At 51.9% G+C, this 115343-nt stretch carries 107 protein-coding genes (1 of these 107 running past the window's edge); 51 read left to right on the top strand and 56 right to left on the bottom strand.

From position 1 onward, the window contains the following. The first annotated feature begins 195 nt into the window (after positions 1-195). The gene (locus ACYVBJ_RS23155; RefSeq protein ID WP_460984671.1) at positions 196-4095 is read left to right on the top strand and encodes a hybrid sensor histidine kinase/response regulator transcription factor; all 3900 of its coding nucleotides are present in this window, start codon (positions 196-198) and stop codon (positions 4093-4095) included. Between the two features lie 179 nt (positions 4096-4274). On the opposite strand, the gene ACYVBJ_RS23150 is transcribed toward ACYVBJ_RS23155, so the two are convergent. From ACYVBJ_RS23150 to ACYVBJ_RS23125, 6 genes are all read right to left on the bottom strand, one after another. Then, entirely contained in the window at positions 4275-6707 is a 2433-nt protein-coding gene (locus ACYVBJ_RS23150; protein WP_460984670.1) for a TonB-dependent siderophore receptor, read from the bottom strand. 268 nt (positions 6708-6975) lie between these two features. Next, a complete protein-coding gene (locus ACYVBJ_RS23145) occupies positions 6976-7491 on the bottom strand; it encodes a DinB family protein (protein WP_460984669.1) in 516 nt (171 codons plus the stop codon). 12 nt (positions 7492-7503) lie between these two features. Further along, positions 7504-8292 (bottom strand): glucose 1-dehydrogenase, encoded by a 789-nt coding sequence (locus ACYVBJ_RS23140; protein ID WP_460984668.1) that lies wholly within the window; start codon positions 8290-8292, stop codon positions 7504-7506. A gap of 45 nt (positions 8293-8337) precedes the next feature. Continuing rightward, positions 8338-9534 carry a hypothetical protein gene (locus ACYVBJ_RS23135; protein WP_460984667.1) on the bottom strand — a complete coding sequence of 399 codons (1197 nt, stop codon included), beginning with the start codon at positions 9532-9534 and terminating at the stop codon, positions 8338-8340. A gap of 78 nt (positions 9535-9612) precedes the next feature. After that, the gene (locus ACYVBJ_RS23130; protein ID WP_460984666.1) at positions 9613-10449 is read right to left on the bottom strand and encodes a type 1 glutamine amidotransferase; all 837 of its coding nucleotides are present in this window, start codon (positions 10447-10449) and stop codon (positions 9613-9615) included. Between the two features lie 50 nt (positions 10450-10499). Then, positions 10500-11600, bottom strand: coding sequence for a carboxylate-amine ligase (locus ACYVBJ_RS23125; protein ID WP_460975430.1), 1101 nt, complete (start codon positions 11598-11600; stop codon positions 10500-10502). Between the two features lie 487 nt (positions 11601-12087). Here ACYVBJ_RS23125 and ACYVBJ_RS23120 point away from each other — a divergent pair, with 487 nt between their 5' ends. Further along, positions 12088-14196: a T9SS type A sorting domain-containing protein gene (locus ACYVBJ_RS23120; protein ID WP_460984665.1), complete on the top strand. Its 2109-nt coding sequence runs from the start codon at positions 12088-12090 to the stop codon at positions 14194-14196. Between the two features lie 94 nt (positions 14197-14290). On the opposite strand, the gene ACYVBJ_RS23115 is transcribed toward ACYVBJ_RS23120, so the two are convergent. From ACYVBJ_RS23115 to ACYVBJ_RS23000, 24 genes are all read right to left on the bottom strand, one after another. Next, positions 14291-15352: a hypothetical protein gene (locus ACYVBJ_RS23115; protein WP_460984664.1), complete on the bottom strand. Its 1062-nt coding sequence runs from the start codon at positions 15350-15352 to the stop codon at positions 14291-14293. 200 nt (positions 15353-15552) lie between these two features. Then, positions 15553-17193 (bottom strand): hypothetical protein, encoded by a 1641-nt coding sequence (locus ACYVBJ_RS23110; RefSeq protein ID WP_460984663.1) that lies wholly within the window; start codon positions 17191-17193, stop codon positions 15553-15555. A 62-nt stretch (positions 17194-17255) separates the two neighbouring features. Then, positions 17256-19469 carry a hypothetical protein gene (locus ACYVBJ_RS23105; RefSeq protein ID WP_460984662.1) on the bottom strand — a complete coding sequence of 738 codons (2214 nt, stop codon included), beginning with the start codon at positions 19467-19469 and terminating at the stop codon, positions 17256-17258. Continuing rightward, complete coding sequence (locus tag ACYVBJ_RS23100) at positions 19466-20665, bottom strand: BatA domain-containing protein (protein WP_460984661.1); 1200 nt, start codon at positions 20663-20665, stop codon at positions 19466-19468. Before ACYVBJ_RS23100 ends, ACYVBJ_RS23105 begins: the two co-directional genes overlap by 4 nt. Positions 20666-20671: 6 nt before the next feature. Continuing rightward, positions 20672-21523 carry a DUF58 domain-containing protein gene (locus tag ACYVBJ_RS23095; RefSeq protein WP_460984660.1) on the bottom strand — a complete coding sequence of 284 codons (852 nt, stop codon included), beginning with the start codon at positions 21521-21523 and terminating at the stop codon, positions 20672-20674. A 38-nt stretch (positions 21524-21561) separates the two neighbouring features. Next, on the bottom strand, positions 21562-22545 hold the full coding sequence (locus tag ACYVBJ_RS23090) for an AAA family ATPase (protein WP_460985265.1): 984 nt from the start codon (positions 22543-22545) through the stop codon (positions 21562-21564). A 47-nt stretch (positions 22546-22592) separates the two neighbouring features. Further along, positions 22593-23210, bottom strand: coding sequence for a DUF4159 domain-containing protein (locus ACYVBJ_RS23085; RefSeq protein ID WP_460984659.1), 618 nt, complete (start codon positions 23208-23210; stop codon positions 22593-22595). A 31-nt stretch (positions 23211-23241) separates the two neighbouring features. Further along, positions 23242-23907: a Uma2 family endonuclease gene (locus ACYVBJ_RS23080; RefSeq protein ID WP_460984658.1), complete on the bottom strand. Its 666-nt coding sequence runs from the start codon at positions 23905-23907 to the stop codon at positions 23242-23244. Between the two features lie 22 nt (positions 23908-23929). Further along, positions 23930-24253: a hypothetical protein gene (locus tag ACYVBJ_RS23075; protein ID WP_460984657.1), complete on the bottom strand. Its 324-nt coding sequence runs from the start codon at positions 24251-24253 to the stop codon at positions 23930-23932. A gap of 65 nt (positions 24254-24318) precedes the next feature. After that, positions 24319-24558: a DUF2442 domain-containing protein gene (locus ACYVBJ_RS23070; protein WP_460984656.1), complete on the bottom strand. Its 240-nt coding sequence runs from the start codon at positions 24556-24558 to the stop codon at positions 24319-24321. 5 nt (positions 24559-24563) lie between these two features. Next, the gene (gene dhiT / locus ACYVBJ_RS23065; protein WP_460984655.1) at positions 24564-24833 is read right to left on the bottom strand and encodes a type II toxin-antitoxin system toxin DhiT; all 270 of its coding nucleotides are present in this window, start codon (positions 24831-24833) and stop codon (positions 24564-24566) included. A gap of 65 nt (positions 24834-24898) precedes the next feature. Next, a complete protein-coding gene (locus ACYVBJ_RS23060) occupies positions 24899-26236 on the bottom strand; it encodes a TldD/PmbA family protein (RefSeq protein WP_460984654.1) in 1338 nt (445 codons plus the stop codon). A gap of 22 nt (positions 26237-26258) precedes the next feature. After that, positions 26259-26681 (bottom strand): putative toxin-antitoxin system toxin component, PIN family, encoded by a 423-nt coding sequence (locus tag ACYVBJ_RS23055; protein ID WP_460984653.1) that lies wholly within the window; start codon positions 26679-26681, stop codon positions 26259-26261. Beyond that, the gene (locus tag ACYVBJ_RS23050; protein ID WP_460984652.1) at positions 26662-26886 is read right to left on the bottom strand and encodes a hypothetical protein; all 225 of its coding nucleotides are present in this window, start codon (positions 26884-26886) and stop codon (positions 26662-26664) included. The genes ACYVBJ_RS23055 and ACYVBJ_RS23050 overlap by 20 nt, the downstream gene beginning before the upstream one ends. A 6-nt stretch (positions 26887-26892) precedes the next feature. Beyond that, positions 26893-28533 carry a TldD/PmbA family protein gene (locus tag ACYVBJ_RS23045; RefSeq protein WP_460984651.1) on the bottom strand — a complete coding sequence of 547 codons (1641 nt, stop codon included), beginning with the start codon at positions 28531-28533 and terminating at the stop codon, positions 26893-26895. Between the two features lie 122 nt (positions 28534-28655). Beyond that, positions 28656-30011, bottom strand: coding sequence for a TldD/PmbA family protein (locus tag ACYVBJ_RS23040; protein ID WP_460984650.1), 1356 nt, complete (start codon positions 30009-30011; stop codon positions 28656-28658). A 62-nt stretch (positions 30012-30073) separates the two neighbouring features. After that, positions 30074-31714, bottom strand: coding sequence for a TldD/PmbA family protein (locus tag ACYVBJ_RS23035; protein WP_460984649.1), 1641 nt, complete (start codon positions 31712-31714; stop codon positions 30074-30076). Positions 31715-31788: 74 nt separating this feature from the next. After that, positions 31789-33120 carry a TldD/PmbA family protein gene (locus ACYVBJ_RS23030; protein WP_460984648.1) on the bottom strand — a complete coding sequence of 444 codons (1332 nt, stop codon included), beginning with the start codon at positions 33118-33120 and terminating at the stop codon, positions 31789-31791. Positions 33121-33182: 62 nt separating this feature from the next. Further along, entirely contained in the window at positions 33183-34841 is a 1659-nt protein-coding gene (locus ACYVBJ_RS23025; RefSeq protein WP_460984647.1) for a TldD/PmbA family protein, read from the bottom strand. A 460-nt stretch (positions 34842-35301) separates the two neighbouring features. Then, on the bottom strand, positions 35302-36480 hold the full coding sequence (locus tag ACYVBJ_RS23020) for an alpha/beta hydrolase family protein (RefSeq protein WP_460984646.1): 1179 nt from the start codon (positions 36478-36480) through the stop codon (positions 35302-35304). A 219-nt stretch (positions 36481-36699) separates the two neighbouring features. Beyond that, complete coding sequence (locus ACYVBJ_RS23015; RefSeq protein WP_460984645.1) at positions 36700-37116, bottom strand: hypothetical protein; 417 nt, start codon at positions 37114-37116, stop codon at positions 36700-36702. A gap of 115 nt (positions 37117-37231) precedes the next feature. Further along, positions 37232-38329, bottom strand: coding sequence for an ATP-grasp domain-containing protein (locus ACYVBJ_RS23010; RefSeq protein WP_460984644.1), 1098 nt, complete (start codon positions 38327-38329; stop codon positions 37232-37234). Between the two features lie 288 nt (positions 38330-38617). After that, on the bottom strand, positions 38618-39094 hold the full coding sequence (locus ACYVBJ_RS23005) for a DinB family protein (protein ID WP_460984643.1): 477 nt from the start codon (positions 39092-39094) through the stop codon (positions 38618-38620). A 10-nt stretch (positions 39095-39104) separates the two neighbouring features. Further along, positions 39105-39809: an esterase family protein gene (locus tag ACYVBJ_RS23000; protein WP_460984642.1), complete on the bottom strand. Its 705-nt coding sequence runs from the start codon at positions 39807-39809 to the stop codon at positions 39105-39107. Between the two features lie 146 nt (positions 39810-39955). On the opposite strand from ACYVBJ_RS23000, the gene ACYVBJ_RS22995 reads away from it, so the two are divergent. The 5 genes from ACYVBJ_RS22995 (at position 39956) to ACYVBJ_RS22975 (ending at position 44843) form a co-directional block, all read left to right on the top strand. Beyond that, positions 39956-40792, top strand: coding sequence for an alpha/beta hydrolase (locus ACYVBJ_RS22995; RefSeq protein WP_460984641.1), 837 nt, complete (start codon positions 39956-39958; stop codon positions 40790-40792). Between the two features lie 54 nt (positions 40793-40846). Then, positions 40847-41686 carry a glycoside hydrolase family 16 protein gene (locus tag ACYVBJ_RS22990; protein WP_460984640.1) on the top strand — a complete coding sequence of 280 codons (840 nt, stop codon included), beginning with the start codon at positions 40847-40849 and terminating at the stop codon, positions 41684-41686. Positions 41687-41910: 224 nt separating this feature from the next. Continuing rightward, positions 41911-43638, top strand: a complete 1728-nt coding sequence (locus ACYVBJ_RS22985; protein WP_460985264.1) for an alpha/beta hydrolase — start codon at positions 41911-41913, stop codon at positions 43636-43638. Between the two features lie 22 nt (positions 43639-43660). Further along, complete coding sequence (locus ACYVBJ_RS22980) at positions 43661-44005, top strand: HNH endonuclease (protein ID WP_460984639.1); 345 nt, start codon at positions 43661-43663, stop codon at positions 44003-44005. A gap of 94 nt (positions 44006-44099) precedes the next feature. Beyond that, entirely contained in the window at positions 44100-44843 is a 744-nt protein-coding gene (locus ACYVBJ_RS22975; protein WP_460984638.1) for a hypothetical protein, read from the top strand. Between the two features lie 97 nt (positions 44844-44940). Here ACYVBJ_RS22975 and ACYVBJ_RS22970 read toward each other — a convergent pair whose 3' ends face one another. Beyond that, complete coding sequence (locus ACYVBJ_RS22970) at positions 44941-45963, bottom strand: acyl-CoA reductase (RefSeq protein ID WP_460984637.1); 1023 nt, start codon at positions 45961-45963, stop codon at positions 44941-44943. A gap of 133 nt (positions 45964-46096) precedes the next feature. Here ACYVBJ_RS22970 and ACYVBJ_RS22965 point away from each other — a divergent pair, with 133 nt between their 5' ends. The 3 genes from ACYVBJ_RS22965 to ACYVBJ_RS22955 all read left to right on the top strand — a co-directional run bounded on the left by ACYVBJ_RS22965 (position 46097) and on the right by ACYVBJ_RS22955 (position 49385). After that, entirely contained in the window at positions 46097-46447 is a 351-nt protein-coding gene (locus tag ACYVBJ_RS22965) for a 4Fe-4S dicluster domain-containing protein (RefSeq protein WP_460984636.1), read from the top strand. Between the two features lie 330 nt (positions 46448-46777). Continuing rightward, a complete protein-coding gene (locus ACYVBJ_RS22960) occupies positions 46778-47986 on the top strand; it encodes a porin (protein WP_460984635.1) in 1209 nt (402 codons plus the stop codon). 70 nt (positions 47987-48056) lie between these two features. Then, positions 48057-49385, top strand: coding sequence for an ammonium transporter (locus tag ACYVBJ_RS22955; RefSeq protein WP_460984634.1), 1329 nt, complete (start codon positions 48057-48059; stop codon positions 49383-49385). Positions 49386-49631: 246 nt separating this feature from the next. Here the strand turns inward: ACYVBJ_RS22955 and mtaB are convergent, their stop codons facing one another. Further along, entirely contained in the window at positions 49632-50990 is a 1359-nt protein-coding gene (mtaB, locus tag ACYVBJ_RS22950) for a tRNA (N(6)-L-threonylcarbamoyladenosine(37)-C(2))-methylthiotransferase MtaB (protein WP_460984633.1), read from the bottom strand. 524 nt (positions 50991-51514) lie between these two features. On the opposite strand from mtaB, the gene ACYVBJ_RS22945 reads away from it, so the two are divergent. The 10 genes from ACYVBJ_RS22945 to ACYVBJ_RS22900 all read left to right on the top strand — a co-directional run bounded on the left by ACYVBJ_RS22945 (position 51515) and on the right by ACYVBJ_RS22900 (position 61607). Beyond that, a complete protein-coding gene (locus ACYVBJ_RS22945; RefSeq protein WP_460984632.1) occupies positions 51515-52549 on the top strand; it encodes a glutamine synthetase beta-grasp domain-containing protein in 1035 nt (344 codons plus the stop codon). Between the two features lie 148 nt (positions 52550-52697). Further along, entirely contained in the window at positions 52698-54887 is a 2190-nt protein-coding gene (locus tag ACYVBJ_RS22940) for a glutamine synthetase III family protein (protein ID WP_460984631.1), read from the top strand. Positions 54888-54993: 106 nt separating this feature from the next. Continuing rightward, positions 54994-56175: a M28 family metallopeptidase gene (locus ACYVBJ_RS22935; protein WP_460984630.1), complete on the top strand. Its 1182-nt coding sequence runs from the start codon at positions 54994-54996 to the stop codon at positions 56173-56175. 46 nt (positions 56176-56221) lie between these two features. After that, positions 56222-56782: a hypothetical protein gene (locus ACYVBJ_RS22930; RefSeq protein ID WP_460975472.1), complete on the top strand. Its 561-nt coding sequence runs from the start codon at positions 56222-56224 to the stop codon at positions 56780-56782. Between the two features lie 91 nt (positions 56783-56873). Beyond that, positions 56874-57725 carry an AAA family ATPase gene (locus tag ACYVBJ_RS22925; RefSeq protein WP_460984629.1) on the top strand — a complete coding sequence of 284 codons (852 nt, stop codon included), beginning with the start codon at positions 56874-56876 and terminating at the stop codon, positions 57723-57725. 65 nt (positions 57726-57790) lie between these two features. Beyond that, positions 57791-57964, top strand: coding sequence for a hypothetical protein (locus tag ACYVBJ_RS22920; RefSeq protein WP_460984628.1), 174 nt, complete (start codon positions 57791-57793; stop codon positions 57962-57964). A 138-nt stretch (positions 57965-58102) separates the two neighbouring features. After that, a complete protein-coding gene (locus ACYVBJ_RS22915) occupies positions 58103-59317 on the top strand; it encodes a vWA domain-containing protein (protein WP_460984627.1) in 1215 nt (404 codons plus the stop codon). A gap of 73 nt (positions 59318-59390) precedes the next feature. Then, positions 59391-59861 carry a pyrophosphohydrolase domain-containing protein gene (locus ACYVBJ_RS22910; protein ID WP_460984626.1) on the top strand — a complete coding sequence of 157 codons (471 nt, stop codon included), beginning with the start codon at positions 59391-59393 and terminating at the stop codon, positions 59859-59861. A 5-nt stretch (positions 59862-59866) separates the two neighbouring features. Next, a complete protein-coding gene (gene pepT, locus ACYVBJ_RS22905) occupies positions 59867-61114 on the top strand; it encodes a peptidase T (protein WP_460984625.1) in 1248 nt (415 codons plus the stop codon). A 4-nt stretch (positions 61115-61118) separates the two neighbouring features. After that, positions 61119-61607: a DinB family protein gene (locus ACYVBJ_RS22900; RefSeq protein ID WP_460984624.1), complete on the top strand. Its 489-nt coding sequence runs from the start codon at positions 61119-61121 to the stop codon at positions 61605-61607. Between the two features lie 69 nt (positions 61608-61676). Here ACYVBJ_RS22900 and ACYVBJ_RS22895 read toward each other — a convergent pair whose 3' ends face one another. Continuing rightward, the gene (locus tag ACYVBJ_RS22895; RefSeq protein WP_460984623.1) at positions 61677-63251 is read right to left on the bottom strand and encodes a glycoside hydrolase family 43 protein; all 1575 of its coding nucleotides are present in this window, start codon (positions 63249-63251) and stop codon (positions 61677-61679) included. 336 nt (positions 63252-63587) lie between these two features. On the opposite strand from ACYVBJ_RS22895, the gene ACYVBJ_RS22890 reads away from it, so the two are divergent. The 8 genes from ACYVBJ_RS22890 (at position 63588) to ACYVBJ_RS22855 (ending at position 72592) form a co-directional block, all read left to right on the top strand. Continuing rightward, on the top strand, positions 63588-64568 hold the full coding sequence (locus tag ACYVBJ_RS22890; RefSeq protein WP_460984622.1) for an MBL fold metallo-hydrolase: 981 nt from the start codon (positions 63588-63590) through the stop codon (positions 64566-64568). Between the two features lie 151 nt (positions 64569-64719). Continuing rightward, positions 64720-65358 (top strand): ribonuclease H1 domain-containing protein, encoded by a 639-nt coding sequence (locus ACYVBJ_RS22885; protein ID WP_460984621.1) that lies wholly within the window; start codon positions 64720-64722, stop codon positions 65356-65358. Positions 65359-65365: 7 nt separating this feature from the next. Beyond that, the gene (locus ACYVBJ_RS22880; RefSeq protein WP_460984620.1) at positions 65366-66070 is read left to right on the top strand and encodes a tRNA1(Val) (adenine(37)-N6)-methyltransferase; all 705 of its coding nucleotides are present in this window, start codon (positions 65366-65368) and stop codon (positions 66068-66070) included. A 105-nt stretch (positions 66071-66175) separates the two neighbouring features. Beyond that, complete coding sequence (locus tag ACYVBJ_RS22875) at positions 66176-67168, top strand: glycosyltransferase family 2 protein (protein WP_460984619.1); 993 nt, start codon at positions 66176-66178, stop codon at positions 67166-67168. A gap of 209 nt (positions 67169-67377) precedes the next feature. Then, a complete protein-coding gene (locus ACYVBJ_RS22870; RefSeq protein WP_460984618.1) occupies positions 67378-68025 on the top strand; it encodes an inorganic pyrophosphatase in 648 nt (215 codons plus the stop codon). A 173-nt stretch (positions 68026-68198) separates the two neighbouring features. Next, positions 68199-69968 (top strand): signal peptide peptidase SppA, encoded by a 1770-nt coding sequence (gene sppA, locus ACYVBJ_RS22865; RefSeq protein WP_460984617.1) that lies wholly within the window; start codon positions 68199-68201, stop codon positions 69966-69968. Positions 69969-70073: 105 nt separating this feature from the next. Continuing rightward, a complete protein-coding gene (locus ACYVBJ_RS22860) occupies positions 70074-71276 on the top strand; it encodes a helix-turn-helix transcriptional regulator (RefSeq protein WP_460984616.1) in 1203 nt (400 codons plus the stop codon). Positions 71277-71356: 80 nt separating this feature from the next. Next, the gene (locus ACYVBJ_RS22855) at positions 71357-72592 is read left to right on the top strand and encodes an acyltransferase family protein (RefSeq protein WP_460984615.1); all 1236 of its coding nucleotides are present in this window, start codon (positions 71357-71359) and stop codon (positions 72590-72592) included. Between the two features lie 163 nt (positions 72593-72755). Here the strand turns inward: ACYVBJ_RS22855 and ACYVBJ_RS22850 are convergent, their stop codons facing one another. Next, a complete protein-coding gene (locus tag ACYVBJ_RS22850; protein WP_460984614.1) occupies positions 72756-73124 on the bottom strand; it encodes a hypothetical protein in 369 nt (122 codons plus the stop codon). Between the two features lie 246 nt (positions 73125-73370). Between ACYVBJ_RS22850 and bioB the strand changes: the two genes are divergently transcribed. Then, the gene (bioB, locus tag ACYVBJ_RS22845; RefSeq protein WP_460984613.1) at positions 73371-74366 is read left to right on the top strand and encodes a biotin synthase BioB; all 996 of its coding nucleotides are present in this window, start codon (positions 73371-73373) and stop codon (positions 74364-74366) included. Between the two features lie 80 nt (positions 74367-74446). Here the strand turns inward: bioB and ACYVBJ_RS22840 are convergent, their stop codons facing one another. Beyond that, positions 74447-75211, bottom strand: coding sequence for a hypothetical protein (locus ACYVBJ_RS22840; protein WP_460984612.1), 765 nt, complete (start codon positions 75209-75211; stop codon positions 74447-74449). A gap of 100 nt (positions 75212-75311) precedes the next feature. Further along, on the bottom strand, positions 75312-76691 hold the full coding sequence (locus tag ACYVBJ_RS22835; RefSeq protein ID WP_460984611.1) for an OmpA family protein: 1380 nt from the start codon (positions 76689-76691) through the stop codon (positions 75312-75314). A gap of 157 nt (positions 76692-76848) precedes the next feature. Between ACYVBJ_RS22835 and ACYVBJ_RS22830 the strand changes: the two genes are divergently transcribed. Then, positions 76849-77637 (top strand): UDP-2,3-diacylglucosamine diphosphatase, encoded by a 789-nt coding sequence (locus ACYVBJ_RS22830; RefSeq protein ID WP_460984610.1) that lies wholly within the window; start codon positions 76849-76851, stop codon positions 77635-77637. A 79-nt stretch (positions 77638-77716) separates the two neighbouring features. Here the strand turns inward: ACYVBJ_RS22830 and ACYVBJ_RS22825 are convergent, their stop codons facing one another. The 4 genes from ACYVBJ_RS22825 to ACYVBJ_RS22810 form a co-directional block, all read right to left on the bottom strand. Next, complete coding sequence (locus tag ACYVBJ_RS22825; RefSeq protein WP_460984609.1) at positions 77717-78442, bottom strand: carboxypeptidase-like regulatory domain-containing protein; 726 nt, start codon at positions 78440-78442, stop codon at positions 77717-77719. Positions 78443-78583: 141 nt separating this feature from the next. Beyond that, on the bottom strand, positions 78584-79417 hold the full coding sequence (locus ACYVBJ_RS22820) for a phosphatidate cytidylyltransferase (protein WP_460984608.1): 834 nt from the start codon (positions 79415-79417) through the stop codon (positions 78584-78586). Further along, a complete protein-coding gene (locus tag ACYVBJ_RS22815) occupies positions 79398-79616 on the bottom strand; it encodes a putative signal transducing protein (RefSeq protein WP_460984607.1) in 219 nt (72 codons plus the stop codon). The genes ACYVBJ_RS22820 and ACYVBJ_RS22815 overlap by 20 nt, the downstream gene beginning before the upstream one ends. A 44-nt stretch (positions 79617-79660) precedes the next feature. After that, positions 79661-80620: a lysostaphin resistance A-like protein gene (locus ACYVBJ_RS22810; RefSeq protein WP_460984606.1), complete on the bottom strand. Its 960-nt coding sequence runs from the start codon at positions 80618-80620 to the stop codon at positions 79661-79663. A 185-nt stretch (positions 80621-80805) separates the two neighbouring features. Here ACYVBJ_RS22810 and dusB point away from each other — a divergent pair, with 185 nt between their 5' ends. The 5 genes from dusB to frr all read left to right on the top strand — a co-directional run bounded on the left by dusB (position 80806) and on the right by frr (position 84860). Beyond that, positions 80806-81795 carry a tRNA dihydrouridine synthase DusB gene (gene dusB / locus ACYVBJ_RS22805; protein WP_460984605.1) on the top strand — a complete coding sequence of 330 codons (990 nt, stop codon included), beginning with the start codon at positions 80806-80808 and terminating at the stop codon, positions 81793-81795. An 82-nt stretch (positions 81796-81877) separates the two neighbouring features. Further along, the gene (locus ACYVBJ_RS22800; RefSeq protein WP_460984604.1) at positions 81878-82792 is read left to right on the top strand and encodes a DMT family transporter; all 915 of its coding nucleotides are present in this window, start codon (positions 81878-81880) and stop codon (positions 82790-82792) included. Positions 82793-82816: 24 nt separating this feature from the next. Next, on the top strand, positions 82817-83317 hold the full coding sequence (locus ACYVBJ_RS22795) for an acyl-CoA carboxylase biotin carboxyl carrier protein subunit (protein ID WP_460984603.1): 501 nt from the start codon (positions 82817-82819) through the stop codon (positions 83315-83317). Positions 83318-83448: 131 nt separating this feature from the next. Next, positions 83449-84168 (top strand): UMP kinase, encoded by a 720-nt coding sequence (gene pyrH, locus ACYVBJ_RS22790; RefSeq protein ID WP_460984602.1) that lies wholly within the window; start codon positions 83449-83451, stop codon positions 84166-84168. 131 nt (positions 84169-84299) lie between these two features. Further along, on the top strand, positions 84300-84860 hold the full coding sequence (gene frr / locus ACYVBJ_RS22785) for a ribosome recycling factor (protein ID WP_460984601.1): 561 nt from the start codon (positions 84300-84302) through the stop codon (positions 84858-84860). Between the two features lie 69 nt (positions 84861-84929). Here frr and ACYVBJ_RS22780 read toward each other — a convergent pair whose 3' ends face one another. Continuing rightward, positions 84930-85085 (bottom strand): hypothetical protein, encoded by a 156-nt coding sequence (locus tag ACYVBJ_RS22780; protein WP_460984600.1) that lies wholly within the window; start codon positions 85083-85085, stop codon positions 84930-84932. 17 nt (positions 85086-85102) lie between these two features. Continuing rightward, a complete protein-coding gene (locus ACYVBJ_RS22775; RefSeq protein WP_460984599.1) occupies positions 85103-85294 on the bottom strand; it encodes a DUF4160 domain-containing protein in 192 nt (63 codons plus the stop codon). Positions 85295-85449: 155 nt separating this feature from the next. On the opposite strand from ACYVBJ_RS22775, the gene ACYVBJ_RS22770 reads away from it, so the two are divergent. Then, positions 85450-88044, top strand: coding sequence for a YfhO family protein (locus ACYVBJ_RS22770; RefSeq protein WP_460984598.1), 2595 nt, complete (start codon positions 85450-85452; stop codon positions 88042-88044). A gap of 73 nt (positions 88045-88117) precedes the next feature. Then, positions 88118-89287 (top strand): gliding motility-associated C-terminal domain-containing protein, encoded by a 1170-nt coding sequence (locus ACYVBJ_RS22765; protein WP_460984597.1) that lies wholly within the window; start codon positions 88118-88120, stop codon positions 89285-89287. 102 nt (positions 89288-89389) lie between these two features. Here ACYVBJ_RS22765 and ACYVBJ_RS22760 read toward each other — a convergent pair whose 3' ends face one another. After that, positions 89390-89512 (bottom strand): 30S ribosomal protein THX, encoded by a 123-nt coding sequence (locus tag ACYVBJ_RS22760; protein WP_460984596.1) that lies wholly within the window; start codon positions 89510-89512, stop codon positions 89390-89392. Positions 89513-89629: 117 nt separating this feature from the next. Here ACYVBJ_RS22760 and eutB (ACYVBJ_RS22755) point away from each other — a divergent pair, with 117 nt between their 5' ends. From eutB (ACYVBJ_RS22755) to eutB (ACYVBJ_RS22745), 3 genes are read left to right on the top strand one after another with little or no spacing between them, the layout of a single operon-like run. Then, entirely contained in the window at positions 89630-89785 is a 156-nt protein-coding gene (eutB, locus tag ACYVBJ_RS22755) for an ethanolamine ammonia-lyase subunit EutB (protein ID WP_460984595.1), read from the top strand. Between the two features lie 8 nt (positions 89786-89793). After that, positions 89794-90018 carry an ethanolamine ammonia-lyase subunit EutB gene (gene eutB, locus ACYVBJ_RS22750; protein ID WP_460984594.1) on the top strand — a complete coding sequence of 75 codons (225 nt, stop codon included), beginning with the start codon at positions 89794-89796 and terminating at the stop codon, positions 90016-90018. Further along, positions 90003-90254 (top strand): ethanolamine ammonia-lyase subunit EutB, encoded by a 252-nt coding sequence (gene eutB / locus ACYVBJ_RS22745; protein ID WP_460984593.1) that lies wholly within the window; start codon positions 90003-90005, stop codon positions 90252-90254. The genes eutB (ACYVBJ_RS22750) and eutB (ACYVBJ_RS22745) overlap by 16 nt, the downstream gene beginning before the upstream one ends. Before the next feature lie 74 nt (positions 90255-90328). Here the strand turns inward: eutB (ACYVBJ_RS22745) and ACYVBJ_RS22740 are convergent, their stop codons facing one another. Further along, positions 90329-91327, bottom strand: coding sequence for a glycoside hydrolase family 43 protein (locus ACYVBJ_RS22740; protein ID WP_460984592.1), 999 nt, complete (start codon positions 91325-91327; stop codon positions 90329-90331). A gap of 218 nt (positions 91328-91545) precedes the next feature. Here ACYVBJ_RS22740 and ACYVBJ_RS22735 point away from each other — a divergent pair, with 218 nt between their 5' ends. From ACYVBJ_RS22735 to eutC, 3 genes are all read left to right on the top strand, one after another. Further along, positions 91546-94158, top strand: coding sequence for a glycosyl hydrolase (locus ACYVBJ_RS22735; protein ID WP_460984591.1), 2613 nt, complete (start codon positions 91546-91548; stop codon positions 94156-94158). A 77-nt stretch (positions 94159-94235) separates the two neighbouring features. After that, a complete protein-coding gene (locus ACYVBJ_RS22730) occupies positions 94236-94565 on the top strand; it encodes a DUF4377 domain-containing protein (RefSeq protein ID WP_460984590.1) in 330 nt (109 codons plus the stop codon). Between the two features lie 166 nt (positions 94566-94731). Next, positions 94732-95358: an ethanolamine ammonia-lyase subunit EutC gene (gene eutC / locus ACYVBJ_RS22725; RefSeq protein ID WP_460985263.1), complete on the top strand. Its 627-nt coding sequence runs from the start codon at positions 94732-94734 to the stop codon at positions 95356-95358. Here the strand turns inward: eutC and dprA are convergent. Continuing rightward, positions 95291-96403, bottom strand: a complete 1113-nt coding sequence (gene dprA, locus ACYVBJ_RS22720; protein WP_460984589.1) for a DNA-processing protein DprA — start codon at positions 96401-96403, stop codon at positions 95291-95293. The genes eutC and dprA overlap by 68 nt on opposite strands. Before the next feature lie 198 nt (positions 96404-96601). Continuing rightward, a complete protein-coding gene (locus tag ACYVBJ_RS22715; RefSeq protein WP_460984588.1) occupies positions 96602-96934 on the bottom strand; it encodes a MerR family transcriptional regulator in 333 nt (110 codons plus the stop codon). Between the two features lie 144 nt (positions 96935-97078). Between ACYVBJ_RS22715 and alaS the strand changes: the two genes are divergently transcribed. From alaS to murI, 3 genes are all read left to right on the top strand, one after another. After that, positions 97079-99754 (top strand): alanine--tRNA ligase, encoded by a 2676-nt coding sequence (gene alaS, locus ACYVBJ_RS22710; protein WP_460984587.1) that lies wholly within the window; start codon positions 97079-97081, stop codon positions 99752-99754. Positions 99755-99964: 210 nt separating this feature from the next. Then, a complete protein-coding gene (locus tag ACYVBJ_RS22705; protein WP_460984586.1) occupies positions 99965-100348 on the top strand; it encodes a type II toxin-antitoxin system death-on-curing family toxin in 384 nt (127 codons plus the stop codon). Beyond that, complete coding sequence (gene murI / locus ACYVBJ_RS22700; RefSeq protein ID WP_460984585.1) at positions 100345-101163, top strand: glutamate racemase; 819 nt, start codon at positions 100345-100347, stop codon at positions 101161-101163. The genes ACYVBJ_RS22705 and murI overlap by 4 nt, the downstream gene beginning before the upstream one ends. 58 nt (positions 101164-101221) lie before the next feature. Here murI and ACYVBJ_RS22695 read toward each other — a convergent pair whose 3' ends face one another. Further along, positions 101222-101893: a DUF2461 domain-containing protein gene (locus ACYVBJ_RS22695; protein WP_460984584.1), complete on the bottom strand. Its 672-nt coding sequence runs from the start codon at positions 101891-101893 to the stop codon at positions 101222-101224. A gap of 162 nt (positions 101894-102055) precedes the next feature. Here ACYVBJ_RS22695 and ACYVBJ_RS22690 point away from each other — a divergent pair, with 162 nt between their 5' ends. After that, positions 102056-103687 (top strand): ABC-F family ATP-binding cassette domain-containing protein, encoded by a 1632-nt coding sequence (locus tag ACYVBJ_RS22690; RefSeq protein ID WP_460984583.1) that lies wholly within the window; start codon positions 102056-102058, stop codon positions 103685-103687. A gap of 98 nt (positions 103688-103785) precedes the next feature. On the opposite strand, the gene ACYVBJ_RS22685 is transcribed toward ACYVBJ_RS22690, so the two are convergent. Together ACYVBJ_RS22685 and pyrE are read right to left on the bottom strand one after the other, a co-directional pair. After that, a complete protein-coding gene (locus ACYVBJ_RS22685; RefSeq protein WP_460984582.1) occupies positions 103786-104181 on the bottom strand; it encodes an OsmC family protein in 396 nt (131 codons plus the stop codon). 64 nt (positions 104182-104245) lie between these two features. Beyond that, complete coding sequence (gene pyrE, locus ACYVBJ_RS22680) at positions 104246-104884, bottom strand: orotate phosphoribosyltransferase (protein ID WP_460984581.1); 639 nt, start codon at positions 104882-104884, stop codon at positions 104246-104248. A gap of 179 nt (positions 104885-105063) precedes the next feature. On the opposite strand from pyrE, the gene ACYVBJ_RS22675 reads away from it, so the two are divergent. Beyond that, complete coding sequence (locus ACYVBJ_RS22675; RefSeq protein WP_460984580.1) at positions 105064-106971, top strand: sensor histidine kinase; 1908 nt, start codon at positions 105064-105066, stop codon at positions 106969-106971. 54 nt (positions 106972-107025) lie between these two features. Here ACYVBJ_RS22675 and ACYVBJ_RS22670 read toward each other — a convergent pair whose 3' ends face one another. The 7 genes from ACYVBJ_RS22670 to ACYVBJ_RS22640 form a co-directional block, all read right to left on the bottom strand. After that, on the bottom strand, positions 107026-108303 hold the full coding sequence (locus ACYVBJ_RS22670; protein ID WP_460984579.1) for a hemolysin family protein: 1278 nt from the start codon (positions 108301-108303) through the stop codon (positions 107026-107028). A gap of 65 nt (positions 108304-108368) precedes the next feature. Further along, the gene (locus ACYVBJ_RS22665; protein WP_460984578.1) at positions 108369-108596 is read right to left on the bottom strand and encodes a hypothetical protein; all 228 of its coding nucleotides are present in this window, start codon (positions 108594-108596) and stop codon (positions 108369-108371) included. Between the two features lie 55 nt (positions 108597-108651). Beyond that, positions 108652-111336, bottom strand: coding sequence for a cytochrome c biogenesis protein CcsA (ccsA, locus tag ACYVBJ_RS22660; RefSeq protein WP_460984577.1), 2685 nt, complete (start codon positions 111334-111336; stop codon positions 108652-108654). 61 nt (positions 111337-111397) lie between these two features. After that, positions 111398-111838, bottom strand: a complete 441-nt coding sequence (locus tag ACYVBJ_RS22655; protein ID WP_460984576.1) for a cytochrome c maturation protein CcmE domain-containing protein — start codon at positions 111836-111838, stop codon at positions 111398-111400. Positions 111839-111844: 6 nt separating this feature from the next. Next, entirely contained in the window at positions 111845-112105 is a 261-nt protein-coding gene (locus ACYVBJ_RS22650; RefSeq protein WP_460984575.1) for a CcmD family protein, read from the bottom strand. Between the two features lie 68 nt (positions 112106-112173). Further along, the gene (ccsA, locus tag ACYVBJ_RS22645) at positions 112174-112833 is read right to left on the bottom strand and encodes a cytochrome c biogenesis protein CcsA (protein ID WP_460984574.1); all 660 of its coding nucleotides are present in this window, start codon (positions 112831-112833) and stop codon (positions 112174-112176) included. A gap of 83 nt (positions 112834-112916) precedes the next feature. After that, positions 112917-113591, bottom strand: coding sequence for a heme exporter protein CcmB (locus ACYVBJ_RS22640; RefSeq protein ID WP_460984573.1), 675 nt, complete (start codon positions 113589-113591; stop codon positions 112917-112919). Between the two features lie 111 nt (positions 113592-113702). On the opposite strand from ACYVBJ_RS22640, the gene ACYVBJ_RS22635 reads away from it, so the two are divergent. The 3 genes from ACYVBJ_RS22635 to feoB all read left to right on the top strand — a co-directional run. Further along, a complete protein-coding gene (locus ACYVBJ_RS22635; RefSeq protein ID WP_460984572.1) occupies positions 113703-114476 on the top strand; it encodes a sulfite exporter TauE/SafE family protein in 774 nt (257 codons plus the stop codon). Between the two features lie 207 nt (positions 114477-114683). Further along, the gene (locus ACYVBJ_RS22630; protein ID WP_460984571.1) at positions 114684-114908 is read left to right on the top strand and encodes a FeoA family protein; all 225 of its coding nucleotides are present in this window, start codon (positions 114684-114686) and stop codon (positions 114906-114908) included. 88 nt (positions 114909-114996) lie between these two features. Then, a protein-coding gene (feoB, locus tag ACYVBJ_RS22625; protein ID WP_460984570.1) for a ferrous iron transport protein B crosses the window boundary here: on the top strand, positions 114997-115343 show its 5' portion. Its footprint extends 1765 nt past the window's final position; the window shows 347 of its 2112 coding nt (coding positions 1-347); the start codon lies at positions 114997-114999; the stop codon falls past the right edge of the window.

The raw sequence follows: 115343 nt of genomic DNA, 5'->3' as shown, positions 1-115343 counted from the left end.
TACGTCAAGTATAAGCTGTTAAAAAAACTGTTTACAAGCAAGTTACATTGCTGGAATGTGCTACAGCCAGTTGGAATCTTTGGTTCTGTAGAAAGGTCTCTTCAAGGCGGCTGTGCGTCGACCGAAGAGCGGAAAAGAACCTGTTGCTGTCGAAGTAGCAGACAATGGTCTGCCTGGGTAAGCGTATGGTGTCTGTTGAACGTACTTGCCCTGTCAGCCCAGCCGTTTAAACTGCCCGAACCCCAAATTATCACTGATCGGCAGGGACTTCCGCAGGCCTTTGTTCCTTCTATTATTCAGGATAAACAAGGCTTTATCTGGATGGCAACCCGCGATGGCCTGTGCCGCTACGATGGGCAGAATTTCAAAGTTTTTCAGCCGGGTTCCGACGGACGGCCCGCGCTGTCGTCGTCGGCAGTGCTGTCCCTAAAGCTCGATCCAGCGGGGCGTATCTGGGTCAGCAGTGACCAGGGTGACATTGATGTGTTTGACCCACGTCGGGAAACATTCATTAATTTTTCCAGCCAGAGCTGGTACCGGCGGGCATTCGATCACGATACAATCTTTGTGCACGTACTGGACAGCCGGGGGAGGCTGTGGCTGAGTTTCGAACGGCACGGAGTGGCCCGCGTTGACCCGGTTACGCGTCGGGTGGAACGGTACCGCCACCGCGCTGGCGATCCCAGTTCGTTGAGCAGCGATACTGTTGTTGCCTTTGTTGAAGATCGGGAAGGTAATATGTGGTTCGCTACTTCCAATGGCCTCGACCGGCTCGACAATCGTACGGGTAAGTTTAGGCATTACCGGCAGCAAGCTGGGCAGTCGAATGCCATTCCGGAGAATGGACTTAAAACTATTTTTCTCCGCCAGAACGGCGATCTGCTGTTGTTGTCGAGCCAGCATTTGACCGTATTCAATCCCCGTACGGAACAGAGCAGAGCGTATCCCCTGCCGGTGGATGTGCCTAATGTTCCCTGGTGGCTCAGACCTTCTGGTACCGTTGATAGCCAGGGAAATTATTATTTCAATTACAGTGATTTTCTGTTTCGCTTCAATGATCAGCATGGCGTTCAACTGATTGATCAGGGCAGCGGCTTAGATCGGGTTCAAAGCACGTTTATCGACCGTTCGGACGTATTATGGCTGGGTACAAATGGGCAGGGTGTTCGTAAATACAACCTGAAGGTCAGTCAGTTCAACGCGGCTCTTTATCAGTCCAGTTTCGTCAACGATGTACTCCGGAATCAGTTGGGCATACCCGAAGCCGAAGTACCCTATTTTGACCCGCAGGAGGGACAATGGCCATATAATTTCCGGTACACGACTGATGCACAGGGTAAATTATGGTTCAACGTCGGTACTTCGCCTTTTTATCGGTTCGACCTGAAGACGAAGACCCTGACGAAAATTCCGTTTCCGGTTCGGGGAAAACGCAGTTGGGACGATCAGATCGCGCCGATGGCCACTGACCCGCAGGGGCGCGTGTGGGCTGTGCACGATGGTGAGGCCAGGTGGTACGAGCAGGGAGACTGGCATTTGTTGCCCGTTGCGCTACGTCCCACCATTCAGGCCCGCATTGTTGAAATGGTCGCTGACGATCAGGCGCTCTGGATGGCAACCGGCACCAAGGGCCTGTTTCGCGTTGACCGGTCCAGCGGCCAGATTCGAAATTACTCGTTTCAGACGGGTAACCCCGCTTCGCTGAGCAGTAACAAGCTGCTTTGTCTGTTCGACGACCCAATCGATAAACATATTCTCTGGATTGGTACGTCCGGCACTGGACTGTGCCGTTTCGACAAGCGAACGGGTAAGTCTCAACGCCTGACCAGGCAGAATGGTCTGCCGAATAACGTCATATACACGGCTATCCCCGACCGGCAGGGGTTTCTCTGGATCGCTACGAATCAGGGACTGTGCCGACTGAACCGACGGACGTTTGAAGTGCGTACGTTTACCCGCGACGATGGCCTGCCGGGCGACGAGTTTAACCGGTTCCACTTCCTGGTTCTTCCTGATGGACGTCTTATTCTGGGTGGCCTGAAAGGACTTATTTCGTTCAGACCGACTCAGTTGCGGGAGGATACGTACCAGCCCGTTACTGAGGTGACCGATATTGCGATCAACAATCAGTCGGTTAGCCCTGGACCCGGCTCTCTGATTGATACGCTGCCCGTGCAGATGGTTCAGCACCTGGAACTTGCCCACGATCAGAACTTCCTGACGGTACGTTTTGCGGCCTTGCAGTTCAACGGGCGCGACCAACTACGGTATCGCTATAAGCTGAGTCCGGTCAGCCGGGACTGGATTGTGACCAATCGGCCGGAAGCTACCTATACCAACCTCAGCCCCGGTACGTATACCCTACAACTGAACGTGACCAACACCTCGGGGCGCTGGAGTACGCACGTCAGAACCCTGACGATTACCATCCATCCGCCACTGTGGGCCACGTGGTGGGCGTATGTGCTGTATGCGTTGGCGCTGGGCGGGGGAGCGGCCGGCTTATTCCGTGTGTATCTGAAGCACAAACAAGCCCAGCAGCTTAAACTAATCGACGAGTTGAAGACCCGATTGTTTTCGAACATTACGCACGAATTTCGGACTCCGCTCACCCTGATTCTGGCCCCAACTGAGAAGCTGAAACAGAAGTGGCGCGACCCGGACGACGTACGCTGGCTGGGTGTGATCGAACGAAATGCACACCAGCTACTCGGGCTCATCAACCAGCTGATGGACCTGGCTAAGCTGGAAGCGCACGCTCTCCAGGTTGAAGAGGTGCGGGGTAATCTGGTTTCATTTGTCGAACAGGTGATTTTATCGTTCGAAGCTCAGGCCGAAGCCCGGTCGATTCAGCTCATCTTTCATCACGAAGATCTGCACGCTGAGTATTATTTCGATGCACGTAAACTCGAACGTATCGTGTATAATCTGGTGTCGAACGCCCTTAAATTTACGTCCGCCGGTGGGCAGGTTGATGTGCGTCTGACACCGGGCGTTACGTTGACCGTCACCGATACCGGAACGGGGATTCCCGAGTATAAGCTGGGTCGGATTTTTGACCGCTTTTATCAGGTCGACGATTCCAGTACCCGGCAGCAGGAGGGGACTGGTATTGGCCTGGCCCTGGTGAAAGAACTGGTTGACCTACAGAAAGGCACCATTAACGTAGTCAGCGATGTAGGGCGCGGAAGTTCGTTCATCGTGCACTTGCCGTATCTGCCCATTGCTCCGGGTACAGCACCGGCTGCGGTTGAAACGCCTATTGGTTCGGCCCCAACGCAGAAAGTCGACGCAGATTTCACGGATGAGCAGCCGGTTATCCTATTGGTTGAAGACAACGACGAATTGGCCGAGTTTATCGCCGACAGTTTATCCGATCGCTATCAGGTGTATCGGGCCGCTAACGGAGCCGTGGGCTGGGAACAAGCTATTGCCCTCCTTCCTGATTTAATTATCAGCGACGTATTGGTTCCGATCATGAACGGGTATACGCTCTGCGAGCAGATCAAGAAAGACCAGCGGACCAGTCATATTCCCGTTATGATCCTGACGGCAAAATCGTCCTACGACAGTCGAATTACGGGCTTATCAGCCGGTGCCGATGATTATTTGACCAAGCCGTTTCATGTGCAGGAGCTTCAGCTGCGGGTACGTAATCTGCTCGAACAGCGTCGACAGCTGCGGGATTGGATACATGCACGCCTGACCCGGGCCGACGAGCCTCTACCCAGCCTGGGCCCTGACTCCGCAACGAACGATCCCTTTCTGGATAGAGTATATGCCTTGCTGGAGGATCATCTGGACGATTCTTCCTTCCGGCCCGATGATCTGATCGAGCAAAGTGGATTGAGCCGAATGAGTTTACACCGCAAACTGAAGGCGCTGACGGGGATGTCGGCCGGAGAGATCATTCGGGCTTACCGGCTCAAACGAGCGGCTGAACTACTCGAACAGGGGCTTAGCAGCACCGAAACCGCGTACCGGGTTGGCTTCGAGAGCCCGGCTTATTTTACCAAACGTTTTCGGGAACAGTATCAGCTTACCCCATCGGAGTTTACAGCCGCCAAGGTCGCCAATCGAAAGAAGCCCGTTTAATGGTCAAGACGTAGCGATAATACGCATAGCAAGCCGGGAAGCGGAGTTGTATTCTGGTTTTCTGTTTATTGTTACGTATCGTTCGTCGGCTACCTTATCTGAAAGTCCATGACCCTATTACGTTCGAACGTAATAGGGTCATGGACTTTCAACGAGATTTCGGTATAGCTAATTGACCATTAAAACCGGTAGGATAAGGTCGTAACGAATTGGCGGGGTGGGATCGGCATGATGCTGTACCGGTCGTGGATCAGGTAATTCAGCGTATTGGCAATGTTCGATACCTTCGCCAACAGCGAGATTTTCCGGAAGCTGTACCCAGCCGAGAGGTCAATGGTTGTATAGCCAGTTAGCGGAATCAGGCGGCTGAATTCAGGCGTTTGTCCATACGTATTGTTGTTGCCTCCGTAGCGGGCACCGGTGTAAAAAGCGGTAGCGCCAACTTTCAGGCCCCGAAGCTGGGGAAGGTCGAACGTGTAGAAGATCGTGGCATTGGCTGTATGGGCGGGATTATTCGTTAACCGTTCCCCCTCAATCGGCGACCCTTTTAGCCGCGATGCTTTTGTATAGCGCATGTAGTTGTAGCCATAACCGGTAATAAAGAAGAAGTTTTTGGAAAGATTACCGGTGATGTCGACTTCCAGCCCATCGCTCGTGGTTTGTCCTGTAAACTCTTTGACGTTCGCATCGGTGTTTGGCGAACCATCCAGCTTGACAGGAGCCATCTGCGCGAAATTACTATTCACGATATGATAGACGCCCAGATTTGCGGTGATCCGTCCGCCAAACAAATCGTTCTTGACGCCTGCTTCGAACTGGTCAACTATAGACGGCTTCAGAATCTGCCCGTAAATGTCAAGGCCGGTATTGATGGTGAAGTTGTTGGCGTAGCTACCGAAGAAGGATGTTGACTGCGTTGGCTGGTAAATTAACGCGACTTTAGGCGAAAAAGCTGCATCCGTTTTCGTTTCGGCGGGGCCACGACTTTCGGTCTGGTTTCTCAGGTTGAGGATGGTCGTCTGTACCGTTTTTTGCTGTGACCAGCGCAATCCTGCCAGCAATTTGATTTTGTTCGTCAAACGGATCAGATCCTGGGCGTAGAAACCCGTCCGGACCGAGGGCGACGTAGTGCGGGAGATGGCGGTAGCATCCGGAATGTCTGTCCGCTGCTCATACAGGCCAGGGTTCAGAATATTAATTTTATCGTAGGTCGTAACGGTTACGCCATTGCTGGTGATGGTAAATGCATTGCTCACGCTGACGATACTTACCAGGTCACCACCTACCAGGAGCTGGTGACCAATGGAGCCCGTATTGAAGCGACCGTTCAAATTAACCTGCCCCGTGTAGTTATTCTCACCTGTTTTGGTCCGGCTTAATGATCGGCTCCAGTCACCATTAGCCGCGACGTTGTTGTTAGGAACGCCCGCGCCGTAGGCCGTGACCTTCGTGCCTTGGGCAGCGCCAATGACGTTCAGTTTCCAGCGGGAGTTCAGGCTGTGATCAACCGTGATCGAACCCGAGGTTTGGTCAACATTATTGTAAGCCCAAAGCGTGTTGATAAACCGCGAGCGGGGAATTGAGGTCGGAATGACCGCGTCCTGATCTTTATTCAATGAGCCCACGCCATTGTCGGGGGTTAGGTTCGACTGGAGATAGTCGCCCTGTAGCAGCACCGTTGTTCTGCTGCCGAGTTTGTAAAGTAGCGACGGACTGACATACACACGGTTGGTTTTTACCACATCCCGGTAACTCTTCGCGTTTTCATACGTACCTACCACCCGGAACGCCAGGTTTTTTGAAAGAGGCCCGTACACGTCTACGGTGGGTTTATATAGGTTATAGCTTCCGACCCGCATCGACGCTTCCCCACCAAAATTGAATTTCGGCTTTTTGGTGATCATGTTGATAATCAGGCCGCCTGATACGTTTCCGTACAATAGTGAAGAGCTTCCTTTCAGCACTTCGACCGACTCCAGCGTACTGGCATCCGGAAAGCCCATGGTGTTGGTGATGACCCCATTTTTAAAGATGCTGCCACCAGCACCGGCAATACCGATGCTGTAGCCGCGCGCCGAAAACGTTTCAGCTACTCCGCCCCGCTGCTGAGTCAGCGAAACGCCACTTACGTTCCTAATCGCATCGCCCAGCCGGGAAATCTGCTGATTCTCAATAACTACGCTGCTTACTTTACCCGTCATCTGTGGCAGATCCAAAGGAGCAATACCCGCTTTGCCGATTTGCACGGCCTTATTTGATCCGGTTACTTCAACTTCGGTAAGTTGAGCCGCGTTCTCGACCAGTGCAAAATTCGCCTGACTAACCTGACCAGCCTGTACAGTGATGGTTTTTTCCTGCGTTTGCAGCCCTACCGAAGAAACCCGCAGGGTGTAAGTGCCGGAGGGCACGTTCTTTAGCTGATAAGAGCCATCTTCGGCGGTAACCGAACCCCGGCGAATTTCCCGGAGTCCGACGGTAACATACCCAGCCGGTAAGCCTTCGTTACTGGTAATTATGCCCTTAATGGAACCGTGTGTTTGCGCAGCCGCTGGTACGGTAGCCAGCAAAACAAAGAGCAAAACAAAAGCGGTACTGTAGTAAAATAAACGCATCTATTTAGAATTAATATAAACAGACGCAAAGATGGAACTTGGATCAATAGAAATAAAGCTATTTAGACCAATTATTAACAAGCTCTTGGTATTGGGCTATACTATCCGGGTTAAATGAAAATAAGTCGAGATATTGGAAGGGGCGTTACGTCCCGTTGCGGCTATTAGCGCTACGTGTTGCCGATAAATGATGCGTTCCCTAGGATACGTAGTAATTGGAGCGGAAGAAACGGCGGTCAGCCGGCAACTGAGTTTAACCGACGGAACATCAGCTTACCTGCACAACGCGGGCGGTTACCAGCAGTTGGCCCAGATGGCGGGTCGTGTGTTCGGCCGCGTGTACAAACAGGCCGATCACCGTTGAAGGAAGCTGAGCACGGCCAACGGGCCGGGGCTCAGTCAGCGTTTGTTCTCCCGTTTCGCGCAGTTGAGCAATTGCCCAATCAACTTGCCTGTTAAACTGATCGACTAAGTTTGGCACAGAAACCGGTAGGTCGGTCGCTTTACCCTCCAACGCCAGGGCAGCTAACTGGTCGGAAGAAAGGGCTTCGCCACGGGCGTAGGTAAACAATCTATCCAGCACGCCCGTGAGGTGTTGTAGATGAAAGCCGACCGAAGCCACGCCCGACGGACGTACCCAAAGTAAGGCGTCAGGGAAATCAGCGAGTAAGGCGTTTACCTCTTCGCGCGCTTGCAAAAGGGCATGCGCTACGGGCTGAAGAAGCGGAGGGATGTCTGGCAAGGGACCACGCAACCAGACTTCACGAGTTTCGATAGGAGGCATTCGTTGTAACGCTTAAATAACCGTACCGCCATCAGCGTAGAACAAACTACCCGTGCTGTAGGACGATGCGTCTGAAGCCAGAAACAACGCCAGTGGGCTGATTTCGTCGGTCGCTCCCATACGGGCGATGGGCAAACGTTTCGTAAAGTGATCCAGAATTTGTTCGTTCTGCCAGAGCGCCTGACTGAACTTCGTTTTAATCAGGCCGGGGCAAATGGCATTGACGCGAATACCATCGGGTCCCCACTCTTTCGCCAGTACTTTCGTGAGCATGTTCAGGGATGCCTTGCTGACGCTGTACATTCCTAAGCCGGGGTCCGGTGTATGACCCGCAATGCTGCTCATCATGATTATACTGCCGCCCCCGCGGGCTTTCATGCTGGGATAACATAGTTTGCTGAGTTCGAACGGAGCTTTTACGTTCGCCTGCATGATCTTGTCAAAAGCCGCACCGTCGCAATCGAGCGAGGGGCCGAAAACTGGATTCGAAGCCGCATTGTTGACTAATATATCAATGCCGCCGTACACTGCCAGTGTTTTGTCGACCAGTTGCTGAAGCTGGCCCATGTCGCCTACGTGGGCGGCTATGCCCGTAGCATCGCCCCCTTCAGCTCGTATGTCACTGGCTAACGTATCGCAGGCATCCTGTTTGCGGCTGCTTACTACCACTTTAGCACCGAAGCGGGCGTAAAGCCGGGCAATGTCTTCACCAATACCTTTGCTGGCACCGGTTATAATAGCAACCTTGCCAGTCAGATTGAACAAGGCTTTCTCGGTTACAGAAACGGGTTGGGATTCCATGTACGAAAATTCGGGGTATACCAGGACGTAGCTCAGTTGTTCTGATTACTGCTCAAAAAAGCAAACCGTACCGCCGACCCAGTCTTTGTTTTTATTGAAATTAACGCCGATCATCTCCCCGCGGCTTAAGCGGCTCAGGTTCGTCAGCAGCGTCGGTCTGGCATCTTCCTGGGGCCAGATAAACAGCATCCGAATTTCGCACTTGACCAGGCCGTCGGGCGATTGAATAACCGGCTCGTACTTCACCTTGCGCTGGAGCAGAAATTCATGTCGCTTATGAGCCGGAATGGCGTCTAAATCCTCGGTGGTGACGTTGATCTTAACCCCACTTCCCGCAAAGGAAAACAACGGTTTTAGGACGTAATTGTCTAGATCCGCTGGATACTCGTTTAGGTCAGAAAGAAAGTAACTGGCCGGAATATACGGACCTTTGAGCAGGGGTAGGGTGTACTTACTAATGCGGAAAAACCAGTTCGGGTGCCCAATCCATTCGACGTCTACGTCGTCGGTAAGCTGAAAGTTGGTTTGTAGATCGGGGAAGTTTTGCAGATCATCGAAGATAAGCCGGTTATAGATGCGTTTGATCGGTATGTGCCGACCGTCTTTCTCGTAAAACAGTTGCCGACCTTCTTTTTTGATCTTCGTCAGGCAGACCGGAGCAATGCCCAGCGCCTGTTGAGTTAGGGTAAAGTCAATTCGCGTTTTCTGCTTCTCGGGGTAGATTTCCAGCAAAATTACCTCTTCGGGGTTGCAGTCGCCCACCATCATCTGCCGCAGCCGTTCCCAATACACCTGATTGTCTGCTACATTGAATAAGTGCGAAAGCGTAACCGGAATGGGATAGTTGGCGCGGAAACGGTCGGCCAGGTAGGGCTGAAAACCGTACAGCGATGGAAATCCTTGCAGTTCGATCAACTGCGGAACAAGCTCACCGGCATCGTCTTTACAGACTGCAAAGTCGATTACCAGAAACTGCGGGTGAGCATCCTCGTTGGGAACTCGCTGCTCGTTTGGAATTGCATTCTCGGTTAAGCCTTTAAAGTTGTCGTCCGTGATCACGTTTACGATATCGTCACAGGCCACAAGCAGCTTATCGGTGAGGGCTTTGGGAACAAAGACCGGCGTTTCGGCAATGCGAAAATCCAGCTGGCCGGGCAAATCGGCGTCAATAGACGCTAGAAAAGCCTGGTACTTATCCGGGTTAAAGGCTTGATTGAAGGCCTGGCGAACGGGTTTAATCATAACGTGCTTGTGTCAGTCCGCAATGGGCAGCTCACTAACAGCGGTTTGGTAGCGCTGTTAGTGGGCCAGATCAATTATTTAAACCGCTTCGGTTTCTTCGATTTCCTGTGACAGTGACCGAATGGCCTGCCGCAGGAAACCGGGCAGAATGACCGATGACGTCAGCGCTATTTTAGTCGGGTCCTGAAGGTAAGCGACCATATCATTGTATTTCTCCTGACCGAAGTTCAGAACAATGTGGTTGCGTTTTTCGTCCGTAAGGAAATACCGTAGCATCCCCTCGTTGTCGGCTTCCGGGTGGAACTGCGTGCCAATAATCTCATCTGAGAAGCGGATGGCCATCACAGCGCGCTCCAATGGAACATGGGGCCGGTCTTTTTCCAGGCACAGGATAGACGCTCCCAGATCGTTCAGGCGTTCATTGTTGGGTTCCGTAATCTGATAATCGCGAGAGTCGACAGCATAGAACGGCTCGGGCAATTCATTTAACAGCAAATCCGTAAATCCTTCATCGACCTTGTGAACGGGGAAAATGCCGAACGAAGTCGACTTCCGTTTGCTCAGCAGACCCAGCTCCAGGTGGCGAACCACGAGCTGGAACGAATGGCAGATCAGAAATACGTATTTCTTCCGCTCGTTGTGAAGATTCCAGTCGAATAACTGGTCGATCAACTCAAAATACGGCTGTTCCCAGGCTTCCTCCGAGGGCATCGGACTTCCCGGGCCGCCCGAAGAAATATACACATCGTAGGTCAGATCGGGAATTTCGTTGTTAGTACGAACATCAAAAATATCGAATGCCAGTTCAGCACGATCATTTCCCTGTACGTTCCGAATCAAGTGCAAAATACAGCGCATGCCTTCGTTGGCGTGGCTGTTATTCATGTCCAGAACGGCAATTTTTACTAAGCTCATGATGATAAGTTACGGCGTAACGTTTGCAGTAGGTATCCGCCTAAAAATAACTACCGTATCCCTAAAGAAGTTTCGTCAACGATATAATCCACAACGCGTTTGAGGTCGTTGGTCTGCTGGTAAACGGCTAACTGGCGGTCGGCCCCGGTTCCCATCTCCAGAATCTTTAAGACGTATTCGCACTCCGCCCGGTTACCTAATTCATCCACAACATCGTCAATAAAATTGAGCAACTCATGAATAAGGGCATGGGTCGGCACTTCTTCCTGCTTGCCAAAATCGATCAGTTTGCCTTCGATACCGTAGCGGGCGGCCCGCCATTTATTTTCGTTGATCAGGATGCGCCGGTACGGCCGGAAGTTCAGATTCTGTTTGTGCAGCTTGTAAATTTTGGCCACCAGCGCCTGCATGATAGCCGCCAGACAGATGGTTTCGTCAACCCGCATGGGTACGTCGCAGATGCGGAATTCGATGGTGTCGAAAAAAGGGTGCAGCCGGATGTCCCACCAGATTTTTTTGCCATTGTCGATACAGCCGGTTTTAACGAGCAGACTCAGGTATTCGTCGTATTCGGCCGCCGAAGAGAAGTAGTCGGGGATGCCGGTTCTGGGAAACTTGTCGAACACCTTCGAGCGGTACGATTTGAAGCCGGTGTTACGTCCCCGCCAGAACGGAGAGTTAGTGGATAGCGCGTAGATATGGGGCAAAAAATACCGCACCGCGTTCATAATCTGGATGCCCTCGTTTCGACTTTCGATGCCTACGTGGACGTGCAGACCGAAAATCAGGTTTGACCGCGCTACGTCGCGCAGCTCGTCAATCAGCTGGTCGTAGCGTTCGTTGGGCGTGATGAGCTGATCCTGCCAGTCGGAGAAGGGGTGCGTACCGGCGGCTGCGATCTTCAGGTTTTGCTGTTCCGCCAGTTCAATAATCATCTTCCGGAGATACGTAACCTCCTGACGTGCATCGTGGATGTTGTTGCAAATATTGGTGCCCACTTCGACGACTGCCTGGTGCATTTCGGCTTTAACGCGCTCCTGAAGCACAATTTTTCCGCCTTCTACAATCTTCGACATGTGCGAACGCAACTCGCCGGTATGGGGGTCAATAGTTTGAAATTCTTCTTCAATCCCTAATGTGAATATCGGCATGGGCTCTGGCTTTTCGGGTGTCTTTTGCGAATCTAGACTAATACTACTAAAAAGAGGGATTTATAGTTAATAGAGCCTTTGACTTTTATTTGGCTTTTACCATAGTTTTAGACGTAATGCTTTGATAAAGAGCAGCGGCTTACGAAGGATAAGTAAGGGTTCGTCTATGCTGCTGTGTCCTGAATCTCTGTTCAGGGGGCTGCTAAAGCTGTTCTCGGTTATATAGGAGCGATTATGTAGTGAATCCAATTCGTGTCCTGTATAACAAGTAGAAACCGGCTCCGTCAAGACAAGAATGCATTGTAGGTTAACACGAATAAGGCTAGCAGGAAAGCTTTGCTGTTCCCTAACGGGCAGGTTTTTAGTGATTTTATGTCCGCTTAGTAACTATACCGGTTTATTGGAAAGGTGGCTATTAGATCAGTATTTTAACTAAGTAGCTTTACAAACAGTATAACTTATTAATACTTAAAATAACTGCTTATTTATGAAACATATCTTTACATCTCTCCTCTTGCTGACCTGTGTGACAGGACGACTAACCACCGTTCATGCTCAGACGAACTGCTCCAGTTTCACCGTTTCTGTCAACAACAATGGGCCTCTGACCTGTACGCAAACCAGCGTTCGGTTGACCGTACCTTCGGCTGGTAACAACGCTACCTATGTCTTTACTGGGCCCTCCTCGGCTACTCAAACCAATGGGACCAGCAGTCGGATGGCCACTGTCAGTCAGCCTGGGGAGTACACCGTGCTGGTGACTAACGCTCAGGGCTGCACCGCTACGGCTACGACCCTGGTGGGAAACAATACAGCTGCTCCTGAGAACATAACCCTGAATAACAATGGCCCCCTAACCTGCGCTAAGACCAGCGTTCGATTGACTGTCTCTTCGGCTGGAAACAACGCTACTTATGCCTTCAGTGGACCTGAACCTTTCGGTCAGCCTACTGGCACTAGCAGCCGGACGGCCACCACCAGTCAGCTTGGGGAGTACACCGTGCTGGTGACTAACGCTCAGGGCTGCACCGCTACGGCTACGACCCTGGTGGAAAGCAATACAGCCGCTCCTGAGAACGTACTGGATAACAATGGGCCTCTGACCTGTACGCAAACCAGCGTTCGGTTGACCGTACCTTCGGCTGGTAACAACGCTACCTATGTCTTTACTGGGCCCTCCTCGGCTACTCAAACCAATGGGACCAGCAGTCGGACGGCCACCGTCAACCAACCCGGCAACTACACTGTTCTGATCACCAACGCTCAGGGCTGCACCGCTACGGCTACGACCCTGGTGGAAATCAACACTGATCCGCCCCGCAACCTAAGCCTAAGTGTAAGCAATGTACTGACCTGCGCTCAGCCAACAGCGGAGTTAAACGCTAGCAGTGGCGGTGTTGGTAATCCGAGTCTGGTTATAACCGGACCAGGAAACCAGAGTTACTCAGCCAGCACGGCCACTGTCAGCAAGCCTGGAGAGTATACCCTGACGGCTACTCGAAATAATAACGGCTGCAGTGCTACTCAAACAGTAACCGTAGAAAGTAATACAACGGCTCCTGAGAACGTAACGCTGACTAACAACGGGCCCCTGACCTGTGCCAAGACCACCGTCCAGCTTACTGCTGGAAGTAGCACCAGCGGCCCACTGAACTACAGCTTTACAGGCGCTAACCCTATCACTCAGGATGGAAGTTCTCTGGCTACGGTGACCAGTGCGGGTTCCTACACGGTCACGGTAAGCGGCACTAATGGCTGCACCGCTACGGCTACAACCGAAGTAGGCTTCAGCTTGGATGGACCCACTATCGACCTGACTAACAACGGCCCCTTGTCGTTTACCAACACCAGCGTTACCCTAAGCGCTACAGCAGGGCAAGGCTACAGCTATACCTTCAGCAATGGAGCCGTTTACCCAGGTAGTGGCAACACGGCTACGGTCAACACGGCGGGCGTCTACTCAGTGACGGTGACTCGACAGGACAACGGCTGTAGCACGATAGCCTCCACGACGGTATTAGGTGGTAACAACCCCACCGTATGCCGGGGCGGAACGGCGGTGATTAACGTAGCGGTGGAGGGTGCTCCTATGAAGTACGAGTGGTACAAGAATAGTCTCACTACACCCAAGCTCATGGAGACACCTCAACTGTTTCGGGGGACGGCTACAGCAAGTCTTACGTTAATTAATGCGCAGAGTAATACCCAGGGTAACTTCTATCTAAAAGTCACCTACAGCTCAGGCACCGTCAGGGTCTACGGCCCATACCGCTTAACGGTAGATGCTAGCTGCCGGGCCAGAGAGGTGGCGAGTCTGGAAATCCCCTTGCAGGTAGATCTAGCGCCTAACCCCATCCAGGAGGACCGCATACGAGCCGTAGTGCGCGGGGCTGAGGGACGTACGCTGCAACTTGAACTGGTTGATTTAAGCGGTAAGCCTATCCGTCAACAACGCTGGCAGCAAGCTGACAGTCAACAACTGATCGATTGGGATATGCAGGCATATAGCTCAGGAGTGTATGTTTTGCAGGCAATAAGCGAAGGCAATGCCGGGCTGCCTGCTCAGCGGCAGAGTGTGAAAGTGGTTAAGCCGTAGGCTGTTACGTAGTGCCTGCCAGATGTCATTAACAAGAACGTCCGACTGTAATTAACAGTCGGACGTTCTTGTGTAAAAGCGCACAAGTGAATGGCTAACCGGCCATAGTTGGGTCACTCTGCCCGCCACCAGAATCTGTACCGCCAATGTTTACCGCTTTGATTTCACCGGAGCCGGCTGCTTCCCGGTACTGAAAATGACGATGGATATAGGCCACTGCATCGGGGTCGGTGTTTAGGTAAAAGCCGTTTTCGTCCCGTTTCTGGATAGCTGTGCTTTTTGGCGTAAAATCCTGAACGCGCTTTAAATAATTGCGTTTCTTCAGATCGCCATGCCAAAGGTGGTACAAGTTACCGGGTACGTATCCTACCTTACCCTGAACCCGTCTGAACCATTCGGTCTGCCACTCCGCGATGTAAGCCAACTCCTGCGGGTGTTTAAACGACTCCCGAATGGACTTGTTTACAATATCTCCCGCCGATGCATAGGCGATAATACCATCGCCCCCGCCAATCAAGGCTCGATCGAATAAAGGTTGCTTGATAAGTAATTCCCGACGGGCTCCCCAGGCTAATCCAACATGTCCTCGTTCATCATACGACTGATTGAAGATGTGCCGACCCTGATCGGCAAAGTTAGCACTGTAGGACCGCCATATATTTTTCTCTTGCCTTTTCAGATATGACCAGGCTGTCGTTTTTTCCAGCCAATAGGAAGGCTCGGTTTCGTCACGGTTCAAGTGAACGCAATACTCGAAAGGCTGCAACACGTTCAGGCCGGATCCGAACTGCTGAACGCTATTCACCAGCCAGTTTTTGTTGGTGAACAGAACGTCGGCGTCGATCCAGAAAACGTACTTGAAACGGTCGGGCAGCTTTTCGATGATCTTGTTGAGCAGCGTTTCTTTATGCCAGAGCAGCGTACCGGTTCTGAGCCGCTCAATCCACGGCGATTCGGGAAGCTCATAAGCCGCATTGCCAATCGCAAGTTCAATAATTCGGTGATTCAGATGCTTTATCGTTTCGTACCATTGATGAAAAACCTTCAGGCGATAAGGAGAACGGGTGGGGTTAAAAAAACAGGAGATTACCACGGCCTCATCATGATCCGTATAGGCAGCGCGGGAGGGCGGTAAGCTCTTAAGAAACAGCTTCATGGGGTGTTCTTTTGCCGCGATAAGGTACGCAATTCCAGACCAATTTTGTCTATTACCTAAGCCAGGTGAATTCTGGATCGCACTTAATTCACGTTGAATATCCGTAACACCTTTGTTGCCGAGTAGTCTGTTGAGTTTCTCAACAAAGAATAAATCCAGGTGACTCCTGTTAATGAGTAACGTAGCGTTGTCGCGTACGGTTACGACAACTTTGGCTCAACCCATAGCACTGTCAGACAGGCAAGAAAAAGAACCAGCCACGCCCATTCCGGCAGTTCAGCGTAGGTTATCGTCGCTTCGTTTGCAGATGAGGCTGTCTGGTAGCGTGCGTGGGCACGCACAAACTGACTTACAACCTTCCGCTGAGCCACCTGATCGGCTGGATTTAACCCACTGACGTAAATCGCCAGGGTATCAGCCACGGGCTGCCAGCCTGTCTGACTAGGGAAAAGTAAGCCTTGTGCGGATTGTTCATTTACCGGCGCGGTCGTAAGCCGAACCGTATCCGGCCCAACCAACATCGTTGAGGGCTTTCGGCTCGGATTATTCACCAGAATTGGATTTGGCAAGCCTTTGTAAACGGGTGCGTCGATTTGAACGGTGTTTCGGTTTGGGCCCGTCAGCCGGGCCAGTACGGCTGTCCAGATGCGGTTATACGTAACGGTATCACCACTAAGCGATAGGGGAAAGGTTTCGCTCAGTAAGCTAACCCCCACCCGACCCGCCGTTTGCTGGACAGCGACCGGGTAACCCACAACGGTAAATTGATTGGCGGCATCGGCAAAGCGATAGGGCAACGCCGTTAAGCCCTCGCTAATGGGAACAAGGGGTTCATTCGATGTTTTGCGAACCTGCCACCGGCTGCCCATTGCCTGATTGATCACCCGACAGTCGGCTTCGGGATCGGTCAGGCTAGTGAACAGCACCGACTTGCCTTCGGAAATGGCTTTTCGTATGATTGCACTGCCAGCCTCACTTGGCTCGGTAACGATAAGATCCGGGGTTTTTGACGGTGACTTGCCCGACTTATTAATGCGAACGTCGCTGGTTATGTTCTTTGAGAGTGACGTGGTGAGCTGCACGGTATGGCCCTGTTTGCCGAGCCAGTTCGCCAGTGTCTTGCTCTCGAAGTCGGGGCCGTTTACGATAAACTGGACAGTCAAGGGCTGCGTTGGCCGGGAGAAAAAGCGCAGTGTAGCGATGGACGAACCGCCAAGGGTTAACTCCGCCTGCGTACGTCCACGAGCGAAGGCCGGAAACTGGAGAGCGAACGTATTAGCGCCCGTGTGCAGCTTGACACTGTCCAGCGTACGATTTCCGTAGCGAAGGGCAAGCCGTTGATTACCCGACGACCAGATTCGGCCTGTTACGTGCTGTAACTCGCCCTGCTGAAGAAAACCTTTCCACCGCAGGTCACTAACCCGATCGGGCTGGTTATAGGGAATCCAGTGCAGAGCCGTCTGGCTAAGTTGAGCAAGGGTGGCTGCCGGAAAATCCTGCCCTACCAACGTAACGGAGTCGTAAGTGGCTTTCAGGTTTCGGGCCGAGAAGCTGTCGCGAATCCGCAGACTGTCCCTGACGTGCCGCACAAACTCGCCAGGCACCTCATTGCCAACCAGGAGCACATGTGTAGCGGGATGGGACTTCGGCCAGCGTATTTGAAGGAAGTACCCAGCCAGCAGAAGCCAAAGCAACAGATTCAGCCCGGCCCGAATCCATTTACGCTCCGTCGACAGGGTTGAATTGCGGACAATCAGCCCTAGCTGACCAATGATCAGTACGAACAGAACGAGCCCAATAACCCAATTAATAGGTTCACTCCAGTTTATTGATGTATGCATTCAGTGTAATCTGTCCGGGCTGGCGTACCAGTGGCCACATCCGGTGAAAAATACAGAACTTATTACTTTAAATGCCGCCAGAACGCTTTTCGCAGGCGTTGATCGCTCACGTAAGCTGGACCAGTACGTTCGGTTGCCCCACTTAAGGCGTAAAGCTTTGTTTTCAACTGCGTGCGTTCCTGATCAGAAACAGGCTTTCCGCCCGCCATCTTTTGCAGCGAGGCCAGTACCGACCAGTTTTGCAGGCCACTGTTGACGACCCGATCAGCCAATGCATTGCCCAGCTGCTGCACGGATTGGCGTTGCTGCGCGGTAAGCGTCTTGAGTTCAATATAGCCCAATACCTGCGCCACCAACAATTCGATACGTTCCTGACTGTAGGCACGTTCCTGTTTAAACGCAGACGTTACGTTCTTCAGCTCGCCTGTCAGTCGGGTTTCTTTTTCTTTGATTGGGGGCGGATCGAAGCCCGTTTTCTTTACGTACGACCGGGCTTTTTGCTGCGATAGCTTCAGGTATTCTAAGGCTTTCTTCTCAAACGGAAGGGCTTTTTCGGGTTCGTACAGACGCAGATGCAGCTCCGACTGCCACATGTTTTCCAACGCCATCTTCAGCAGGCTGCGCGTCGATTGCTCATGGAACGTATTGGTTTCGGCGTTGTCGTGGGAGTGCATGTACTGCTCCATCAGCGCGGCCAGCGGGTCTTTACTGTCATCGGCAGTGCCGCCACCGTGATCGTGGTTATGGCCGTGTTCCTCGTGCTCGTCCTTATGGTGCTCAGCCCCGTGCTCACCCTCGCCTTTGTCGTGATCGTGCATGTAGCCCGCCAGCGGATTTTCGTCGTCATCGGCCGGGCCAGCGTGCCCGCCACCAATTGACGTTTCAAATTCTTCGCCCAGGAACTGACCGTACCGCAGCCGTAAGGCTTTCTGATCAAAACCGACCTCGTTCGACATACTGTTGAACGACTTTACAGGTATCTTTTTCCGGCCGGCAATTAATTTCTCCGTATCGATGATGATCTGCCGCTGACTCCGGAAGTACTCCGGCATAATATTCACCGCCATCGTGGCCAGAGCACTTTCTTCGACCTGAGTCGTGTCTTTATAAACAATAAAGTAGGTGTCCGACTTTGTGAAGTTTGGGTCGGGCTGGCGATTGTCGAATGCGGCCCAGTAATAATATAGTTCGTCGCCGGGCGCAAAGTTCAAGGCGTTCAGATCAAGCGTTTTGCTGAGTCGTGCCTCTTTGAAATTCGCCTGTCCAAGCGGCATGCGTACCTCCCGGAACTTCACGTTCTCGCCCGAACCACGGGCTACGGTGGCCACCATAAAGGCCTGTGATACGTTGAAATCGTCCGTGAATTTTGCGGCTACGGTTAGTGTTTTTGAATCTTTGAGGTAATGAAAGCGGTAGAGCTCTTTAGCTTCCGGCTCGATCTTCGGCGCTAAATCGGGTTTGGCTTCGAGCCGGTAAAAGTCGGATTGATAGATCAACGAGTCCCGATCCCGCTTTTTATCGTGCCAGTAAGCTTTAATGGCGTACAAGCCCGAACTCACCAGCCGGTCCTGATACGTAAATACGTCTCCAGTCTGGCGAAAGGCTAATTCCTGACCGCGGCTGTTGACCAACCGCACGGTTACCTGCTCCTGATCGCTAAACCTGAGCCGCCAGGTCAGTGCTGCTCCCACAATCGTTGATACGTTGAGGTTACCGGAGTTGATTTCGGGCAGTCGGGTATACGCCGGAGGCTGAACGCGTAAATCGGCTGATCGAAACGAGGGCACAACCGGCTCACGCGCTCTGTCAACTGCCGACAGGAGGGCCTGTTTCTGCGGAGCCTGCGGATTCTTATCGAGCAAAGGATAGCCAATGTGGATAGCCAGGGCCGCTAGTAATACCGCTCCATATAATCCTGCTTTTGACAACACCACCTGCGGAGGTCGGACGTTCTGTACCTGCTCACCCAGGCGTTCGAGTTGCAGCCGTTCGGCCAGGTTTAGCGGTGATTTTGTCAGGAGTGGTAAACTATACTCTACATCACCAACGGTTTGATGAATCAACCGGATCGCCTGGGGCTTCTTGTCCTGATAAAGCCGACTCAGAAAAATACCCACGCCCAGCCCGGCAAACCCGGCCAGAATGGACCAGATTGGGGACGTAACAAAGGTCGCCGTCAGCAGGTAAGCGGATACAGCCAGTAATCCAGACCGCAGCAACGCATTGGCGTAAAGCTGATACGTAACAGACGATATAAGGCGGTTGATTTCCTTCATGCGTTTTTGGTCAAAGCAAGCCAGCGTTCAAGCACGAGTAAAACGGTCAGCAGCAGCAACAGTGCCTGTTGAATTCCGGCCTGTTGCGTTACGTTACGTTTGGGCGATGGAATAAATAAGGCGTTCAGCGCCGACTGGCTCAGGGGCTGATGAGTAGGGTTGAGGACATACTGCTGAATGAATTGTTGCCCAAGCCACTCCGGCAACTGGCCCGACGCCACCCGTTCTGACGTTTGTGGCGTTAACGTTTCGTTCGTATAAATAACATTGTTCGTCGCCACAGCCTGATCCGGACCCGATACGATATAAAGCGTTTGCGGGGCCGTTCGGTTCGCCAGCGCGGTCTGATCCGTCAGTACCCAGTTATACGCTTGGTTTGGGGCCGGTCTTTCATCGATGATCAGATCAAGGGCATACACATCACTTAACGCAGCCAGGGCCGCTTTGACCGTTTGTCGTTCGCGTAAATTACGGTAGCTGAGTAGTACGCGCACACTGCCCGTAAGCGCCGGAGTCGGCCGAAATTTTACCGTTGGGTCAAGCGTTTCGTTACTCGTCAACTTACCAGCTCGATTTACGAACAGCTTTTTATTGGCTCGAACGGCAAGATAAGGCCGTGCCGGGGTTGTTGAATCCGGCACACTGTGCAATTGAAACGTAGCGGGAACTGTGATGGCCGGTAGGTCTGCCAGTTCCTGATCGTTGACCAGATACGTATGTAGCTCGGTGGTTTCGGAAGGCAGTTGATTGATGGCTGTTTGTAACGTCAGCGCATTGAATTGCGTCGAATTGGCGAGACTGCTAAGGGGCGTGGTATAAACGGGTAACTGGTCATGTATCCAGTAAACGGATTCGCCTTTCTTCTGTGCTTCGTCGAGTTCGAACTTAAAATTATTCGCAACCAGGGTGCTGGGCTGCACCAGATGGATGCGCTGACTCGCTTTCGATTGATCGAACCAGTGGAGAACGGGCTGACTCAGTAAAAGAGCTACCAGCAGTAAAAGTAAGCAGCGAACAATCAGCAAAGCGATGTTATCAAGCCGCAGTCCCCGACTCTGCTGCTGATCTTTTTCGGTAAGCCATTGGGTGGCCGCCCAGGGCAATAGCTTTCCTCGCTTCTGGTGCCAGAAGTGGATGACCACCGGAATGGCTACGGCCAAGGCTCCCCACAATAAATACGGCTCAACAAACTGCATGATACATTAACTGATCAAGAATTTTTTCAGTACCAGGGCCAACGGGTCGCTCAACCGAGTGCGGATGAGCCGAACGTGCGGAATACGCAGGCCCTCTTCCAGCGAAGTCATGTAGTCCGAAGCTCTCTGCTGCACCGTTTCGCGCACTGCATCGGCTTGCAATTCAACTTCTTTACCGGTCTCCAGGTCCTGGAATCGGTAAAAGCCGCTGAGGTTGAAATCAAGCTCCTGATCGCCCAGGATCTGAAAAATAACAATCTCCCGACGCGGCCCGGCTACGCTCCGAATGAGACGGAGCCACTCATCGTTCACCTGTAAGAAATCGGAGGCTATGATAAGCAGTTCGCTTTGCTTTCGGCTGAACTCCGGGAACGATGTTCCCTCGTTTTGCCAGCTTCCCGATGCCTTGGCCTGTTCGAGCATAGCCACAATTTTCTGAAACGCCTGTCTGCCCGCGGGAACCAGGGTCTGTACGCTGCCGTGCAGCAGCGTGTACAGGCTTAGCTGATCGCCCTGGCGGTTAGCGAGATATGCCAGCGAGGCCAGCAAAAGTTTGGCGTAGTTTAACCGGCTAATATTCGCTTCGGTATAGTTCATCGAGCCCGATAGGTCGAGCAGCAGCCGAACCTGCTGGTTGCTTTCGGTAGCCGATTCGCGGACCAGATATTGACTCGTTTTGGCAAATAGCTTCCAGTCAATCCGTTTTGGGTCGTCGCCCGGCGTGTAATGCCGAAATTGTTCAAACTCGGTACCTATACCTGATCGGCGACTGGTCTGTATACCCAGCAACAGCTCATCGCTGACCAGTTTTCCGGCCAGTTGCAGGTTATTCAGTTTAATGAGGTCAGTCGTTAGCATAGAGCCTTAACAGGAAAGTCAGTGATAAGCGCCAGCGGTTATTTAACAGACTGCAGCAACTCGCTAATCACCTTATCCGTGGTAACGCCCTCGGCTTCGGCCCGGAAATTCAGCGTGATCCGATGACGGAGCACGGGAAACGCTAGCGTTTTGATGTCTTCCGGAATCACCGAAAACCGTTCGTTCAGCACGGCGCGGGCTTTGGCGCAAAGCACCAGGGCCTGACCAGCCCGAGGGCCCGCGCCCCATTCACCCCATTGTTTCACAAAGGTTGAAGGACTGTCTTGTGGGCGGGTTGCCCGTACCAGGCGGTTAATGTACTCAATGAGCTCGTCGCTGATATGAACCTGCCGGGTCAGGCTTTGCAGATCAATGATGTCCTGATCGGAGAGGACCGTGTGTAGCTCAGGCCGGTTTGTTCCCGTCGTACTTTTCAATACGTCGAGTTCTTCGCGCTCGGACGGATAACTCAGCTTGATATACAGCAGAAACCGGTCGAGCTGCGCTTCGGGTAGGGGATACGTACCCGCCTGCTCAATGGGGTTCTGCGTAGCAATGATCAGGAACGGACGGGGCAATGGGTAGTCGTTGCCGCCGTAGGTAACCTTGTATTCCTGCATCGCTTCGAGCATGGCCGCCTGCGTTTTGGGCGGAGTCCGGTTGATTTCGTCGGCCAGCACTACGTTGGCGAACAGAGGTCCTTTGTTGAAGACAAAGACTTTGTGGCCTGTTTCGTGATCATCCTCCAGGATCTCCGTACCGACGATGTCGCCCGGCATCAGGTCAGGGGTGAACTGGATGCGTTTGAACCGCATAGCCAGCGCGTCGGACATGGTTTTGACCATGAGTGTTTTGGCCAGTCCGGGAACTCCTTCGAGCAGGCAGTGACCGCCTGCCAGGAGCGAAATCAGCACTTCGCTGATGGCCTCCTGCTGTCCGATAATGACCTTTCCAATCTCTTTGCGTAACTGCGGCAGTTTGGCTACCAGGGTTTTGTAGTGGGTTAAGTCTGTTGATTCCAAAATCTCCAATTTATCAGGTTGTCTCTTCATGCATTTGGCAGCTGTTACTACGCTGTTAAGGCGTAGGTCACGATGTTGATGCCAAACTTGGTATTGTCTTCGGCGAGGAAGCGTTTATTCCGGAAATCGTAATCCCACTCGCAGCCGTAGTCTTTGTTGCTGTATAAAACGCCGATACGTCCATTAATCGTGACGGCTTTCAGGTAGTCGTGTACCAGATCGTCGCCCCAGCCATTCAACTCAAACGACGTAGTTGGAGGGCCATCGTCAAACTTGAAAAAACAGGTATAGAGCGGATGGTTATTCGGAATCTTCTGTAAGGCTTTCGGCCCAAAGGTGCGGGCCATCTCCTGCTCGAACGATCTGGCAAATAAGCCGTCGACATCGTGGTTGCAGTCGTCAACAAACACGAAACCGCCATTCTGAACGTAACGTCGGAAGTGATCCCGCTCCTGCCCCGAAAACTCGACCAGCTTATGACCGCTGAGGTAACAAAACGGACTTTTAAATAAATCCGGGCTACTTAACTGTACGACCTTCTCTTTCTGGTCAACTGGAATCGAAGTGTACTCAACCAGTGAGTGCAGCAGATTAACGGGCATCCGCTGGTCGGTATCCCAGTCGCCGGAGGTGTATTGAATACGAGTGAAGATGAAGGGTTTCAAACTGTTGAGGTGTTAAAAAACATTACCAGTTCTATTTCGTAATCAGACTCTGTAATGTTTCCATATTCGCTTGTTTATCAAAAAAAGCCTGCACCGGAATGATAAAGTTAGGAACCGTCAAGGCCTCCAACGTATCATGACTGTATAACGTCGCGGCCGACGCAAACGCCATTGTTGATTCATCTAATGTGTACTGTTCAACCGATTTTCGGACCGGGTCGATAATCCAGTACTCCTGAACGCCGTGGGCCGCATAATCCTCAAACTTAACGCCCCTGTCGCGACCGGTCGTGCTTTTTGATAAGACTTCAACGATTAGATCGGGAGCGGGATGTTCCATCTGATCGTCCTCGAACGAACTGGCTGTTTCGCTATTCCAGTAGCAGATGTCCGGCTCATAATCGTTACGTGTCAGACCCACCAGCGCCTTCTCTGAGTCAACTGCTCCCAAATCATGCAGAAGAACATACACCCTTAATAGTGTCAGCAGATTTTGCGTAGCATCCAGATGACGCCGTTTTACCGGCGAGTGCATGATGATTTCGCCGTTGATGAATTCGGCTTTTACGTCATCACGCAGCCACTCCCGAAACGACCGGCGACGTTCGGCTTCGTCGGCGAGGATAGCCTGTGCCCGTTCGATGACTATTTTCGCATCGGGCGCTTCAAGAAGATCATGAACACGTGATTCGAGCATAGGCGTTTGTAAACAAAACGTATTAGAAATAGCGAATAATTAGGTTGTAGGAAACCATACCGACTCCAATTAGAACGAAAATCATGTAAAGCAGCATCCAACCGAAACTAGTCAGGTAAACTTTACCTTGGTAATACGTAATGGAGACGGTTTGCTCTTTTTCCCAAAACCAAGATGCGGTTGTGGCCATCTCTAGTTTACGCTCAAGTAAGCGCCCACTCTCGTCCAAAAACTGAATAACTGGTTGGTATCCTAATTTACCAAGCTGCCACTCTGATGTCTCTAATACATCTATGACTTTGCCGGTTGTCTTATGTCCATGCTGATCAATTTCAACAGCTTTCATAAAGAAGATAGCTGCTTGAGTTGTGAACAGTAGACCAACTAGTAAAGCGAAGTCAGACTCCATTGCTAACTAGCCGGATGACTGTCTAAATAGAGTGTATCCGGGTCTAAATCCAGTTCATTAGGCCAGATAATACTTCCATTGAACGCTCGAACCCCATTGAACAATGATGAGTCCCGTAGTTCTTGAAAGACGCCGATACCCAAATAAGGTTTCATGTCAAAAAAACGACGCTCCTCATTAGTAAACAACAGTTCAAGCAGGTAATCGTTAAGTGGCTTTACGGATGTAATACGCGGATTCATAGCTATCATTTTAGAGGGTCTATTGGAAATACTCGCTGACCGCTTATTGCTAATTGCCAGTTAGCCATCAAGTCTTCGCGATGAATTTCGATCCAAGCTTCCACCAGTTTTATCTTTCCTTTAGGTAACTTTCCTTCTAACAGATCACCGCTTTCAATTGCAAATACGCCTTCCATCTCACTATATCGAACGTGAACATGAGGCAACTTGTGCTGCTTGTTGTCAAAATAGTACAGACTAATAATCAGTCCGTAGAACACGGAGATAACCGGCATACTAAAGACGTACTAAGATGTATCTGAGTTCTTTCCGCGAGTAAATACTCGGGGAAAGTTTGGTATTACACCGCATCCGACAAGCTTGTGAACGTAAATTCCCGGATCTTCATCGGCGGCACCAGGTAGTTGCCGTCCGTTTCGGTGCTGACCACGCGCTCGGGTTTGCCTAAGGCTTCGAGGTTGTTGAGCATGATGATTGGGCTTTCGTTGAAGCGGAAGTTCTTAACGGGGTGCTTGATCTTCCCATTTTCGATATAGAACGTCCCGTCGCGGGTCAGGCCGGTGAGCAGAATCGTTTGCGGATCGACTTCGCGGATGTACCAAAGCTTGGTGACCAGAATGCCGCGCTGGGTGCTCCTGATCATGTCCTCCAGCGAAGTAGTGCCGCCAGCCATAATCATGTTGTTGGGACCGGGCACCGCTTTCTTTCCTTGCTTTTGTGCCCAGTAGCGCGAATACGACAGGTTTTTGACCACGCCATTCTCGATCCACATGGTTTTCTCCTGCGGACGCCCGTCGCCCGACCAGGGCGACGCGGGGAGTTCTGGATGCGTTGGGTCGGAGTAAATGGTTACCCGCTCATCAACCACTTTGTCGCCCAGACGCGATTTGCCACCGGCTTTGCTGAAATACGAACGACCTTCGTCGGCTGAGCGCGCATCCATGTTGAAGTAGATGTTTTCGAGCAAAACGACAGCTGCAGTTGGCTCCAGAATGACGGTGTATTTACCCGGCTCAATCGCGCGTGCCTCCGCCGAACCCCGCGCTTTCTGAATGGCGATGTTGGTAGCCGAGGCCGTGTTCAGCTTTGAGAAATCGCTGAATCCCCGCGCTACGTAACCCGAGCCTTTGCCATCATCCGTGCGAACCGTCAGCGAGAAGTTGACATTCGTGCTGGGGTAATAGGCGAACAGCCCTTTGGAGTTCATCATGGCCGAGTAACCCCGATTGTCCTGCAAAAAGCCAGCCGCCGTCAGTTTGGCATTTCGCGTTAGCTGTAAACTTTTGTCCACGGCCGTAGCGCGGGCATCAGGCGTAATGCTGGCGGTTGAGTCAAAAAAGCCGCTTGATTTTATGTACTGTTGGGGACCCAGCAGCCCGACGTATTCGGGGTTTTCGGGTGCTAGTTTTGCTAGCTCTTCGGCCCGGCGTACTACCTTTTCGAGCGACGCATCGTCGAACTCGTCAATCGTAGCTACCCCGACCTTCTTGCCAAACGCCGACTGCACCTGTATGTTTTGATTGATAAGCGAACCACTGGTCGACACTTCGTTGCGGGCGTAGCGCAGATTGCCCCGTTCTTCACCCAACAGGTTAACCTCACACTCGTCGGCTTTGGAGTAGCTGAGAACTTTCGTCAACAGGGCCTTTGCTTCTGCTTCGGTAAGTAGGATAGACATACGTATTATCGATTCATTAAGACTAAGCAGTCAGTTGTGCTTTGTATTCAGATGTAAACTCATCTAAAGTTAGCCAACTTATTTTAGGAAAATCTATGTGGGGCAATGCGCTGAAATGACTATCATTCGATACTAAGTAGTGCGCATCAGCCGCTACGGCGCAGTCCACAAACTTATTGTCATCAGGATCGTCGGTGATCAGGTTAAAGGCGTAATAAATCTCAATCCGCTCCGTAGTAGGCATCACGGTAATAAAGTTTATTACGTTTTCGGCCACCTCTACGCCATTCCTTTGCTCCATAATCTCACGGTATTCCAAAAGAATTTCGGTTGTAACACAAAGCCCTACCTTACCTGCAATCACACTGTCAAACAACCACCTAAATGGTGACTTTCTGCCAATTATAGCTATCAACAGGTTCGTGTCAAGGACGATGCGCAGCACGGTTATGTTCGTTTGACCAATCTACCATATCCTGCTCAGTTAAACCTTGCTCCTGCCATACTTTGTCCATTGCTTCCGTTGCTTTATTGGCAAAATATCGGGCTAACATGAGCTTTATATCCTGGAGTTGATCATTAGGCAAATCATTGGCATACAACTTCAGTAATTCTATCTGAAGATTGCTTAGACTTTTCTGGGTCGTCATAACTCTTTAGATTTTTCGTGCTGTATTGATCACATTAACGCCGTTGAACCGGGCCGTCGAACTGCCGTGCGAGACCGCACTCGACTGCGGTGGCTGGCCTTTTCCATCGAAGAAGGAGCCGCCAAGTCGATAGTCCCGATCATCGCAGACCGCAACGCAGGAGTTCCAGAACTCCTGCGTGTTCGACTGATACGCTACGTCCTTGAGCATGCCGGCAATCTGGCCGTCTTTGATCTCGTAAAACAGTTGTCCACCAAACTGGAAGTTATAGCGCTGCTGGTCGATCGAGAAGGAGCCGTCGCCGATGATGTAGATGCCTTTCTTGACATCCTTGATCATGTCCTGAACGGACAACGGCGTTTTTCCGGCCGCCAGCGATACGTTAGCCATCCGCTGAAACTGCACCGAACTCCAACTGTCGGCGTAGCAGCAGCCCTGCGATTCATTCTCGCCGATGATGTGCGCCTGGTCACGAATGGCCTGGTAATTCACTAGTGTTCCGTCTTTCACCAGATCCCACTGTTTGGTCTTGACACCTTCGTCGTCGTAGCCAACGGCACCCAGCGAACCGACCTGCGTTTTATCGGCAAACAGATTGACTTGTTTACTGCCGTAGTTGAAGTTCTTTGACTTCCATTTGTCTAACGTAGCGAAACTGGTACCTGCAAAGTTGGCTTCGTAGCCCAGTACCCGGTCCAGTTCGAGAGGGTGCCCAACGGATTCGTGAATGGTGAGCCACAGGTGGGAAGGGTCCAGAACCAGGTCGTATTTACCGGCTTCAACTGACTTCGCCTTATGCTTGTCGCGGGCTTGTTTGGCGGCTGCCGTTACGTCCTCCAGCATGTCGTACCCCTTGTTGTAGCGGGTCGTAATGCCCGTGACTTTGTCGGCGGGGTTGGTTTGCAGGTATTCGTAGCCCATGCCCATCGGTGCGCTCAAGGACTGCCGGGTTTCAAACTTGCCCGTCTTTGGGTCGATCGCCGTTACGGTCGAAAGGGGCCAGATGCGGTGAATATCCTGGTCGGCGTACGTACCGTCCGTGGTGGCCAGGTATTTCTGCTCGTTGACCATAAACAGCACTGAGTTAACGAAGTTGGCTCCGTTCTTCAGCGCGGCAGCGTTAACGCCCAGCAGCAGGTCAACTTTCTCTTTGATGGGTACCTCGAACGCATTTTTCTGGATCGGCGCTTTCCAGCTAACCTCGCCATACCCTTTCTGCGGAGCCAGTTGAACGGGCTGCTTCATCAGCCTGGCATTGGCTTTCGCAATGGCAACGGCCTGTTCGGCGGCTCGGGCCATGTCGGCTTCACTTTTCGCATCGACTACAGCGGCAAAGCCCCAGCAGCCATCGGCAATGACCCGTACGCCCACGCCGTAGGATTCAGTGTTGACAATATTCTGGACTTTATCTTCCCGCGTAACGACAAACTGGTTGAGGTAGCGGCCAATGCGCACATCGGTATACGTAGCGCCTTTGCTTTTGGCTGCGTTCATGGCCGCATCGGCCAGGCGCTTCTTGGTCGTTACGTCTAATCCTGGTTCGAGCAGCGCTTCCGGACTGACAGTTCGGGAGAAGGCGGGTAGATTGGGCAGTAGAATACCGGCGGTACCCATGCCCAGAAGCTGGTTGAAATTTCGGCGGTTCATAGTGTATGGATTGGTTATGAGCTAGTCATCGTATGGTTATTACGTGGTCATTCAAGTTTTACGGCTATGAATGACCACGTAATGACTAATGACCGCGAAGCAAACGACCATTAATAACAGATTTATACCGCATCCGATAAACTCGTAAACGTAAAGTCGCGGATTTTCATCGGCGGTATTAGGTTACCCCCCGCCCGAACTGGCTTACCTAACGCTTCGACGTTGTTCAGCATGATTACCGGACTTTCATTGAAACGGAAGTTCTTGACGGGAAATTTAATTTGCCCATTTTCGATATAGAACGTGCCGTCGCGGGTGAGGCCCGTATACAATTGGGTTTGTGGATCAACGGCGCGGATATACCAGAAGCGCGTGACCAGAATTCCTTTATCGGTGCTCTTAATCAGGTCCGCCAGCGATTGGGTACCGCCCTGCATGATGAATCCGCCGGGAGCCGGAATCGGTTGAACGCCTTTCTTGTCGGCCCAATACCGCGAATAGAACATGTTTTTAACCACGCCATTCTCGATCCAGGTGCGTTTCTCCTGAGGTAAGCCGTCGTTACCTCCGCCACCGCCAAAGCGGCCACCGCCACCTCCGCCACCAAAGGGCGACAACGGTAGATCGGCATTCGTCGGGTCCGTAATAATCGTGACGCGCTCGTCGAAAAGTTTTTCGCCAAGCCGTGTGCCACCCCCTTTTCTGCTGAGGAAGCTCCGGCCTTCGTCGGCGTTACGAGCGTCCATGCTGCGCATCATGTTGTTCAGTAATTCAACGGATGCCGTTGGTTCCAGAATGACCGTGTACTTACCCGGCTCCAACGCGCGGGCACTCGCCGAGGCCAGGGCTTTTTGCATGGCGATCTGGGTCGCGGCTTTTGTGCTCAGCTTACTGACATCGTTCACATCCGGATTCGCATATCCGGAGCCCAGACCGTCAGCGGTACGGACGGTGATCGAAAAATCGACGCCCGTCGACCGATTGTAGCCGAAGTTGCCTTTGCTGTTGCCGATGCACGAGAAACTGGTGGTGTCCTCCATGTACCCGGCCGCCGTCAGGTTTTTCTGCCGACAGGGGTCGATGCTATCGAAAGCTGCCTGGGCGCGGAAGTCCGGGTTAATTTTGGCGGTGCTTTCGGCGTATGTTTTCGTTTCCAGATACGTCTGTGGCCCCAGCATGGGCATGTACTCGGGGTTCTCGGGAGCCAGGCGGGCAATCTCTTCGGCCCGCCGGACGGTTTTTTCCAGCGAGCCATCATCGAACTCGTTGATGGTAGCTGTACCACTACGTTTGCCGAAAACCGCCGTTATCGACAAGGCAATATTGTCGGACTCGCCACTGGTGGAAACCGAGTTGCGGGCGTACCGAATGTTGCCTGTGCGGCCTCCCGACAGGTTGACGCTCATCTCGTCGGCTTTGGAGTAAGAGAGGACTTTATCGATTATTTTTTTTGCTTCTTCTCTGGTTAAGATGGCCATTGTTTTAGTTGTTGATTGTCAGTACTGATCTACTGCACCTTGGTTGACAACGTAATGAGTGGTTAAATCTTCCGGGCGGTATTGATGACGTTGACCCCGTTGAAGCGCGTAGTGGCTGAACCGTGCGACACGGCGCTCGACTGGGCTGGCTGACCCTTTCCATCGTTGAATGCACCGCCAAGCCGGTAGTCACTCTGGTCACAGACCGCTACGCAGGAATTCCAGAACTCCCGGGTGTTGGCCTGATACGCTACGTCCTTCAACATCCCAACAATCTGGCCGTCTTTGATCTCGTAGAACAACTGGCCACCGAACTGGAAGTTGTAGCGCTGCTGATCGATCGAGAAGGAGCCGTCGCCGATGATGTAGATGCCTTTCTTGACATCCTTGATCATGTCCTGAACGGACAACGGCGTTTTCCCGGCTTCGAGCGATACGTTGGCCATGCGCTGGAACTGCACCGAACTCCAGTTGTCGGCGTAGCAGCAGCCCTGCGATTCTTTCTCACCGATGATGTGCGCCTGATCGCGAATAGCCTGGTAGTTCACTAAAATGCCGTCTTTGACCAAGTCCCATTTCTTTGTCTTTACGCCTTCGTCATCCCAGCCCACAGCGCCTAATGAACCAACCTGCGTCTTGTCAGCCACCAGATTGACCACTTTACTGCCGTAGTTGAAATTCTTCGTCTGCCACTTGTCCAAGGTAGCGAAACTGGTGCCCGCGTAATTGGCTTCGTAGCCAAGTACCCGATCCAGTTCGAGGGGGTGGCCAACGGACTCGTGAATGGTGAGCCACAGGTGGGAGGGGTCCAGTACCAGATCGTACTTGCCGGCTTCGACCGACTTGGCGTTCAGCTTTTCTTTGGCTTGTTTGGCGGCAGCGGTGATGTCTTCCAGCATGTCATATCCCTTATTGTAGCGGGTCGTAACGCCGGAAAGTTTATCGCCGGGGTTGGTTTGCAGGTACTCGTAACCCATCCCCATTGGGGCGCTTAAGGAATTTCGGGTCGAGAATTTCCCGTTCTGCGGGTCAACGGCCGTTACGGTGAAGCTGGGTCCAATCCGGTGAATATCCTGATCGGCATACGTACCGTCGGTCGAGGCAAAGTACTTCTGCTCGTTCACCTGAAACAAGACGTTGTTCACGAAGTTGGCCCCGTTTTTCATGGCCGCTGCGTTCGCTTCCAGCAACAGGTCGACTTTTTCCTTCACCGGCACTTCAAACGCGTTGCGCTTGATAGGAGCTTTCCAGCTTACTTCGCCGTAGCCTTTCTGGGGAGCTAGCTGTACCGGTTCGGTCAGTAGGCGGGCGTTGGCTTTGGCAATCGCAACGGCCTGTTCAGCCGCTTTAGCCACAACCGTTTCGTCGCGGGCGTCGCCGACGGAGGCAAATCCCCAGCAACCGTTGGCAATGACTCGTACGCCTACGCCGTAGGATTCGGAATTGATAATACCCTGCACTTTGTTTTCGCGCGTGAGCACGAATTGATTCAGGTAGCGGCCGATACGCACATCGGCGTAAGTAGCTCCCTTCGACTTGGCTGCGTTCAAAGCCGCATCGGCCAGACGCTTCTTAACGGCTACGTCCAAACCGGGTTCGAGTAGCGCTTCAGGACTAACGGTGCGGGAGAAAGCCGGCAAACTGGGCATCACGATCCCAGCCGCGCCCATACCTAACAATTGATTAAAATCTCGACGATTCATAGTTTATTGATTGGTCACTCGCTGCGCTGTAAGACGACTAACGACAGCGTAGCGAACGACGACAAATGACAGGTTTATACAGCGTCCGACAGGCTTGTGAACGTAAAGTCGCGGATTTTCAGCGGAGGAACCAGGTTGCCGCCGATGCGGACGGGTTTGCCCATCGATTCAAGGTTGTTGAGCATGATGATTGGGCTTTCGTTGAAGCGGAAGTTTTTCACCGGAAACTTGATCTGGCCATTTTCGATATAGAACGTGCCGTCGCGGGTGAGGCCCGTATACAGCAGCGTTTGCGGATCGACAGGGCGGATGTACCAGAGCCGGGTAACTAAAATGCCCTTTTCTGTGCTTTTGATCATGTCAGCCAGCGACTGGGTGCCGCCTTCCATGATGAAATTACCACCCGGTGGAATGGCCTTTACCCCTTTTTTCTCGGCCCAGTAGCGGGTGTACGGCATGTTTTTGACCACGCCTTTTTCGATCCACGTTACTTTCTCCTGCGGGCGACCATCACCACTGAAAGCTCCGCTGGGTACTTCCGGATTGGTTGGGTCGGAGTAAATCGTGACGCGTTCGTCGAAGAGTTTTTCACCGAGACGAGTGCCGCCCCCTTTTTTGCTGAGAAAACTCCGGCCTTCATCGGCATTCCGGGCATCCATCGAACGTACCAACGCCACCATCAGCGAGGCATCGACATTGGATACGAGCGCGGCTGGTTCCAGAATAACGGTGTACTTACCAGGTTCCAACGCCCGGGCGCTGCTCGAAGCCATAGCTTTCTGCATGGCTATTTCGGTATCTTTTTTGGTACTCAGCTTCGATACGTCGGTTACGTCGCTGGTGGCATAGCCTGAGCCTAGACCGTCGTTCGTCCGAACGGTGATCGAAAACTCGACCGATGTTTCCCGGTTGTAGGCGGACAATCCTTTGCTGTTGCCGATGGCGTTGAAACCGGTCCGGTCTTCCATGTACCCGGCCGCCGTCAGGTTCTTTTTGCGGCATGGATCAATGCTGTCGAATGTGGCCTGGGCGCGGAAGTCCGGGTTAATTTTGGCGGTGCTTTCGGCGTATGTTTTCGTTTCCAGATACGTCTGTGGCCCCAGCATGGGCATGTACTCGGGGTTCTCGGGAGCCAGGCGGGCAATCTCTTCGGCCCGCCGGACGGTTTTCTCCAGCGAGCCATCATCGAACTCATTGATGGTAGCTGTACCACTACGTTTGCCGAAAACTGCCGTTACGCTCAACGACAGGTTCGAACTCTCGCCACTGGTGGAAACCGAGTTGCGGGCGTACCGAATGTTGCCTGTGCGGCCTCCCGACAGGTTGACGCTCATCTCGTCGGCTTTGGAGTAAGAGAGGACTTTATCGATTATTTTTTTTGCTTCTTCTCTGGTTAAGATGGCCATTGTTTTAGTTGTTGATTGTCAGTACTGATCTACTGCACCTTGGTTGACAACGTAATGAGTGGTTAAATCTTCCGGGCGGTATTGATGACGTTGACCCCGTTGAAGCGCGTAGTGGCTGAACCGTGCGACACGGCACTGACCTGCGAGGGCTGCCCTTTGCCGTCGAAGAACGAACCGAAGGTGCGGTAATCATCTTTGTCGCAAAGCTGAGCGCAGGAATTCCAGAATTCCTGGGTGTTCGACTGATACGCTACGTCATCGAGCATGCCAACGATTTCACCGTTCTTGATTTCGTAGAACAGTTGTCCGCCAAACTGGAAGTTATATCGCTGCTGGTCAATGGAGTAGGAGCCTCGACCGATGATGTATATCCCTTTGTCGACGCCTTTGATCATATCGGCAACCGAGCGTTTCTCAGAACCGGGCTTGAGCGATACGTTCGGCATCCGCTGAAACTGTACCGAGTTCCAGTTGTCGGCGTAGCAGCATCCGTTCGATTCTTTTTCGCCCAGAATAGCCGCCTGATCGCGAATAGCCTGATAGTTCACCAGAATACCATCTTTGATCAAATCCCATTCTTTACAAGGAACGCCTTCGTCGTCGTAGCCAACCGTACCGAGCGTGTAAGGCTGCGTCTTATCGGCGACAATATTGACGAGTTTGCTGCCGTAGTTGAAGCTTTTGGTTTTCCACTTGTCGAGCGTCGCGAACGACGTACCGGCGTAGTTGGCTTCGTAACCCAGCACGCGGTCGAGTTCGGTAGGGTGGCCTACCGATTCGTGGATGGTCAGGCCGAGGTGATTTGGGTCGAGAACGAGGTCATATTTGCCGGGTTGCACCGACTTGGCGGTCATTTTTTCTTTTACCTGCTTAGTCGCCATCACCGCATCTTCGACCATGTCGTACGAGTTGCGATAGCCGACTAACCCGTTGGGCCCCGGAATTTTCTCGGTGGCTAGGCCGTCAAGGTATTCATAGCCCATGCCCATCGGCGAACTGATCGCATCGCGGGTTTTGAACTTGCCCGACGTCCGGTCAACCGCCGATACAGTGAACGTTGGCCAGATGCGGTGAACGTCCTGATCGATGTACGATCCATCGGTCGAGGCAAAGTATTTCTGTTCATTCACAAAAAACAAATTCGACGTTACGAAGGCGGCTCCGTTGTTCATGGCCTCGCCGTTCACCTTCATCAACAGGTCGATTTTCTCCTGAACCGGGATCTCAAACGCATTCTTCTTGATGGGTGTCTTCCACGTTACGTCACCAACGCCTTTCTGGGGAGCTAGCTGTACCGGTTCGGACTGGAGCCTGGAATTAGCTTTGGCAATGGCTACGGCGGTGGCTGCGCACTTGGCAATGGCGTCGGGCGTTACGTCGCTGGTGGCGGCAAATCCCCAGGTGCCATTGGCGATAACCCGAATCCCAATGCCGTACGACTCTGCGTTCACAATATTTTGCACCTGCTTTTCACGGGTGAACATGAACTGCTGCAAATAACGGCCAATGCGCACGTCGGTATACGTAGCGCCTTTGCTTTTGGCCGCGTTCAGCGCGACGTCGGCCAGCCGTTTCCTGGTAGCCGCGTCGGCTCCCGGCTCAAGCAGATATTCAAGCGGAACGGCGTTGCCCAGCACAGGGATCGATGCGCCCGGAACGCCGGCCGTCATCAGGGCACCTACTCCCAACCCAGACAACTGAATAAAATCTCTTCGTTTCATGAACTGGTTGACTAATTTAACAGAGTTGTTGGTTGATGATTTACATGATACGTTATCTTCTTAAAACGCGAATATGGTCAAAAACAGTGGATTGATCAGTCGCCCAGACGTAAATTGTGACGAATGGTAAGTGGGTTATCCCAGGAAATACCTAATAATATTTTGATTAATTGCCCAAGTGCGAGGTATTTATAAATACCACCATAAATCAGCAACACTTGCGACGAATTCTTCTGCTCGTCTATCTGAACAGACCGTTCAGATGCCGATTCACGCTAACCCTAGGAACCTCGAAGAGCAGGCGTATATCGACGGTCGCTCTGCCCGCGACACCGGAATTGATCCTGAAGGGATAAGCTTATAAGCGAATCCGAGTTATAAATAAAAAGCTGACGTGCAGCCCCGGCATGGCGAATCCCAGCGTCAGCAACGTATAGTTAGCCAGAACGGAACCTGAACATCAACGTTTAAGCTGTTCAAACCAGTCTAGTGACTGTTGGACGAACAAGACTTCCGTAGATACATGGCCGCCTTTCGGCAACGTGATTAAATGTAGGTTCGACGAGCCACGGCTTCGGAGCGAATTGTAAGTGTGCTGCGAGGTGATAAAAGGAATGATCTCGTCCTGCTGGCTGTGAATAAATTGAGTTGGGGTGTGCGTTAACCAGTCACTCAGGTCGTTGTCGATCAGGGCGATTCGAAACGGGGAGGAAGCACGCTGGATGTCAGTCAAAAACTGACTGGTACAAATCTGGTTAAAGCTGGCTTTAATCGACTTCGCATTCTGCAGCGATTCCTGAATCTGCTCGGCGTAAGGCGATTTGAAATAATAGCTAATCGGCTTGTTGAGCCCATACACGCGGTTATAGCTCAATGTTTCCCATACGTAGAGATAATTGGCGATACCGCCAACGGTATTTTTCTGCGTCAGATAGTCGTAGAAAGTCGGCATTGCATACGGCCCGGCTCCACAGCTGGAGCCGCTCACCTGAAACTCGCCGGTGTAGTGTTCTTCGAGAAGTTTCTGCGCTGACAACGTAGCAAAACCGCCCTCTGAGTAACCTGTCAGAAAAAGCTGTGCATTCCACCCGATCGCTTTCTTACTCAAAAACTCTCTGGTAGCCAGCAGCATATCAACGGTTGCCTGAGCGAGTGTCTGGCGATGTTCATAGTCGTGGGGAATCTGATGGGTAACCCCATAGCCAATGTAATCCGGGCAGGCAACAATGTAGCCGTGGGTGGCGAAATACAATGGATACGAAAACGCAGCGGCTGCAAAATTGTTGACCGACGGTGCTTCGGCATTGGTATACGCAGTGGGATGCTGAAAACTAAGCAGCGGATACGACTTGTCGGGTAACGTCAGTTGCCTCGGTATGTACACAACGCCCGACGCTGTAACGCTTGACCCATCTTGGAGCGTGGTTCGATACGTTAGCCGATTGATGCTGATCTGATAATCCAGAGGTTGATAATCCAGCGAATCGTTACTTGACAGACGTTTTAACAGGCTGGTATCGTAGAAAACAAGTTGATTGGCACTAATCAGTACCGGAGCAGATTCAATCTTATCAGGTGCGCAGGCGATGAAAGGAAAAACAAGACAGGCAAGAACAAGGTACGGTAGCTTTTTAAGCATAGATGGGCGGCTAACTTCCTCAAAGGTAGTCAGCAAATGCCACAAAGTTTGTACCAACACGAAGGCCGGTCAGGCTCTTCTGACCGTGAGCAACAACGGACAACCAGCATGACCAGCAGAACTAAGCAACGTAGCACCGTCTGAAGTTTCCCTGAGTAGGCGGTGGGGCAGGCGGTTAATAACGGCCGTAGATTAGGGACTAAAAGCTAAAACGCTACGTTACGGTAGCCGAACCAGGGTACGGAGGGCGGTGGCTGGCTGGTTAACGCCTAACTCGAAAAAGTTTTCAATAAGCAGTTCGTTACGTTGGCGGGCAAGCTTGTATTCTGCGCCCACGGATGAACTGGATAACCCATTACGTACATAAATGCGATCCCCCCGAAGCTCATACGAATAGATACCGCTGCCAAGTTTAGGCAGGAGATAACCGCCAGCGTTCACTTCTTTGCCCCGGTTTACGGTGAGCGTACCCATCAGCAGCTGACCCTGAAATACCGGGTTAAACATGAGCGTGTCCCGGCGGGTCGATTTTTCTACCCAGGTTCCGGTCAGGGTTTCAGGTGATACCGGTTCGTTCTGCTCACCGCAACCCGCTAGGGCTGCCCAAAGAATCAGTACACCAAAGAGTTTGCGCATAGTAGGGCTCGTTCCGTTTTGTTGTAATGACTCCAGCCACGGGCGAAGGGTTGGAATCGGAATGATAAAAGCCGTTGCCGGATCCGGCAACGGCTTTTATGTGGATAAGAACAACTTATTTTTTAGCCTTTTTTGGCTTATCTTGTTTTTGTTCGTCTTTCTTGCCTTTTTCGGCTTTGGGCGATTTCTCTTCCTTCACGCTTTTGCCAACGGTGGCTTCGATGGGTGTTTTAGGCGCTTTTGTTGGCGTTAGCCCGGTTCCATCTACGGAGCCACGTACGAATGTACCCCAGGTCAGGTTGTCTTTACCTTTCTGTGCTTTCGTCGCTCGGTCGATAGCCATGTTAGCTGCTGCTTCAACTACCCACTCGAAATTTTCCTGTCCTACCGAATGAACATCGGCATCGGGAGCGGGATTACAGAAGTCAATGGCGATCGGAATACCATCGCGTACGGCAAACTCGACCGTGTTGAAGTCGTAGCCGAGACCATGATTGAGCTTCAAAACATAGTCCGTCATGGTTTTTAGCAGTTTCCTGCCCGCGTCGCCGGTTGTTTTCATCTCGGATGCGTAGCGGAGGTGATGCGGATTGCGGGGCTCATACGGCATGATACGCACATCCTTGCCGCCAATGCAGTAGCACCGGAAGTAATCTTCAAACTCGATGGCCTCCTGATACAGCATCACCAACTGCCCGGTTTCGTCGTACGCCCTGAACATCTGCTCCGGGTTGTCGACTTTGTAAACGCTCTTCCAGCCGCCCCCGGCATGTGGTTTCATAAAGGCCGGGAAGCCGATGTGCTCAAAGATGGCATCCCAGTTCATGTGGCGCAGGTTTCGGAATGAATTGTGGTTCGTATCGTCCGGCCGGTCTTTGGACGGTAGCAAAATCGTTTTCGGTACTGGAACACCCAGCTGCACCGCCAGGGCATTGTTAAAGAACTTCTCGTCGGCGGCCCACCAGAATGGGTTATTAATGACCGCGGTACCTGTCAGGGCAGCATTTTTCAGATACGCCTTGTAGAAGGGCACATCCTGCGAGATGCGGTCGATGATCACGGCATAGTCAGTCGGTACGCTTTGCTCGACCTGGTCGATGCCCACGAACTCGGCCTGAAGATCAGATTGTTTTTCGTTGACACGATCCACAAAAGCCTGCGGAAACGTATTTTCCTGGCCGAATAAAATGCCAATTTTAGCTTGCTTACTCATAAGTAACTGGTTAGATGTTGAGTCGGGGATAGGTGAATGAACAAATTATAAGGTGTTTACATACCCCTTGTTTTGTCAGCAAGTTGCAGTGGTTTACAGATAAAAACAAAAAAGCCCGGCTGTGGTTGGCCGGGCTACGTTTTTTATGGGTCTCGTGCAACGTGGACCCATAAAAAAGCTTCTTTAGACTAGATCCCCTCAGAAGGATTTCTCATAGAAGTTGGCGAAACGCCGGACCCGCTTGTGTTCGGCGTTTTTTGTGCGTTACGTATGATCGCCCTTCGCACACTATAACAACGTTTTAAGATGATGTTCTTTCTGAGCGACATAATCTTCGATCAGCCAACCCAGAGTTCGTCGTTGTCCGTCAGCCTGTTCTAGCTGGAGAGGCTCGGCTATCCGGTCAGGTGAGAGGGCTTCCGTTACGTAGAGGGTCTGCGTATTCAGACTAGCCCACAGGGTTCGTAAATGAGCTAATGGCAACTGCTGGTACTGATTGACAACCACCAGTTGATGCTGATTATACGACTGAAGCCTGTACGGTCCGTCGGCAACTTGCGCATCGGTAAATCGGTTGAGATTATGGATGACCGAATCGATCAGATGCCCCAGCGTTTCTTTCTTCGACCATTGACCCGGCTGCTTCTCGATCTGCTTTGCTGCTGAGAACAGCGCAATACGTTCCAGGACCTGCACCAGGTGATTCCGAAGCCTCGACAACGCGTTGGTGATTGAGCCGGTTGGTTCAGCGTAAGCCGTCCACATAGTCGATGCGTTAAATCATGCTCAAATACCGCGGAAACTGGTCTTTCCACACGGGCCAGTCGTGATTTCCCCAAGGGGTTACGTCGAGCCGATGGCGGATGCCTTTCCGATTGAGAATCTCCGACATCTGCTGATTCGACGGCTTGCAGAAATCGTACTCCGACGTACCCAGCGCAATGTTCATCCGATGGAATTCATCGTTGTTCGCATTCGGCATAAAGTCGGGTGGATTGTTGAAATAGACATTATCGTCGTAATAACCATCCAGAAAGGAGCGAATGTCGAAAGCCGCGCCCATCGTGAGCAGATGGCCTACCTGCTCCGGGTGTTTAAAAGCGAAGTTCATGGCGTGGTAGCCACCGAACGAAGCACCCGATACCCCAATTTTCTGGACATTACACTCGCGCTGGATGCCGGGTACCAGCTCTTCGTGCAAAAACCGGTCGTACAGAACGTGGTTCCAGATGCGGGTGCCGGGATGGAGGTGCTTGGCGTACAAACTGTCGCGGTCGATGCTGCTGATACAGTATAATTTAACTTTGCCCGACTCAACGAACCAGCGGGCCGTTTCGGTTAAGCCGAAATCTTTATATTCGTAATAATGACCCATGGAGGTGGGAAACATCAGCACGGGATAGCCCCAGGTGCCAAAAACGAGCATCTCCATATTGCGGCCCAGGTTGTTCGAGTACCAGGTTCTATATTCTTCCTGCAAGGCGATTGAGATCTAAATAAAACGTTGAAACATCGGTTGAAAATAGGGTAAATCGCTGATAACGGCAAAACCGGATGACAACCAAGCCGAAAAAATTAGCTACTTTGCGGGTTGTGATTGCGTTACTTCTGACATTTTTTGCGCTTATGGCTGACCATCTACCGGCCTCTTTACGCACTGAACCGATCCCCGTTACGGTTCAGCGCGATGATTCGTTGTATTCGGTTCCGCTGAATCGTACCGTTCTGCTCGATATTATTTTGCCGCCTGATTATGAGGTTGCCAACGAGAGCTACCCGGTTTTGTATCTGAATGATGGTCAGGATCTGGCCCGTCTGAACATGACCGACGTACTCGATTCGCTGTACAACGCTCAGGCGATCCGGCCCTTTGTGCTGGTGGCCATTCACGCGGGCGATCGAATCCAGGAATATGGTACGGCGGCCCAGGCCGATTACCTGAACCGGGGCAGTAAAGCGGCTCTGTATACCGATTTTGTGCTGACCGAACTGCTGCCCTATATCAAAAAGCACTACCGGGTCAGTACGTCTCCGACCGAGTCAGTTTTTGCGGGTTTTTCGCTGGGTGGTCTGTCGGCTTTTGACCTTGTCTTTCATCACCCGGAGCGATTCAGCCGGGCGGGTGTTTTTTCCGGATCGTTCTGGTGGCGGAGCAGGAAATTTGATAGCAGCTACTCCGACGATACCGACCGGATCATGCACAATCTGGTTCGGAAGGGAAGGTATATGAACGGATTGCAATTCTGGTTTGAAACCGGCACTGAAGACGAAACCAGCGACCGAAACAACAATGGCATTATTGATGCCATTGAAGATACAACGGACCTGATCGACGAACTGGTGAAGAAAGGCTACCACCGCGAGCGCGACATTCGGTACGTAGAGGTGAAGGGCGGTCAGCACAATCAGGAAACCTGGAGTGCAATCATGCCTGACTTCCTGAAATGGGCGTTCGGAACGTAAATAATCCAGAAGATCAACACATTGAGACGTCTTAAATATACTCCGCAACCCCTTATGGTACTATTCTCGATAACTTTGTTGCTGGCCTGTAGCGACCCTGAAGTCACCACTCCAACGGCTCAAACACTCGCGCCCGTTACGTCCCCGCTCAGCGTAACAACGGCTCCGTCGAATCGAAAGCTGGTCTGGTCCGACGAATTTGAAGGCACGGGTTTACCGGATTCGACCAAGTGGCGCTATGAGGTTGGCGGCAATGGCTGGGGTAATAACGAGTTGCAGTTTTACACCGCTAAACGTCCCGAAAACGCCCGGCTTGAGAACGGCAAGCTGATCATCGAAGCGCATAAAGAAGACTACCAGGGCAAAGGCTATACGTCCGCCCGTTTGCTCACACGGGGTAAAGCGGAGTGGAAATACGGCCGTATCGAAGCCCTCGCTAAGCTGCCCGCCGGACGGGGTACGTGGCCCGCCATCTGGATGCTGGGCACCGACATCGCAAAAGTGGGGTGGCCGCGAGGTGGCGAAATTGACATTATGGAACACGTGGGTTTCGACGAGGGCGTTGTTCACGGAACGGTACACACCGAAGCGTATAACCATGGCAAAGGCACGCAAAAAGGCCAGCAGATTTCGGTGAACGACGCTACGTCTGCTTATCACTTATATGCCGTTGAATGGACGGCCGATCAGATCGATTTCTTTGTCGACAATCAGAAGTATTACTCCGTGCAGAAAGCGGTGTTGGGCAGTGACGTAGCGCAGTGGCCTTTCGAGCAGCCGTTCTATTTGATTCTGAACCTGGCCGTTGGTGGCAACTGGGGTGGCCAGAAAGGGGTAGATGAAACCATCTGGCCCAAACGCCTGGAGGTTGATTACGTACGGGTTTATCAATAGCAAATAGGCCAAGTGTCTGGTAAGGGCTCCGAATGGTTTATGTTTCTATCCAAAGCACTTTCTACGACTCATGCTACGTACCAGCATCTGACTCATCTACTGGTCTGATTGGTTCCTAACCCCTTATAACCAATTCGCCGTTGCCTCAGGTAACGGCTTTTTTTGTATGTTGCTGGCGTCTACAGTTCTCCACATACAACCCTCTCTCTATGCCTCGTTTACAAATGCTCTGCTGGCTCGGTAGCACCCTGCTCACCCTGGTTCAGCCGACGGCTGCTCAGTCAGTATTTTCCGTGTCATTTCCGGCTAGTCAGAGCACAGGACCATTGGATGGCCGGGTGCTGCTGATTTTGGCTAAAACCAATAAACCCGAACCGCGTGAACAGGTCAGTGATGCCGTAGAAACGGCTCAGATTTTTGGCGTCGATGTCGATGGACTAAAACCAGGTCAGGCGGCTATTCTTAGCGCCAGTACGTTCGGGTATCCGAAGCAGAGTCTGAAAGATCTGCCGACGGGTGAATACTACGTACAGGCGGTGCTGCACAAATACGAGACATTTCAGGTCAAAAACGGGCCGAACGGAACACGTAACACCGTGAAGTTGCCCATGGATCGGGGCGAAGGGCAGAACTGGCGGACGGCCCCCGGTAATCTGTTCAGCAAGCCGGTTGAAATCAAACTGAACGCAGGAGCGAAGCAATCATTCGCCGTTATACTGGATCAGGTCAACCCACCCATTGACGAACCCAAAGACACCGAGTTTATCAAGCATATCAAAATTCAGAGCAAGCTGCTGACTGAATTCTGGGGTAAACCTATGTTCCTGGGCGCGCACGTTCTGCTACCCGCCGGGTTCGATGAACATCCGAATGCCCGCTACCCGCTTTGTATCAACCACGGGCATTTCCCGGCCGATTTAGACGGGTTCAGCGAAACGCCCCCGCCCGCCGATATGGACACGACCGACTATATTGAGCGGTTCAAGATCCATGGCTACAAGAAGATTGTGGCGCAGGAAGCGTATGACTTTTATAAAAAATGGACGAGCAAAGACTTTCCGCGGATGCTGATTATAGAAATACAGCACGCCAATCCGTATTATGATGACTCCTATGCGGTTAATTCGGCAAACCTGGGCCCCTACGGCGATGCGATCATGCATGAGCTGCTGCCCGAAATAGAGCAGCGATTCCGGGGCATCGGGCAGGGCTGGGCTCGGTTTACGTACGGCGGGTCGACGGGGGGCTGGGAAGCGCTGGCCGCTCAGGTATTTTACCCGGATGAATTCAACGGCTGTTTCGCGGCCTGCCCTGATCCCATCGCCTTCGATGCGTATACCGTTTTCAATCTGTACAAAGATAAGAACGCTTACTACGTAGAAGGCCCGTTGCGACGCACACCCCGCCCCAGTCAGCGCAATTACCTGGGCCAGGTGAAATGCACGCTGGAAGAAACCAATCACCGGGAGTTGGCTTTGGGCACGCACTCCCGGTCGGGCGATCAGTTCGATATTTGGGAAGCCGTTTATTCGCCTGCTGGCCCCGACGGATACCCGAAACGAATCTGGGACAAACGTACCGGAGAAATTAACCCTGGCGTGGCCGAATACTGGCGCGAACATTTTGACTTACTGCACATACTCCGTCGCGACTGGAAGACGCTGGGACCGAAAGTAGCCGGAAAAATTCACATTTATTGTGGCGATATGGACAACTATTATCTAAATAATGCTGTCTATTTAATGGAGGATTTTCTGAAAAGCGTTCAGAATCCGAAAGCCAACAGCGAAGTGGCCTACGGTGACCGCGCTGAACATTGCTGGAATGGCGACCCAACGCAGCCCAACTACATTAGTCGGCTGCGGTACAATACGATGTATGTAGATAAGATACTGAAACGGATTGAAACGACTGCCCCCAAGGGAGCAGACGTAACGAGCTGGCGGTATTAAGTGAAACGAAACGAATTTTATTGTGATTACGAATGAGCTACCACCCGTTCTAAATGGGAATCGGGTATTGAAAGAGCTGGATTTTGAATTGCTGCATACCAAATACAGCACGCACCGACGCCTACAGGTATTTGCTAAAAAAGGAACCGCCTGCGTGCGTTGTGGTGTCGAAGGGGTTCACCTGATTACGTCGGTTGACCCGGGGGGCGGGCATCACGTCGATTTGTTCACGGCCGACTTCAGACTGATGACGATCGATCATATTTTACCCCGCTCGAAGGGGGGTGGGAACACCCTGGCCAATTACCAGCCGATGTGTCAGCCTTGCAACGCTCAGAAAGGCAATACGCTGGAAAGTAATGAATGATGCAGCGTAAAAGCGCCCACACAGGAGTGCAGATTAGTTCGATCGTTTACCCGTTGCCGCCAACGTACCTATAATGCTTAAACGCTGTTTGCCCATGAACCTGTTTCTCCTGCTGGGATTGCTGTCCTGTGACAACTGGAAGGCCATCCGTGCCGGTACGTTCAAAGGGGCGGCTTACCAGCTCCAGTCGCTGGAAACAAAAGGATTTAGCACGAACCGGATTGATTACGCTATAAAGCTGGATGGAGAGAAGCGGGTCGTTATCGACGCCATGACCACGGACTGGGGGCCACCCTACGCCGATGATCTATACGGTAAGGCAAGGCGAGTGTACATTGATAAAAACCACCAGGCGTACAGCAACGAGCCGGACGACCCGCAGCGCCATCCCAGCACGATGCTGTATCTGTCGCCGGAACGGTTTACGGAGGCTGCCTTCGAGCGCTACGCGGAGTTACTCAAAAGGGAATGGCCACGTATTGACCGGCAGTTCAGCCGGGATGAGGCTGATCGCTTCCCCCAGATTATTGGCTTGGTCTACGGCAATCAGCAAGACTTTGTCCGGGTGTTCCGGGGCAAGCAGGACGGCAAAAACTACGAAATCAAAGTAGAGGTCGATGGCCGTATACGATACAGCCCCGACCAGGAATGGTCCAACGACGAGTACAGCGGCTTATCGGAAAAGGTACAAATGCCGGGTAAACGTATTTACGTGGCTACCGGCAAGGAAACCGGCATTCCGCTGGCGCAGGTGCTGACCTACAGAGATGCGGTCGGTAAGTCACTTGGCGACTATTTTCAACTGCTGGCGAAGTCCGATACACTCAGTAATAAATAAGTCAGGTCATTCACGCTAAATACCCAAAAAATAGCTCTGCGAACGTAGCAACGCATTTTGCTACGTTCGCAGAGCTAAAACTGTAAAGAAAGATGACTTACAATTGCGATAAAAATGCCATCGTGTCAACGCCATCGGGGTAATCCATTAATCCTGGTGATTGAGTTTGGCCAAACGCTACGCTGCCCGGATACCAGGCTTTTGCCGAAGCCACAACCTGAATCTGATCGGTTCGTTCAGTGAGCCATGCCGTTGCATCCGCCTGAGTTCGGTACGTTTGGTAATAAACGACGGAGATGGGAGAGACTAACCCCGGCTGTTCGGTCAGCAGCAGGTAGCCGTTGTCCAGGTGCGGTACGGCGTTAATGAGATAAATCGACTTGTTATAATCGTAGTTGTTCTGATACTTGTGGTTATTCAGGAACGTTTGTGCCTGAGGTTCCAGCGCTTGCAACAACGGAATAAAGTCATAGTCTTCGGGAACGAGTAAGGTCGATACGTTCCGGCATCCCAGACCATAGTAATCAGAGAGGTCATGCCCTAGCTTGAGGAACTCCTCGTCGCTCTCGGCACCCATCAGCAATCCTACCGATGTTCGGTTCTTGCGGATAATATGCGGTTTTTTTGAAAAGTAGTACTCAAAGTAACGGGCGGTGTTGTTACTGCCCGTAGCGATATAGGCATCTGCCGCGTTCAGCCGCTCAGCTTCCTCCATGTAATCACCAATTGCCGGATTGATCTCTTTTAATTTTTGTATTAAATAATGAATTAATACAAAATCCTGACTACTGAGCTTGGCCATTAACTTATGGCCGCTTAATAGTACACACAAGAGATCATGAAATCCAACAGCGGGAATATTTCCGGCCATAACCACACCAACCGTACGGGGAGCCGAGATAGGTTCGGCTGGATAGTGTCCTGCCCAGGCAGTTAAATGATCGACCGTTAGGAATTCGTCGGCAATAGCCTCTAATGCCTTTAAGACGTTATCGGGTGTAAACCAGTTATTTTTGAGGTGAGCCCGGTGGGCAAGATCAGTTAATTCGGATTGAGCGTCGGCGGAGCGTAAGAAGTCGCCCAGTGCCGCGAACGTTTGCAGGCGTTCTGATTGAAGCATGTAGGTTATAAACAAATGGAATACTCCATCAACGGATGGAATAAAAAATTAGTTTGGGGCTAACCTTTAAATAGTTATATTTGTTGTCCCTAGTAAGAAGATAATTTTCACCGCCTATAAATCCGTATTGCTCATGGCAATCATGATCACCGATGAGTGCATCAACTGTGGTGCCTGCGAACCCGAATGCCCTAACACGGCCATCTACGAAGGTGGTGTCGAGTGGACCTGGGGCGGAGGAACTGAATTGACCGAAGTCGATTTCGGCGAGGGCACGATCGTAAGCGGAAAATCGCCACAGGCTCCGGTTTCGAACGAATTCTATTATATTGTCAGTGATAAATGTACTGAGTGCATGGGATTCCACGAAGAACCACAGTGTGCGGCTGTTTGCCCCGTAGACTGCTGCGTTCCTGACCCCGAGCACGTAGAAGATGAAGAAACGTTACTGGCAAAGAAAGCCTGGTTACACGCTGAAGCGTAGAAACTAGATTTACTCAGCACTAAAAAGCCCGTTCTGTCGACAGAACGGGCTTTTTGCATTTATCTACGTTGTCTGCTCTCAAAAGGATGAATATTTGAACCAAATAAAATTCTAAGAAAATTGAATAAGACAGAATAATATAAACATAGCTTATTTATGGTATTTTAAGGTATTTTGAAATTAATTTATAGAATTTTTTAAACAAAATTAATATTTTCTGGCAAAAATGAAGAGTTTTTAAAGCTGGTATGTTGGATAGTAATAATTATATCCCAAAATTTGTTCCCGAACAAACCACAGGTTCCTTGTATTGTAGACCAAATAAAAGCTATGAAAAAAACATTTTTACTACTAGGTTCTTTGTTTGCAGCAGGAGGCTTGAAAGCGCAGGATTCTACAGCCATTTCTATGAATAAAAAGGTTGCCTCAACTGAAGCAGCAGCCCCAGCGGAAGCCGTACCTCAGGGTAAGTTTACGTTTTCGGGGTATATGGATACGTACTACTTCGGCAACTTCAATAACCCCAAAAGCCAGTCGAACCTGGGATTAAGCGGAGAATCAGTGGGAAATGCACGGGCGTTCGATCAACGTGCCGGGCAGTTTGGTCTTGGTCTTATCCAGGCGAAAGCGGCTTATAGCTCTGACAAGGTAGATGCCGTCATGGATTTAGCGTTTGGTCCTTTTGCCGACATAGCGAACTACGGAAATAACATCGGACCGTTAGGATCGGGATCAACGGCGTTGGCGATTAAGCAGGCGTACATTACCCTGAAAGCTTCGTCGAAATTATCATTCACCGCCGGTCAGTTCGGAACGCACATTGGCTACGAGGTGATCGATGCTCCGGTGAACTTTAATTATTCGCTCTCTAACTTATTCAACAACGGTCCGTTCTACCACATCGGTCTGAAAGCGCAATACGCCTTCAGCGATAGAGTTGCTTTGATGCTGGGCGTGGTTAACAACGTAGATAACCTCAATGACAACAATAAAAAGAAAGGCCTGATCGGTCAGTTCTTTATTTCGCCGGTATCGGGCTGGAACGTGTATCTGAACGGGATCGTTTCCAACGAAGCATCGCCAGATGCGAACGGTGTTGTTGATGACAATGCGAGCTATTCATTGTTTGACCTGGCTACAACGTATCAGGTTACTTCTAAATTCTTCGTGGGACTGAATGCTGCGACTGGTTCGCAGAAAGGCGGCTTTCAGGTGGCTTCGGGAGTTAACTCGGCCAGAACCTGGGGTGGGGTTGCGGTATACTCGAACTATGCCTTCACCGACAAGTTTGCACTGGGTGCCCGCTACGAAGTATTCGACAACAAAAGTGGCGTACGGGGCTTAACCGACGCATCGGGCAGCGGAGCCAGCGTAAACTCCCTGACATTCACTGGCAATATCACAGCGGCCGACGGTCATGTGCTGCTGAAACCCGAGTTCCGTATCGATACGTATTCGGCGAACAAATTTGAAAAGAACGACGGGTCGTTATCGACATCGCAGGCTACGCTGGGTATGGCAGCCATCTTCAAGTTCTAACCAACGCTTCTTCGTTTCTTAACCTAACTTCTCCGTATTAATCAAGTACAACAAAAACCTCTTAATTATTATGCAAAAGCCCAACTACATTCCTCTTCTTATTTTGCTGGTTATCAGCGTAGCTGCCATAATCTCGCCCTCCGTGCCCACGCAGATCGTAACCGAAGGTATCAACTCCGGCGATACCGCATGGATGCTCGTGGCTAGTGCTCTTGTCTTGTTGATGACGCCGGGCCTGGCGTATTTCTACGGCGGGATGGTCAATAACAAAAACGTAATCTCGACGATGCTACAGAGCTTTATCGCGATGGGCGTTATCAGTATTCTGTGGGTAGTAGTGGGCTTCAGTCTTGCCTTCGGGACGTCAATCGGTGGCTTTATCGGAAATCCGATGGATCACTTCATGTTTAAAGGTGTGCTGGACGGTAAGCCCTGGGAACTTGCGGCTACCATTCCACTGGTTGTGTTTGCGTTCTTCCAACTGAAGTTTGCCGTTATCACACCCGCGCTGGTTACGGGATCTATGGCGGAGCGAATCAACTTCCGGTCGTACGTCCTGTTCATGATCCTGTTCAGCTTGTTCGTTTATGCTCCGCTGGCGCACATGACCTGGCATCCAAAAGGGCTTCTTTTTGAATTAGGCGTGCTGGATTTCGCCGGCGGTACTGTCGTGCACATGTCGGCGGGTTGGGCCGCTCTGGCAGGTGCGCTTTACCTGAAGCGCCGGAAGTCTCATCTCGAAGCAAGCTATTTCCCACCGGCCAACATCCCATTCGTTTTGTTAGGAACAGGCTTACTTTGGTTCGGTTGGTTCGGTTTTAATGCCGGTTCGGCGGTAGGTGCTTCGCCACTGGCAGCATCAGCGTTCGCTACGACCAATACGGCGGCTGCGTCTGCTGGTTTAGCCTGGGTTTTGTTCGATGCAGCTAAAGGCAAGAAAGTTTCAGCCCTTGGTTTTTGTATCGGTGCTGTAGTCGGTCTGGTTGCCATCACACCGGCTGCCGGTTTCGTTACTGTCCCCACTTCAATTTTTATCGGAACCATTTCTTCGATAATCTCGAACTACGTAGCGCACCTGCGGTCGAAATCTACGCTGGATGATACGCTTGACGTGTTTCCTTGCCACGGTGTGGGCGGTATGGTCGGTATGATTATGACGGGAATCTTCGCCAGCAAAGGGGTTAACTCGGCAGTAACGGTAGAAGGGCTGGCCTTCGGAGAAACCGGCCTGTTCGTAAATCACATGATTGCCCTGATTGCCGTGTCGGCTTTCGCATTTGGCATGTCGCTGCTGCTGCTAAAAGTAACGGATCTGATTCTGCCCCTGCGTGTATCGGAAGAAGACGAGAAGTCGGGTCTGGACATCAGCCAGCACGACGAATTCCTGATCGAAGCGTAGTGAATTGCCGTATAGTCCACTACTGATAGCGATAGTGGACTATACCTCAACTTTCCTTTGACATAGCAACAGAGCCACAGGCCCTGTCTGGCCGAAATGTCCGGCAGCTTTACTGTGGTTTTGTTGTACTCGTGGAGCCGCTTCCGCTTGGGGGCGGTTTCCTGTATGCATAAGCTGCCTTTTTTAACTATAAAAAAAATAAAAGAGGCCGGTCTGATCAGACCGGCCTCTTTTATTTAATACATATTAATGTCGTTCAAAAACGGATTCGACTTCCTCAACTTCCATCAACCCATCGGTATTTACAGCCACCAGGCGAACCGGAATAGTTTCGTTGATACGTAACGGATCGTATTTAGCAACCACGCGGACGTAGTTTTCGGTGAATCCCTGCATCAACCCCTCCTGAACGTCTTCTTCAAACAACACCGTCGCCTGCGAACCTAACTGTGAATCGTAGAAGGCCCGGCGCTTTTTGTCGGACAGGATGTGCAACATTTTCGATCGATCAGCCCGAACAGAGCCAGGAACAACCGGTTTGATGCTCAATGCCGTTGTGTTCGGGCGTTCCGAATAGGTGAACACGTGCAGGTACGAAATCGGCAGTTCGTTCAGAAACAGGTAAGTTTCCTTAAATAGCTCATCGGTTTCGCCGGGGTGACCTACAATTACGTCAACACCAATACAGGCGTTGGGCATCAGTCCCTTGATTCTGGCGACGCGGTCGGCATAAAGTTCGCGCTTGTACCGACGGCGCATTAAGCCCAGTACGCGATTACTGCCCGACTGGAGCGGAATATGGAAGTGGGGAACAAACCGTTTCGACTGAGCGACGAACGCGATAATCTCGTCGGTCAGCAGGTTGGGTTCAATACTCGAAATCCGGAACCGCTCGATGCCCTCAACCTCGTCCAAAGCCTGAATCAGGTCCAGGAACGTCTCCTGACGGTGCGCTATTCCCCCGTCGCCCTCTACCAGACCAAAATCACCGATGTTGACGCCTGTAAGCACAATCTCTTTAACCGCACCGGCCGACCGTCCCCGACCGGCAATCTCGCGGGCGGCCCGCACTACGTTCTCCACAGAATCGGAGCGGCTTTTTCCCCGCGCCAGCGGAATGGTGCAATAGGCGCATGGATAATCGCAGCCGTCCTGTACCTTCAGAAACGTACGGGTACGGTCATTGAGCGAATACGAAGCGTGGTATTCAATGGCGTGTTCGATAGGAGAATTGAAAACCTGAGCGCGTTCGCCGGCACTCACTTTCTCAAACGTTGGGAGAAGTTCGTGCAACCGGAATTTTTCGGCGGCTCCCAGCACCGCATCCACCCCCGGAATTTCGGCAATTTCGGTTGGTTTTAACTGTGCGTAACAGCCCAGAATTGCCACGTACCCATCCGGATTGATCTTCTGTGCTTCCCGAACAATTTTGCGGCATTTCTTGTCGGCGTTGTCCGTCACCGAGCACGTATTGATAATAAATATATCAGGCTGTTGGCTAAACTCAACCCGTTGATACCCCTGCTGTTCCATCAGGCGGGCCAGCGTTGAGGTTTCAGAAAAGTTGAGTTTGCAGCCGAGTGTATAAAACGCTACTTTTTTCACAGTCAGTAATCTATCCCACAAAGTTACAAAAAAACGACGGGGTGGGTTCCGTTGATCTATAGAGTCTGCGTGGATGCCCCGTCGTCATCAAAAGTATCTAGTTTACTCGCTGACCATCTATAATACATAGACAAAATGGTCTGGAGCTTAACCTAATTTAGTCGTTATAATCCTGGGTAGCACACAAAACAGATATCCATTTAGTTGTCATCGTGCCAAATTTTAATAAATCCTGATTTTTACGTAAATTCTATTTTTTGTCTTATTATATCCAAAAAAGATACCTGTTAGCAGTAAATAAGCAAGTTTGGTTAGAAAAGTAGTTAAATCACAGAGTAACTATTTTATCCTGTCTAATATGGACTTTTTCTGTACTAAGCGAATTTTAATTATAATATTTCCACAAAACCGATAAAAAATACGGTTAAATCATAAAGTGGCAGATGTATTTAATTGTTTGTGCCTGCTATATTTGCTAAAAGTATCGTAACAAAACCCGTATCAATTAAATCCACCTGTACATCATGGCAAAGGCGAAGTTAGAGTACATTTGGCTCGATGGCTACAAGCCCACCCAAAGTCTACGTTCCAAAACAAAAATTGAAGGTGACTTCTCGGGTAAGCTCGAAGACTGCCCACTGTGGTCATTTGACGGTTCATCGACTGAGCAGGCCCTCGGCGGTTCCTCCGATTGCTTGTTGAAACCCGTCTTTATTTGCCCTGACCCGCAGCGTAAGAACGGTTACCTCGTTATGTGCGAAGTATTGAACGCCGACGGTACCGCGCACGAATCGAATGGCCGCGCCACGATTGAAGACGATGACGACGATTTCTGGTTTGGTTTCGAGCAGGAGTATTTTCTGTGGGACATGGCCATCGACAAACCACTGGGCTTCCCCGCCGAAGGCTTCCCAAGCCGTCCGCAGGGGCCGTACTACTGCTCAGTTGGTGCGCAGAATGCCTTTGGGCGCTCGATCGTTGAAGAACACCTCGACGCTTGCCTGGATGCGGGTTTGAACGTTGAAGGGATCAATGCTGAAGTCGCAACTGGTCAGTGGGAGTTTCAGATTTTCGCAAAAGGTGCTAAAGATGCCGGTGATCAGATTTGGGTCGCCCGGTACATTCTGGAACGTATCGGTGAGAAATACGGTATTTCGATCAACTGGCATTGCAAGCCACTAGGCGCAACCGACTGGAACGGCTCAGGTATGCACGCGAACTTCTCAAATTCTGTATTGCGTACAGCCGGAAACAAAGAAACCTACGATACGATCTGCCAGGCGTTCTCGCCGGCTGAGGTTATCAAGGCTCATATCGCCGTTTATGGTGCCGATAACGAAATGCGCCTGACCGGTAAGCACGAGACTCAGTCCATTGACCAGTTCTCATACGGTGTCTCTGACCGGGGCGCGTCGATCCGTATCCCAATCGCTACGGTAGAGCGCGGCTGGAAAGGCTGGCTGGAAGATCGTCGTCCGAACTCGGCGGCTGATCCATACAAAGTAGCTGCCTGCATCATCAAGACTGTAAAATCGGCAAATGTGCTGGAGACAGCCTAGTCATATATTGACGTAGTGTAAACTACACATTGTTCAAAAGCCTGACCAGTACGTACTGGTCAGGCTTTTTTTGCTATGTCGTTGTAATCTGGCCCAATGGCGTGTATGTTTGGTTAATTTTTAACTAAAAAAACACCCCAACCGTACCATGTCTAACTTCCGGTTTAAGGCGCTGGAAATTGCACAGAGTCGTCACGCAATACCGGTCGCGGCTCCTACCGAGCGCGTTGGCGATTTCTTCGGCAGCAATACATTCAACAACGAAGTCATGCGGACGCTGCTATCCCCCGAAGCGTACCTGAAAGTGACGGAGGCTATTCAAACCAACGGAGCCATCGACCGCACCATCGCCGACGAAGTCGCAGGTGCCATGAAGTCGTGGGCGACGTCGAGGGGAGCCACGCACTACACCCACTGGTTTCAGCCGCTAACGGGCGAAACCGCCGAAAAGCACGACGCTTTCTTCGACGTAACCGTCGATGGAAAAGCCATCGAGAAATTTAAAGGGAGCGCGCTGGTCCAGCAGGAGCCCGACGCATCTTCGTTTCCAAGCGGTGGGCTACGGAATACATTTGAAGCCAGGGGCTATACCGGGTGGGACCCTTCATCACCCGCCTTTTTGATGGATAACGGAGCCGGTGGTAAAACGCTCTGTATTCCCTCCGTCTTTATTTCCTATACAGGCGAAGCGCTGGATTATAAAACGCCTTTACTTAAGGCCCTGAATGCGATCGACAAAGCGGCCACGGCCGTTTGCCAGTATTTTGACCGGAACATCTCTAAAGTTACGCCTACCCTGGGGACTGAACAGGAGTACTTTGTGGTTGATCGTTCTTTATTTTACGCCCGCCCTGATCTGGTTCTGGCCGGTCGGACGGTGTTTGGGCACTCACCCGCACGGGGCCAACAACTGGAAGATCACTATTTTGGCTCAATTCCGCCCCGCATCAATGCCTTTATGGTCGATTTTGAGTTTGAGTCCATGAAGTTGGGCATGCCCGTGCGGACCCGGCACAATGAGGTGGCACCTGGCCAGTTTGAGGTAGCACCGACTTTTGAAGAAGTGAATCTGGCCATCGACCACAACGCCCTGCTGATGGATCTGATGGATAAGATTGCCGAAAAACATAACCTTAAAGTGCTTTTCCACGAGAAACCGTTTGCCGGCATTAACGGGAGCGGGAAGCACAACAACTGGTCGCTGGGGACCAATACGGGCGTCAATCTGCTGGCACCGACATCCAAACCTAAGGAGATTCTGCGCTTTCTGACGTTTCTGGTCAATGTGATTAAAGCGGTTCATGATCACGCCGATTTATTGCGAGCCAGTATTGCCTCAGCTGGTAACGAACATCGGCTGGGGGCCAACGAAGCGCCACCCGCCATCATGTCGATCTTCTTGGGTGAAACCCTGACCCGGGCGCTTGAGGATCTGGAAACTAAAAATGAGATTTCGCTGAATAAAGGCGATAACGTTTATTACAAACTGGGCCTGAACCGAATTCCGAACCTGATGCGCGACAATACAGACCGTAACCGGACGTCGCCTTTCGCGTTTACGGGCAACAAGTTCGAGTTCCGGGCGGTGGGTAGCTCTGCCAATTCGGCCTCAACGATGACCGTACTCAACGTGATTGTCGCGGATCAGCTTAATCAATTCAAAACCGAGCTGGACAGCCGACTGGCCAGGGGCGAAAAGAAAGAACTCGCCATTGTCGACATCCTGAAGGAATACTACGCGAATACGAAGCGAATCCTGTTCGAAGGAAACGGCTATTCCGACGAGTGGGTCGAAGAGGCCGCCCGGCGGGGATTAGCGAACATCAAATCGTCGCCGGATGCTTTGGCCGTGTTTGTGCAGCCCGAATCGCTGGCGCTTTTTGAACGTACCGGGGTTATGAACCATGCCGAAATGGAGTCACGCTACGAGATCGAACTCGAAAAATACATCAAGAACGTGCAGATTGAATCGCGGGTTATGGGTGATCTGGCGATGAATCACGTTGTCTCGACGGCGCTGAAGTATCAGAACAAACTGGCCGAAACTGCACGCAATCTCATGGAACTGGGTATGGCCGCCGAAGCCGAACCGATCAAGGATTTGCTGCGCGAAATCTCCAGCCGCGTTGTTGTCATTAAAAAGCAAACCGAATCGATGATCGAAGCGCGGAAGAAAGCCAATAACGTACCGGATACGGTCGAACGCGCCAGACTCTATTCTACGGAGGTGAAAAATCATTTCGATACGATTCGTTACGAAGTAGATAAACTTGAGCAGATCGTTGATGACGAAGACTGGCCGTTGATCAAATACCGTGAACTGCTGTTTATCAAGTAAATTCAATCGGCACCGTCTGGCCAGACGGTGCCGATTCTTAATCGCTCCTTTAGCAAAAGTCTGATACCTGAGTACTAACTGCCTAGGCTAAATCCATTAACTCCTGATGTTCGCTCCCGATGTTTTCCTGCGTGATCTGTGTCGGTTACCGCACCGGGGAGCGGCCACGTCTCAGGAACGCGAGGCTGCCCGGCTTCTGCAAACATACCTGACTGACTTGGGCGCCACCGTTCATACGGAAGCCTTTCAGACGCCAAAGACATACGTAACGGTTGTTTATTGGCTGCTCGGCGGCTTGCTGTCGGGACTTGCTCTGGTGCCCGTGACCGGAGTGGCCATCGGGCTGGTCTGGTACTTCGCGTACATGGCCTGGCGGTACTTCAACTGGCAGTACTCGTTTGCGACCCGGTTTCCCATTCAGCACACGGCCTACAATGTTGTCGGGCGCTGGCCACCGAGCAAAGCGGGAGAGGGGGTACGGAAAGTGATCCTGATGGCGCATTACGATACCGCGCCGATTTCCCTACTGTACGGACCGAAACGGCAGGCGTCGTTCCAGACATCGCTGATTGTATCGCTTGGTCTGATGGCAATGGCCGCGATGGCTGCTACGTTCGAAGCCTTCGGGGCCGCGCTACCGTATACGACGTATTTACGCTACGGCCTAATGGCGTATTTCGTCGTGCAGGCGATTACCGGTACGGCTGGCTACTGGCTGAGTGGGTATACCAATGGGGCTAGTGACAATGCGACGGGCGTTACGGCTGCGTTAGCCACCGCCGATCGACTGCGTCATCAGCCCGACCTCGACGTAGAAGTGGTGCTGACCAGCGCCGAAGAAGCGGGTATGATTGGCGCTTATTACTACGTTCAGAGGCATAAAAAGGAGTGGAACCGCAACCAAATGATGGCCGTCAATTTCGATACGCTCGGCGCAGGCCAACTGACCATTGTAGAACAGACAGGAACGGTGGAGGTGATAAAATACGATAACGAGCCAACCCGATTGGCAAAGTCGCTGGTAAGAACCGAGGCTTTTTCAGGACGAGTAAAGGTTGGTCAGTGGCACACGGCTGATTTTGACAGTGTCTGGTTCGTTCGCTCCCGCGTGCCCGTACTGGCTTTGTGTGCGCTGGATACCGACGGGCAGATGCCGCGCATTCACCAGCCCGATGATACGTTGGCCCAAGTTGATATGCGGCCCGTAGAGGCAGCCGTTGATCTGGCGGAGGCCGTACTGAACAAATGGCTGATCGGGGAAAAGTCTGCGCAGTCCCCGACGGCGTAGGCTCATTATTCGTTCTTCCTAGCGGAATATCCATTACTTTTGCTGTATGGCAAATTACAGAAACGAGGGCTATGACCCGGAAGAAATAAACGCGCTCAAAGAAGAGTGTCAGCAGGAGGGTAAGTCGTTTATTTACGTCGAAGACGACGACCTGGACGTACTGGAGTCAGGCGAATGCGTTCATATTCAGTTTCCTGGGCATTATCAGGGCGAAGAAGTCATCTTCGATACGCTGGTCTATACCCTCCGGCTGCACCACAGTAGCCTTGTCTATGAGATGGCGGTTGAGCAGGTCCGCAAAACGTATCCGGAGTACGTTCCGCCCGAAGATCGGCAGCCCGGTTACAAAATTGCGCCCGAGATGGAAGAAGAGGCCGAAACCGCTTTGACCGAAATCATCGAAGAGATCGAAGAAACCGAAACGGTTAAGGTGCAGGAACACGTTGAAGTGGATACACAGTCGGACTATGGTATCGCGCTGGATGTGTGTCTGCACGTAGAAGAAATCAACGACGAGGTTATCGAAAATTTCATCCGGAGCTTCAACGCCAACGCTTTATCGCTGGACAATACGCTGTATTCGTTCACCAGCGAAAGCGAAGAATAAACCCTGTCATTCGTAGTCATGGATAGTCATTAAGTGTCAATCTTTGTACTACTTGCCATTGACGGCTGCGGGTGACTATCCATGATTACGAATGACTCTATTTTCGGGCACCGCCACCTACGTTGCCACCCGTGAGTTGAGCCTGGCCGTTAACGCGGCCATTCAACTTCAAAAGCCCTTACTCATCAAGGGTGAGCCAGGCACGGGTAAGACTCTTTTAGGGTATGAGATTGCGCAGGCACTCGGTAAACCGTTGTTTACCTGGCACGTTAAATCGACAACCTCGGCACATCAGGGTTTGTATGAGTACGATGCCGTTTCCCGATTGCGGGATTCGCAGCTGGGCGTTGGCAACGGACGGATTAACGATCTGGCCAATTACATCAGGAAAGGTAAGCTGTGGGAGGCTTTTGAGTCGGAAGAGCAGGCCGTTTTGTTGATTGATGAAATCGACAAAGCCGATATCGAGTTTCCCAATGACTTATTGCAGGAACTCGATCGGATGGAGTTCTACTGCTACGAGTTGCAGCAAACAATTTCGGCAAAGTACCGGCCCGTCGTAATCATTACCTCAAATAACGAAAAGGAACTGCCCGATGCGTTTTTGCGTCGGTGCTTTTTTCATTTCATCCGCTTCCCCGATCGGGAGACGATGCAGCAGATTGTAACGGTTCACTTCCCCAATCTGCCGCAGGAACTGATGGTGAAAGCGATGTCGGTCTTTTACAACATTCGGGACGTAAAGGCCCTGAAAAAGAAGCCGTCGACGAGTGAGCTCATCGATTGGGTACGTCTGCTGCTGGCGGCCGGAGTAACCCACGACGATTTAAGCGACCTTGACGCGCTGAATGAACTCCCGCCTTACCTTGGCTCTCTACTCAAAAACGAACAGGATACCGACCTGATGACCGCCTTACGTCGGAAAGGCGGTCGGCCGTATTAAGGGGCATTGATTAAGGCAAGGTAACGTGGAGGAAGAGGCCCCGTTACGTATTGTTTACAAAGTCGTTGGCCATCGAACGGGTTCCGTATGGCAATCGGGTTAATTCGATTCATCTCACCGGTGTCAACACGCCCATGAACGACGGGCTGGCTGCGCTAAAAGGGACGACTGCTCAGGAAATTGCCGAACGTTCGGCGGGTAATCTGTTGCCGGTTCCCTGGGTCGAGTCGAAGGACTAGGCGTCAGCAATTAGTAGTAAGGTGGAGGTCGCTTCAAAAATCAGCGTACCTCAGTTAAGCGCTAACGAAACGGCGAAAGCATTGTTATCCCGATAAGAAGCTCTTTACTTTGGGTTAGCTTCTTATTCGTTATTGCTCATGTTTCTCGACTTCTTTCTGCTTTTACGGCAACATGCTTTGCCCGTTACGTTGCCGGAGTACCTGAACTTGTTGTCGGCTCTGCGGAGCAATGTAGGCGGCACGAGTGTCGAGGATTTTTATTACCTGAGCAAGACGGCTCTTGTTAAGCATGAGCAGCACCTCGATCTGTTCGACCGGTTATTCGGCGAATACGTATCGGACAAGCAGTCAACCCCTCCCGACAGTTTACCTAGCGTACCGCCCGACTGGCTGCGGGATGCCCTCGACAGTCAGTTAACGGAAGAAGAACGGGCGGCTTTCGGACCAACGGGCGGCTTAGACACACTCTGGCAGCAACTGCGTGAACTGCTCGATCAGCAGGACGATCGTCACGAAGGCGGTAACCGGTGGATTGGTCCGGAAGGTACGTCGCCGTTTGGCACCAATGGCAAACAAGGCCCGCCCGAAGGATTTACTATGAATCCGGATGAAAACGGAAGATCGCGCGGGAATCGTTCTGCCGCTAAAATCTGGGAACAACGCGCGTACAAGAACCTTGACGACAACATTGAGCTGAATACCCGCAATCTGAAAATGGCGTTGCGTCGGCTCCGCATCTTAACCCGCGAAGGAACCGAAGACGAGCTGGATATCGATAAAACCATCGACAGCACAAGTCGCAATGCGGGGTATCTGGACATAAAAATGCAGCCCTCCCGCCAGAATCGGGTGAAAGTGCTGATGCTGTTTGATGTGGGCGGGTCGATGAACGAACACATTGAACTCTGCTCGCATTTGTTCTCGGCGGCTCGCTACCAGTTTAAGCACCTTGAGTTCATGTATTTTCATAACTGCGTTTACGAAACATTATGGAAAGACAACTCGCGCAGACGGGAGCGTGTACCAACCTGGGAGGTGCTGCACAAGTACAATAAAGAGTACAAAGTGATTTTTGTGGGCGATGCCGCCATGGCGTCTTACGAGATTACGATGGCTAAGGGCAGCGTTGAGCACTACAATGAAGAAGCAGGAATCGTCTGGCTCGATCGCTTTAAAGCGCAGTATCCGCACATAGTCTGGCTAAATCCCAATATAGCCGCGTATTGGACATACACGCACAGCACTCAACTCATTCGTGAATGGTCGGGTAATCGCATGTTCCCGTTAACACTCAACGGCCTGGAGCAGGCGATGAAGTGCCTGAAGAATCCTAAAATCACCTTTATTCCCTGACAGATTCTGTTGGTCTGGGTTGTGGGCTTATTTTTGCGGGCATAAGCATCTCCCGAATTAACAGAACCTGACCATGCAGCAACCGGATTCTTTGAACCAGGTGGCGGAGTTCCACCGTACCTGTCATGCACCAATCTTAGAGACACCTCAGGTCCCACCACCGGCCAGAGCCCAACTGCGGGTGTCGTTGCTGGCGGAAGAACTCGATGAATTTCGCGATGCTATTGCTGAGGGCGATATTGTAGCCGTTGCGGATGCCCTCTGCGATTTACAATACGTACTGTCGGGCGCGGTGCTGGAGTTTGGTCTGGGCGACAAATTCAAGGCGTTATTCGATGAAGTTCAGCGCTCCAACATGAGCAAAGCCTGCCTGACCGTCGAAGAAGCGGAGGCCACCGTAGCGCAATACCAGGCGAAGGGGGTAGACTGCCATTACGTTGAGTCGGACGGCAAATTCCTGGTGTATCGCGACGCCGATCACAAAACCCTGAAAAGCGTAAACTATTCACCCGCTGATCTAAAGGCAATTATAGAAGGCCGTTAATGACCATGAACAACTACCAATATACTGTCGTTGACCGGTTTCTGCGTTACGTGCAGATCGACACGCAGTCGGACCCGCAGTCAACGGCGAATCCGAGCACCGAGAAACAGAAAGACCTGAGCCGCGTTTTGGTGCAGGAACTGCTGCAAATGGGCATTGCCGATGCCGAACTTGACGAATGGGGTTACGTATACGCTACTATTCCAGCGAATACCGATAAGGCAAATGTGCAGACGATCTGCTTCTGCTCGCACGTAGATACTTCGCCTGACGTAACGGGGGCGGGGGTAAAGCCCATTATTCACCGCAACTGGAATGGCTCTGACATTGTGTTGCCCGACGATTCGGCCCAGGTGATCCGAATAGCTGACCATCCGGATTTGAAGCAGCAGATCGGCAATGACATCATTACGGCCAGTGGCATTACGTTGCTCGGGGCCGACAATAAGGCGGGCGTTGCCGAAATCATGGATGCCGCCCATTACTTACTGACGCATCCCGACGTAAAACACGGTCGGATTCGCCTGCTGTTTACGCCCGACGAAGAGGTTGGCCGGGGGACGGAGAAGGTAGATATTCAAAAACTGGGGGCTGATTTTGGTTATACCATCGACGGTGAAGCCCTGGGGACGCTGGAAGATGAAACGTTCTCGGCCGATGCGGTAACCATTACCATTCAGGGCGTGAGTACACACCCCGGCTTTGCCAAAGGCAGACTCGAAAACGCCCTGAAAATTGCCGCCGGTCTGTTAGCCGCACTGCCCAAGGACACGCTCTCTCCCGAAACGACCGAAGCCAAAGAAGGCTTTGTGCATCCAACCCGATTCGAAGGAAATCAGGATACGGCCGTTGTGGAATTTATCATCCGTGATTTCAACGAAGCGGGACTCCATGAGAAAGAAGATTACCTGAAAGGCAAGCTCGACCAGGTATTAGTCCACTACGCTGGCTCGTCGGCCCAGTTTGTGGTAAAGGAGCAGTACCGCAACATGAAAGAAGTGCTTGATCAGCACCCGGCTGTGGTTGAAAACGCGCTGGAGGCCATCCGGCGCACGGGTTTATCGGCCGAACGACGTAGCATTCGGGGTGGTACGGATGGGTCAAGACTATCGTTTATGGGGCTGCCGTGCCCAAATATCTTCGCGGGTGAACACGCGTTTCATTCCCGGTTAGAATGGGTGTCGGTACAGGATATGCAGAAAGCGGTTGACGTCATTGTCAATCTCGTACAGGTTTGGGAAGAACAGGCGTAGTAAGATGGAAACAGATTTTAAGTCGCTAAGCCAATCGTTCGTGACGCTGTATGCGCGGGATTTAAGTCGTCTGACGCAACAGATAGAGGCTTACAATGACGAGCGTGTGCTTTGGGAAATCAGGCCGGGAATCATCAACTCGGCGGGTAACCTCTGTTTGCACCTGATCGGAAACCTGAATACGTACATCGGTGATAACCTGGGTAAGATCAGCTACGTACGGGACCGCCCCGCCGAGTTTTCCGACAAGCACATTCCGAGAGCTATCCTGCTAAACAGACTACAGGAAACGAAGACGCGGGTAACGAGTACTTTAGAGAAACTCACTGACGATCAACTGGGGAATCTATTTCCAGATGAGGTGTTAGGCTACCCTATGACTGTTCATTACTTCCTGGTACACCTGGCGGGCCATCTGAACTATCACCTTGGCCAAATCGATTACCACCGCCGGTTGCTAACGCAGGGGCAAACGATTACATATCAGAACTAAGAAGGGAAGGCAGTCAGACCGTAGCGTAAATTGTGAACAGCTATTGGCACATAGGGCTGGCGAACCAGCTCAGGACTCGTCATAGTGGATCGACAGTGCACGAACCCGGCTACTCGCCTGATCTTTGCCACTGACATTAATCCCGGCACGCGGTGCCCGGTCCCAACGGGGCAGAAACGAGCCATCTAACGCTACATCGGTTATTCGGGTGTAATCACCTGCTTTGGTGCGCCAGCCGAATTCATAAAACTGCCCCTTCTGACTCCGAATTTCCAGCGTAACCGAAGCGGTACCTTCCGGTATTGACTGTGCCTTTAGAACGTTACGTGTTCCCGCCTTAATCTGCCAGAGTTCAAGCGATCCCTGCCCAATGCCGAGTCCTAACTGGTTCTGCGCATCACCATACAGGCACACACTTTGGCGTAAATCGGCCTGGGGAATGATGTCGGCCGATAGGGTATAGGTTCCTTTCTTGATGACGAGGCCCAGAAAAGTGCCTGCCTGACCTGAGCCCTTGTTGACCAGTTGCAACTGACCCTGCTTAACGCTATAGGCTGGCTTAGAAAGACTCACATCCCAGACCCAGGGAACGTCAGTCGGAGCCTGGCTAAACTTAACCGATAGGTCTGATTGACGCTTCTGAATCGCCTGAAGCGGTGACGCTGCCTGGGTAGGCGTTGCGTGCCCATACCGAAAAGCGGGCCATTGGCTTTTGTCATCCCAGATCAACTCACTCAGCACGCCCTGACGGCCGGTAGAGGTAAAATCGACGCCATTGTAGGCGTGGTGCAGGTAGAAGTAGCGCTGATTGGGCGTTAGCACAACAGTTCCGTGTCCGGGACATTTCCAGGCGTCGTCACTGACCAATAACGGATTGTTAGCGTATTTCTCCCAGGGGCCGCGTAGGGTCTGGGCGCGGGCTACGCCAACCTGATAGTTACATTGCGCTCCGCAACAGGCGTTGCCCGAATAGAGCATATAGTAGTAGTCTCCTCGTTTAAAAATCGCTTGCCCTTCGGCTCCTCCCTTCTCCCAATTGTTTGCATCCGCCTTGATGAGGGTAAACGCCTGACCAGTAACCTTGAGTCCGTCGGCCGATAGTTCAGCACCCAGAAGTTCAATGGACCTGCCTTTATCCAGGCCGTAGGCTTTCCAGGTAATGAAGAGTTTGCCGGCCTCGTCAATGATAAACGGATCAATCGCTTCGCTGGTCCATTCCAGTAACAAGCCGTGGTCGGTAAACCCTTTCGTCAGGTCGCGGCTCGTAGCAACGCCGATAAACGAACGCTGGTCGGTTTTTCGCCGAGCCGTGTAATACACGTAGTACGTCTCATTCCGGTAGAACAGCTCCGGAGCCCAATAGCTGCCCATTGTCCACTGCGGCAGTTCGTTAAACACAGGTCCAGCATAGCTCCAGTTCACGAGGTCTTTTGAGGTGTAAATAGGATATGCTGGTGCCCACTCCGAAGAGGTTCCAACGGCGAAGTAGGTATCGCCGACCCGAATGACGGAAGGATCGGCAAAATCGCCCGCAATAACCGGATTTGTGTAAGTGGACTTAGGGTTAGGCGACTGAGCAGGTTGGGCTGACGCCTGTACGAGTACGGCCAGGAGACCGACAAGGGTAAGAAAAAAGGTTCTCATCCGGGATTGCCTGAGGCTGAAAGGAAGCTGATGGTAGAGTAAGCAAAAGCTATTTAACGAGACGAAGATAAGTAGCTGAACTGACCGTTCCGCATAAACTGAGCATTCCGCTACGGAATCATAATTGATCACCGTGTTTTAATCGTACCCGTTACGTATAATGATGCTGTCAGGCAGGTTGCAGAGAGGTAGCGATAGAGGTAACATCCGCAACTGGTGCAGGCGACCTTCGCAGTCCGCTGCCTGTTGAGTCTAAGTAGGCTGGAGTCAGTAGACTAGTTGGCTGAACAATCTAGTAAGTGGCTGGGTTGATACGTCTAACCAATCTTAACGTATATGGAAAGCCAATTCGAACTCGATGCACCGGTGGATACAAGTGCACCGTCGCCTTATGACGTAACAACCGACGTTCACGGTCTGAAAACCTTGTTTGTCAACGTCTTTTTTATTGGTCAGCCGGGTGCTGGTAATCCGTGGGTACTGATAGATGCTGGTTTGCCGGGTTACACTGGACAAATCAAGAAAAAAGCCGAACAGTTATTCGGGTCAAATGCGAAGCCTGAGGCCATTGTGCTCACGCATGGACACTTCGATCACACGGGCTCGCTGAAGTCTTTGTTGAAAGAATGGGACGTACCGGTGTATGCCCATCCGTTGGAAATGCCATACCTGACGGGTAAGTCAAGCTACCCACCGCCAGATCCGGCCATTGGTGGCGGAATGATGTCGTATACCTCGTTCATCTTCCCGATTGGTCCCGACGATTACGGAGATAAGGTTAAACCTTTACCCGAAAACGGGACGATTCCGGAATTGTCAGACTGGCGCGTTATTCACACACCCGGCCACGCACCGGGTCACATTTCGCTATTTCGAGACAAGGACCGCACGCTGATTGTCGGCGATGCCTTTGTGACGACAAATCAGAATGCGGCTTCGGCGGTGGCGACCCAACGCGAAGAGTTTCATGGTCCACCTGCTTATTTTACCTGCGACTGGCAGGCCGCGAAACAGTCAGTACAAAAGCTGGCTGCGCTGAATCCACGCGCTGCCGGAACGGGTCATGGTGTATCTGTGCGCGGTCTCGATCTTGAATTAGGGCTAAACCGGCTGGTACACAGCTTTGAAGAGATGTCGATTCCGTCGGAAGGGCGGTACGTAAAACAACCCGCCGTGACTGACGAGAATGGTATTGTCGATATGCCGTCGCCAACCTCCTATAACGTAGCGAGGGCGATCGGCTGGGGACTCGTCGCCGGATTGCTCCTGTACACATTCTGGCCCGGCAGCAGTCAGGACGACGAAGACGACGATTAGAAAAAAGTAAAATAGGCATAAACCAAAGCAGCTCAACTACGTAGTTGAGCTGCTTTGGTTTATGTACCAACTGGTAAACCATAATTTAAGTGAATAGAACAGAACAAACACCGGCTTGTCATTACTTTTGCAGGACTAAGTTGATGTGAATATGGCTCAGAAAAAGCCTAAATTTTATGTGGTCTGGCGAGGGCGCGAGGCTGGCGTGTTTGATACGTGGGAAGCGTGTCAGAAACAAACCGCGGGCTTCGATGGCGCCCTGTTTAAATCATTTGATACCAAAGCGGCCGCGCTTAAAGCCTTTAAAGATAAGCCACACCTCCACATCGGCCAGGTTAAAGCGGGCGGGTCAACAAGCCAGAAAATTCCGGGTCTGGTGGGCAACCCGATCGAAGATAGTCTGGTAGTAGATGCCGCCTGGAACACGGCAACGGGCGATATGGAATATCAGGGCATTTATTTAGCCACGAAGCAGAAAGTGTTTCTGAAGGGCCCTTATTTCGATGGCACAAATAACATCGGCGAGTTTCTGGCGATTGTGCATGCCCTCGCTTTGCTTCACCAGAAAGGCAGCAACATTCCTGTATATTCCGACTCCAGAACGGCCATTGGCTGGGTGAAGAAAAAGAAAGCCAACACGAAGCTGGAAGAAACGCCACGTAACGCGGACCTGTTTGAACTGCTCGACCGGGCCGAAAGCTGGCTGCAAACCCATCGGTACGCCAATCCGGTACTGAAGTGGGAAACAACGGTTTGGGGAGAAAATCCGGCTGATTTCGGTCGCAAATAATCTGATCGTGTTTCGCTTCAAGCAATTTACCATTCAGCAAGATCGCACGGCCATGAAGGTTTGCACCGATGCCTGTGTGCTGGGGGCCTACGCGAACGTAACCGGAACCCGTATTCTGGATATTGGTACGGGGACTGGCTTGCTGGCGCTGATGGCGGCACAGCGAAACACGACGGCAGTCGTTGATGCCGTTGAGGTCGATGAATCAGCCTACAGGCAAGCTGTCGAGAACGTAGTGAATAGCCCGTTCGCGGCTCAGGTACACCTAACGCACAGTCGCATACAGGATTTCGCCCTTTCCGATACGTACGAGCGCTACGACTGCATCCTGACCAATCCGCCGTTCTACACCAACCACCTCCGCTCTCCTGATGCCGCCGTTAATCGAGCATTACATACCGACGAATTGCCGTTTTCAGACTTGCTCGAAGCGGTTGTTCAACTGCTAAGTACCGATGGACAGTGGTGGGTTTTGCTGCCGCCTTACGAGGCCGGAAAGCTGAGGCAGCTAGCCCAGGCTCACGGATTAAGCCCGTTTCAGCGGTTGGCGTTACGTCATCAGGCAACGAAGCCTGTTTTCCGGGTGATTACGGGCTTCTCATTGGTGCAGCAACAGGTAAAGAACGACGCACTGACTATTTACGAACCGGATGGGCGAACCTATACGGCTGACTTTCGTGAACTCCTGCGCGATTTTTACCTGATTTTTTAAATCTCTTTCCGACCTTTACCAGTGAATTGATGCGCTGTAATTTGCGTTTATAGAGTAAATCAGTCGCCAATACCCGTTTTTGGCGCATCGTTCGAAAATCAGTACATGACCCAATCGCTTCAACTTACCGTTCTCATTCCGCTCTACAACGAAGAGGAGTCGTTGCCAGAATTACACGACTGGATCGTGCGGGTGGTTACGGAGCAGAATTACACGTACGAAATTTTATTCGTCGACGACGGCAGCACCGACGATTCTTGGGCCGTTGTTGAGCGGCTGGCGAGCATTAACGCGAACGTGCGCGGCATTCGCTTTAACCGCAATTACGGGAAAACAGCCGCCCTGCAGACCGGTTTTCAGGCCGTTCGCGGGCAGGTCGTCATTACGATGGATGCCGATTTGCAGGACAGTCCCGACGAGATTCCGGAGCTGTACCGGATGATTGTTGAGGATAAATACGATCTGGTGTCGGGCTGGAAACAGAAACGCTACGACCCACTGACCAAAACATTGCCCACCAAACTGTTCAATGCGGTTTCGCGCTGGATTTCGGGCGTGCAGCTCCACGATTTTAATTGCGGGCTCAAGGCCTACAAGCAGAAAGTAGTGAAGTCGATTGCGCCCACTCTGTATGGTGATATGCACCGAAACCTACCCATCGTAGCCAATTGGAACGGGTTTAGCCACATCGGCGAGAAGGTTGTTCAGCACCGGGCTCGTAAGTACGGAACCACCAAGTTCGGTCTGGAACGCTTTGTGAATGGCTTTCTGGACGTACTGGTTATTGCGTTCGTGCATCGGTTCAGCAAACGACCCATGCACTTTTTTGGTACGTTCGGTACGTTGTCATTCTTTATCGGGACCGTGCTCGCGCTCTGGCTTATTGTCGATAAGCTGATCAATATTGCGCAGGGCGTGAAGTTTCGGAATGCGACCGACAACCCCCTTTTTTATTTTGGTCTGGTGGCCATTATTCTAGGTGTTCAGCTGTTTCTGGCCGGATTTCTGGGCGAGATGCTGGTCCGGCAAAGCTTAAACCGGTCCGGAGAGTACCAGGTTGCCGAACGGGTTGGCTTTCTGGAAACGATGTCGATTTAGGCTAAGACATTCTTTCCGTCTAGAAAAGAACGGCCCGTTTAAACGAAAAAACGCGGCTTATCCGTTTCCCTTCGTACTTTTGTGCGCATTCAGGGCATTCCGCCCGCTTTATGTCAGGCCATACTGGCCATTCAGGACGTAAAGCGGGCGGAATGTTTGTTTTTGCTCTCCAACAAACACAGATTATTCCAGTTTTTTCTTAAAATCGTATGCAAGCATTTTTTGAGCCGACACAACTCGACCCGATGGCAAAAACTCCTTCTAAAGCACATCCCTGGCATGGTATCTCGCCCGGCGAAAACGCTCCGGACATCATCACCGCCTTTATTGAAATCGTTCCGACCGATACGGTTAAATATGAAATTGATAAAGAATCGGGCTATCTGAAAATTGATCGCCCTCAGCAGTATTCCAACATTATCCCGGCGCTCTACGGTTTTGTGCCCCGTACATTCTGTGGTGACCGGATTGCTCGTTTAGCCTCCGAGCGGTCGGGTCGACTGATTGAGATGGGCGATGGTGACCCACTTGATATTTGCGTCCTGACCGAACGCGAGATCACGCACGGCGATATTCTGCTGCAAGCCATCCCGATCGGTGGATTCCGCCTGATCGACAAAGGCGAAGCGGACGATAAGATCATTGCTGTCCTGAAAGGTGATGCGATGTTTGGTCAGTACGACGATCTGAGCGACTTGCCCGAAGCCGTTGTTAAGCGGCTCCGTCATTACTTCCTGACGTATAAAAACCTGCCTGGCGAGCCCGCCGTTATGGAACTGGCCAATATCTACGGCCGGGAAGAAGCGCTCGAAGTGATCCGCACCTCAATGCAGGATTACGCCGAGATGCCAGCCTAGTCGACCGGACAGGGACCAGACTCATGGATAGCCTGTGCGGAAGCATAGGCTTTTTCTGTTTTTCGACCACTTATCCGTCCATTGGCACACTTAACATTTTTCCTGCGTAGTGGGTAAATCCTGGCGTACTTTTGTTCATTATGTGTAGTAAGCACACAACTAGTTTATGATTCATGCGACAGTTTCTTAAGTACGTTCTAGCCACCATTATCGGGCTTTTATTGTTTTCGTTCATCGGCTTCTTGCTGCTAGTCGGTTTTACGGTAGCCGTGTCGTCATCGGCCAATTCCAAAACCGATTTGAAGGAAAATTCTGTGTTGAAAATTGATCTTGACAAACCCATTCAGGAACGTGGTGCCGACAACCCGTTTAATGGGGCATTTGGCAGTTCTGGCGATGCGTTGGGCCTGATTGAGATCAAGCAGGCGTTGAAGGCGGCTAAAGAAGACGATAACATCGAAGGCATTTATCTGCAGACCGAAAATCCGAATGCGGGTTGGGCCACTCTCGAAGAGGTCCGTAACGCGCTGATCGACTTCAAGCAATCGAAGAAGTTCGTGTATACCTATGCCGAGCGGATGACCGAAAAAGGCTATTACCTCGCGTCGGTTGCCGATAAAATCTACCTCAACCCAACGGGCGATCTGGAATGGAACGGCCTGAATGCGGAGCTTACGTTCTTCAAAGGAACGCTCGATAAGCTGGGGATCAAGGCCGAAATTTTCCGGGTGGGCGAATTCAAAAGTGCCATCGAGCCCTTTATTCGTGAGGATATGAGCGAGCCGAATAAGCGGCAGGTTACGTCCTTCCTGAGTTCGATCAACGATCACATGCTGGTCCGGGTAGCCCAGAGCCGTGGCCTGCGCGTCGATTCGCTGAAACGGTACGCGGATAACCTGACCATTCAGACACCCGAAGATGCCTTACGTACCAAGCTGGTCACGAACGTTGGCTATCAGGATGAAATCGAAAGTGTGATTAAGAAGCAACTGGGCATTGACGAGAAAAAGAAGATCAACTACATCTCGCTCAACAAATACCAGGATGCCGATAAAAGCAATGACGCGAACAGCGAAGGCAGCGGCAAGAACCGTATCGCGGTCATCGTGGCTTCGGGCGATATTAACTCGGGTAAGGGCGATGACAACAGCATTGGCTCGGAAACCATTGCCGAAGAGATTCGGAAGGCACGACTCGACGACAAAGTAAAGGCGATTGTGTTACGTGTCAACTCGGGTGGGGGCGATGGGACCGCTTCGGACGTCATGTACCGGGAGGTGGAACTGGCCCGTAAGGTGAAACCCGTCATTGGCTCGATGTCTGATTACGCAGCCTCGGGTGGCTATTATATGCTGATGGGCTGTAACAAGATTGTGGCTCAGCCCAATACCATTACGGGTTCTATTGGCGTCTTCTCGCTGCTGTTCAATACCGAAGGGTTCTTTAAAGAAAAGCTCGGCGTTACGTATGACCGGGTGAAAACCAACGCCAACTCTGATTTTCCGTCGGTTACGCACGAGATGACACCGTTTCAGAAGCAGGTAATTCAGAAAGGGGCCGACCGGTTCTATACTATCTTTACCAGCAAGGTAGCCGCTGGTCGCAAAATTTCGGTCGATAGTGTGCGGGCCATTGCCGGTGGCCGTGTGTGGACCGGGACGCAAGGGAAAGCCATTGGGTTGGTAGACCAGCTCGGGGGCTTAGATGATGCGATTAAACTGGCGGCCCAAACCGCAAAGCTGAACGAAGGTGACTACCGGCTGAAGTACCAACCTCGCAAGAAAGAGTTCTTTGAGCAACTGATGCGGGCGTTTGGCGATAGCGAAGATACGCAGGTTCAGGCGCAGCTCGGTGAGCTGGCGCCGTACGTAAAATACCTGAAAAAGCTCAAAACGATGCAGGGTATTCAGGCCCGGTTGCCGTTTGAGATGGAGATTCGATAATAAGTTTGGTTTGCCTGAATCGTTAGACCTACAAGACGTAAGAAGCTTGTAGGTCTTTTTTTGCCTATCGGCTTTTTTTACCTTGCAACCCGTAACGCCTGTTCCATGCAGACCCTCCCCATTCATCTCGATCTGTTTGCGCTGGTCATGCTGCTGGGCGTGGCGCAGGCGATTTTTCTGGGAGTGTTTTTTCTGACCGGCAAGCGGGGCCGGAGCGTCGCTAATCGCTGTCTGGGTTTATTTACGCTGGCTGTATCGGCCGTAGAGGGCGAAATTTTTCTCAACTACACCAACTACACGTTTCGGGCGTTGTGGACGGTCGATTTTGCCGAACCGTTCAACTTCACGCTGGCCCCGCTGTTGTATTTCTATGTGTTCAGCCGAATCTACCAGCGACTTCCCCGGTACTGGGCCTGGCATTTTCTGCCTTTTGGCATCTGGCTGGCTAACGCCGTTACGTGGTTTTACCAGCCCACGGAGTTCAGATACAACTCCTACCTGTATTCCTGGCATCCCGAACTTCCGGTTGTACCCGTCGAGCCGTACCTGCATGAGGATTTCACGGGTCTGCGGGGGTATATCAATGAGATGACCTTGCTGAGTTGCCTGATTTATGCTGTACTGGCGCTGCTGACCATTCGGAACGCAATCCGCCGGAACCCCACGCTGCGGTCGTCGGCCAGGCTCAGCGTATTACGCATCCTCAGTTGGCTGTTTGCCCTGGTACCATTTCTGATCATGCTGGTAAAACCGCAGTTCTACAACGACCTTGGCGATTACCTGCTGGCTACGTATATGTCTGCTACCATCTATGCCATAAGTTTTCTGGTAATGCGGGGATCTGATTTTATGAGCGTTGAGCCCGTGGAGGGCGTAACCGATCTGATCGAGCTGCCCCAACCTGTGGCCGAACCCAGAAAGAAATACGAAAAATCATCCTTATCGGAAGAAGTTGAAGAAGTTGTTCTGCAAAAATTGGCCCGACTCATGGAGATCGAAAAGCCGTATCTGCAAAGCGACTTATCGCTGCCAAAATTAGCCGGGCGATTAAACACCACTCCGCATCATCTCTCCCAGTTACTGAACGACCGGCTGGAGCAAAGTTTTTTCGATCTGCTCGCTACGTACCGAATCCGCGAAGCCCAGGCGATTTTGCAGGACCCCGCTACGTCCTATCTGAAGATTGACGAGATCGCCGAGCGGGTTGGCTATAACTCGCCTTCCGCCTTTCACACTGCTTTTAAGCGCCTGACCAACCAGACACCGGCGCAATTTCGGGCCACGGCAACTTCGTCCCGGTCGGCATGAACTTCGAAATCGTCGGCAAATAGGCCATTTGGATTGGTCTGTGTTCACTTTTGGGCCATCGAACCAACCTTGTGTTTCTAATGGCTCTTCCTGTGCAACCGAATCCGGATCTATCCTCCCTGGCAAATATTACCACTGATTCAACCCGTACTACACTGGCCGAGGGCCAGCTGACCGGGCGCCGGTACGATCTCGACTGGCTTCGGATCATCGCCATTCTGACCCTGCTTTTTTACCATACGGGCATGATCTACGTGTCGTGGGGCTGGCATATCCAAAGCGCTGAAACCAGCCGGTCGTTCGAGTGGGTGATGCAGTGGTTGCACCGCTGGCGCATGCCGTTACTCTTTTTCATATCGGGCGCAGGTACGTTTTTCGCCCTGCGTAAACGTTCGTACGGAGCGTATGCGGGCGAGCGCGTTCAGCGCTTATTCGTGCCGCTGGCGTTTGGTATGTTCGTGGTTGTGCCCCCCCAGATTTACATCGAGTGGTTATTTCGGAAAAGGTTTGTGGGCAGCTATGCTGATTTCTATCCCGAAGTTTTCAAGTTTCAGCCATACCAGGATGGGGGAACTGGTGGCGCGTTTAGCTGGCACCACCTCTGGTTTGTCGCGTACCTGTTTCTATACGCCCTCATTAGCATTCCTTTCTTTCGCTGGCTCAAGCAGGCGAGTGGTCAGCGATTCATAGACCGGATTAGTCGCCTAATTGCTAAATCGGGCGGGGCCATGTGGCTGATGATCGTAGTCGTTGCGCTCAGCCAGTATACGCTACGTCCCTTTTACCCCGACGAGACCCATGCTCTGACAAACGACTGGGCGTATTTTGTGGAGAACTTACTGTTGTTCTGGTTTGGTTACGTATTGATCAGCCGTCGGGAGTTCTGGTCGCTATTGACCGATCAGCGCCGATATTTTTTAGCCGCCACCTTCGTGTTTACGGTAGTTCTGTACGGTATGAGGATGCTCTTTACGTACCAGGAAATCGACACCATCTTCTGGGTTGACGTTACGTATTTCACCAACGGGTTGTGCCTGATGGTGGCGTCTGTGCTGGCTACGATTGGGTATGGGTATCGCTATTTGAACATCAACCGGCCCATTTTGCGTCATCTGAACGAAGCGGTGTACCCGTTTTACATCCTGCACCAGACCGTTATTGTCATCATCGGTTATTTCGTGCTGACCAGAACCCGCTTAGGTGTGTACGATGGGTTTCTCGCAGTTAGCTTTTCTACCCTGGCAGTTTGTGCCGCTCTGTATCTGCTGTTGATTCGTCCGTTCAAAGTAACCCGCTTATTTTTCGGCGTAAAATAAGAACGTAACGCAACTCTTGCGCCATGCGTTACGTATGGACGATGTGCCCGCAGTGGGTACGTTATCAACCTATAGTGGTATGCCGCAGGCATGACGTTCACTCGTCGGCCTGCGGTTTTATTCGCTACTAATCCAGTAAAATTAGCCAGTTCACCTACCGAAACTAATAGGTTATCCACCTCGTGCTGTTGTCGGTTCTAATCAGTTCAGTGCCGCTGATAATTTTGAATCTGACGGATGTGGGCAGACCGGATGCGGGTTGTATTTTAATCTGGTTGTTAGTCCGGGTATATGTACTACGCACGATAATGTCTCCTCCACCCAGTAACAGATTGACCTGACCATTGGCTGAAAACAGAATCCATTCCACACAGTTAAATTCCTGGTTAACGGATCGACGTTTCTGGCAATCGGCTTCGCTTACCAGGTCATGTTTGTAGCGTTGCTCGGATTGAAAAGGTTCTTCGCGGCAGGCGCTTACTACCAGTCCCGTCAGCAGTAAAAACGAAATAACCTGGCTACCAATTTTCATGCGCTGAATAAGATTTATGGCATGACCCTATGCAGGCTGAAAAGGTTGGAGTAGGAGAGGCTGCGTCTTTTTCGGTAAGCAGCTATCTCCGTCGTTAATTGATCGCAGTTCATTCGTAAACAGTCAAACCGAAGCAGTCTGCCCAATTTTTATTGTCCATATCCCCTTGACCCCTTAACTTTACTCGTTCACGAGGCAGACTTACTGAGTCTTGCCTGCTTTCATTAAGCTATCTATTATAGGAATATGATTCGTACTGACTGGACCCGCGCCGAAATTGCCGCTATATACAACTCACCGGTTCTGGAATTGATTTATCAGGCGGCTACTGTTCATCGCCAGCACCACGACCCGCAGGAAGTACAGGTGTGTACGCTTTTGTCGGTGAAGACGGGTGGTTGCCCCGAAGATTGTGCCTACTGCCCGCAGGCCGCTCGCTACCACACCAACGTAAAGGTGCACAAACTTATGGAAGTCGATGAGGTGCTGACGGCCGCCCAACGCGCCAGAGACACCGGGAGTACGCGTTTCTGCATGGGTGCCGCCTGGCGGGAAGTGCGCGATAACCGCGATTTCGACAAGGTGCTGGAAATGGTGCAGGGCGTTAACGAGATGGGGCTGGAAGTCTGCTGTACGCTGGGTATGCTCAGTGAAAGTCAGGCGCAGAAGTTGAAAGACGCCGGTTTATACGCCTACAATCATAACCTCGACACAAGCGAAGAATATTACGGAGACATTATCAGCACCCGAACCTACGACGACCGGCTAAGTACCATTGGGCACGCTCGTAAAGCGGGCATCTCGGTCTGTTCCGGTGGTATCATCGGTATGGGTGAATCGGAGGTGGACCGCATTGGTATGCTGCACACGCTGGCTACCCTGCCCGAACACCCTGAATCTGTACCCGTCAATGCGCTGGTACCGGTAGAAGGAACCCCGCTCGAAGACCAGCCTCGGGTGTCGGTTTGGGAAATGGTCCGGATGATTGCTACGGCACGTATCATTATGCCGAAGGCGATGGTACGCTTGTCGGCTGGTCGCGTTCGGATGAATACCGAAGAACAGGCGCTGTGTTTTCTGGCCGGTGCCAACTCGATCTTCGCAGGTGATAAGCTGCTGACGACCCCTAACCCTGATGAAGACGCTGACCAGCAGTTATTCCAGACTTTGAACATTCGCCCTCGGAAGGCTTTCAAGAATCAGGATCAGCCTGCGGTGGTGTTTGAGCAGATTCCGTTATGAAGAAAAGCGTTTCCCTGTTCATCGAAAAGGCCACCAAACAGGTGGCCTTTTCGATGACGAAGATAGTGAACGACTAGCCGTTAATTCCAGTTGGCTTCACCGTGGCTGAAGCGATCCAGAATAACTTCGGCGAGACTCGTTGCCTTCTGCTGCCGTTGTGCTGTTGTCCCTTTCATCTGCACGCCAACGTTAACAATATGATTGTTGTAAAGGACATGCAGGGTATTCTTAGCCGGTTCCCAAACGGCTTTATCGCCAATGCCCGGCATCGCGACAAAACGACCGGTGCTAACGGCTGGTTTCGTGAACTGAGCCGCAACTGGTGGTATGCCCGATACTGATTCCGATGAGTCGTTTGCTGATGTTGCGTCGTCATCTACGTCGGCGGTTGCGCCACCTTTAGGTTCAATGGCTGGCCGCTCGGCTCCGGTTCCTTCCGGTTCAGGGCCGGTGTACGTAGGCTTTTGCTGCGTAGCGCCCATCTGACCAGATACCGGGCCTGCATTGTTCTGGAACATTTTATTGAATTCGTACTCAGCCTGGTACATCGACTGATACGGTTTTGGCCCACCAAACGAAATACTAACTGAGCCAGTGGCCCATCGGAACTGACAGCCTTCCTGGCTATCGAGCGCTTCGAATTTATCGGTTGGTTTAATGTCAAATGCGTCTTCAATGTACCCTTCATTCAGCGAGTTGCAGGGCTCGTCGTAGCCAAAGCGGTGATCTTCGCTGAGCATCCACACCCCCGATACTTCGCGGGCCAAATCAGCATCACCCGTTCCGGCGGCATTGTTGGTGTTGTCCGTATTAGTGGAGTCGGCGCCGGTAAAGCACGAGGTCATACAAAGAAGTGGAAAAGCCAGTATGAGCAATTTGGTTTTCATAAATACAGAATAGCGGTTTCCTGTAATACCAAATTACGGGTCGAGTTGTTTGGCGGACTTATAATTTGACAAATTCAACCCGCCGGTTATTGGCCTTGCCCTCAGCGGTGGTGTTCGGCGCTGCCGGTTGCGATTCGCCTTTGCCGTCGATCTCCATCCGGCTCTCACCAATACCGAAGGTACTGCTGAGGGCCGATTTCACCGCTGCCGCCCGCTTCTTGGACAAAGCCAGATTCGAGGCATCGTCACCGTCGGAGTCCGTATGGCCGATTATCCGAACCGCTACGCTGGCATTCTCGGTTAGGACGTTGGCGATGTCTTTTAATGCGCCGTACGACTCGGGTTTGATCTTGTCGGAGTTAGTATCAAACAAAATACCCGTTGTCACGAATTTACCCTCGGTGATCAATTTGTTCCGGGTATCGGGCGCACCCACGGCCAGGCGAATGTTGCTGATGTAGTAGCGATCCTGCTCCTGTTCCATATCACCCATCGAGAATACGACCGAGTTGTAATTAATGTTGGGCTGAAAGGCGCGCGGAATATCCCAGATTTTCTCTTCGTTGACGTAGACCCGCAACCGTTGTTTTTGCCGCCACATCGATATGCGGACGTAATTGCGGCCTTCGCTGTAAAACTGATTCAGCACCGCTTCATTCTTGACGAGTTCATCACCGGCGGTATAGCTCACGAACGTAGTACGTCCGGCTTTGTCACCAGCATCTTTAGGATGCAGGGATACCCGAACCCCCTCCGTTGGGGTGGGAAAGCGGCTCCAGTTTGTGAAATCTTTGGCGGGATTAGTTAAGGCGACCAGGTTGATGAACAACTCGGTTGAGTAGAAGTTAAAATTAGTATTACTGGCCAGATCAAACTGGAGCGTAGCGTTGTCGGGTAGTTTAGTGATGTATTCGGGCAGGTATTCGCCTTTCTTGCCGAGCATGAGCCAATGCCCGGTTTTGCCGTCGATGGTCACAACCTCACCGGTGCCGCTGGAATTCCACTTCGCCGGAAAGTCACCTACCGCGTCCTGTATAAAGTCTTCAGTAGCCACAACTTTGTCACCGGGTACAAAGTCGAATTTGCTGTATGATTTTAACGTAACGGGGCCGTCGTTTGCCGGCCTGGTAGCCGCTGGACGGTCGCGGGTCGGCTGAGGTCGTTCGGCGGTGTTGGTTTGTTCCGTTTCGGCTTCGACCGATTCGACTTGTGGCTTAGCCTGACCTTGTTTGGGCTTTTCCTTTTTCTTGAAAATACCAATCACACCTTCCTCAACCTTATCTAAACCTTTGTTGATACCCTGATCAATTTTGCTATTGGCGCGATATTCCACATTCCGTTCCACAACCCGGCCAGGATCATAGACACGGATCTGGGCTGCGGCATTCGGCAAGTATAACAGGCCGATTGCTACTCCTAAAAGACATTGCTTGCTCATAAAGTATGTTCAGTTATCGTGCTATAATCGTGGAAGTTAGCACGATTGAAAACACCGCTGGTTGGCTCTTGATTGAACGGTTAATTTGTTGGAGTGACCTGAGGGCGCGGGCCGCTTCAAAAGCTTGTGTACTTTTGTGCCTGCATAAGTCGTATTCATGTCTGACGTCGAAACTATTCCGCTTACCGCCAGCCGCAAAGCTTATTTTGCCTCCGATTTTCACCTCGGCACACCCTCTCCCGAACAAAGCCGCCTGCGCGAACAGGCCGTTGTCACCTGGCTTGAGCACATCCGGGCCGACGCTGAAGTTGTCTTTCTGGTCGGCGACATATTCGATTTCTGGTTTGAGTACAAGCATAGCATTCCCAAGGGGTTTATACGGCTACAGGGTAAACTGGCCGAACTGACTGATTCCGGAACGCGGGTGGTTCTGTTTACCGGGAACCACGATATGTGGATGAGCGATTATTTCACGCAGGAAATGGGCATACCCGTTTATCGGGAGCCACGGCGCTACGTTATTGGTGATAAACGGTTTTTTATTGGCCACGGCGATGGATTAGGACCGGGGGACTTTGTTTACAAACGATTGAAAACCGTCTTTGAAAATGGCCTGGCCCGGCGCCTGTTTCGCTGGGTGCATCCCGATGTAGGCATCGGACTCGCACACGCCTGGTCGCGCCGGAGCCGGATCAGTAACCAGGAAAAAGGAGAGGAGTTTCTGGGTGAAGACCGCGAATGGCTCATGCAATACTGCCGCGAGGTGGAAGCCAGACAACATCACGATTACTACGTATTTGGTCATCGGCACCTTCCGCTCGACCTGGCCGTGTCGGCTGACAGCCGTTACGTTAACCTTGGGGAGTGGGTATCAGCCAGGACTTACGCCGTCTTCGACGGTACTGAGCTAAAGCTGGATGTATGGTCGGGATCATCGCCGGCTTAGGTGCCGAATGGGCAATGGCCGGTAAACTGATTGCAGGCCACACTATAACGTATTAAATAACCTGAAAAGGGGGCTGAGATTAATTCTCCTGAAGAATATCTTTTCGCGAGATGTTTTCGCGGGGCGCTTTGTTAAGCTCACTACGCCACTCTTTATTCTTGAAATCACCCTTCTTCACCGACCGGATGAAGTTAGCCCAGGCGAAGGGGTTGGTGAAGGAAAAGGTAGTCATGTTGCTACGTCCGGTGATGGATTCGCGCCCGAAAAACTGCTGGTTAACAAAATTCTGGTGATTGGCGACGGCGCCCATCGGCATGGTAGCCGCTAAACGCATCAGCGCAGCCGGATCGGTATTCTTAGCCAGATTTTCCCGCTCTTTTTCGTCTGGCAGTTTCAGGTTCACAAACGCTTCTTTAAACAGCTGTTCGGTAGCGTACGGATACACTTTAACCTCGGCCAGCGTCTTTACATCCTCCTGCAAGGCCACCACCGCTGAATACGTCAGGTCAGCGAGTCGGCTCGGAATGATATGGTACTGCGTTCTGAAACCAACGTAACTGAAAATGATACTGTCGCCGGGAAAAACAGGCAAGGCAAAATAGCCGTTCGGGGCCGACAAAACTCCTTTTCCCGCTTTCGGAATATAAATATAAGCACCTGGCAGCGGTTCGCTGGATTTACCACCCGTAATGAAGCCCGTGAACGTCACCTGCCGGTCCTGCCCCTGTGCCCGTACGGTCGTAAACAGACCTGCCAGCACAAAAAACGCCAGAACCAACACCAATAACGTCAATGACTTTTTCATAGGCATACTAACCATACTACAAAGTAAACGAGTAAACGGTACGATATGGTTTCTCCGCGAGGAATTTTAAGAAAGATTAAGTGTTCTTTTTACCCCTCCCAGCCTCCCCTACGAGGTGAAGTTAGGAGGGGTAAAACACCATTACGCAAAAAGCTTTAGGAACGTAATGATAAAGGGGGCCGCCAGCAGGAGACCATCGAAGCGGTCGAGAAAGCCGCCATGTCCGGGAATGCTCGTTCCGGAATCTTTAATGGCGATACTGCGCTTGAACAGAGATTCGACCAAGTCACCGTAGGTGCCCGTCACGACGATGATGCCACCTACGCAGTACCATTGCCAGGGACGGAGCTCATCGGAGAAAGAGGCCAGCCCCATCGCAATTAACCCGGCTGCGATGGCCCCCCCAATGGCACCTTCCCACGATTTTTTGGGCGATACGCGCTCGAAGAGTTTCCGGCGGCCAAAATACGTTCCGGCAAAGTAAGCGCCAATGTCGCTGGCCCACAGCAGGAGCAGGCAACCGGTAATAATGATCGGGTGATACGTTCCGCCCCGCAACGCCAGAATGATTAGCAACGCGAAAGGCATAGCTACATAGATGATGCCCAGGAAGGTGAAACCGATATTGGTGAACGGCTTCATATCGCGCTTCTTATACAGCTTGATCAAAAAGATCATCGACGAAGCCGGGCAGATCAGAAAATAATTGCCGGTGCTCATCATGCCGGTTTCAATGAAATAAGCCAGCACACAGACCATCGTTCCGACCAGCGTCCCATACGCCGTCAGGGGCTCAAAGCCGTCGAGGCCAAGCAACCGGTAAAACTCGCGCTGGGTGAGGGCACTGATGACGCAGAACAGCAACGCAAATGTCCAGGGCTGGTACCAGATCATGAAGATGATAATCGGAACTCCCACAACGGCCGCGATGATCCGTTGCTGCAGGTTTGACATCTTAGCTAAATGTTGCCTCATTCTCCAGAATTACTTTAGCCAGAATTTCGTCTTTAACGAGCACATGGACTTCGCTCTTTCCCGAACCAATGGTCGGATAACTGCTGCTCTGCCGATTCACGACCACGGCCGGAATGTCATGCTCCAGTAATATGGCTTTAGCCAGCTCAGCCCGGTGGGCTATAGGCGTGGTATAGATACTTTTCCAGGTTTCGGTCATAACTCTAGTGAAACAGATAAACGTCAATTGATACCTATGGGCAATCACCGTTCCCGGGTATTAATTGACGCCTGATTTCTTTTTTTGAAATAATACAGCAGTCCTACAGTCAAGGCCAGGGATGCCAGGGCCGCCGTAGCCGAAACGGACTCCGTACTTTCGACATCCATCATGGTTAACTTTCGCTGGTATAGATAAACCATCAGCACGGTGAATCCATTGTTGACAAAATGCGCCAGAATGGGTACCCAGATATTGCCCGACCAGAGATACAGGTAGCCAAACAGAGCCCCCAGCAGCATACGCGGAAAGAAGCCCAGAAACTGCACGTGAATGGCGCTGAACAGGGCCGCGGCCAGCCAGATACCAACGTGAACGTTGCCGGTCCAATAGCTCAGGTTCCGTTGCAGAATACCCCGAAACAGGACTTCTTCGCCAATGCCCGGAATAATGGCTATAACCAAAATCGCCAGCAGCAGTCGGTCGAGGGTGTTAAACGTTGTCAGGTATTTGGTAATCCCTTCGAGGCTTTTTTCTTTGTCCCGAATCCATTGTTCGACTGGAGCCAGCGTTTGGGGCAGATGAATGCCCTGATTCCATTCAATGATGAGACCATCGAACGGCATGAACGCAATCACGATCAGACCGACCAGACCTAAACCCGCTACCGCCCAGGTGGGGCGGGCGCTGAAGTGTTGCCACGTCCGGTGTTCGATTGCATACCAGTACAGGAGCGAGGGAAGAAGAAACGTACCCAGATGGTTGATAGCCTGCAGGGCCATGAGCTCGTACCAGCCATTAGTCACCGCGGTTGGTTTTTCGGCCAGTTCAATCAGATAAGCCTGAGCTTCAGCAGGCCCAAATCCTTTGAAAATGATGAAGACGCCAAAGAGTAGCAATGTACTGATAACGCCCCCCAGTAGCACAAAACCAACAAGTGTAATCAACCCACTGATCGTGGGAGGCCGTGAATGAGGAGAGTCTGGGGTATAGATTGGCTGCATATTTCCCGTAAATTTACAGATTCATTGGCATAATTTAGAAATGGGAACCATTTCTGCCTTCGGATTGTGCTAAAACTTTGAACGGAGTTAGTGAATAGTCGTTCGGATCCATTACGTTGTCAACCATTCGTGATGAGTAATGACTCGAAATGGCACGTAATAACTCTATAATGACGTAACAACGTATGGTCACTATTGGTAACATACAACTCTCGGACTTTCCGTTGCTGCTGGCTCCCATGGAGGATGTCAGTGATCCGCCCTTTCGGGCGGTTTGTAAAGCAAACGGTGCCGATTTGATGTACACCGAATTTATCTCTTCAGAAGGGCTGATTCGTGACGCGGCCAAGAGTGTTCAGAAGCTTGATATTTTTGAATACGAGCGGCCGATTGGCATTCAATTATTTGGCTCTGATGTTGATACCATGGGCGAATGCGCCCGCATTGCCACCCGCGCCAATCCCGACCTGATTGACATTAATTACGGTTGCCCGGTTAAAAACGTGGCCTGTCGCGGAGCTGGGGCTGCCCTGTTGCAGGATATTCCGAAAATGGTGCGGATGACTGAAGCTGTTGTGAAAGCTACGCATCTGCCCGTTACGGTGAAGACGCGCCTGGGCTGGGACGATAGCACCAAAAATATTGAGGAAGTGGCCGAGCGGCTTCAGGATATTGGCATCAAAGCGCTAACGGTTCACGGCCGTACGCGGGTACAGATGTACAAAGGAGAAGCCGACTGGACGCTGATTGGCCGGGTTAAAGAAAATCAGCGCATTCAGATTCCCATCTTTGGGAACGGCGATATCGACACGCCGGAGAAAGCGCTGGAATACAAAAATCGGTACGGGGTCGATGGGGTCATGATTGGCCGGGCCAGCATCGGCTACCCCTGGATTTTCAGCGAGATCAAGCACTTTGTCAAGACTGGCGAGCACCTGGCACCACCGACCATCGCCGATCGGGTTGCGGTCTGTCGTCAGCACCTCGATTTCTCAATCCGCTGGAAAGGAGAGATTACAGGCCTGTTCGAGATGCGCCGTCACTACGCCAACTATTTCCGGGGACTGCCTGACTTCAAACCGTACCGGATGCGCCTGGTAACCATGGACTCCTACGCGGAGACGAGTGCAGTACTGGACGAAGTAGCGGAACGGTATTCGGAAGAGTACGTATAAGGATCCGACCAGCAACGGTGGTCTACGTGCATCTGACCCGTTTGCTGCTGATAGTTCAGTGCGTCTACCCCCACTTTGCCCGATGATGGCTAGCTCTACAAAAGCTGTTGGACTAACTCAGAAACGCCCAATGTTAGCCTGGGTGCTGCTGGCAACGTTAGCCCTGGTGTGGGGAAGTTCCTTCATTTTAATGAAGCACAGCCTGGCGGTCTTCCCAGCGGAGCAGGTCGCGGCTGGCCGCATTGTGCTCGCCTGGTTGTTTTTCTCCCCATTTATCGCGCACCAGAGCCAGAAAGCGGATATTCGCTCGTCGGTACGTCAGCGGTGGATTGCGTTGCTGGCCGCGGGCCTGCTGGGTAATCTGATTCCGGCCTTTCTGTTTGCAATTGCCAGTGCGCACCTCAATAGCTCCCTATCGGGCGCGCTCAACTCGCTGAGTCCCTTGTTTACCCTGCTCATCGGTGCGACTTTCTTCGGAAAACAAATTTACGTGCGTCAACTGGCTGGCATTCTGCTTGGGTTAGGTGGGTCGTTACTGCTGGTATTTTACAGTGCTACGGGCACATTTGCTATCAATGGATACGCGCTGCTCGTGGTGCTGGCGACGCTCTGTTACGGCATCAACATCAATCTGATTGGGCGTTACCTTAGCCATTTTCCGTCTCTGGTGTCGAGCAGCTGGATTTTCATGCTGATTGGGCCGCTGGCGCTGCTAGCGCTCCTGCCTACCGATTTTTCGGGCCGTGCTGTGCGGTCAGGAGCCGGGCCATCCGTGGCTACCCTCGTTATGCTGGGGGTATTCGGATCGGGCGTAATGACCATTCTCTTCAATCGGTTAGTGCAACTGACATCACCCGTTTTTGCCTCATCCGTTACGTACCTGATGCCGATGGTGGCCTTACTCTGGGGGCTTTTCGATCACGAACGGATTTATTTCGTTCAGTACCTCGGCATGGCCGTTTGCCTGCTGGGCGTATATTTGGTGAATCGGAAATAGATTTCGGACTTTAACGGCTATCGCATGTACCAAACGAGCGTCAACGAACAAACTGCTGTTACCATCGACTTTGCGGCTGGCAACCCTCTTCTCAACGGCGAACCTTTTGCGTGGGATCTCGTCCGGCTGTCGGACCGTACCTTTCATATTCTTCATCAGGACCGATCCTATACCGCCGAAGTGCTGGAATTGAATGCCGTCGAAAAAACGGTGAGTTTAAAAATAAACGGACATATTCATCAGGTTCAGCTCAAAGACCGCTTTGACCTGTTGCTCGAAAAAATGGGTATGGCTCAGGCGGCCGGTGCGAAAGTAAATGACCTCAAAGCGCCTATGCCAGGGTTAATTGTGGGCATTAACGTGCAGCCGGGCGACGAGGTAACCAAAGGGGTGAGCCTGTTGATTCTGGAAGCGATGAAAATGGAGAACGTCCTGAAAGCACCGGGCAACGGTACGCTGAAAGCCATTCGCGTAACAAAAGGGGACCGGGTTGAGAAAGGGCAGGTGCTGGTGGAATTTATGTAAAGAGAAGCGAGGAGATAGGCGTGAGGAGCGGGAGTAGAAATAACTTTATCGTCGAACTATGCTCACTCCTATCTCCTCGCTTCTCTCTCCTAACCCTTTTTTTCTATCTTTGCCCGCGCAAATTTCACTTCATGACACCAGAACCCAAGTACACACGAATCCTGCTCAAGCTGAGCGGGGAAGCATTGGCTGGTCCATCCGGCTATAATATTGACCCCGCTGTGCTGGAACAGTACAGTCTGGAAGTCAAACAAATCGTAGATATGGGCGTTCAGGTGGCCATCGTTATCGGTGGAGGTAATATCTTCCGGGGCGTATCGGGCGAACGGTCAGGCATCGACCGGGTACAGGGCGATTATATGGGCATGCTCGCTACGGTTATCAACGCTATGGCCATCCAGAGTGCGCTCGAAAAACAAGGGATGTACACCCGCGTTATGTCAGCCATCAAAATGGAGCAGGTCTGCGAACCCTACGTTCGTCGCCGGGCGGTGCGCCACCTTGAAAAAGGGCGCGTGGTTATTTTCGGAGCCGGCACCGGTAGTCCGTACTTCACCACCGACACGACGGCCAGTCTGCGGGCCATTGAGATCGAAGCCGACGTAGTACTGAAAGGCACCAAAGTTGACGGAGTCTATACGGCCGATCCGATGAAGGATAAAACCGCTACGCGCTATACGACCATCAGCTTCCAGGACGTTTACGAAAAGAAACTGAACGTAATGGACCTGACGGCCTTTACGCTTTGTCAGGAAAACAACCTGCCCATCATTGTGTTCAACATGAACCAGCCGGGAAGTTTGCTGCGGGTCGTGCAGGGCGACGATAGCACAGGAACGTTTATTCGATAAGTAATAGGCAGAGCCGCCGGAAGGGTTATAGGGTTCAACGCATGTAAAGTTGTCGGATGTCAGCGGAGCTAACGGTGGAACTTTAGGACTGTAGAACTGTACGGTGAACCGGTTTACAAATTCATAAAAAAATGGAAGAACTCGAGCTATACCTCGACGATGCAAAAGATACGATGGAAAAGGCGCTCAAGCACCTGTCCATCGAACTAACCAAAATTCGGGCTGGTAAAGCCAGCACTCAGATGCTGGACGGTATTCAGGTCGAATATTACGGCACGATGACACCCCTGAATCAGGTCGCGTCCGTCAATACACCCGACGCCCGAACCATTGTCGTAAAGCCTTTCGAAAAGAAACTGATCGGCGAGGTCGAAAAAGCCATTCGGAACTCAAACGTCGGCTTAGCACCTAACAACGATGGTGAAATGATCCGGTTAAGCGTTCCGCCCCTGACCGAAGAGCGTCGTCGTGACTTAGTGAAGAAGGTAAAGCAGGAAGTGGAAGTCGCGAAGGTCAACGTCCGCAACATCCGCAAAGACACGAACGAAGACATTCGCAAACTGACCAAAGAAGGCGTTTCGGAAGACCTCGTCAAACAAGGCGAAGAGCGCGTTCAGAAACTTACCGACGCCTTCATCGCCCGCATCGACGAGACGTTCGTCGCGAAGGAAAAGGATATTCTGTCAGTGTAATACACCTTAATAGGAAAGCCAGCTACTTAAGTGGCTGGCTTTCCTATTTTTAGGTTATCTAATGATGAGCTAGTGGATTCCTAAACGACTCGCTCGTTCTTCGCTCGTCAAACCAGAGCTACCCGCTTCCCTAAAGTCGCTGCCAGTCATTCGGTAAGGCAATACCGACAACACCTGCACAATGGCTGGAATCGTCACCGGATTGACGGATTTTTCGGTTTCCATAAAGTCAGTAGGTCCGTTTAGTTCGCCAATACGAAGTCACGGGTGATCTTTAGTTTCTTGTTAGGTAGATAGCCTGAGTAGACGTTGCCTGGTTTGATTTTGATCAACGCTTCATACTCAGCGTAGATGGCATGAACAGGCGGTGGATTGTGGTCTTTGCCGTAAATGTCGATTTTGAAGTTTCCCGCCAGAATGATTATCGTTGGCATACTGACCACAGAGGTAGTCAAAGGAGGCTACTTTGGGGGTTAGTTTCAACTATAGGCAATAGACATGTATTGTCAGATGCCTACCAACAATCCACGTACCATCTCATCCGTTTTGGTCTAAAGCCGTATCTTTGGGCTACGTTCCCGTAGACTTTATGAACCAACCAACTCTCTTCCACCGCCTACGCCCACACCTGATTGCTGTGCTAGGGCTACTAGCGCTGGCATTCCTGTATTTATCGCCCGTCTTATCCGGCAAAACGCTGTCTATGTACGACGTGCAGCAGGCTGGAGCTTCAGCCCGCGAAATCCGCGAAATAGCCCAGCAAACGGGCGAAAAGCCGCTTTGGACTGACGCTGTGTTCAGCGGCATGCCAAGCTACATGATCGACTTTGTTTACCCTTATATTTTTGTTTATAAAGCCGTAATGGCGGTGCTGGGTCTTGTACCAGCCACGGTTGCCGTGCTGTTTGCCATCATGTTCGGGGCTTATCTGCTGCTGGTTGTGCTGGGGTGTAATGCCTGGTTGGCAGCGCTTGGAGCCGTAGCGTATGGGTTCGGTACGTTCGGTATGGTGAGTCTTGAAGCTGGTCACATGTCGAAGCTCTACGCTATGGGGTTCGGCGCTGGATTACTGGCTGGTATTGTCCTGACGTTGCGGGGGCGCTACTGGGTTGGTGCAGCACTGACCGGTTTGTTTATGTGTCTGGAGTTTGGAGCTAACCACATCCAGATTACGTACTACCTGTTCATGACCATCGGCCTGTACGTCTTGATCGAAGGAATTTCGATGTTCCGAAAAGGTCAGACCCGGCAGTTGGCGATTGGGCTGGCTACGTTGGCTGTTGTGAGTGTGCTGGCCGCTGGTAGCTTCGGTAAACGGTTGCTGGTGCTGAATCAGTACACCAAAGAGACCATTCGGGGTACTTCCGAGCTGACGGCGAAGACGACGAATCCGGATGGTAAATCGGCCGGGAATGAGTCGAAAAGTGGTCTGGATAAAGAATATGCATTCGCCTACAGCTACAGCGTTGCCGAAATGTTTACGCTGCTCGTGCCAAACCTGTACGGGGGCGGTCCCGGTGGTGGGCTAACTACGGACTCTGAATTTTACAAGGCTCTGGTCAACCGGGGACTCGACCCAAGCCAAGCGAAACAGTTTGCGGAACTGGGTGCTCCGACCTACTGGGGTGATTTGCCCATTGTGGGGGGACCAGCGTATGCGGGTGCCGCCTTGCTGTTCCTTTTTGTGCTGGGCATGTTTATCATTCAGAAGCCGTTTCGGTGGTGGCTGCTAAGTGCTACGGGCCTGCTGCTTATTCTGGCGCTGGGGAAATACCTGCCCTCTGTCAATTACTTCTTATTCGATTATTTGCCTTACCTGAACAAGTTTCGGGCGATGACCATGGCAGTGGGCCTGGCGCAGTTGTTCATTGGCCTTGGCGCTGCCCTGGCTATCCAGATTATTGTGAGCCGGAAGCTGACCTGGGCTCAGGTACAGCAACCGCTGCTCATCAGCTTTGGTTTGACTGCCGGTCTGGCGCTGGTGTTCGCCCTGTTAGGCACCACAATCTTCTCGTTTCAGTCGGCCAAGGATGCCAGCATCCTGGCTAGTTACTTCGGCGAGGCCGGTAAAGAATTTCAATCGGCGCTGATCAGCGACCGGCAGAGTCTGATGCGAAGTGATGCGTTTCGCTCGTTCATTCTGATTGTGTTGGTAGCCGGTGCGTTGTGGGCGTTCATCACGAACAAACTGAAACCGGTTGTTTTCTACCCACTCGTGCTGGCGGTCGTTGTGTTCGATCTGTTCGGCGTTGATAAACGGTATCTGAACAGCTCTGACTTCGTTCCGAAATCGCAGGTAAGCCAGATTTTTGAGCCTACACCGGCCGATCAGCAGATTCTTCAGGATAAGTCATTGGGATACCGGGTATTCGAGTCGAACGGCGACTTTATGAGCAGCAACCGGACATCGTACTTTCACCGGTCGATTGGCGGGTACCATGCGGCTAAACTACGGCGGTACAATGAGCTGATCAATTACGCATTTCAGTCGAATACGCTCAATATCCTGAACATGCTGAACGCCAAGTACGTCATTCAGCAAGGCCAGCCTGACCCGGCGAACCCGCAGCAACCCGCGGGACCGGTAGTGGTGCCTAATCCGGACGTATTGGGAGCGGCCTGGTTTGTGGGTCATGTGCAGCAGGTGAATTCTGCCGATGAAGAGCTTGCCGCTGTAAAGTCGCTCAATCCACGCGATTCTGCCATTGTCGATAAACGGTTTGCGGCTCAACTCGGTACGTTGCCCGCCACCATGGATCATACCGGCAGTACCATCCAACTCACCAGTTACCGCCCGGATCGCCTGACGTATCAGGTCAACGCCACCCGTGACGGCCTGGCCGTATTCTCGGAGATCTATTACCGGGGCAATGAAGACTGGCAGGCGTTTATTGACGGGAAACCGGCCGAACACCTGCGGGCGAACTACGTTCTGCGAGCCATGCGAATCCCCGCCGGGAAGCACACGATTGAGTTTAAATTTGACCCGCCCCTGGCGAAAACGGGGGATATCATTGATCTGATCTGCAACGTACTGCTGATCGCGTTGATTGGGTTTGTCCTGTTCCGGGAAGGACGTAACCGCCAGACTGAGCTGGTTCCGGTAGACCCTGCACCGGTAACCCCAACGGCACCCGAGCCGGTGTCGGTTGACCCAAAGCCGAAAAAAGCGAAAACGCGGTAATTGTGGCGCGTCTTCGTTACGTTTGCACGTAACGAAGACGTGTTCACTCGCTATGATATTGCGGAGAATTGGAATGTCACCATTAAAGCTCACAAGCCGGGCAGTCTTCTGGCTACTGCTGAGTGGAAACGTAGCCGTTCGATTCTCCGCTGTCTGGGCGCAGTGTACTACCTCGACAACATTCCTTGGGGCCCTTCAGGTAAAGAATACGACGAACTGCGTACCGCTGACCATTACCACCCGCAGCGATCTGGTGGGTGTGCAGAATGTCCGGTACGTCTATGAATACGATGGTAAGCGCGAAGACAACGTAACGACGGCCAGCGCCTATACCTATACTAAGCCCGGTATTTACACAGTTTTGCAGTTAGGAGAATACAAGGGCTTGCCGTTGCGGGCTTGTGCCATCGTCTGGGCGTATGATACGCTGCCGCCTGCCGTTGCCATGACTGCCTGCGGAAATCAACTGAAACTGTTCATTAACGACATACTGACTGATCCCGGTAAGTATGATTACGTCCTCATTCGGTGGGGCGATGGGCAGACGGATACGCTTCGGAAAGGGCAAACCGAACGGGAGCACGTTTTTGCGGGAAATGCCGCTCGTCAGATACAGGTACAGGGTATTCATGAAGTCGGGAACTGCGGAGGTACTAAACGCCTGACCTTTACACCGAACCAACCGGCACAGATTAGACTCGTTGAGCCAGCGGGATTAGCCACAGTCCGGATTCAGGTAGACAACCCCGCTGCACTACCACTGAGGCTTGAGCAGCGAGTCGATAAGGGAGCGTTTAGTGGTGGACAACCGGTTCCCGAGGGAACGATGGTGAGCCTGGAAATCCAGGCCGATACGAGTGTATTGACATGCTACCGGCTTGTACCAGCAGGCAACTGCCCCGGCACGGCCCCTTCGCCGGAAGTTTGCCATACGTTCCCGCCGACTAAATCCCTACCGAACTTATCCGATGAGGTCTATTTTCCGGATGCCTTCAGCCCGAACAACGACGGCCTGAACGATACGTTCGGGCCGGTTAACCAGGTGTCGTCCCTACGCTATCAACTTACCGTTTTCGATCGCTGGGGACGGGTTGTGTTTAATACGGATAATCAGAAGCGGTCCTGGAATGGAGATACCAATGGCGTACCGGCACCAATAGGGGTGTACGGATATCAGGCACAGATCGAACGGCCAACAGGAAAGGTCAGTCAGACAAGTGGTAAGCTGCAGTTGGTACGTTAACTTGTACTGTACTCTTCCTGACGTCCCCTACGAGGGGAGGAGCAAAACCTGCTGGCAATAACTCGTGCCCTCGTAGGGGAGGTCGGGAGGGGTATAACACGATTACTCCTCCGATTTGCTCTCCGCAGGCTTCGGTGCATCCGTACTAACTTTACTGGGGCGGGTTCTGCCGTATGAGCCCATTGAAATCTTACCTCTGCGTGATTTTTTATCGCCTTTTCCCATAACTGGTGATTGGTTTAGTATTGATGTACGCCTGTAGTACCCGAAAACCAGTCGATTTGTTTGGGAACTCAATAAATCTGCGGTTCCCGTATCTTTACTAATCGCAACCCCGTCACTATGCCCGTCCGTCAGACAACGTACCATTTTGAAGATCTGAAAACGCTGCTAGCCAGAGCCTCACCGCTGCGTTCCGGCGATCAGCTGGCGGGCGTGGCCGCTCAATCTGCCGAAGAGCGGGTAGCGGCTCAGATGGCTCTGGCTGATCTGCCCTGACGACGTTTTTGAACGAAGCAGTCGTGCTCTATAAACAGGACGAAGTGACGCGCCTGAGTATCGATACGCACGATGGGCAGGCGTTTGCGCTAATACGTCATCTGACGGTGGGTGATTTTCGTAATTTCCTGCTTTCCGCCGAGACTGATAGGCGAACGCTTCAGAGATTGGCTTCTGGGTTACTACCCGAAGTGGTTGCGGCCGTCTCGAAGGCGACATGGATACGTTGCTGACCTTACTTGGCGCGGCTGGTGTTACGTTTATCATGGGCATTCCGGGTGCGGATGACGTAATGCTGCATTACCAGAGCACCAGCTTCCACAACGCTCTGTATATCCGCGGGGTGCTTAGCCGACGCCCTGCTCCTGAATTTGAGCAATGGATCGTAACTATGGGCTTACTCAATGAACAAGGCCAACAGATGCCTGTAACTGCCCGGCACCAGCTTGTCCGGGGCATCGATACGTAACGTTTTTCTATTTTACGAAAGCAGACGCACAGTCCCGCCACATCAGGACTGTGCGTCTGCTTTTTATCTGCTTTTTACTTGATACGTCGTGCTTCAACGCCTTCTCTGGTAATCTTAACCGGCTTGATGAGCCCTTTTTCGTCGAAGTACATCCGGTCGATGCAGGTTTCGCGGTGGTTGCCATCGGTTTCTGTGAGCGGACGGCGGTGATACACGATGTACCACTCATCGGTGCCCGGAATCTGAATAACCGAGTGATGACCCGCTCCGGTGGCGACCGTTGGATCCTGCTGCAGGATTTTGCCGACCCGCTCGAACGGCCCAAACGGCGACGTACCGACTGCATACGCCACTGAATAGTTTGGCCCCGTCCATCCGCCTTCCGACCACATAAAGTAATACTTGCCGTTCCGGATAAACATGATCGGTCCTTCTACGTAATTCTTGGGCGTAATTTCCTTGAACGTAGTGCCGTCGGCAAACGGAACCACACCGGTGAAATCGTCCTTGAGTCGGGCAATGTTGCAGTGGCTCCAGCCGCCGTAAATCAGATAATACTGTCCGTCTTTGTCTTTAAACACAAACTGATCAATGGGCTGAGCTCCGTTGTGAATTTCGCCGATCAGCGGCTTGCCCAGGTAGTCGCGGAAAGGGCCTGCTGGATTATCGGCTACCGCTACGCCAATGCCGCCCACTTCTTTTTTGGGATCATGGATGTCATTCGCGCCGAAGAAAAGAAAATATTGCCCGCCTTTTTCAATAATGGCCGGAGCCCACATGGCTCGTTTCGCCCACTTAACGGCGGTTGAGTCTAGAATACGCGGGTGCTTGGTCCAGGTTTTGAGATCGGTCGACGAAAACGCGTCGAAAAATACCTGCTGATTATAAGGAGCCGAATAGGTGGGATAAATCCAATACTGCTTCCCAAAGATCACACCCTCAGGGTCAGCGTACCAGCCAGGGAAAACCGGGTTGCCGGCTGATTTCGACGAAGCCGAAGTCGCGGTTTTAGATTGAGCAAAGGAAGGTAATGTACACAGTAGTAAGGCAAACAAATGGAGCGTACGTAGCATGGTCAGCATAAAAGGTTGAGAGCGCCGAAGTTAATAGTATTGGTTGAGATGGTAATGCTGTTTATCCCAAATTGAGTAGTGACTGCCAATTGTTGAAGCCAGTAAAGTAGGGGGTATCCAGCCTTATTTCGGCAATACCAGGCTAAGTTAGTCGAGAGTAGGCAGATGACCAGAACAGGAAAACGAAGCCTTATTTGCCTTTTAAGAAAAAACCTGCCATGAAGATTCGGATTCGATTATACTGTATTGTTGCCCTGCTGCTTGCGGCCTTTACGCTACAGGCTCAGCCTACCCAAGTGTCGACGCTAAATACGAGTCGCCCTTGGACATATTGGTGGTGGATGGGCAGCGCCGTTAACGAAGCCGACGTAACGAACCAGCTTGGCCAGTTTGCCAAAGCGGGCCTGGGCGGGGTGCATATCATTCCGATCTACGGCGTGAAAGGATACGAAAATGCGTTTATTCCGTTTCTGAGCGAGCGGTGGCTCGCCGTGTTTGCGCATACGGTTAACGAAGCCAGTCGGCTGGGCCTGGGTGTCGACGTAACGACCGGTACCGGCTGGCCATTTGGCGGTCCGAACGTAACGGGGGACATGGCCGCGAAACAATGGAAGGTTGAGAATGGTCAGCTGACGTCGGTACCGACCAAACAGCTGGTGAAACGGGCCGCGCCGGGTGGGGCGGGTCTCGTGCTCGATTATTTCGACAGCGCAGCGGTTCGCCGGTATCTGCAACGATTCGACTCGACGCTGGCGCGCTTACCTCAGAAACCGCGGGCGGTGTACAACGACTCGTACGAAGTGTACGGCGCGAACTGGACGGATCGGTTCGCTGCTGAATTCAAAAAACGACGGGGTTATGATCTAAACAGTCAGTTACCGGCGTTTGAGGACACCACCGGCTATGACGATGGCGTTCGGGTCCGCCAGGATTACCACCAGACCTTAGCGGAGTTGCTGCGGGATGGTTTTACCACGACCTGGACCAACTGGGCGCGTACAAAGGGCTATCAGACCCGAAATCAGGCGCATGGCTCACCAGGTAATCTGCTGGATTTATACGCCCTGACGGATATACCCGAAACGGAGTCATTCGGCAGCAGCCGCTTTCCGATTCCGGGCCTGCGCGTCGATAAGAACTATGAAGTCGACCGGTTTGGAACACCCGATCCACTGGCTATGAAATTCGCTTCGTCGGCCGCACACCTGACGGGTAAGAAGCTGGTAAGCTCGGAAACCGGCACCTGGCTGGCCGATCATTTCAACGTAGCGCTGTCGCAGATAAAACCGCAGATTGACGAGCTGTTTACGGCTGGGATTAACCATGTATTCTACCACGGTACCACGTATTCACCCCAGGCCGAAGCGTATCCCGGCTGGCTCTTCTACGCGTCCACGAACTACGGCCCATCGTCGCATCTGTGGCCGCATTTGCCCCTGCTCAATCAATACGTCGAACGGTGCCAGCGGCTGCTGCAACAAAGCAGGCCAGACAACGATGTGCTGGTTTACTTTCCCATTCATGACTTGTGGGCTAAACCCGCTAAATCGGCCGGGGGCGTACACATGCTCGAAGTACACCATGTCGAGCGGTGGTTATTACCCTTGCCGTTCGGGCGACTGGGTGAGCAGTTGCAGCAGCGTGGCTTTACGTTCGATTTCGTATCCGATGCGTTGCTGAATCAGCTTACCGTGAATCCGGATGGGGCGGTACGTACTGCGGATGCTACGTATCGCGCCATTGTGGTGCCAGCCGCTAGGTATATTCCGGAGACCACGCTACGAACGTTACTGGCATTTGCGCGCCAGGGCGTTCGGGTTGTTTTCGAAGGCGCTGTGCCGAAACAGGCGACGGGTTTTTATAACTGGCAGCAACGGACTGCGGACGTAGCGTCGTTAGGGCAGGCATTGAACCAGCAGAAAACGGTTTCTCTAACAACGGACGTATTCGGTGCGCTGGAACGGGCCGGTGCCAGGCGGGAGCCAATGGCCGAAGCGGGTCTGTCTTTCGTGCGAAAGAAAACGGCATCCGGTGAAACGCAGTATTTTATCACTAACCTGAGCGACCGCTTTCAGGCTGGCTGGGTGAACCTGGCCACTACGGCAAATACGGCTCTCCTGAACGACCCGCTTACCGATGAAGAGCGTCGACCGGTACCGATGCGGAAAGGTGCTCAGGCAAACACGGAGGTCTATCTGCGCCTTCCGCCCGGCAAATCGTGTTTTGTGACGCTCTCTAATTCCGACAGGAGCGGAGGTCAAAATCGTCCTCAATTAGCCGGTATGCCCAGCCGGACGGATCAGTCGACGCCCAACCCCTTGCTGGACGTAACTGGCCCCTGGCAGGTGCAGTTTTTGCGCGGCCGTCCATCATTAACTGGCACCATAACCCTGCCGAAACTGGTTTCATGGACAACGGGGGGCGGGGCCGCTTCCTCTGATTCCGCGACTTATTTTTCGGGCACGGCCCGGTACACCACTACGTTTGATGTACCTTCCACTACAGACGTAATGAAACCGTATCGGCTTGAGTTGGGGGATGTGCGCGAAGTGGCCGAGGTTCGGCTGAATGGGCAGCCATTGGGTACGGCCTGGTGCCTGCCTTTCGAGGTGACGAATCCGGCCGGGCGATTGAAGCCGGGCACAAATCAACTGGTAATTGACGTAACGAATCTGTCGGCAAATTATATGCGACTCTACGACCGGCAGCACCCCGAGTGGAAAAAGTTTTACGACATCAATATTGTTGACATTCGCTACCGTCCTTTCGATGCTTCCCAGTGGGAACCTATGCCGTCGGGCTTGTTGGGTCCAGTACGTGTATTGCCTTAACATAACGGCTTGCAACCGATCGTAACCAAAGCGGGTCATTCAGACGTATGTTTACTATACTGTTACTAAATCAGAAAATGAATCGACTGCTTGCTTTACTTACCATCGGGTTTTTAACCGTGTTTTCAGCCTGCGACAAAAGCACGGTTAAGCCGGAGTTGCTTATGCTCCAGGTTGCCGATCAATACAAAGATTGCATGGGGGTAGGGCCCCGGAAATGTATGCAGGTCAGAATCAATGACTCGACCGACTGGCAGCTGTTTTACGATCCCATTCGGGGCTTTACGTACGAAGAAGGTTACGAGTACAGACTGGTGGTGAAGCGCGAACACGTAGCGAATCCACCCGCCGACGGATCATCCAATCGCTACACATTGATTGAGTTAGTCGATAAGATCAAAAAATAAGTTATCCTGCTGGTATGACAGACGTTGTCCCTGGTCTTTTATTCGAGACCATACTGCCGCCCGAATCGCGCAGGGACGTGCCGGGCATAGCCTGCCTACACAGGCCCGGGTCCATGATGACGCCTATTCGCAGTTTGACACCGACCGATTATGAACTGAGTTTAACATAATTCGGCCCCAGACTCAGTGGCTGCACAGCCAGGCCATTGACCGACAGACGTACCTCCAGCGCCCTGATCTAGGTCGCCGGCTCGACGATTCGTCCCGGTTATTTCTACAGGCAATTCGTTTTTTCGAGCATAGCCCAGTCTACACGGTTTCGATTGTGGTGGCTGATGGATTGTCAGCCTCGGCGATCAATCAACACGCCGTATCCGCCGTAACGAAGTTAGTTAGGCAGATCGGGCAACTTGGCTGGACGCTGGCCCCGATCTGCCTGGTGCAGCAGGGACGCGTAGCCATCGGCGATGAGATTGCCCACGCGCTGGGAGCTGAACTGGTTGTTGTCCTGATTGGCGAACGACCGGGTTTATCGTCGCCCGATAGTCTCGGCGCTTATTTAACGTATCAGCCCCGGCCGGGCTTGACCGACGAATCAAGAAACTGCGTATCGAACATCCGGCCCGACGGGTTGCCGGGCGATCTGGCCGTTGATAAATTGATCTACCTGCTCACCGAAATGAAAACCCGGCGCTTGTCGGGCGTGGATCTGAAAGATGAAATGCCTACACATACACTACCGAGTACTTCTTCCCCGGCAACGAGCGCACAAACCCCTGAAACTCTAGATTGAGCAGCAGCGACGCCAGCCGTCCCATCGGAATCTGCGATTGCCAGCTTAGGTCGTCAATGTGTAGGTCGGCGACCTGACGTAACAGCGAGACAATCTGACTTTCTTCTTCGGTAATGTTCACAGGTAAGGCAGGCGGAATCACTTTGCTTGACACGGCGTTTGTCGGTTGATCCCAGTTCAGGGCTTCGATCAAATCTTTAGGACTCGTGTAAATCTGCGCTTTGTTCTCCCGAATCAGCTTGTTGCAACCTGCCGAAAACGCCTGAGTGAGCTGTCCGGGAACCGCAAACACATCCCGATGGTAGTTGTTGGCGTATTCGGCCGTGATCAACGCGCCACCTTTGGCCGCTGCCTCAACGACAATCACGGCATCACTTAAGCCTGCAATGATCCGATTCCGGGCCGGAAATAAGTGCGCATCGGGTTTTGTACCGGATGGACTTTCGGTGAGTAAACCGCCTGTAACGAGCATTTCCTGTGCCGTTTTCTGGTGGACATTCGGATAAATAATGTCCAATCCGCTCGCCATGACGCCAATTGTTGGTATGCTGTTGACTAAACTGGCCCGGTGGGCGGCAATGTCAATGCCGTAGGCCAACCCGCTGATCACACTGACACCGAACGGGGCCATCGCTTCAACCAGTTCGGCAGTCATTCGTCGGCCGTAATCCGTTGCCTGCCGCGTGCCAACCAGGCTGACGGTACGTAGCGCGTTCAGGTCGCCTGATCCCTGAAAATACAGTAAAGCCGGTGAATCGTAAAGTGACTTAAGCCGAGCCGGATAGGCTTTGTCGGTGTAAAACAGGGCCGTAGCGCCCATTTTGGCTAACCGGTTCATGACCTGTTCCGCCTGAGTCTGCACATCGGGTTTCAGGATGGACCGGGCGGTAACGTCGCCAATACCCGGCACTTTGAGCAGACGCGCCAGTGGTGAGCGGAATACGTCAGTAGCTGAACCGCAGTAGCTGATTAACTGGCGAATGAGAATGCTGCCAACCCCGGGAACAAGGGTTAAGGCAATTTGATGCTGTTTATCGGTGGACACAAAAAGCAGTGATTATCGGTGGGTATGAACAGGCCTTAAAGAGGCTCTTGCAAGCTTACTGATTTCTAGTTGAAAACCCAACCTCTCGCTGTAGGATCAGGCTGTCGAATTATGGGTGACCTTCTTTTTGATTTTGATCTCCCGGATCGTCGACAGGTGTTTCTTGATATAGTAGCGGAAAAATGGCTGACGCTGGCGTTACAGATTATCCAGATTGTTTCGCATCTGCTGCAAGAAAGCTTTCAGCTCCAGAAGTTTTGCCGTGAGTCGGGCGCCTTCCCGCCGGCTGGTTTCGCGCTTCTTCAGGTACTCACGCGCACCGGGCAAGGTGTAGCCTTTTTCGTTGATCAACTCGAAAATTTCCTTCAGTTGATCGATGTCAGCCTGGGTGTACACCCGATCACCCGAACGGTTCTTTTTGGGTTGGAGCGTCGGAAATTCCTTTTCGTAAAAGCGCAGCTTGGAGGCATTGATCTTAAACATCTCTGCCACCTCCTTGATCCCATAGTATAGCTTGCCCGCACCGTCCATATGACAAACTTGCCAATCTGCCTGAATAAACGCAAGTTTTGGCGTAATTTTGCACAGTATCAGTATTTAATGGATTTTGATTAGTGTACATTCTAAAATAGAATGACACTAATTAGTATTCATATGTGAGTAGAGCTTAAACTTATGACTTCCCACGAAATACGTCGGCATTTTCTCGACTTCTTCCGTTCCAAAGAACATCTGATTGTTGCATCGGCCCCGCTGGTCGCCAAAAACGACCCCACGCTGATGTTCAACAACTCAGGTATGGCGCAGTTCAAAGACTTCTTTTTAGGCAACGGAAATCCGCCTTCCCGGCGCGTAGCCGATACGCAAAAGTGTTTGCGCGTATCCGGTAAGCACAACGACCTTGAAGATGTCGGTTTCGATACGTATCACCACACCATGTTCGAGATGCTCGGCAACTGGTCGTTCGGTGATTACTTCAAAAAAGAAGCTATTGCCTGGGCGTGGGAACTGCTAACGGATGTCTATAAACTGCCGAAAGACCGGCTCTACGTATCCGTGTTTCAGGGCGACGAAAAAGACAACGTTCCCTTCGATCAGGAAGCGTTCGACCTCTGGAAACCCATCGTTGGCGAAGATCGCATCATCTACGGCAACAAGAAAGATAACTTCTGGGAGATGGGCGACACGGGGCCGTGCGGTCCCTGTTCCGAAATCCACGTCGACCTGCGTTCGGCCGAAGAGGTTGCCGAAAAGTCCGGTAAAGAATTGGTTAACGCCGATCACCCGCAGGTTGTCGAAATCTGGAACCTGGTGTTCATGCAGTTCAACCGCAAGGCCGACGGCTCACTGGAGCCATTGCCAGCCCGTCACGTCGATACGGGCATGGGTTTCGAGCGGTTGTGCATGGCGATTCAGCAAAAGCGGTCGAACTACGACACCGACGTCTTCTCGGGCACGATCAACGTAATCGAAGAACTGTCGGGTGTTCAGTACGGGGGCACGATGGAGAAATCGGACGTAGCGATGCGCGTTATTGCCGACCACATCCGGGCGGTGTCGTTTGCCATTGCCGATGGGCTGGTGCCGAGCAATGCCAAGGCGGGTTACGTAATACGTCGGATTCTGCGTCGGGCCATTCGCTACGGCTACTCGTACCTGAACCTGACCGAGCCGTTCATGACCAAACTCGTGCCGACGCTGGCCATGCAGTTTGCCGATGTCTTTCCCGAACTGAATGTTCAGCGTGATTTCGTGGCTACGGTCATTCGGGAAGAGGAAATCGCTTTCCTACGGACGTTGGGAACGGGTCTGGGACGTCTCGACCAGATCATTGGCCAACTAACCACCGAAGGCAAGTCGGAAATTCCTGGCGAAACGGTGTTCGAGCTGAACGATACGTTCGGTTTTCCCGCCGACCTGACGGCCCTGATCGCTCGCGAGAAAGGGCTGCGCATTGACGAAGAAGGTTTCCAGAAGGCCTTACAGGGGCAAAAGCAACGCTCTCGCAAAGACGCCCAATCGTCGGCGGGTGACTGGATCGATCTGGCTGAACTAGACGATAAAGTCCAGTTTGTCGGCTACGATCAGCCCGAAGTATACGCGCAGATTGTCAAGTATCGTAAGATTCAGAACAAGCAGGGAACCCAGGTTCAGGTGGTGCTGGACAAAACGCCATTCTATGCCGAATCGGGCGGACAAATCGGTGATACCGGTACGCTTGAACTCTACCGCAACGGCGGACCGTCCGGTTCTGATCAGATTGGTACGTTGACCGTGCTCGACACGAAAAAAGAAAACGACCTGGTCATCCACATTGTCCAGAATGTGGAGGGCATTGACGATCTGCTGACGGAAGCCGATTCGGTCTATGCAATAATCAATACGGCCCGTCGTGGTCTGACCAGCAGCAACCACTCCGCTACGCACCTGCTGCATTCCGCCCTGCGCGATGTGCTGGGTACACACGTAGCGCAGAAAGGCTCATACGTGGGTCCCGACGCGCTGCGGTTCGATTTCTCGCACTTCAGCAAAGTGACGGACGAGCAATTAGCGGAAGTCGAACGGATTGTGAACGAGAAAATTCGCGAAGATATTAAGCTCGACGAGAAACGGAACGTACCGATCGAACAGGCAAAGCAAATGGGCGCTACGGCCCTGTTCGGCGAGAAATACGGCGATTTTGTGCGGGTGATTACCTTCGATCCGGACTACTCGGTTGAGCTATGCGGTGGTACGCACGTACCGGCAACGGGCCATATTGGTCTGTTCAAGTTCACCGGCGAAGGCTCCGTATCAACGGGCGTTCGGCGGGTAGAGGCCAAAACCTCGGCCGGGGCTGAGCAGCTGATCAACGAGCAGATGGCCGTAGTGAGCGAACTTAAAGAACTGCTCAAGGCGCCAAAAGACGTAGTGAAAGCGGTGCAGACGCTGCTCGAAGAACGCAGCGCCCTACAGAAGCAGGTCGAAGCCTTACAAAACGAGAAAGTACAGCAACTCAAGAACCAGTTGCTGGAGAAGGTTGTCGCCGTGAATGGGCACAGCGTTCTCGTTGAAAAAGTAAGCGTTCCGAACGCCGATGCCCTCAAGCAGCTGGCCTACGACCTTAAAGCCAAGGTTGATAATCTCGCCGTTGTACTCGGAGCCGACATCAACGGCAAGCCTCAACTGGCGGTTATGTTGCCCGATACGTTGATTGAAACCAAGAAGTTGAACGCAGGTCAGGTTGTGAAAGAACTGGCTAAAAACATCAAAGGTGGGGGAGGGGGTCAGCCGTTTTTTGCCACAGCTGGCGGCTCCGACTCCAGTGGCCTCGATGCTGCCCTGGCACAGGGAAAAGAATTGTTGAGTTAGATTAGAAACTGGTCTATAAGTGACTATACAGCTGACTTTATCTGACGAACAGATGTCGGCTTTAGCGTCAAAAGCCGAATCCACAAATTTGACTGTAGATGAGCTTCTAAAACAGACGATTGACTCCCTGTTGAGTCAATCGTCTGTATCTGAGCGAGCAATTGATTATGTGCTCGCTAAAAACAAGGCTCTATACGAACGTCTGGCTTAATGATATTCCCAGGGCTCGCTGATGTGTTGGCATCGCACAAACGTATTATCGAGCAATCGGGCGGGAGTTTTGGTATGCGTTACCACGATCTTGTCGATTCTGCCTTAGCACAGCCTTTTGCTACGTTCGATGGGAATGATTTTTATCCAACGCTGATAGATAAAGCGGCTTTAACCGACTATTTGCTGATTAGTAATCATCCGTTTATTGATAGAAATAAGCGAATCGGGCATGCTATTATGGAAGTGGTTTTAGTTATGAATGGGCTCGAACTAAAAGCCTCTGTAGCCGAACAGGAACACGTTATTTTACAGGTTGCCGACGGTAAGTTGACAAGAGAGCAGTTCACCGATTGGGTACGTCAGCACGTAATACAGTTATGAACCAACCCATTGGTGTGTTTGATTCGGGTTATGGTGGCCTGACTATACTGCGCGAAATTGTTCAGAAACTGCCTCAGTACGACTACGTCTACCTGGGCGATAATGCCCGTACGCCCTACGGTACGCGTTCGTTCGACACGGTTTATCACTATACACTGGAGTGCGTTCAGCATCTGTTCGATCAGGGCTGTAAGCTGGTGATTCTGGCCTGTAACACGGCTTCGGCCAAGGCGTTACGTAATATCCAGCAACTTGATTTGCCGAAAATCGCTCCCGATCGCCGGCTACTAGGTGTTATTCGGCCTACTACCGAAGTGATCGGTACGTACTCGAAAACGGGTAATGTCGGCATTCTGGCGACACGCGGTACCGTTACATCAGAGTCTTACCGGGTTGAGATCGAGAAGTTCTTTCCGGATGTACGGGTGTATCAGGAAGCCTGCCCGATGTGGGTACCACTGGTTGAAAATGGCGAATACGCCAGTGACGGAGCCGATTATTTTGTCAGGCAGCACATCGACCGCTTGCTGGCGCAGTCAAGCCAGATTGATACGTTGCTGCTCGCCTGTACGCATTATCCGTTGCTGCTGGACAAGATCCGGCAATACGCACCGGCTAACGCAACGATAGTTAGCCAGGGCGGTATTGTCGCTGACCGTTTAGCCGACTATCTGCACCGTCACCCCGAGATCGAAATGCAATGCAGCAAGCATGGCCAGCGGGCTTTTCTGACGACTGATTCTACCGACGATTTCGATCGGCAAGCCGCCATCTTCTACGGAGAACCCGTTCAATCGCAGTATCTGGCGCTATAATACATATTACGTTTTCTTTAGCGGGAGACCGCGACGGTGCTCGCTAAAGAAAGCCATACTATCGCTCCACAACGGCCCGGTTTAGGTAAGCTACTAACGGCTGCAAGCCTGCAAAGGCATTCAGCACCTGTTTGGTCAGGGCTGGTTTCGTCAGTGCGGAGTCAGGGAGCGTATGCGAAGCCGTAAAGCTCTTCAACTTCAGATATTCAACCGCGGGGTTATCGGCAGTATACCCTTTGGGTGGCCGTTGCAAGGCTTCGTCGCGGTTTAGTCCACCAAAATGACTCGTAAAGGAGGGCGCTTTGAGCAGAGATTCAAATTCTTCTAAGTTGTAATCAATCTCCTGTCGAACCGTAGCCAGCACCGTTGGGTCGGGCATATACAAACCTCCCGCGACAAAACAATTACCGGGTTGGATGTTCACGTAATACCCGGCTGATTCCAGTTTCTTGCCGCCCTTGTTGAACCAGGCACCAAAATTGGTCTTATAGGGCGATTTGTCAGTAGAAAACCGAACGTCCCGGTTAATGCGGAAGATGCAGCTTTTTGCCTGTAAGGGCGTTTCGGCAATGTCGGGGTCCAGTGCGCCCAGGCCTTCGATCAGCTTCGTTACGAATTGGATAAAATCGGCTCGGGCGGTTTCGTAAGTCTTTCTGTTCTCATCGAACCAGGGTTTGCTGTTGTTCGCTTTCAGGTCGGTGAGGAACGTTAGAGTGGTCGATTGCAGCATGATTAGCGATACGCATAGGCTTGGCTGGCAAAGCTATTCATTTTAAGGCACAGTACGGCAACTGTCTGCCCGTCGGGTTCAGGTACGGAAACGGCCGTAATTCCCTTTTCCCGCCAAAAATTCGTACCTTTGTCTTTCAATCTGAACGGGAAATAACGCGCCATGATCACGGTACAAAACGTCTCGCTCCGCTATGGAAAGCGGGTGCTGTTCGACGATGTCAACATAAAATTTACTTCCGGCAACTGCTATGGTGTCATTGGCGCCAACGGGGCCGGAAAATCAACGTTTCTTAAGATTTTATCGGGTGAAATCGAACCGCAAACCGGTTCGGTAAGTTTTTCGCCCGGTGAACGCATGTCGGTGCTCAAGCAGAACCAGTCGGCCTACGACGAATATCCGGTGCTGCAAACGGTGATTATGGGTAACCAGCGCCTGTACGACATCATGCAGGAAAAAGACGAGCTGTACGCCAAGGTCGATTTCACGGATGCCGACGGCGAACGGGCGGCCGAACTGGAAGCTGAATTTGCCGAAATGAACGGCTGGGACGCTGAATCCGATGCCGCGTCGCTGCTATCAGGATTGGGTATCAAAGAAGACATTCACTACAGCCTGATGTCGGACCTGAACGGGTCGGAAAAAGTACGGGTGCTGCTGGCGCAGGCGCTGTTTGGTAATCCGGACATTCTGCTGCTCGACGAGCCGACCAACAACCTGGATGTGGAATCGAGTATCTGGCTGGAGAACTTCCTGGCTAATTTCAACAATACCGTCATTGTCGTATCCCACGACCGCCACTTCCTCGATCAGGTCTGTACGCAGATTGTCGATATTGACTTTGCCAAGGTTAAGCTGTTTACCGGGAATTACTCGTTCTGGTACGAATCGAGCCAGTTAGCCCTAAAACAACGGCAGGATCAGAACAAGAAAACGGAAGACAAACGAAAAGAGCTGGAAGAATTCATTCGCCGGTTCTCGGCCAACGCGTCGAAGTCGAAACAGGCAACCAGCCGCGCTAAGCTGCTCGAAAAGTTAACGATTGAAGACATCCAGCCGTCGTCGCGGAAGTATCCGTACGTGAACTTCAAGCCGGAACGTGAACCCGGCGATCAGATCCTGACGGTCGAAAATCTGACCTACACGGCAGAGGATGGTACCAAGCTGTTCGAGAACATGTCGTTTACGGTCAATCGGCAGGACAAGATCTTTATGTATAGCCGGGATGGCCTGGCCGTATCAGCGCTGATGGACATTCTATCAGGTGAGCGGAAAGCGGATTCGGGTACGTTCCGCTGGGGTGTTACCATTACGATGTCGTACTTCCCCAACGATACCGAGAAAGAAAAATATTTCCAGACGGATCTGAATCTGGTCGACTGGCTGCGGCAGTACTCGGTGGAAAAAGATGAAAGTTTCATTCGCGGGTTTCTGGGTCGGATGCTGTTTTCAGGCGAAGAATCGCTCAAGAAAGCGACCGTGCTGAGTGGGGGCGAAAAAGTACGCTGTATGCTGTCGAAAATGATGCTGTCGGGTGCCAACGTCCTCATGCTCGATGAGCCGACCAACCACCTTGACCTGGAATCGATTGAATCGCTCAACAACGGCCTGATCGATTTCAAAGGTCCGGTTCTCTTCACTTCGCATGACCACCAGTTTGCGCAGACCGTGGCTAACCGCATCATTGAGATTACGCCAGCCGGCATTCTTGATAAACTGATGACCTACGACGAATACATCTCCGACGACCGGGTAAAAGCCCAACGCGAAGAGCTGTATGAGGCCGTAGCGTAAATTAACCACAACCAAAAAAGGCAACCTCATCAGCGGGGTTGCCTTTTTTTATACGTATATCGTTTACCTTGCCGACCAGCATTGCATAACGCGATTGGCTAATCAACCAAAGTAGTTTCGAAATCAATGGGCTCCTGCAAGGTTCGATGGATAGGGCACCGGTCAGCCATTTCCAGCAAGCGAGCCCGCTGGTCAGCATCCAGATCACCCGTCAGGACCAACTGCAGGCTAAATAGCGACCGTTTGGCAGCGGGATCGTAGGTGTAGTTGACGTGCGCAACCACCGCGTCGAGCGGCCAGCCTTTGCGGTCGGCATACATACGTAACGTAATGACCGTGCAGGAAGCCAGCGCACCGGCCAGCAACTCACCCGGCCGCATACCACGGTCCTGCCCACCAACTTCCTGCGGTTCATCGACAACGATCACCTGCGATCCGGTGGTGAGGTGGGTTTCGTACGGAGTACGTTCAATACGGGCAGAGATTGTGGCCATTGAACAAACGGTAAACTAAATTTTTATGAGTTTGATGCTGTACGCACCGACCAGCAGTAGCGTATTAATTACCCCATTCGCCGGGGTTCTGCCGCCAGGTTGACAAAGAGGCCATTGCCTCCGCCGGGATGTAATCGAGGGCCTGCGCTTCGGTGAGCAGGGCATCATAGTTGCTCAGGCAAATCAGTGGTACGTTCTTACTGGCGAAGTTTTGGTCAGCTAGCGGAAATCCATAGGTGAAAATAGCGGCCATACCCAGTACCTCAGCGCCCGCAGCCCGCAGGGCGTCCACAACTTTCAGGGAGCTGCCGCCGGTCGAAATCAGATCTTCAATAACCACCACGCGTGCCCCGGCTTCGAGTTGCCCCTCAATTTGTTTGCCCATGCCGTGGGCTTTAGGCTCGGGCCGGACGTAACAGTAGGGAAGCCCTAATACGTCGGCGACCAAAACGCCCTGCGGAATGCCGGCCGTCGCAACGCCCGCAATAACAGTGGCTTCTGGAAATTGCTGCCGGATTGCATCGGCCAACGCATTCTTAATAAAGGTACGTACGTCTGGGTGAGCGAGGGTGACCCGGTTGTCGCAATAGATAGGGGATTTCCAGCCTGAACTCCAGGTGAATGGCGAATCGGGTTGTAGTCGTACGGCCTGCACCGCTAACAGATGCCGGGCTACGGTTTGTTGGATGGCTAATGAGTCCACGGATTACCAAATAATGACACCCTCAAAAGTAAGCAAACCTGGTAATTGTTCTTTAGTGTTTAGGCGATAAGTCCATTTAATAAAAAATAGTTGCCAACCCTTGTTTCTGAATGATGAGGATTGGTAACACCCAGTATCTTAGACGGATTGACCGCATTTACTTCCTCACTTCTTACAGAATGATGCCGAATTCACCAACTCAACCGCCTGATCTCTTGCTGCAAAGTGTGTTGCAGAATTCGATGGATGGCATCCTGCTTTGCCAGGCAATCCGTGATGAACAGGAGCGGATTGTAGACTTCAGCGTTGTTTGGTGCAACGACCGGGCGGTAGCCATAACGGGTCGGTCACGCGAGCAGATGCTGAACCAGACTATGCTCACGGTAGACCCCGACGGACATAGCAGCGGCATTTTTTCTAAATATGCTCAAGTGGTTAAAACGGGACTGCCGATGCACATCGAGCACTATTTTAGTGGGGGAAACATCTGGATGGCGCAGTCGCTGGCCAGGTTTGGCGATGGTGTACTGGCTTCGTGGTCTGATATAACGAGTTTAAAGGAAGCTGAAAAAGCCCGTCAAGAGGAAACCGAGCTTTTGCAGGCAATTCTGGACAATACACAGACGGGCATAGCGGTGATGCAGTCGGTTCGTGACCTGGCCGGGCAGATCGTTGATTTTCAGTTTACGCACATAAATGTTGATGCAGAGCGGATTACACAACGGTTGAAAGGTGAGCTGATTGGGCATTATTATTCGCTTATCTGGCCCGAAGCGAAAACCAATGGCGTACTCGATTGGCATATTGCGGTCGCCCAAACCGGTAAACCGGCCAAAATAAACGGGGTAAATATTTCGGTCGATGGCTACGACGGGTGGTACAATATCCGGATCCGGCCATTCCGCGACGGAGTGATCGCTACGTTTGTAGACGTAACGGCGTTAAAACAGGCTGAACTGGATAACCAGAAGCAGACCGATCTGCTGCGCTCGGTTCTGGACAGTTCATCGAACGCGATCATTGCGTTTAAGGCCGTTCGGGATGCGCAGACCAACCAGATAATTGATTTTCGGTACGTTGCGCAGAACGAAGCCAATCGTCGAAACCCAGTCCGGACCGACGAAGAAGTGATTGGCCATACCATGCTCGAATTTTTTCCGAACGTAGTGCCTACCGGTTTGTTCGATCGCTACGTGCAGGTGGTCGACACGGGTGAACCCGCCCGTTTTGAGCAGGAATATAATTACGATCAGCTAAGCGGCTGGTATGAGCTTTCGGTCGTGAAATGGGACGATGGCATCGTTCTGACTTTGGTCGATATTACGGCCAGTAAAGACTACCAGCAGCAGATCGAACAGGCGAACCGTGAGCTGCTGTACGTCAACGATAACCTGCGTCAGTTTGCCTATGTAGCCAGTCATGATCTACAGGAACCGTTACGGAAGATTACCGCCTTTGGGGATATACTTCGGGAGCAGTTTGCTCCTCAACTCGACGAAACCGGGCAGGATATTGTGAAACGGATGCAGCTCGCCACCGAGCGCATGTCGGTGCTGATCAAAGACGTACTGGCGTATTCACGCATTACGACCCATCGGCAGCCCTTTCAGCCGGTTTCGCTCAACGATATCCTTCTTCAGATCGAAAACGAATATCAGGGAGAATTTCAGAAAAACAACCTGAGCCTGCATGTGGATAAATTACCCACGGTTCAGGGCGATCGGTCGCAGTTACATAAGCTGTTCAGTAATCTGTTGGCCAACGCGCTTAAATTTCGCCTGCCAGACCGGCCCTGTGCGGTTCAGATCACCTGTAAGATCATAACTGGTACCGACGGACCTGCCGGGCTGAAACCCAGTGTTACGTACTACGAAATCAGCGTAACGGATAATGGGATTGGCTTTGAGAATAAACACGCGGAGCGCATTTTTCAGGTTTTCCAACGGCTCCATACCCGGCAGCGCTACGAAGGCACGGGCGTAGGTCTGGCCATTTGTAAGCGGGTTGTGGAGAATCATTATGGCCTGATCACGGCAGATAGCCAGTTGAACGAAGGCGCTACGTTCCGGGTATACCTCCCCCAGTAAAAGCCTCTTACTAAACGAGTCCGTAAGCGAGCCGACGAAGAAAGTCAGATTTCTTCACTCTTTATTTAACCGAACTTTTACCGTATCGATCCGGGTGCCATCCATCGATACGATGGTGAAGGTGAACGGCGCGTAGTCAATCACATCACCTACCTTGGGCAAGTCCTCGTTGGTAGCCAGAATTAAGCCGCCCAGCGTATCATAATCGCCGTCGGGTATGCTCCAGCCGTATTTCTCGTTGAGGTCGTCAATTTCGTGCCGGGCACTGAGGAGCCAGTTTGTATCGTCAAGCTGCCGCTCAACCCAGTCTTCGTTCGTGTCGTATTCGTCCTGAATTTCGCCGAATATCTGCTCAACCATATCTTCTACACTCACAATACCAGCAGTACCCCCAAATTCATCAACGACCAGGGCCAGACTCTTGCGTTCCGTCAAGAAGCGTAGCAATAGATCCTGGGCGGGCATGGTCTGCGGAACAGTGATAATGGGCGTATTTATTTCGGCAACCGTGGCTGGTTTTTTAAACAGGGACAGCGCGTGGCAATAGCCGATTACATCGTCGATTGTGTTCCGATAAACGATAATCTTGGAGTGACCACTGTCCTGAAAAGCCTGCCGTAGTTCTTCAACGCTATCCTCTACGTCAATGGCCGTAATCTCCGTGCGAGGGACCAGACAGTCGCGCACCCGCACATCCCGGAATTCAATGGCATTGGTAAAAATTCGGGTGTCTACCTCTACGTCTTCTGCCATGTCTGATTTCTGATTCAGCTGTTGCAGGTAGTGGTTCAGATCCGTCAACCCGAATACAGGCTTAATTTCGGGATTCCGATTGCCCATCACGAAGCGGATAAAAAAACGGGCGGTGCCTACCAGAACCCGAACGATCGGAGCAATGGCTTTGAAAATAACCCAGATCGGGATTGCCAACCATTCCAGAAATCGATCGGGATGAATAAGCGCCAGACTTTTGGGGAGATAGTCGGCTACAGGCAGGAAAACAACCGTAAGAATCAGTGTCTCCAGCCCAACGAGCAGGAATGGACTGTTGTACGCATCCGGAATGACATGCATCAGCACCGGGTTCAGGAACGTAACGCCTAACACCGCGTAGATAACCAGAAACAGAGTATTGCCGGTTAAGGTGGTTCCAACGAACAGAATCGGATTCTTCAAAAATCCGGATACCAGTTTCTCCCCCAAAGGCCCTTGCTTGCTGTGCAGTTCAAAATAGATGCGATTTACGGAAACGTAGGCCATCTCGACGGCCGAAAAAAAACCGGCCAGAATGAGGGCTAAAAAGGCACCAAAAAGCAAGACGTAGGATTCCATAGAGGGTGGTTGAACGGAACAGAAAACGGCTGACACCTATCAGGCCAGCCGCTTTCTGTTCATCACTATTTTTTCTTCTTCTTCCGGTCAGCGGCCATTTGCTTAATAGTCGGCGACACGGCTTTTTCTCGTTCCAGCCGCCAGTTCTTAACGTACTGAAACGCCAGCAGCGAGGCTAAACACAGCATCAACAGCCAGTAACTATCTGCAAAATCGGTCCGCTGGTACTCCGCAATCCAGATGATCAGGAAGCCAGCGGCAACGGCCAGCAGAAGAATTTCAGAAAGCTTCATAAAGTATACTAAATCGTGTTCTGCCAACTCAATGGACTCATCAGCTCAGCACTGACTAAGCCAGTTGTTTGTCCCGCATCTTGCTAAACTCGCGGTAGCGCCGAATGGTTGAGATGGCAAAGCCCAGCATCACGACCAACGTACCAATCCAGAGTACGTTGATCAGCGGTTTCTCGTAGGCTTTCATTACGATGTAATCCCGCTGCGTTCGGTTGACGGCGAACACGAATTTACCCGTTTGCGGGTTGATTTCGTTGAGCTGAAGCCGGATGCCCAGTTCATCGCTGGTATCAGCCCGGCGGCCTACCATCCGGTCTTTGATGATAAATACCGGGTTAAGAACCTGCTCGCCGTTCTTGCTAAGTACCCGCACCTGCGCTTTTACGGCCGCATCATTCGGTCCAAGCTGCGTACCATCGACTTCGTTCGTCCGGATAACGTCATCCAGAATGGCTACGTAATCATTCAGGAAGAACGTGTCTTTGATGGCTACGGAATAGGTTTCGGTTTTCTCCCACTTCTTCTCTTCCGATGGGTCTGGCGCCGTAGCGATGTACGTATAGATATCACGCTGGAGCGAGTGGCGGCTATCGGGCGACAACACAACTCCCATCCGTTTGTTTACCTGAATACGTGGGTAAAGTGTAAAGACCTGACCATTCGGTTCGCGGTATTCAACGGCGTAATGCACGTTCTCGGGATACAGTCCCAGCGTATCGCCTTTTTTGTAATATACCTTGCCGTTCTGTTCAATATCGCGCTGGGCAATGCCGTGAAAATCACCTTCGATCACCGATACGTCGTCGCGGGACACGTAACCGGGCACACCCCGCACCTCGATTTGCTGACCACGGTACGTGACCTGGTAGTTATCCATCCGTTCGGGCTGGTTGAGCCAGAGCAGCACGTTCTCTTTGTTCTCCTTATTACCGTCCTTGGTGAAATCGTCCGAATTTGAAATCATTAGCCCACTCGTATTGAGCGAGATCACCCGCGAATACCCCGACGAGTAAAGAATACCAATCAGCATCAGCGCCATGCCGATGTGCGCGATGGCTCCCCCCGACATCCGGTAATTTCCGCGGATGATGCCGAGCAGAATGGTACCGTTAGCGGCCAGCGCAAACACCGACGCCACCAGCAGGGCCATATACACCGGATTGCTCATTGAATTGAAGGCAATCAGGCCCGCACTAATCAGCAACGTAATGATACCCGGCGTAATGAGCGCATCCCACTTTTTATTGTCGATCTTCCGCCACCACATGAACTGGCCAATGCCCGTCAGCACCGCAATGATCACGAAAAACCAAACCTGAAACTTGTTGTAGTGCGCAATCTGATTGGCCGGAAGCGCCAGGTTAGACACCTTGCCAAACAGCTCCAGCACTTTGTTATAGACCGGAATAGACGTAGTGGCAACGACCTGAAACGCAGCCAGACACAATACCGTTGCGCCAATGAACAACCAGAACTCTTTCGTATACACCGATGCTTCCTGCTCATCGCTCGGGATGTACTTCCATTTGCGGACCGCCAGCAACGTGGCCAGCGCTACAAAGACGAGCAGATACACCAGCAACTGCCCCGACAAGCCAAGGTCAGTAAATGAGTGGACCGAAGCATTGCCCAGAATACCACTCCGGGTCAGGAAGGTAGAATACAGGATGAGCAAAAATTGAGTGATGGTCAGAATAACGGCGGTCTTCAACCCAGTTGAACTGCGCTTGGCAATCAACATCGTGTGCAGAGACCCGACCATAACCAGCCACGGTACGTATACTGCGTTCTCGACGGGGTCCCAGTTCCAGTATCCGCCGAAGTTAAGCGTTTCATACGCCCAGTAGCCGCCCATCATAATACCAATACCCAGAATCATGGCTCCGAAAAGCGTCCAGGGTAAAGCAGGACGAATCCACTCCAGGGGCTGATTCCGCCATAAACCGGCAATACAGAAGGCAAACGGAACTAAAGTCAGGGCAAAGCCGAGGAACAGAGTAGGCGGGTGAATCACCATCCAGTAGTTCTGAAGCAAGGGATTAAGCCCATTTCCGTCTTTCGGAACAAAGTTTGGATCGGCCGTGAAGATCGGTGCATCGGGCATGGCTTCGCTCAGCAGCAGAAAAGGCGAGGAGCCCAGCTTGAACGTATCGCCGAAGACAACCCCCAGAATCATGGACGCCAGAAAGGCCTGCACCAGGGCAAAAACAGCCATCATCGGAGCTTCCCACTGGCGACCATTGGTACGAATCAGAATAACGCCTAGCAAGGCATTCCAGAAGAGCCAGAGCAGGAACGACCCTTCCTGACCTTCCCAGAAACAGGAGATCATGTACTGCACCGGTAAGGCACGCGACGAGTGACTCCAGGCGTAATGATACTCGAAGTAGTGATTGTAAATGATGTAGAACAACGAAGCGACCACGCCAGCGATGGCGGCCCCGTGGATGTAGAACGCCCAGCGAGCCAGCTTGCGCCAATCGTCGACGTCCGTCATGGTTTTGCCTGTGTCCGTTTTTTTCGGCCCGGCTGCCCGTTTAGCCGTTTTGCCGCCGAACGATGCACCATTGGGATTTTCCTCGCCCGCATAGGCAAGCTGAGGTTCTTCAATGGCAATCGCCTGGCCGATGTTACGTCGGCCCAGGGCTGATATGAAATACGCCACCGTCGCTACCAATGCCGTAACGAACGACAGAATAACGAAGAAGTGACCAAGTTGTCCTACTGTGGTATGTATCATAAACTAAAAAGAGTGAAAGAATGAATGAGTGAATGAGCAATCCATCCACTGCTTCGCTCTTTTATAACTGTGCGGTTTTTGCTTCGTGTTCAGTCGTTTCGAGCTTACCGTCCTGGTATTTCGATGGGCACTTGAGCAAAATTTTGTTGCACTGGAAGTGATCGCCCTGCATGGCCCCGATCACTACAATCTGCTCCGACCGATCGAAATCCTGCGGCTTGGGGCTGTTGTATACGACTTTCTGCGCCCGATTGTCATTATCGACCAGGGTAAACTCAAAATGGTTGGGGTCGATCTGTGGGTTATAAAGCATATCGACAATCTGACCCTGCTCGTTTTTCTTGACCTTCCCCACTACGTGAATCAGTTTATCGTCACCGTCCTGGGCGAGTTCCGACGCCTGTTTGAACGTAACGTACGAGCTGGCGTCGCCCGCCGTTGCAACGATGATGCCGATGGCGAGTGCGATAACGATGATGCCGAAGATATGAGAGAGTTTCATAGGCGCTTATAATCGAACAGAACTGGTAGTATTCTTTTGGTTAACCTCTTTTTCCAGCTTGCCAATCTGACGGTCGAGCCGGATCAGGTACGCAATGATACCTGCAAATACAGCGGCAATAACCGCCACTACAACCCAGATTTTACCATCCGCCCGCAGTCGGTCGGCCATTTCGACCCCGTCGCTGACCGGTTGCTGCGCCAACACCTGCTGGCTGAAGAGAAGGAGAGCCGCTAAGGGGGCTTTTATGAAAGAGGAGAGTCGCATGGACGTCTAAATAGATGTAAAAATAACGTAAAATTAGCTTGAATCATTCCCGGTTCTGGACCGGAATCTTATTCGTCTAAAACCGCTTTTATCCGACGTAACCGCACGCGCAGCTGACTAATCCAGACGCCCAGCAAGATAAAGCCAATAATTGAAGGATAGAAGACCATTCGCATCTGGTTATCCATGTCATATTTGCCGAAGGCTGGGTTACCGCCATTGCCGGGGTGCAGGGAGTCGGTCAGGCGCGGAACGATGAAAATCAAGGGCACGAAAACGGCAAACGCAAAGATATTGTAGACGGCCGAGATGCGGGCTCTACGCTGCTCATCATCGAACGAACCGCGCAGAATAAGGTACGCAAAGTACATGAGCATTCCTACAGCAACGCTGTTCAGTTTCGGATCGTTAGGCCAGGGCTCGCCCCAGGTGAAGTTCGCCCAAAGCGACCCCGTGACGCAGCCAAGAAGGCCATACAGAATCGCCGTGTTCGCAAACTCAACGGCCACCAGATCGTCGTCAAACCGACCGCTACGTAGGTAACGAATCGAATATACGGCTGAAGTGAGCAGCAAAGCAATCATCCCAAACCAAAGTGGAACGTGAAAATAAACGTTCCGGATGCTTTCGTTCAGGATAGGCTGGCGCGGTACGACACCCAGCAGTCCCTGAAGTACTACGTATGTAAGAATTACGACCGCGAGGGCCTTCCACCAGTTCGTTTTCATTGTTTAAATAGTTAGTTGCCCGGTGTTCGGTTATGCTACGCAGGTGACCCAGATCGTCAGGCAACCGAACCCGCAAACATTAATCAGCTCCGCCATAAAAACGGAAACAAAAGCCAGGATAACGTTACGACAATCGCGTCGATAGCCAGCACAATTCCGATTTCGTCCCAACTCGTGCTCCGGTCCAGACCATCCAGCGCATTCTTCGAAATCTTCAATAACATCAACAGGAGCGGCAGAATAATTGGGAAGCTCAGTACCGCCATCAACGTCGCCGGATTTTCGGCTTTACTGGCAATACCCGATACCAGCGTGAGCGAAGCCGCAAAGCCGATAGCCCCCAGTATCAGTGTGATCAAATAAAGCCCAACATCTTCCACCGGATTGCCCAGCACAAACGCATACACGCAAAACCCTAACAACGCCAGCACCAGCATCAAGGCGGTATTGTACAGGATTTTCGACAAAATAATTTGCTGCGGACTCGTAAGCGTATAGTAATACAACTGACGCCCAGCCCGTTCCTGCACAAAACTTTTGGCAATAGCGTTGATCGCCGTAAATAAAAGAATAATCCAAAACAACGTGTTCCAGACAATCGGCGTGAGCTGACCCCGCCGGGCGTTGAAACTTAGATAACAGACGAACACAGCTCCCACGATATACAGCAGCATGCCATTCAGCGCGTAGCGTTGCCGCCATTCGAGGAGGAATTCTTTACGCATCAATGCGCTCAACTGCCGTACCGATTCTGCCATGCTTCGTCTTCTAATTCTGCAAATTTACAGCGCAATGCCGATGGTAAAAAGAAAAGTCTGCTATTTGCACGTCCGGTTAGGGCCTTTGCCGGTAAAAGGCCGTTTGCTTGCATGACCTATTCTGTTATTCTCACTCTGTGTGCATTCTCGTTTGTAGCTGGCTTTATTGATGCGATTATTGGCGGGGGCGGCCTGGTTCAGACGCCTGCCATGCTCATTACCTTACCTCAGTATCCGGTTCCTGCCCTGATCGGCACCACGAAGATTCCGTCGCTGGCGGGCAGCCTGATGGGCGCTTTTCAGTACAGTCGGCGGGTAGCGGTAGCAGGGCGATTCATTGGCCCGATGATGGGGATTGCGTTCGGCGCTTCCTGGCTCGGGTCGTGGACGCTGACGCGCGTACCAAACAGTTTCATGAAACCGCTGGCCCTGGTGATCCTGATGGCTGTGTTCCTGTATACTCTGACTAAGAAGGATTTCGGTCAGGTGACCCATCGGGTTGTAACGGCCCAGCAGCAACGCGTCCGTATGTGGGCAATGGGAGCTACTATTGGCTTTTACGATGGCTTTTTCGGACCCGGAACCGGTAGTTTTCTGGTATTAGGGTTCATTGCCCTGATTGGATTTGACTTTCTAAAAGCGAGTGCCCACGCCAAGCTGGTGAATGCAGCGACCAATCTGGCCAGTGTTCTATTTTTCGTCAAGCAAGGTGTTATTCTGTATACGGTAGCTTTGCCAATGGCTATCGCTAACTTATCCGGTTCCTTTCTGGGCGCCCGATTAGCGATACTGAAAGGCAACCGTTTTATCCGGGTGTTCTTTTTGCTGGTTATTATGGCTACCATTCTACGCTTCGGCTGGGATTTAAGTAAGCTGTATCTATGAGTCATCACAGAATTAACGGGTTGATAGATAAGTCGAAACGTAGTGCGTAGGACGCAGATTCAGCTTTACTGACTGTCTGCTTTACGGATGCATGAGTGCTTCGTCTTTTTTAAGTCAGCCCTTGCATCGACAAACTTTCCGTCGTAATCTTGCGTTAATTAAACTGAATCTAAATAAGGCGACCGTATCACTACGGTATTCCAGACCATGAGTAAGCGCAGTGTAGCCGACCTGAAAATTGGAGAACGAGCGATCATTCAATCGTTCAATGATCAACTAATGTCGCTCAAGCTACTCGAAATGGGGTGTTTACCGGGCGCTGAGGTATGCCTGCAAAGCAAAGCTCCGCTGGGTGATCCGATCTGTCTGAATGTATCAGGCTACTGCCTGGCGATGCGTAGGTCTGAAGCGGCTACCATATTAGTTGATTAGGTGGCACTGCATCAGGCCGTACAGTCGCAGTGCGTAGGGTCGCCGAAGACCGAAGGGCTCCGTACCCCGCTGTAAACCGAATACTGACTTGAGTTCCCCTATAATTGCTCTTATCGGTAACCCAAACGCTGGTAAGTCCTCGCTGTTTAACCAACTGACGGGGCTACGGCAAAAAACCGGTAATTTTCCAGGTGTTACAGTTGACAAAAAATCAGGAACGTGGCCTATTGATGCCAACATCACAGCCACCGTTGTTGACTTACCCGGCGTATACTCAATCTACCCAAAGTCGTTAGACGAACAGCTCGTTACCGATATTCTGGCTAACCCGGCCCATCCTGACTATCCGGATGTAGTTGTGGTCGTGGTAGATGCTTCGAATCTGCACCGCAATCTGCTCCTGTTCACACAGGTCGCTGATTTAGGTATTCCGAC

The sequence above is a fragment of the Spirosoma fluminis genome, assembly GCF_054778895.1.
This window is presented reverse-complemented; position numbering and strand designations above follow the sequence as displayed.

Coding starts and splice junctions, on each gene's coding strand:
- ACYVBJ_RS23005 (WP_460984643.1), bottom strand. CDS start 39,094: ATGTGGACGGCTTACGCTGAACCAACCGGCTCAATCACCAACGCGTTG.
- ACYVBJ_RS22900 (WP_460984624.1), top strand. CDS start 61,119: ATGGAAACAGATTTTAAGTCGCTAAGCCAATCGTTCGTGACGCTGTAT.
- ACYVBJ_RS22675 (WP_460984580.1), top strand. CDS start 105,064: ATGATGCCGAATTCACCAACTCAACCGCCTGATCTCTTGCTGCAAAGT.
- ACYVBJ_RS23095 (WP_460984660.1), bottom strand. CDS start 21,523: ATGCTAACGACTGACCTCATTAAACTGAATAACCTGCAACTGGCCGGA.
- ACYVBJ_RS23140 (WP_460984668.1), bottom strand. CDS start 8,292: ATGGAATCCCAACCCGTTTCTGTAACCGAGAAAGCCTTGTTCAATCTG.
- ACYVBJ_RS23050 (WP_460984652.1), bottom strand. CDS start 26,886: ATGACGACCCAGAAAAGTCTAAGCAATCTTCAGATAGAATTACTGAAG.
- ACYVBJ_RS22870 (WP_460984618.1), top strand. CDS start 67,378: ATGCAAGCATTTTTTGAGCCGACACAACTCGACCCGATGGCAAAAACT.
- ACYVBJ_RS22800 (WP_460984604.1), top strand. CDS start 81,878: ATGATGGCTAGCTCTACAAAAGCTGTTGGACTAACTCAGAAACGCCCA.
- ACYVBJ_RS22835 (WP_460984611.1), bottom strand. CDS start 76,691: ATGAGCAAGCAATGTCTTTTAGGAGTAGCAATCGGCCTGTTATACTTG.
- ACYVBJ_RS23010 (WP_460984644.1), bottom strand. CDS start 38,329: ATGAGTAAGCAAGCTAAAATTGGCATTTTATTCGGCCAGGAAAATACG.
- murI (WP_460984585.1), top strand. CDS start 100,345: ATGAACCAACCCATTGGTGTGTTTGATTCGGGTTATGGTGGCCTGACT.
- ACYVBJ_RS22740 (WP_460984592.1), bottom strand. CDS start 91,327: ATGCTACGTACGCTCCATTTGTTTGCCTTACTACTGTGTACATTACCT.
- ccsA (WP_460984577.1), bottom strand. CDS start 111,336: ATGATACATACCACAGTAGGACAACTTGGTCACTTCTTCGTTATTCTG.
- ACYVBJ_RS22735 (WP_460984591.1), top strand. CDS start 91,546: ATGAAGATTCGGATTCGATTATACTGTATTGTTGCCCTGCTGCTTGCG.
- ACYVBJ_RS22670 (WP_460984579.1), bottom strand. CDS start 108,303: ATGGAATCCTACGTCTTGCTTTTTGGTGCCTTTTTAGCCCTCATTCTG.
- ACYVBJ_RS22965 (WP_460984636.1), top strand. CDS start 46,097: ATGGCAATCATGATCACCGATGAGTGCATCAACTGTGGTGCCTGCGAA.
- ACYVBJ_RS23030 (WP_460984648.1), bottom strand. CDS start 33,120: ATGGCCATCTTAACCAGAGAAGAAGCAAAAAAAATAATCGATAAAGTC.
- ACYVBJ_RS22890 (WP_460984622.1), top strand. CDS start 63,588: ATGGAAAGCCAATTCGAACTCGATGCACCGGTGGATACAAGTGCACCG.
- ACYVBJ_RS22635 (WP_460984572.1), top strand. CDS start 113,703: ATGACCTATTCTGTTATTCTCACTCTGTGTGCATTCTCGTTTGTAGCT.
- ACYVBJ_RS22695 (WP_460984584.1), bottom strand. CDS start 101,893: ATGCTGCAATCGACCACTCTAACGTTCCTCACCGACCTGAAAGCGAAC.
- ACYVBJ_RS22990 (WP_460984640.1), top strand. CDS start 40,847: ATGGTACTATTCTCGATAACTTTGTTGCTGGCCTGTAGCGACCCTGAA.
- ACYVBJ_RS23100 (WP_460984661.1), bottom strand. CDS start 20,665: ATGCAGTTTGTTGAGCCGTATTTATTGTGGGGAGCCTTGGCCGTAGCC.
- dhiT (WP_460984655.1), bottom strand. CDS start 24,833: ATGCCGGTTATCTCCGTGTTCTACGGACTGATTATTAGTCTGTACTAT.
- ACYVBJ_RS23025 (WP_460984647.1), bottom strand. CDS start 34,841: ATGAAACGAAGAGATTTTATTCAGTTGTCTGGGTTGGGAGTAGGTGCC.
- ACYVBJ_RS22910 (WP_460984626.1), top strand. CDS start 59,391: ATGCAGCAACCGGATTCTTTGAACCAGGTGGCGGAGTTCCACCGTACC.
- ACYVBJ_RS22705 (WP_460984586.1), top strand. CDS start 99,965: ATGATATTCCCAGGGCTCGCTGATGTGTTGGCATCGCACAAACGTATT.
- ccsA (WP_460984574.1), bottom strand. CDS start 112,833: ATGAAAACGAACTGGTGGAAGGCCCTCGCGGTCGTAATTCTTACATAC.
- ACYVBJ_RS23075 (WP_460984657.1), bottom strand. CDS start 24,253: ATGAAAGCTGTTGAAATTGATCAGCATGGACATAAGACAACCGGCAAA.
- ACYVBJ_RS22970 (WP_460984637.1), bottom strand. CDS start 45,963: ATGCTTCAATCAGAACGCCTGCAAACGTTCGCGGCACTGGGCGACTTC.
- ACYVBJ_RS22795 (WP_460984603.1), top strand. CDS start 82,817: ATGTACCAAACGAGCGTCAACGAACAAACTGCTGTTACCATCGACTTT.
- ACYVBJ_RS22945 (WP_460984632.1), top strand. CDS start 51,515: ATGGCAAAGGCGAAGTTAGAGTACATTTGGCTCGATGGCTACAAGCCC.
- bioB (WP_460984613.1), top strand. CDS start 73,371: ATGATTCGTACTGACTGGACCCGCGCCGAAATTGCCGCTATATACAAC.
- ACYVBJ_RS22640 (WP_460984573.1), bottom strand. CDS start 113,591: ATGGCAGAATCGGTACGGCAGTTGAGCGCATTGATGCGTAAAGAATTC.
- ACYVBJ_RS22665 (WP_460984578.1), bottom strand. CDS start 108,596: ATGAAGCTTTCTGAAATTCTTCTGCTGGCCGTTGCCGCTGGCTTCCTG.
- ACYVBJ_RS22850 (WP_460984614.1), bottom strand. CDS start 73,124: ATGAAAATTGGTAGCCAGGTTATTTCGTTTTTACTGCTGACGGGACTG.
- ACYVBJ_RS23135 (WP_460984667.1), bottom strand. CDS start 9,534: ATGATTAAACCCGTTCGCCAGGCCTTCAATCAAGCCTTTAACCCGGAT.
- ACYVBJ_RS22975 (WP_460984638.1), top strand. CDS start 44,100: ATGAACCTGTTTCTCCTGCTGGGATTGCTGTCCTGTGACAACTGGAAG.
- dusB (WP_460984605.1), top strand. CDS start 80,806: ATGGTCACTATTGGTAACATACAACTCTCGGACTTTCCGTTGCTGCTG.
- pyrH (WP_460984602.1), top strand. CDS start 83,449: ATGACACCAGAACCCAAGTACACACGAATCCTGCTCAAGCTGAGCGGG.
- ACYVBJ_RS22960 (WP_460984635.1), top strand. CDS start 46,778: ATGAAAAAAACATTTTTACTACTAGGTTCTTTGTTTGCAGCAGGAGGC.
- eutB (WP_460984593.1), top strand. CDS start 90,003: ATGGATACGTTGCTGACCTTACTTGGCGCGGCTGGTGTTACGTTTATC.
- ACYVBJ_RS23105 (WP_460984662.1), bottom strand. CDS start 19,469: ATGAAGGAAATCAACCGCCTTATATCGTCTGTTACGTATCAGCTTTAC.
- ACYVBJ_RS22765 (WP_460984597.1), top strand. CDS start 88,118: ATGTCACCATTAAAGCTCACAAGCCGGGCAGTCTTCTGGCTACTGCTG.
- ACYVBJ_RS22830 (WP_460984610.1), top strand. CDS start 76,849: ATGTCTGACGTCGAAACTATTCCGCTTACCGCCAGCCGCAAAGCTTAT.
- eutB (WP_460984595.1), top strand. CDS start 89,630: ATGCCCGTCCGTCAGACAACGTACCATTTTGAAGATCTGAAAACGCTG.
- ACYVBJ_RS23115 (WP_460984664.1), bottom strand. CDS start 15,352: ATGAAGCTGTTTCTTAAGAGCTTACCGCCCTCCCGCGCTGCCTATACG.
- ACYVBJ_RS22930 (WP_460975472.1), top strand. CDS start 56,222: ATGGCAAATTACAGAAACGAGGGCTATGACCCGGAAGAAATAAACGCG.
- ACYVBJ_RS22810 (WP_460984606.1), bottom strand. CDS start 80,620: ATGCAGCCAATCTATACCCCAGACTCTCCTCATTCACGGCCTCCCACG.
- ACYVBJ_RS22825 (WP_460984609.1), bottom strand. CDS start 78,442: ATGAAAAAGTCATTGACGTTATTGGTGTTGGTTCTGGCGTTTTTTGTG.
- ACYVBJ_RS22895 (WP_460984623.1), bottom strand. CDS start 63,251: ATGAGAACCTTTTTTCTTACCCTTGTCGGTCTCCTGGCCGTACTCGTA.
- ACYVBJ_RS22685 (WP_460984582.1), bottom strand. CDS start 104,181: ATGGCCACAATCTCTGCCCGTATTGAACGTACTCCGTACGAAACCCAC.
- ACYVBJ_RS22855 (WP_460984615.1), top strand. CDS start 71,357: ATGGCTCTTCCTGTGCAACCGAATCCGGATCTATCCTCCCTGGCAAAT.
- ACYVBJ_RS22715 (WP_460984588.1), bottom strand. CDS start 96,934: ATGGACGGTGCGGGCAAGCTATACTATGGGATCAAGGAGGTGGCAGAG.
- pepT (WP_460984625.1), top strand. CDS start 59,867: ATGAACAACTACCAATATACTGTCGTTGACCGGTTTCTGCGTTACGTG.
- ACYVBJ_RS22690 (WP_460984583.1), top strand. CDS start 102,056: ATGATCACGGTACAAAACGTCTCGCTCCGCTATGGAAAGCGGGTGCTG.
- ACYVBJ_RS22730 (WP_460984590.1), top strand. CDS start 94,236: ATGAATCGACTGCTTGCTTTACTTACCATCGGGTTTTTAACCGTGTTT.
- ACYVBJ_RS22840 (WP_460984612.1), bottom strand. CDS start 75,211: ATGACCTCGTGCTTTACCGGCGCCGACTCCACTAATACGGACAACACC.
- ACYVBJ_RS23145 (WP_460984669.1), bottom strand. CDS start 7,491: ATGCCTCCTATCGAAACTCGTGAAGTCTGGTTGCGTGGTCCCTTGCCA.
- ACYVBJ_RS23020 (WP_460984646.1), bottom strand. CDS start 36,480: ATGCTTAAAAAGCTACCGTACCTTGTTCTTGCCTGTCTTGTTTTTCCT.
- ACYVBJ_RS22915 (WP_460984627.1), top strand. CDS start 58,103: ATGTTTCTCGACTTCTTTCTGCTTTTACGGCAACATGCTTTGCCCGTT.
- ACYVBJ_RS22815 (WP_460984607.1), bottom strand. CDS start 79,616: ATGACCGAAACCTGGAAAAGTATCTATACCACGCCTATAGCCCACCGG.
- ACYVBJ_RS22655 (WP_460984576.1), bottom strand. CDS start 111,838: ATGAAACTCTCTCATATCTTCGGCATCATCGTTATCGCACTCGCCATC.
- ACYVBJ_RS22650 (WP_460984575.1), bottom strand. CDS start 112,105: ATGCGACTCTCCTCTTTCATAAAAGCCCCCTTAGCGGCTCTCCTTCTC.
- ACYVBJ_RS22985 (WP_460985264.1), top strand. CDS start 41,911: ATGCTCTGCTGGCTCGGTAGCACCCTGCTCACCCTGGTTCAGCCGACG.
- ACYVBJ_RS22935 (WP_460984630.1), top strand. CDS start 54,994: ATGTTCGCTCCCGATGTTTTCCTGCGTGATCTGTGTCGGTTACCGCAC.
- ACYVBJ_RS23120 (WP_460984665.1), top strand. CDS start 12,088: ATGAAACATATCTTTACATCTCTCCTCTTGCTGACCTGTGTGACAGGA.
- ACYVBJ_RS22820 (WP_460984608.1), bottom strand. CDS start 79,417: ATGAGGCAACATTTAGCTAAGATGTCAAACCTGCAGCAACGGATCATC.
- sppA (WP_460984617.1), top strand. CDS start 68,199: ATGCGACAGTTTCTTAAGTACGTTCTAGCCACCATTATCGGGCTTTTA.
- ACYVBJ_RS22875 (WP_460984619.1), top strand. CDS start 66,176: ATGACCCAATCGCTTCAACTTACCGTTCTCATTCCGCTCTACAACGAA.
- ACYVBJ_RS22995 (WP_460984641.1), top strand. CDS start 39,956: ATGGCTGACCATCTACCGGCCTCTTTACGCACTGAACCGATCCCCGTT.
- ACYVBJ_RS23070 (WP_460984656.1), bottom strand. CDS start 24,558: ATGAATCCGCGTATTACATCCGTAAAGCCACTTAACGATTACCTGCTT.
- ACYVBJ_RS23060 (WP_460984654.1), bottom strand. CDS start 26,236: ATGTCTATCCTACTTACCGAAGCAGAAGCAAAGGCCCTGTTGACGAAA.
- ACYVBJ_RS23080 (WP_460984658.1), bottom strand. CDS start 23,907: ATGCTCGAATCACGTGTTCATGATCTTCTTGAAGCGCCCGATGCGAAA.
- ACYVBJ_RS22760 (WP_460984596.1), bottom strand. CDS start 89,512: ATGGGAAAAGGCGATAAAAAATCACGCAGAGGTAAGATTTCAATGGGC.
- ACYVBJ_RS23045 (WP_460984651.1), bottom strand. CDS start 28,533: ATGAACCGCCGAAATTTCAACCAGCTTCTGGGCATGGGTACCGCCGGT.
- ACYVBJ_RS22940 (WP_460984631.1), top strand. CDS start 52,698: ATGTCTAACTTCCGGTTTAAGGCGCTGGAAATTGCACAGAGTCGTCAC.
- ACYVBJ_RS23130 (WP_460984666.1), bottom strand. CDS start 10,449: ATGAGCTTAGTAAAAATTGCCGTTCTGGACATGAATAACAGCCACGCC.
- ACYVBJ_RS22770 (WP_460984598.1), top strand. CDS start 85,450: ATGAACCAACCAACTCTCTTCCACCGCCTACGCCCACACCTGATTGCT.
- ACYVBJ_RS22775 (WP_460984599.1), bottom strand. CDS start 85,294: ATGCCAACGATAATCATTCTGGCGGGAAACTTCAAAATCGACATTTAC.
- alaS (WP_460984587.1), top strand. CDS start 97,079: ATGACTTCCCACGAAATACGTCGGCATTTTCTCGACTTCTTCCGTTCC.
- ACYVBJ_RS22885 (WP_460984621.1), top strand. CDS start 64,720: ATGGCTCAGAAAAAGCCTAAATTTTATGTGGTCTGGCGAGGGCGCGAG.
- frr (WP_460984601.1), top strand. CDS start 84,300: ATGGAAGAACTCGAGCTATACCTCGACGATGCAAAAGATACGATGGAA.
- ACYVBJ_RS22955 (WP_460984634.1), top strand. CDS start 48,057: ATGCAAAAGCCCAACTACATTCCTCTTCTTATTTTGCTGGTTATCAGC.
- ACYVBJ_RS23040 (WP_460984650.1), bottom strand. CDS start 30,011: ATGGCCATCTTAACCAGAGAAGAAGCAAAAAAAATAATCGATAAAGTC.
- ACYVBJ_RS22630 (WP_460984571.1), top strand. CDS start 114,684: ATGAGTAAGCGCAGTGTAGCCGACCTGAAAATTGGAGAACGAGCGATC.
- ACYVBJ_RS23035 (WP_460984649.1), bottom strand. CDS start 31,714: ATGAATCGTCGAGATTTTAATCAATTGTTAGGTATGGGCGCGGCTGGG.
- ACYVBJ_RS23015 (WP_460984645.1), bottom strand. CDS start 37,116: ATGCGCAAACTCTTTGGTGTACTGATTCTTTGGGCAGCCCTAGCGGGT.
- ACYVBJ_RS22780 (WP_460984600.1), bottom strand. CDS start 85,085: ATGGAAACCGAAAAATCCGTCAATCCGGTGACGATTCCAGCCATTGTG.
- ACYVBJ_RS22925 (WP_460984629.1), top strand. CDS start 56,874: ATGACTCTATTTTCGGGCACCGCCACCTACGTTGCCACCCGTGAGTTG.
- ACYVBJ_RS22860 (WP_460984616.1), top strand. CDS start 70,074: ATGCAGACCCTCCCCATTCATCTCGATCTGTTTGCGCTGGTCATGCTG.
- ACYVBJ_RS23125 (WP_460975430.1), bottom strand. CDS start 11,600: ATGCCGATATTCACATTAGGGATTGAAGAAGAATTTCAAACTATTGAC.
- ACYVBJ_RS23110 (WP_460984663.1), bottom strand. CDS start 17,193: ATGCATACATCAATAAACTGGAGTGAACCTATTAATTGGGTTATTGGG.
- ACYVBJ_RS23150 (WP_460984670.1), bottom strand. CDS start 6,707: ATGCGTTTATTTTACTACAGTACCGCTTTTGTTTTGCTCTTTGTTTTG.